Genomic DNA, 112,465 nt, shown 5'->3' on the forward strand with positions numbered 1-112,465 from the left:
ACGCGGTAAAAGGAAATGGTGCGGGAGGCGAGACTTGAACTCGCACACCTTGCGGCGCCAGAACCTAAATCTGGTGCGTCTACCAATTTCGCCACTCCCGCAAAAAGATGGTGGCTACGACGGGATTCGAACCTGTGACCCCATCATTATGAGTGATGTGCTCTAACCAGCTGAGCTACGTAGCCATCTTTTTTGCGTAACCTTATCGGCGTTGCGGGGCGCATTATGCTGAGTTGACTCTACAGCGTCAACTAGTTTTTTCCCGAAAACCCGCTCAGAATGCTCGTTTGAATGACTTGCGAACAGCTTGCTTGAAATATCGACAATAACGGCGGGTTTTGATTTTAATTGCGGTTAAAAACAGGGATAAAGCCTCAGCGATAATACAGAAACAACAACGGGCCAAAAGGCCCGTTGTTTTACGCTAAATCGCTTATTAATAAGCGGCCTGATGCACGCCAACCGCGCGTCCTGACGGATCGTTCATGTTTTTAAACGACTCATCCCACTCGATGGCTTTAGCAGAAGAACAGGCAACGGAAGGGCCGCCCGGTACACACTCAGCCGCGCTTTGCAGCGGGAACAGTTCTTCGAAGATTTCGCGGTACAGGTACGCCTCTTTAGAACCCGGCGTGTTGTACGGGAAACGGTAGCTGGCGGTAGCCAACTGCTGGTCGCTAATCTGTTCGGCCGCCACTTCTTTCAGGGTATCGATCCAGCTATAGCCTACGCCGTCAGAGAACTGCTCTTTTTGGCGCCAGGCGACGCTTGCCGGCAGGTAAGACTCGAAGCATTCGCGCAGCACGTGCTTCTCCATTTTACCGTTGCCGCACATTTTATCCTGCGGGTTGATGCGCATCGCCACGTCGAGGAATTTCTTGTCGAGGAACGGTACGCGCGCTTCCACGCCCCAGGCGGACATCGCCTTGTTGGCTCGGGCGCAGTCAAACATATGCAGCGCCTGCAGTTTGCGTACGGTTTCTTCGTGCAGCTCTTTAGCGTTTGGCGCCTTATGGAAATACAGGTAGCCGCCAAATACTTCGTCAGAACCTTCGCCGGAGAGCACCATTTTAATGCCCATCGCCTTGATCTTACGCGACATCAGATACATCGGGGTAGAGGCCCTGATGGTGGTCACATCGTAGGTTTCGATGTGGTAGATAACGTCGCGGATAGCGTCCAGACCTTCCTGAACGGTAAAGTGAATCTCATGGTGAACCGTGCCGAGATGGTTTGCCACTTCCTGAGCGGCCTTAAGATCCGGCGCACCTTCCAGGCCCACGGCGAAGGAGTGCAGCTGCGGCCACCAGGCTTCGCTGCGCTCTTCGTCTTCAACGCGGCGGGCGGCAAATTTCTTGGTAATCGCGGAGATAACCGAAGAGTCCAGCCCGCCGGACAGCAGCACGCCGTAAGGCACATCGGACATCAGGTGGCTCTTCACGGAATCTTCCAGCGCCTGGCGCAGGGCATTTTTATCCGTCACGTTGTCTTTAACTTCTTCGTAGCTGAACCAGTCACGCTGGTAGTAGCTGCGAATTTCGCCGTCTTTGCTCCACAGATAACTTCCGGCCGGGAACTCTTTAATGGTGCGGCAAACCGGCACCAGGGCTTTCATTTCGGAAGCAACGTACATGTTGCCGTGCTCGTCGTGGCCCATATACAGCGGAATAATGCCGATGTGGTCGCGGCCAATCAGGTAGGCGTCCTGCTCGCTGTCGTAGAGGGCGAAAGCAAACATCCCCTGCAGGTCGTCGAGGAATTCAGGGCCTTTCTCCTGGTAAAGCGCCAGGATAACTTCGCAGTCTGAGCCGGTCTGGAACTGATAGCGGTCACCGTATTCGGCGCGCAGGGCCTGGTGGTTATAGATTTCACCGTTAACCGCCAGGGCGTGAGTTTTCTCGACGTTGTACAGAGGCTGAGCACCGGCGTTGACGTCGACAATCGACAGGCGCTCGTGAACCAGAATCGCTTTGTCGCTGGCGTAGACGCCGGACCAGTCGGGGCCGCGGTGGCGCATCAGACGTGATAATTCCAGCGCTTTTTTGCGCAATTCAACTGCATCGGTTTTGATATCGAGAACGCCGAAAATAGAACACATAGAACTTCTCCGTACACTTGCCTGAGCGATTTGAGTTGTGATGCTGCGTTGCCGTTTTTGCTTTTTACTGCGGCTTTGCTGCGTTGCTTAATAATGAAAATGCTCAATCGCTGAAGGGAATGCAAGGGATTTAGTATTCTGCTGATAAATAGTTAAGTGAGGATTGCCGATCTCTGAAAAATGCGGATGTTTTGGCCGTGAAAATTAGCGGATCGGCAATTTTTAACATTTGGAGGCAGATTTTATTCATCCAAATGCGGGGGTTTTTGCGGATAAATAAAAACGCCGGCGGATTGGCCGGCGTTACGCTTAGAAGATGTCGATTTCCGCGACCGAAGGATAAATCCAGCTCGGCCGGAACGGCATGTCGTCTACGTTATTCAGGCTGGAAACGCCGGACAGCACCAGAATGGTTTCAAGGCCGGCCTGAAAGCCTGCAAGAATATCGGTGCGCAGGTTGTCGCCGACAATCACGGTTTGCTCGGAGTGGGCCTGCATTTTATTTAACGCAGCGCGGATGATCCACGGGCTCGGTTTGCCGACATAAAACGGCTCGCGGCCGGAGATTTTTTCTATACCGGCGCAGAGCGCACCGCAGGCCGGGCTAAAACCGTGGCCATGGCTGTCCGGGTTGGTGGCAATAAAGCGCGCCCCGTTTGCCACAAAGTAAGCGGCCTTGTGCATCATTTCCCAGTTGAAGGAGCGGGTTTCGCCGACGATGACAAAATCCGGGTTGATGTCGGTAATGGTGAAGCCTGCTTTATATAGCTCATGGATCAGCGCGCCTTCGCCAACTACATAGGCCTTTTTACCTTCCTGGCGGCGCAGAAAATCTGCCGTTGCCATTGCGGAGGTGTAAAACACGCTCTCCGGCACGTCAATGCCTGCGGAAGCAAAGCGGTTGGCAAGATCCTGGCTGGTCTGGGAAGGGTAGTTGGTCAGCAGTACCAGCGGGAATCCCTTCTCAAGGATGCGTGCCAGAAACTCATTAGCGCCCGGCACGGCAACATTGTCGTGCATCAGCACGCCGTCGATATCACAAATTACGTTCTGAATGGTGGTCATTAACAACTCTGGCTCACGGAAAAGAAGGCGGTAACTATAGCGTAAAATGCTGCCCTGGCCGTATTAACTTTCCAGCAAATGCTGGAGCAGCACGCCGTTTAGCATTGAACGCTTTACCAGCGCGAATGCGCCAATTGCCGAGCGGTCGTCGAGTTTTGAACAGACGACCGGCAGGTTTTTACGGAACGCGTTCAGTACCTGGGTGTTGATGCAGCCTTCGATAGCGGGAAGCAGCACTTTCTCGGCTTCTATAATCTCGCCGGCCAGCACCACTTTTTGCGGGTTAAACAGGTTAATGGCGATAGAGATCGCTTTGCCCAGGTGGCGGCCAACGTGCTCCAGCACTTCGCAGGCCAGCGCATCGCCCTTATTGGCAGCTTTACAGATGGCCTGAATACCGCAGTCATCCAGCGTCAGGCGGCTGTTATAGCCCTGTTCGAGCAGGTGGCGAACCCGCTGTTCAATGGCGGCGTTAGCGGCGATGGTTTCGAGGCAGCCGAAATTGCCGCAGTGGCAGCGCTCGCCCAGAGGATCAACCTGAATGTGGCCAATCTCACCCACGTTGCCGTTACGTCCGATAAAAATCCTGCCGTTTGACAGAATACCGGCCCCGGTGCCGCGGTGAACGCGCACCAAAATGGAGTCTTCGCAGTCGTGTGTTGCACCGAAATAGTGCTCGGCCAGCGCCAGGCTACGGATATCGTGCCCGACAAAGCAGGTCACATTGAAGCGTTTTTCCAGGCTCTGAACCAGCGCCCAGTTATTCACCGCGATGTGCGGCATATAGCGGATCACGCCGCTTTCCGGGTCGACCAGGCCGGGTAAAATCACCGAAATAGCAATCAGCTCGCGGATTTTACGCTGGTAGCTCTCCAGAAAATGCCCGATGGCGTTGAGCAGGGCATGCTCGAGGGTTTCCTGCGTGCGTTCAGGCAGCGGGTAATGCTCTTCCGCCAGCGGCTTTGCGCTCAGGTCAAACAGCGTGATGGTGGCATCGTGGCGGCCAAGACGCACGCCAATAGCGTGGAAATTGCGGGTTTCGGTAATGATGGAGATAGCGCGGCGGCCGCCGGTGGAGGCCTGCTGATCGACTTCTTTAATCAGGCCGCGCTCAATAAGCTGGCGAGTAATTTTCGTTACGCTGGCGGGCGCAAGTTGGCTTTGTTCGGCAATTTGAATGCGCGAGATAGGACCATGCTGGTCAATCAGGCGGTACACCGCCGCGCTATTCAGCTGTTTTACCAGGTCAACGTTACCAATTTGGGCTTGTCCGCCAGTCGTCATGCTATTTACTCAGTTACGACCTCGTTACCATTAACGATGGTCTTGATAATTTTATAGTCGCGGTTAAACACGGTCAGGTTCGCCACTTTACCGGCTTCGACTGAACCCAGCTGTTTATCCACGCCCATTGCGCGAGCGGGGTAGAGCGTTGCCATTCGCAGGACTTCATCCAGCGCGATAGCCGCGTGCTCTACCAGATTACGAACGCCCTGAATCATAGTCAGAGCAGAGCCGCTGAGGGTTCCGTTCTCATCTACGCACAGGCCGTCACGGTAGTATATTGTTTTACCGGCAAAAATGAACTGGTCGATATTCGCGCCTGCCGGAGCGGTGGCGTCGGTGACCAGGCACAGTTTATCGCCCTTCACGCGTTTTGCGGTGCGAATATTCGCATAATCCACATGCAGGCCATCGGCAATGATGCCGCAGTAAACGTCTGCTTCATCAAAGATTGCGCCCGCAAGACCCGGTTCACGCCCGGTAATATAAGGCATGGCGTTGAAAAGGTGGGTCGCAAAGGTAATACCCGCGCGGAAGCCGATTTTTGCTTCTTTAGCCGTTGCGTTGGAGTGCCCGGCGGAAACGATAATGCCCGCGGCAACCAGTTTTTCAATCACTTCTGGCTCAACCATTTCCGGAGCCAGAGTCACTTTGGTGATGACGTCTGCGTTTTGGCACAGGAAATCAACCAGCTTAGCGTCCGGCTTACGCACAAACCCTGGGTTGTGGGTGCCTTTCTTCACCATGTTGAGCCACGGCCCTTCAAGGTGCAGGCCCAGCGCCTGGTTGCTGTATTTCGCCAGATATTCACGCATTACTTTCACGCCCTGCATCATCAGCTCGTCGCTGGTGGTGATAAGCGTTGGCAGGTAGCTGGTGCAGCCCGAACGTTCGTTCGCTTTCTGCATGATTTCCAGCGTTTCAACCGAAACGGCTTCTGCGGTGTCGTTGAACTGCACGCCGCCGCAGCCGTTCAGCTGTACATCAATAAAACCGGGGGCAATGACGGCACCGCCCACATCGCGAGTTTCCATTCCTGCCGGCAGAGAGTCGGCAGGGCAGATACGCTCAATCAGGCCATCGGCGATAACAACCGCGTGGTCATCCAGAATTTCATGGCCGGTGTAAATCCGACCGTGGGTTAATGCATACATATCCTACCCCCGGTAATAACTAAAACTTAAAGACCTTTGATGTTTTCTGCTTCCAGCTCGTTGAAATATTTCAACGTTTTCACTTTCAGCTCCATGGTGGACGGCTCATCACACACGATAACCGCCTTCGGATGCAGCTGCAGGCAGGTAATGGTCCACATGTGGTTAACGTTGCCTTCAACCGCGGCCTGCAGCGCCAGCGCTTTCACGCCGCCGAGCACCAGAATCATCACTTCTTCTGCATCAAGCAGCGTGCCCACGCCCACGGTCAGCGCATATTTTGGAACCTGAGTCACGTCGCCGCCGAAGAAGCGGGAGTTTGCCACACGGGTGTCATGGGTCAGGGTTTTAATGCGGGTGCGGGAAGAGAGCGAAGAAGCCGGTTCGTTGAACGCGATGTGGCCGTCGTTGCCCACGCCGCCCATGAACAGGTTGATTTTGCCGTAAGAGCGGATCTTTTCTTCGTAACGGCGGCATTCCGCGTCAACATCTTCAGCATTGCCGTTCAGCAGGTTGATGTTTTCCGCTGGGATATCAACGTGATCAAAGAAGTTGCGGTGCATGAAAGTATAATAACTTTCCGGGTGCTCCTTCGGCAGACCTACGTATTCGTCCATATTGAACGTGACGACGTTCTTAAAGCTAACCTGGCCTGCTTTATGCATCTCTACCAGAGCTTTGTAAGCTTCCAGCGGGGTGCCGCCGGTTGGCAGACCTAATACGAACGGACGGTCCGCGGTCGGTTTGAATGCATTAATGCGGTTTACAATATGGCGAGCTGCCCATTTGCCGACCTGAGCCGGGGTAGCCAGGGGAATCAGTCTCATCATTCACCTCGTAAGTTAAGAGTAAAAATTGGGTTGGCTGAATCGATCTTGATAAAGCTTAAGGGTAAACCACTTTTATCCTGAACAAACAGGGATCAATCCGCCTTGATTTTTTGAATCATAAAATAAGTTTTCGGAGATAGCCAGTAACAGGGGAGGGGATTAGCGATATTTGGTGATAAATGTCACAAAAAAGGTGCGTTTAATTTGCGGTACGAATTAATTTTTTTCACACTTCAGCGTGTGATGTAAAAGTCGCCGTACATTCAAGGTTGTTAAGACAATAATAAACACTGCTTGAGCGAGCCTTAACGGGGTCTCATAGGGGGGAATAAAGTGAGTATTCTAGGTTATCTACAACGCGTGGGCCGCGCACTTATGGTGCCCGTGGCTACACTGCCAGCAGCAGCAATATTAATGGGGGTTGGTTACTGGATTGACCCAGTTAGTTGGGGTGGAGACAACGCGTTAGCGGCACTCTTCATTAAATCCGGTTCCGCAATCATTGATCACATGTCCGTACTGTTCGCCATCGGTGTGGCTTACGGTATGTCTAAAGATAAAGACGGCGCAGCAGCGCTGACCGGCTTTGTTGGCTTCCTGGTTCTGACCACCCTCTGCTCACCGGCAGCGGTTGCCATGATTCAGAAAATCCCGGCGGATCAGGTTCCGGCGGCATTCGGTAAAATTGAAAACCAGTTTGTGGGTATTCTGGTCGGTATTATCTCTGCGGAACTGTACAACCGCTTCAGCGGCGTTGAGCTGCCGAAAGCGCTGTCGTTCTTCAGCGGTCGCCGTCTGGTGCCGATCCTCACCTCTTTCCTGATGATCCTCGTTGCGTTCATCATGATGTACGTCTGGCCGATGATCTTCGATGGCCTGGTGAACTTTGGTGAGCACATTCAGAAACTCGGTTCTGCGGGCGCAGGCATCTATGCGTTCTTCAACCGTCTGCTGATCCCGGTTGGTCTGCACCACGCCCTGAACTCCGTGTTCTGGTTCGACGTTGCGGGCATTAACGACATTCCTAACTTCCTGGGGGGCGCTCAGTCCATCGAAGCAGGTAAAGCGGTTGTCGGTATCACCGGTCGTTACCAGGCTGGCTTCTTCCCGATTATGATGTTCGGCCTGCCGGGCGCAGCGCTTGCCATCTACCACTGTGCACGTCCTGAAAACAAAGCGAAAGTTGCCGGTATTATGATGGCTGCTGCTTTTGCCGCGTTCTTCACCGGTATCACCGAACCGCTGGAATTCTCCTTCATGTTCGTTGCGCCGGTTCTGTACGTTATCCACGCTTTCCTGACCGGTATCTCCGTATTTATCGCGGCAAGCATGCACTGGATTGCAGGTTTCGGCTTCTCCGCAGGTCTGGTGGATATGGTGCTTTCTTCCCGTAACCCGCTGGCAACCCACTGGTGGATGCTTATCCCGCAGGGCCTGGTGTTCTTCGTTATTTACTACGTGGTGTTCCGCTTCACTATCACCAAATTCAACCTGCTGACTCCGGGTCGCGAGCTGGCGGTTGCCGGTGACGAAGCCGATGGCCAGGATGTGAACGTGAGCGGCGATGCTAACCAGGACGTTTCTGGTCTGGCCCGTCAGTACATCTCTGCCGTGGGTGGCTCTGCTAACCTGACCGGCATTGATGCCTGTATCACTCGTCTGCGTCTGAACGTTAAAGACTCTTCCGTAGTCAATGAAGCGCTGGCTAAGCGCCTGGGTGCGACGGGCGTTATCCGCCTGAACAAAACCAGCGTGCAGATAATCGTCGGCTTTGCCGCAGAAAAAATTGCTAACGCAATGAAAACTGCGGGCACCGTAGAAGCTGCTGCCCCGGTTGCCGGCGCTGCGCCACAGGCTGCTGCTAAACCGCAGGCCGTGCCTAATGCTACCAGCGTGACTATTGCCACTCTGGTTTCTCCGGTCACCGGCGAAGTGGTTGAACTTGAACAGGTTCCTGACGAAGCGTTTGCCAGCAAAGCCGTTGGCGATGGCGTAGCCGTTAAGCCAACTGATAAAACCGTCGTCTCTCCGGCGGCCGGTACTATCGTGAAAATCTTCAACACCAACCACGCTTTCTGCCTCGAAACCGAAAAAGGCGCTGAGATTGTGGTTCACATGGGCATCGATACCGTTGCTCTGGGTGGAAAGGGCTTTACTCGCCTGGTGGAAGAGGGCGCTGAAGTGGTTGCAGGCCAGCCGATTCTGGAAATGGATCTTGATTTCCTGAACGCTAACGCCCGCTCCATGATTAGCCCGGTAGTTTGCAGCAACATCGACGACTTCAGCGGTCTGGTTATCCAGGCTAAAGGTCAGGTTGTTGCCGGTCAAACGCCGCTGTATGAGATTAAAGGCAAATAATCGCTCCTGAGTAAGCTATTGTGCCTGAGCGGCTGACGGACATCGTCAGCCGCTTTTTTATTGCCTGCGATTTGCCGCTGATTGATAACCCTAATTAATGCAACTAAAGGTTGTTTCCCGAGGCCGCTTATTAGATCATGCACCGTTAACTAAGGTACACGCTTTGAGGAACCCGCGATGAGTGAGGCTGAAGCCCGCCCAACTAACTTTATCCGTCAGATTATTGATGAAGACCTGGCGAACGGTAAGCACACCAGTATTTGCACCCGTTTTCCGCCTGAGCCAAACGGCTATCTGCATATTGGCCATGCCAAGTCTATTTGCCTGAACTTTGGCATTGCCCAGGACTACCAGGGGCAGTGCAACCTGCGTTTCGATGACACTAACCCGGTAAAAGAAGACATCGAATACGTTGAGTCTATTAAGCACGACGTTGAATGGCTGGGCTTCCACTGGTCCGGTAACGTCCGTTACTCCTCAGACTATTTCGACCAGCTGTTTAATTATGCCGTTGAGCTAATTAATAAAGGACTGGCCTATGTCGATGAGCTAAGCCCTGAGCAAATTCGCGAATACCGCGGCAGCCTGACCGCGCCGGGTAAAAACAGCCCGTTCCGCGACCGCAGCGTTGAGGAAAACCTCGCGCTGTTTGAGAAAATGCGTAACGGCGAGTTCGCCGAGGGTACTGCGTGCCTGCGTGCAAAAATCGATATGGCTTCGCCGTTTATCGTGATGCGCGATCCGGTTCTGTACCGCATTAAATTTGCCGATCACCACCAGACCGGCAGCAAGTGGTGCATCTACCCGATGTACGACTTCACCCACTGCATTTCCGATGCGCTGGAAGGCATTACTCATTCGCTGTGTACGCTGGAATTCCAGGATAACCGTCGCCTGTATGACTGGGTGCTGGATAACATCACCATTCCTGCGCACCCGCGCCAGTATGAGTTCTCTCGCCTGAACCTCGAATACGCCATCATGTCGAAGCGTAAGCTGAACCTGCTGGTGACCGAGAAGATTGTTGAAGGCTGGGATGACCCACGTATGCCGACGATTTCCGGCCTGCGTCGCCGCGGCTATACCGCCGCTTCTATCTGTGAGTTCTGCAAACGCATTGGCGTGACCAAGCAGGATAACACCGTAGAAATGGCCGCCCTGGAGTCCTGCATTCGTGATGACCTGAACGAGAACGCACCGCGTGCGATGGCGGTTCTCGATCCGGTTAAAGTTATCATCACTAACTACCCTCAGGGCCAGGAAGAGACGGTGACCATGCCGAATCATCCGAATAAACCTGAAATGGGCAGCCGTCAGGTGCCGTTCAGCGGCGAGGTTTACATTGACCGCGCTGACTTCCGCGAAGAAGCGAACAAGCAGTACAAGCGCCTGGTGCTGGGTAAAGAAGTTCGCCTGCGCAATGCGTACGTGATTAAAGCCGAACGCGTAGAAAAAGATGCGGAAGGCAATATCACCGAACTGTACTGCACCTACGATCAGGAAACCCTGAGCAAGGATCCTTCTGACGGGCGTAAAGTTAAGGGTGTTATTCACTGGGTTAGCGCCGCGCACGCGCTGCCGGTGGAAATCCGTCTGTACGATCGCCTGTTCAGCGTGGCTAACCCGGGCGCTGCGGAAGATTTCCTGGCGACCATCAACGCTGAGTCGCTGGTTATCAAGCAGGGCTTCGTTGAGCCAAGCCTGCAAACTGCGGAAAAAGGCAAGGCCTACCAGTTTGAACGCGAAGGCTACTTCTGCCTCGATAGCCGCTACACCACGGCGGAAAAACTGGTGTTTAACCGCACCGTTGGTCTGCGCGATACCTGGGCGAAAGTCGGCGAATAACCGCCGTTTATCGCTTCACCGAAACGCCGCTTTATGCGGCGTTTTTTCTTTCTGAAAACACTCCTTTAACCATTAATACACATTCGCGTTGCGAATTAATTCTCATTTACAGAGCCTGGAAATACCCTCTTTTTTAATCCTGTTTATCCCGTAATCTTCTGACTCATATAATGAAAGCGCTCTCAAAAGTTTTTTATATGGCTAATCAATGAAATGAAGGATGAAGAATCCGCTGTGTGAAATTGTTACAAATGCACATAGATTATGTGCTCTCTGTCATACTCCAGGAAATCTCTCATACAAAGTCATTGATAATTCGCGTCGCGAAAAATAGTCTATGAGCAGCAGTAATGCGGGTGAGTAATGTAAAAACCGCTTTTTAGCCGTCAGGCAATTTTACTTTTTTCGTCCATGGCGCTTTTCACGTCAGGCGATGATTTTTACGTCAAAGAGGAATTTAACTATGCGTACGTTTAGTGGCAAACGTAGTGCGCTTGCTCTTGCTGTTGCAAGCGTTACCGCTCTTTCAGGCTTTGTTGTTGCTCCGCAGGTTAGCGCGGCTGGCTTTGTTGATGACTCAACGCTGACCGGGGGCGTCTATTACTGGCAACGTGAGCGCGACCGTAAAGATGTAGCTGACGGCAAATACAAAACCAACCTGTCACACTCCACCTGGAACGCCAACCTCGACTTCCAGTCCGGCTATGCGGCCGATATGTTTGGTCTCGATATTGCGGCATTCACCGCGATTGAAATGGCTGAAGACAGCGCCAGCGGCCACCCGAACGAAATCGCTTTCTCTTCCTCCAATAAAGCCTATGACGAAAAATGGACTGGCGATAAGGGCGGAATTAGCCTGTATAAAGCAGCGGCTAAATTTAAATATGGCCCGGTTTGGGCGCGTGCGGGTTACATTCAGCCAACCGGCCAGACCCTGCTGGCCCCACACTGGAGCTTTATGCCGGGCACCTATCAGGGTGCTGAAGCCGGTGCTGCCTTTGACTATGGCGATGCTGGCGCGCTGAGCTTCTCCTACATGTGGACCAACGAGTACAAGGCTCCATGGCACCTGGAGATGGACAAATATTACCAGAACGACAGAAAGACCAAAGTCGACTATCTGCACTCCATCGGTGCTAAATATGACTTCAAAAACGATCTGATTCTGGAAGGCGCATTCGGCCAGGCTCAGGGCTTCGTTGACCAGTACTTTGCTAAAGCCAGCTACAAATTTGATGTTGCAGGCAGCCCGCTGAGCACCAGCTACCAGTTCTACGGCACCCGCGATAAAGCCAGCAATAACACCATCAACGATATTTACGACGGCACCGCATGGCTGCAGGCGCTGACCTTCGGCTATAAAGTAGGCCAGGTTGACCTGCGTCTCGAAGGAACCATGGTTAAGGCAGAAGGCCAGCAGGGGTACTTCCTGCAGCGTATGACCCCAACCTACGCTTCCTCCAACGGCCGTCTCGACGTGTGGTGGGATAACCGCTCTGACTTCAACGCCAACGGCGAAAAAGCGGTATTCTTCGGCGCAATGTACGACCTGAGCAACTGGAACCTGCCGGGTTGGGCTGTGGGTGGCTCGTACGTTTATGCCTGGGATGCGAAACCGGCTACCTGGCAGTATGACGCGATTGAAGGCCGTCAGGATATTGCTTCCAACAAAATCAAAGAGTCCTCTTACAGCCTGGACGCAATGTACACCGTGCAGGAAGGCCGTGCTAAAGGTACGCTGTTCAAACTGCACTTTACCCAGTACGACAACCATTCCGATATTCCATCTGGTAAAGGCGGCTACGCCAACATCTTCCAGGATGAGCGTGACGTGAAATTCATCGTTATCGCACCATTCACCATCTTCTGATGTGAAACCGGGCGCGAAAGCGCCCGATTTTGATAAGGATAGAATATGAAAAAGATTCTGCTGGTTACCGCCGTAGCCTTTACCCTGTCCGCCTGCGTTCAGCCTGCGGCTCCGAAGGAAGACTCACGCCTGAAGCAGGCCTATAGCGCCTGTATCAATACTGCGGAAGGTAACCCGGATAAAATTGAAGCCTGCCAGAGCGTGCTGAACGTGCTGCGCCAGGAAAAACAGCACCAGGTCTTTGCCGAGAAGGAAACGGTTAACGTGCTGGATTACCAGAAATGCATCCAGGCCAGAAAAAGCGGCAATGACGAAGCGGCAAAAGTACGCTGCGACAAAATTTGGCAGGAAATTCGCGCCAACAACGGCTAAGGCTTTACTTTCTTTAGTCGATAAAAAAACCGGTGAAGCGATTCACCGGTTTTTGTTTTTTTGAGCGCCGCCGTCAGAGTAGGGCGGCGTTCGCTAAAGAGCTTTACTTCTCTTTAGGCGCGTGAGCGTTTTCGTCTTCGCGGCAGTCGCCTTCAGCGCAGTGCCCGTACAGATACAGGCTATGGTTGGTCAGGCGAATACCGTGACGAGCGGCAATTTCACGCTGGCGCAACTCGATGGAGTCATCGCTGAATTCAATCACTTTACCGCAGTCGAGACAGATAAGGTGATCGTGGTGATGCTGCTGGGTCAGTTCAAAAACGGACTTGCCGCCTTCGAAATTATGACGGGTCACGATCCCGGCATCGTCAAACTGGTTCAGCACGCGGTAGACCGTCGCCAGGCCAATCTCTTCGCCCATATCGATCAGTCGTTTATATAAGTCTTCCGCGCTGACGTGATGATTTACCGGCTCTTGCAGCACTTCAAGGATTTTTAATCGCGGAAGCGTGACTTTCAAGCCGGCCTTCTTTAATGCGGTATTGTTGTCAGTCATGCGGAAATTGTCCTGTTGCTTAACGATTCGCTCAAACTGCAGTGAGCGTTAAGAGTAATGCGTCTCATTATAGAACTGCTGCTTCTAAATGGGAACCGCAAGTATGGTGCAAAATAAGGCTGAAAAATCGTGGCGGCGTCGCCATTTACAGTAATTATCAGCCAAGCTATCAGGAAGACATTGTACAGGGATGTACGAGAAAGTTACAAACTTGTAGCAATTATTTTCATTGCTGCAATCTATCAAGATGGCGCAAATTCATCATTTGCGCCATTGAAATCAGGCGTTAATGATATCGGCCAGATTCAGCTCTTCAGAAACCTGCTTAACCCACTTCTCAACGCGTTCTGCGGTCAGTTCTGGCTGGCGGTCTTCGTCAATCGCCAGGCCAACAAAGTGGTCGTCATCCGCGAGGCCTTTGGAGGCTTCGAAGTGGTAGCCTGCGGTTGGCCAGTGGCCAACAATCGCCGCGCCGCGCGGTTCAATGATGTCGCGGATGGTGCCGAGCGCGTCGCAGAAGTATTCTGCATAATCTTCCTGGTCGCCGCAGCCGAACAGCGCAACCAGCTTGCCGTTGAAATCGACTTCTTCGAGGGTTGGGAAGAAATCATCCCAGTCGCACTGGGCTTCGCCGTAGTACCAGGTTGGAATGCCGAGCAACAGAATGTCGAAACCTTCGAGATCTTCTTTGCTGCTTTTAGCAATGTCACGCACCTCAGCAACTTCTTTACCGAGCTGTTTTTGAATCATTTTCGCGATATTTTCGGTGTTACCGGTGTCGCTGCCGAAAAAAATGCCTACGATTGCCATGAGTAAAATAACCTCTTGAAACTAAATAGTATGCTGGCCGTTAAATGCCCACGTATAGGGCAATCATAGCAGAACAGAATCGCCAGCGGAAACAGCTATCACGCCCTGGTGCACAGTCTGCAACATGGTTTCGCTCACCGTTTTATGATTTCAGATTTCTCGAAGCGCGTACAACGCGCTTAAGCCAGCTTTTTGAGCTGCTCGAGCAACATCTCTTCGATAAGCTCACTACGGCTAATATTACGCGCGTCGGCAAGCTGGTTGAGGGCGTCGACCGCATCGTTGTTCAGTTTTAGCTCTACCCGCTTCAAACCACGCACTTTATCGCGCTTTAGCTGGTTGCGTTTATTGATACGCAGCTGCTCATCGCGCGAGAGCGGATTGGTTTTAGGCCGCCCGGGGCGACGCTCGTCCGCGAACAGATCTAATGTAGTACGGTCCGTTTGTTCTTTTGCCATGATTAGGATACTGACAGGGAATTCTGGCTGCAGGGGCAGGGTGCCGGTGCAATTAAGCGCGCCATCATACATCAGCGCGCCATTCGCGCCAACGCGTTAGCGACTTCTGCGTCCCGGTCGTTCTGTTTTTAATCAGTTTTTCGCATCAGCGTCGATAAATCGGTGAATTGCGCGCAAAACCGCGTCCGGTTTCTCGGCGTGGACCCAGTGTCCGGCTCCGGCAATCACATGGGCGCGGGCCAGAGGGAACTGCCTTAACAGCTCTTCCCGATGACTTTCGTCAACATAAGGCGAGTCGCCGCCGCGAATAAACAGCGCCGGTTTCTGCCAGGCAGGTATCGGCTGCCAGCCGACAATATGATCATATTGTTGCCAGAGCACCGGAACGTTGAACTTCCACTCGCCGTCGGCAAAGGATTTCAGCAGGAACTGAATAACGCCCTCTTCGGCAATGTGCTCACGCATTATTTGAGCGGCCTGCTGGCGCGTTTTCATGCCTGCTTCGGTTACCGCGCGGATCCCGGCGAAAATCTCGTCGTGACGGCGAACGTGGTAATTGACAGGTGCAATGTCGATAATCACCAGCTTATCAATGCGCTGGGGGGCAATCGCGCTTAAGGCCATCACCACTTTGCCGCCCATCGAGTGGCCGATGAACGTTGCTTTTTCTATGTTATACACGTCGAGCGTGTCGATGACGTCCTGCGCCATTGCGGCATAGCTCATGTCATCGCTGCGCGGTGAAAGTCCGTGGTTGCGCAGATCTATCTGTAAAAGGGTGTGATCCTTGCCCAAATCCCGCGCCAGTATGCCAAGGTTGTCGAGGCTGCCGAACAGGCCGTGGATCAGCACGATAGGGGAATTGCTATTCGATTGTTGCGCAGTTTGCAGGCGAGCATTTAATTTCATGGCAAAGTTCTTTATTTTGGGGCGTTTGGTTAGGGTATTATGTTGGCATTCCTGCGGGCGTGCGGCAAATATTCAGTTTACTCTGACTTTAAGCCGCCCCTCCTGTTCGCTGTTGGGATTTGCCCCTATAATCCCAACGACTTGTATTCAGAAAAGATATCGTACTGGATTAAGATGAAAACAATCGAAGTTGATGACGAGCTTTATCGCTACATTGCCAGCCAAACCAAGCATATTGGCGAAAGCGCGTCCGACATTTTACGGCGTATGCTCAAATTTAGCGCCGGACAAACTCCAGCAGCTACCCCTACACCTGCCACCGCGGAGCGCCCGGCGCCCGTTGTCGAAGAGAAACCGGCTAATAACGCCCGCAATCGCGTTCGCGCGGTGCGTGAGCTGCTGCTCTCCGACGAATACGCCGCCCAGAATAAGGCCGTTAACCGCTTTATGATGGTGCTCTCCACGCTTTATCAACTGGATGCAAAAACCTTCGGCGAAGCTACTGAATCGCTGCATGGCCGCACCCGGGTTTACTTTGCCGGTAACGAGCAAACGCTGCTGGCAAGCGGCAATCAAACCAAGCCGAAACATGTTCCGGGCACCCCGTACTGGGTGATAACCAACACGAATACGGATCGTAAACGCAGCATGGTTGAACACATCATGCAGTCAATGCAGTTCCCCGCGGAGCTGATTGAAAAGGTTTGCGGCACTATTTAAAAACCTGGCGTCAGTAAGGAAAAGCCAATGGCTAACCACGACCGTGCGGGTCAACCTGCACAACAGAGCGATTTGATTAACGTAGCCCAGCTTACGGCGCAGTATTACGTGCTGAAACCTGAGGTGGGTAATAGTGAACACGCGGTGAAGTTCGGCACCTCCGGCCACCGCGGCAGTGCGGCTCGTCACAGCTTTAACGAGCCTCATATTCTGGCGATTGCTCAGGCCATCGCTGAGGAACGCGCTAAAAACGGGATAACCGGCCCGTGCTATGTGGGTAAAGATACCCACGCGCTTTCCGAACCTGCGTTTATCTCCGTGCTGGAAGTGCTGGCCGCCAACGGCGTGGACGTGATTGTCCAGCAGGACAACGGCTATACCCCGACGCCTGCTATCTCCAACGCGATTCTGGTGCATAACAAGAAAGCCGGCCCTCAGGCGGACGGGATTGTGATTACGCCATCCCATAACCCGCCGGATGACGGCGGCATTAAATACAACCCGCCAAACGGTGGCCCGGCCGATACCAACGTCACTAAAGTCGTTGAGGACAGAGCCAATGCGCTGCTGGCCGACGGCCTGAAAGGCGTGAAGCGTATTTCCCTGGATAAAGCATGGGCCAGCGGCCACGTTAAAGAGCTGGACCTGGTTCAGCCGTTTATCGAAGGGCTGGTGGACATCATTGATATGGCCGCCATCCAGAAAGCGGGCCTCAAGCTGGGCGTTGACCCACTCGGTGGCTCCGGGATTGAGTACTGGCACCGCATCGCAAAACACTACAATCTTGACCTGACCATCGTTAACGATCAGGTCGACCAGACCTTCCGCTTTATGCATCTCGATAAAGACGGCGCAATCCGCATGGACTGCTCCTCCGAATGCGCGATGGCGGGCCTGCTTGCGCTGCGCGATAAGTTCGACCTGGCGTTTGCCAACGATCCTGACTATGACCGTCACGGGATCGTAACGCCTGCTGGCCTGATGAACCCTAACCATTATTTGGCCGTGGCTATTAACTACCTGTTCCAGCATCGCCCGCAATGGGGCAAAGAGGTGGCGGTAGGCAAAACCCTGGTTTCTTCCGCGATGATCGACCGCGTGGTAGAAGATTTGGGCCGCAAGCTGGTGGAAGTCCCGGTGGGCTTCAAATGGTTTGTGGACGGCCTGTTCGACGGCAGCTTTGGCTTCGGCGGCGAAGAAAGCGCCGGGGCATCGTTCCTGCGCTTTAACGGCACGCCGTGGTCTACCGATAAAGACGGCATCATCATGTGCCTGCTGGCGGCCGAAATTACCGCCGTAACCGGCAAAAATCCGCAGCAGCATTATGACGAACTGGCCGCACGCTTTGGCGCGCCGAGCTACAACCGCATTCAGGCTCCTGCGACCTCCGCGCAGAAGGCCGCGCTGTCTAAGCTGTCTCCTGAAATGGTCAGCGCGGATACGCTGGCAGGTGACCCAATCACCGCTCGTCTGACTGCCGCTCCGGGCAATGGGGCTTCTATCGGCGGCCTGAAGGTGATGACCGAAAACGGCTGGTTCGCCGCCCGTCCTTCCGGCACCGAAGACGCCTACAAGATTTACTGCGAAAGCTTCCTCGGCGCGGAACACCGCGAGCAGATAGAGAAAGAAGCGGTAGAGATTGTCAGCGAAGTGCTGAAGAACGCGAAGTAAAAGCAACATGAAGGAAGGGAGCGAATTATCGCTCCCTTTTTTATCAGATGTGCCTGTCGGTTAATTCAAAACGCGGCGACACCAGGCCGTATAACGTCCAGCCCAGGAACGTCACCATCGCACCATACAGCATCGCCTCCTGCCCGGAAGAGTAAAGCGCATAGAAGCTGTAAATCGCGCCAATCAGGGCAATTATATTCGCCATCCTCGCTTTACCTGCCTCTACCTTCGCGAGTTTCTGAATAATCACCAGCGCCGCCATCGACAGAATATAAGGGATGATGTTGGTCACCACCGCCAGATTAACCAGCACGTTGAACTGTTTGTTCAGCGAAGGGCTGATGGTCATCAGCGACAGCAGGCTCTGGAAGACTACAATCGTCAGCATGCCTTTTACCGGGGCATCAGCCTTTGACAAGCGGGAGAAGATTTTCGGGAAGTAGCCCTCATCGGCGGATGATTTAAACACCTGCGCGATGGTGAACTGCCAGCCGAGCAGCGAGCCGCAGCACGACATGACCATCAGCCCCATAATCACCTTCCCGACCGTCGGGTTAAACATCTGGGCAAAGGCCACGCCAAACGGTGCCGTGGAGTTGGCGATATCCACGTTTGGCACAATCCCGGCTATCACGTTGGTTGAGACAATATAAATCACCGCTGCGCCCAGCGTGCCGCCCATTACGGCAATCGGGACGTTGCGTTCCGGGTTCTCCACTACATCGGTATTGGCGCAGGCGGACTCCAGCCCCAGGAAGGCCCACAGCGTCATGGCGATAGACGAGCCGACGGCCTCGAAGAACGGAACCTGGTGCGGGTTCCACGACTCGGCATACAGGGAAGGGCTGAACCAGAACCAGCCGATTATCGACAGCCCAAGCACCGGGATTATCACGCCCCAGACGGTAATGCTGCTCAACTGCCCGGTTATGCGTGCTCCGCCGAAGTTGGCGACGGTACAAATCCACAGTACGCAGATAGTGGCGATAGCAATTTGCACCGGAGACAGTATCGCGCCGAACAGTTCGCTGCCGTAGCCCACCGCCGAAATAGCAATCGCGACGTTCGCAATCAGGAGCGATACCCCGTAGGTGTAGTTGGCCATAAAGTTGCCGGATTTGCCGAAAGCGTATTCGGCATACCCTCCCATACCGCCGGATTTGCGGCTAAACATCCCGCATTTGGCAAAGGCGTAGGCCAGCGCCATCGAGCCGACGGCGGTAACCAGCCAGGAGATAATCGAGATAGTCCCGACTTCTGCCAGCTTGGTGGGCAGCATAATAATGCCCGAACCCATCATGTTTACCGTGGTGAGGATAGTCAGCTGCACCACGCCCATCTTGTTGCTTTTTTGCGTTGCCATAATCAAAGTCTCAACGTGAAAGTGGTGGAAAATTAGCGTTTCAGCACATAGCTCCAGACGCGTTTACGTCCGTCGCACTCTTCGATGTACACGCCCTGCAATTCCGGTGCGAAGCCGGGAAGCTGGTTAATACCGTCCTCCAGCGCCTGGAAATAGTGCTGTACAGAACCGCCCCAGATTTCCCCCGGCACTACGCACAGCACCCCCGGCGGATATGGCAGGGCGCCTTCCGCGGCAATACGGCCTTCCACCTCGCTTAGCGGCACCAGCTCCACCTCACCGCGCACAAACGCAAGGTTTGCCTGCTGAGGATTCATCGCAACGCGTGGGAAGTGGTCGTGGCGGAACATCTCTTTTTGCAGTTGTTTCACGTTGAGGCTGGCGTACAGGTCGTGCATTTCCTGGCACAGCTGGCGCAGGGTGTAGCCTTCGTAACGTTCCTGGTACTGGCGATATAAAGACGGGAGAACATCGGCGAGCGGGGCATCGGTTTCCAGCAAATGCTCAAAGCGCACCAGGTGGGCCACCAGATGTTGCATTTTTGCCATGTCTTCCGCCGGGGTGAGCAGGAACAGGATAGAGTTCAGGTCGCACTTCTCGGGCACGATGCTGTTTTCGCGCAGGTAGTTAGCGAGGATGGTGGCGGGAACGCCAAAGGCCTCATATTCGCCGGTTGTGGCATTAATGCCCGGCGTAGTGAGAAGCAGCTTGCAGGGGTCTACAAAATATTGATGTTCGGCATAGCCTTCGAAGGCGTGCCAGCGTTCTCCGGGCACGAAGTGGAAGAAGCGCAGATCGTTGGCAATTTCCTCGGTTTCGAATGATTCCCACGGTTTACCGTCTACCAGCACCGGTACAAACGGGCGCAGGTATTTGCAGCTTTTCAGCAACAGTTTGCGTGTATCAATCCCGGTTTCCACGCAGTTCATCCACATGCGTTTGCCACTTTCGCCTTCGTGCATTCTGGCGTTGACGTCCAGCGCGGCAAACAGAGGATAAAACGGGCTGGTTGAAGCGTGCATCATAAAGGCGTTATTCATGCGTTTATGGTTAACGTAGCGCGCCTGGCCTTTGATATGGCTATCTTTTTTGTGGATCTGGGAGGTTTGTGAGAAGCCAGCCTGCTGCTTATGCACCGACTGCGTAACCAAAATCCCCGGATCGTTTTCATCCAGCTCGAGCAGCAGCGGCGAGCAGGCTTCCATCATCGGAATAAACTGCTCATAGCCCACCCAGGCCGAGTCAAACAGGATGTAGTCGCAAAGATGCCCGATTTTATCAACCACCTGGCGCGCGTTATACACCGTGCCGTCATAGGTGCCGAGCTGGATAACCGCCAGGCGGAAGGGGCGTTGTTCGCGGGCGCGGTTTGGCGCTACCGCTTCGATTTGCTCACGCAGGTAACGCTCTTCAAAGCAGTGCGCGTCAATGCCGCCGATAAAGCCATACGGGTTGCGGGCGGTTTCCAGATAAACCGGCGTCGCACCGGCCTGAATTAATGCGCCATGGTGATTCGATTTATGGTTATTACGATCGAATAAAACTAAATCTCCCGGCGTCAACAGCGCGTTTAATACGACTTTATTTGATGAAGAGGTTCCGTTAAGTACGAAATAAGTTTTGTCGGCATTAAAAACTTTAGCCGCGTGCTGTTGCGCAGTACTTGGCGCACCTTCATGAATAAGCAGATCGCCCATTGAAACGTCGGCATTACATAAGTCAGAACGGAACAGCGTTTCGCCAAAGAAATTAACGAACTGATTGCCGGTAGGATGACGGCGGAAAAATTGGCCGCCCTGGTGTCCCGGGCAATCAAAAGCACTGTTCCCCTGTTCGACATAATTAACCATGGCGTCGAAAAATGGCGGGCGTAAACCTTTTTCATATTTTTCTGCCGCGGCTTCCAGCTGGCGGCCATAATATTCAGCCTTGGTTTCACTGGGTTCGAAAATGCCGGTGATGCGGGAGTAATATTCCTCCGGGATCATTTCATTCTCGTTAATCGCAACAAACACGGGCAGGCCAAAGCCGGTCTGCTCTATCTGCTCCACGATGCCGCTGTACAGGTCGGGCACGGACAGCACGGCTGCGGCCACGTCGATGAAATCAGTGGACGATAAATTGACGATTTCTCTCCCGGTAGTAAAGCAGTCGGGGCAATTACGATTAAGCGCGATTTTTAAAGATTGCATAATATAACCTTTATTTCAGATAAAGTTGTCCTTCAATTGCTAATAGCTCAGCAATTGTGGGGGCTGGAAAATGACAATGGCGTGCCGCTGACACAATAATAATGGTCAGTGGGTCAGGTCATTTTTTTGAATAATAAAATCCCGACGGCCCAGCAGCCGCGAATAAAAAGATTTTATTTTGTTGCTGACGAAATTAGACGCAGGTTACTGGCCACCCAAAATTAATCAGGTAACGGAGATAACAAGGCTAATGCAGTATCAGCTATCTGAAAGGTTATAGAGCGTTAAAGAAGTGGAAGTCGAAACAGCTGCGGTGGGAAACCATCATAATATGCGTCGTGCGCCTGATATGAGGCATAACCCGATTGTTGTTTTCCATTTGATTTTCCTTTTATGTAAAGGTAGCGCCATTTTATCTGGCGAAAAGCCTTTTACTGTGAGCTTTATCAACAAATCAAAGGTGAAACAGAAATAAAAATTCATGGGTTATGCATAACGTAGTGAATAGGTTTGCATAAAGATCTAATGGTAGTGGAATTGTTTATTATATGTTGTTGATTGTGGTGAAATGATCTGATTTCAATAAGTTAGGAGGGAGAGCGCCCTGAGGCGCCCGAGAGAAGAGTTTAGCCCAGAGCAACCATCAAACCGCCGCAGGCGATCAGCGCCACGCCGATACCGGCAATCAGCGAAACTTTCTCGCCGAAAAAAATCACCGCCAGGATCACGGCAAACACCACGCTTAGCTTGTCTATCGGCGCAACCTTAGAGACTTCGCCGTTTTTAATCGCCATAAAGTAAAACAGCCACGAAAGGGCTCCGGCCACGCCGCTCAGCAGAATAAACAGCAGCGCTTTTTTGTCGGCAAACACCGTGCTGACCAGACTCATTTTGCCCTGAACCACCACCACACCGACCAGAAATAGCGCCATTACTACGGCGCGAACGGCCGTAGCGGTATTGGCATCCAGATGCTGCAAACCAACTTTACCAAAAATAGCTACCAGCGCCGCCGTGGCGGCAGATAGCAGGGCATACATTAACCATGCGCTCATAAAAGGCTCCTCTTGAACGGACAAGAGGTTACTCTTTCACAGCATAAAACGGTAGCCGATGCCGGTTTCGGTGAGCAGGTGGCGGGGGCGTGCGGGATCGTTTTCCAGCTTCTGACGCAGGTGGCCCATATAGATACGCAGATAGTGGCTGTGCTCCACCGCGTTGGGGCCCCAGACCTGGTTAAGCAACTGGCGCTGGGTCAGCACTTTTCCGTGGTTGTTAAGCAGCGTCGCCAGCAGGCGGAATTCTATTGGGGTAAGGTGAATTTCCTCTTCGCCGCGGGTGATGCGGCGCGAGGAGAGATCGACCGTGATGGCAGAAAATTGATAAACAGGATCGGGCTGAACGATGCTGGCGTGGCGGCGCAGAGCCACCCGCAGCCGGGCCTGAAGCTCGCCGATGCCAAAGGGCTTGCTGAGAAAATCATCGGCACCCGCGTCCAGCGCGGCGATTTTTGCCTGCTCGTCGCTGCGTGCCGATAAAACGATAATCGGGGTCTGGCTCCACTGGCGGAAATCGCGAATAAAATCGATGCCGTCGCCGTCCGGCAGGCCAAGATCCAGAATCACCAGATCCGGCTTGCGGGTTGCCGCTTCGATCAGGCCGCGCTGTAAGGTTTCGGCATCAAACACGCGTAACGATTCGTCTTCCAGCGCGGTACGCAGAAAGCGGCGGATCTCTTTTTCATCCTCAATTATCAGAACCGTTGTCACAGCGCCTCAATCATTTCAGGGAGTTCGGGGGGAGGCGATAAAGGTAGCACAACGTGGAAGCTGGCACCGCCCTCGGGGCGGTTAAGCGCATAAATTGTGCCGCCGTGAACTTCAACAATCGCCCGGCAGATGGCCAGCCCCAGGCCCACGCCCGGAATAGCCGACTCTTTGTTACCGCGGGCAAATTTATCAAAAATCAGCAGCTCTTTACCAGCCGGAATACCCGGCCCGCTGTCCCAGACTTCCAGGTCGAGCTTCTGCGCCGCCGCCGTTGCCTTGATGCCTATCTCCGCTTTGTAGCCCGCATATTTGGCTGCATTCTCCAGGAGATTAATCAGCACCCGCTCGAACAGCGGGCCATCGACCTCTATCAGCATTAAAGGATCGGGCATATTTAGCGCAATGTGGCGGCCCCCAAGGCCCGGTTCGAGCATCTTCAACGCGCTGCCGATCACCTCTTCAAGCGTCAGCCACTCTTTACGCAGGTTAAAGCCGCCCGACTGAATGCGCGCCATATCCAGCAGATTATTCACAAGCCTCGTGGTATTGAGCACATGCTGACGTATCTCATTGGCCTGAGGCGCATGCTTTGACCCTTCGCTGGCTAAATCCAGGGTTAAAATTTCGGCCTGGCCGAACAGCACGGTCAGCGGAGTGCGCAGATCGTGAGAGAGCGCCGCCAGCAGCGAATTGCGTATTTGCTCGCGTTCGCTTGAAAGGCGGGCCTGCTCTTCGCTTGCGGTCAGCAGCAGCCTGTCCAGGGCGGTGGCAACCAGCAGGGTAAATGTTTCCAGCAGGCGCTGCTGCTCGGGGATCATCAGCTGGCGCAGGTTCTCCGGCTCCACAACCAGCAGCCCAAGCGTGCGCTCGGTAGTGCTCAGCGGCAGGATGCGGTAGGGCACGCCCGGTAATGTGTCGGTTCCCGCGCCGGCAGGCTGCCCCTTATCAAAGCTCCAGCGCGCAATCGCTTCATCCCACTGGGCTGGCTCGCCTTCGGCGGCAATGCGGCTCAGCTTGCCATGCTCGTCCGGCAGCAACAGCAGGCTGCGGGCCTGGAAAGTGTTGTTGATGAACTGCACGCTGGTGGCGGCTACTTCCTGCGGCGTGCGGTCGTCCGCCAGCGCTTTAGACATTTCGTAAAGATGGCGGGTACGTTGTTCCCGGTAGCGGGCTATTCGCGCCTGGTAGCGCACCCCTGCGGTGAGATTACCAATCACCAGCCCGACGGTAAGCATGACGCCAAAGGTCAGCAGGTACTGAACGTCGGAAACCGCCAGCGTGCCGCGCGGGGCAATAAAGAACAAATCAAAGCTGATGACGTTAACTATCGTTGCCAGCACCGAAGGCCAGCGGCCATAGAACAGGGCGACGATAACCACGCCCAGCAGGTAGATCATTACCAGGTTTGCGGCGTCGAACGCCACCAGCCACTGATTGGCAATAAAAGTGATAAACGCGCACAGCACCACCGCAACAATGCAGCCTCGCAGCTGGATCCGCCATTTTTCGCTTATCGAGCGCATGTCCGGCGCTCTCACAGGAGAAGGGGCGGGTTTTTCATCCAGCGCGACGATGACTAAATCGAGATCGGGCGCGCGTTTAGCAAGCCGGTCGGCAAAAGAGGTGCGGTGCCACCAGCGGCGCGTCGTGTGGCGGCCAATAATGATTTTGCCGAGGTTGTGCTCGCGGGCGTAGCGCAGCACCGCTTTCTCTTCGTTGGGGTCGGCGAGAGTGGCTGTTTCAGCGCCTAACTCCTGGGCCAGCCGCAGTGCGCCGAGGATTGACCTGCGCTGGTTTTCCGGCAGCCGGTGCAGTTGCGGGGTTTCAACATAAACGGCGTGCCAGACGCTGCCGAGCTTGGCCGCGAGGCGGGCGGCGGTGCGTACCAGCTTTTCATTTCCGGCGCTGTGGCCGATGCAAAGCAGGATGGCGTCCCGGGTATGCCAGACTTTTTCCTGCCCCTGGTTATCACGCCAGGCGCGCATCTGGTCATCAACCCTGTCTGCGGTGCGGCGCAGTGCCAGCTCGCGCAGGGCAATCAGGTTGCCTTTACGGAAGAAATGTTCGATTGCACGCTCGGCCTGGCCGGAAATATAAACTTTGCCTTCGTGCAGGCGCTGGCGAAGGTCGTCCGGGGGTAAGTCCACCAGCACGACTTCATCGGCGGCGTCGAATATCGGGTCCGGCACGGTTTCACGAACCTGAATGCCGGTTACGCCGCCAACCACGTCGTTGAGGCTTTCCAGATGCTGGACGTTGACCGAAGTCAGCACGTCAATACCCGCTTCCAGTAGCTCTTCAACATCCTGCCAGCGTTTGGGATGGCGGGAGCCAGGCGCATTACTGTGCGCCAGTTCGTCCATCAGGATCAGGGCAGGGCTGCGGGCGAGGGCGGCGTCGAGGTCAAACTCCTGAACCAGACGCCCCCGGTGATGAATACGACGAGGGGGCTGAATACTCAGCCCCTTAAGAAGTTCTGCGGTTTCCTGGCGGCCGTGGGTTTCAACCACGCCCACCAGGACATCGAGGCCCTGCGCCCGCAGGCGCTGCGCCTCCTGAAGCATGGCGTAGGTTTTCCCGACGCCCGCGCAGGCGCCGAAGAAAATTTTCAGTTTCCCACGCGGCTGGCGATTCACTTTCTCCAGCAGCTTGTCGGGGTTGGGGCGCAGCGGCTCCTCGGTCATAACGCTTCCTTTTTACTTCGCCTGTAGATTGTCCAGGGCCAGGTTCAGCTTAACGATATTCACTACCGGCATGCCGATAAAGTTAACCAGCGGCGTGGTGGTGTTGGCTTCCACCAGGCGAGCAACTTGCTCAACCGGCAGATTCCTTGCCTGAGCAACGCGTGGGATCTGCCAGGCGGTTGCTTCCGGGGAAAGCTGCCCGTCGAGGCCGCTGGCGGAAGTGGTTACCAGCTCAACCGGTACTGCCGCACTTGCCTGCGGGTTAGCCGCACGTAGTGCGCTAATACGTGCTTTAACCTCTTTGTCCAGCTCCGGGTTGCTGGCCGCAAGGTTACTGCCGCCGGATGCCATTGGATTATAGGGGCTATCCGAAGTGGCAGAAGGGCGGCCCTGGAAATATTTTGCGTTGGTAAAGTCCTGGCCGATGAGTTCTGAGCCGCGAACTTTGCCGTCTTCGACGATTAACGAGCCGTTTGCCTGGGCCGGGAACCACCACTGGCCCAGCAGCGTGGCGATGAGGGGGTAAACCCCTCCGGTAATCAACGTTAAGACAATCAGCAATAATAAAGCGGGGCGTAGCGTAGCCATGTTCTCTTCCTCTTAGACCAGACCGCAAACGGTCAGGATCACATCTATTACTTTGATGCCGATGAACGGCACAACTATTCCGCCTAAACCATAAATCCACAGGTTGCGGCGCAGCATTGCGGCGGCGCTCAGCGGTTTGTAGCTAATGCCTTTCAGGGCCAGCGGGATCAGGCAGATAATGATCAGCGCGTTGAAAATAACCGCACTCAGAATTGCCGAAGCAGGGGAGTGCAGGTGCATCACGTTCAGGGCGTTAAGCTGCGGGTAAGTTGCCGCAAACGCCGCCGGGATAATGGCGAAATACTTCGCCACGTCGTTGGCGATACTGAAGGTGGTCAGCGAACCGCGCGTCATCAGCATCTGTTTGCCGATATGCACGACCTCAATCAGCTTGGTCGGGTTGGAGTCCAGGTCGACCATGTTGCCAGCCTCTTTGGCCGCCTGCGTCCCCGAGTTCATCGCTACCGCAACGTCAGCCTGGGCCAGAGCCGGAGCGTCGTTGGTGCCGTCGCCGGTCATCGCTACCAGGCGGCCTTCGGCCTGGTACTGGCGGATAAGCGCCAGTTTGGCTTCCGGCGTGGCTTCAGACAGGAAATCATCCACCCCGGCTTCGGCGGCAATTGCGGCGGCGGTCAGGCGGTTATCGCCGGTAATCATTACCGTCTTGATACCCATCTGGCGCAGCTGTGCGAAACGCTCTTTGATCCCACCTTTAACGATGTCTTTAAGCGCGATTACGCCCAGCACGTTAGCGCCTTCGGCTACCACCAGCGGCGTACCGCCCTGGCGTGCAACGCCTTCTACCAGCGTGTCTACCTGAGCCGGGAAGTGCCCGTTGTTCACCTCAACGTGGCGGCGAATGGCATCCACGGAGCCTTTGCGGATCATGCGGTCCTGAATGTTGATACCGCTCATGCGGGTTTGGGCGGTAAACGGCACAAACGTCGCCTGCAGGCTTTGCACATCGCGTTCACGCAGGTTGAAGCGCTGTTTTGCCAGCACCACAATGCTGCGGCCTTCCGGCGTTTCATCCGCCAGTGAGGCCAGCTGTGCCGCGTCGGCCAGCTCTTTTTCATCCACGCCCGGAGCCGGGAGGAAGGCGGAAGCCTGGCGGTTGCCGAGCGTGATGGTGCCGGTTTTATCCAGCAGCAGCACGTCGATGTCGCCCGCAGCTTCTACCGCACGACCGCTGGTGGCGATAACGTTCGCACCCAGCATGCGGCTCATCCCGGCTACGCCGATGGCGGAAAGCAGCCCGCCGATAGTGGTTGGGATCAGGCAGACCAGCAGAGCAACCAGCACGGTTACGCTGGCAGCGGCGCCGCCGTAGGCCGAGAACGGCCACAGCGTGGCGGTTGCCAGCAGCAGCACGATAGTTAAGGCAACCAGCAGAATGGTCAGGGCGATTTCGTTCGGCGTTTTGCGGCGCTGAGCGCTTTCAACCATGGCAATCATGCGGTCGAGGAAGGTTTCCCCCGGGTTCACGCTGCACTGAATGACCAGCCAGTCGGACAGGATGCGTGTGCCGCCGGTGACCGACGCGAAGTCGCCGCCGGACTCACGGATAACCGGCGCGGACTCGCCGGTGATGGCGCTTTCATCCACTGATGCCCCACCTTCCAGCACTTCGCCGTCGCAGGGGATAATATCCCCGGCTTCGACCAGCACCACGTCGCCTTTACGCAGGTCGGCCGCCGGAATATGGTCAACCTGAGCATCGTGCTGTGGGCTACGCAGTTTGCGTGCCCAGCTGGTTTTTTTCACGCCTTTCAGGCTATTGGCCTGGGCCTTACTGCGGCCTTCGGCCAGCGCTTCAGCAAAGTTAGCGAACAGCACGGTAAACCACAGCCACACGCTGATAGCGAGGGTGAATATGGCGTCACCCTGCTGCATGCCGGTGAGCATCGCTATCCCCAGCAGGGTAGTGATAACGCTCCCTACCCAGACGATAAACATCACCGGGTTGCGCCACTGCACCTGCGGCGTGAGCTTTTTAAAGGAATCAATTAGCGCCTGACGAATCAGACCCGGTTCAAACAGCGCCAGTTGCTTGCGACTCATGGAAGCCTCGTATTCAGAAATTAACCAGAGAAAGGTGTTCCGCAACCGGGCCTAAAGCGAGGGCGGGGATAAAGGTCAGGGCGCCAACCAGCAGCACTGTCCCAATCAGTAAACCGATAAACAGCGGGCCGTGGGTTGGCAGCGTACCGATGCTGACAGCCTGGGATTTTTTTGCTGCCAGAGAACCGGCAATCGCCATCACCGGGATGATGACCGCGAAGCGGCCAAACCACATACACACCGCCAGCAGAACGTTCCAGAACGGGGTGTTGGTGCTCAGGCCTGCAAAGGCGCTGCCGTTGTTGTTGGCGGCAGACGAAACCGCGTAAAGCACTTCGCTGAAGCCGTGAATGCCGGGGTTAGCTATGCCGCTGCGGCCGGCGTCGGTCATTAGCGCCAGGGCGGAGCCAAGCAGAACCAGCGCCGGGGTTATCAGGATCGCAAGCGAGGTCATCTTCATTTCCGGCACGTCGATTTTTTTACCGAGGTATTCCGGAGTACGGCCAATCATCAGCCCGGCGATAAACACCGCCAGCAGCACGAACAGCAGCATGCCGTAAAGGCCCGCGCCGACGCCGCCAAATACCACCTCGCCAATTTGCATCAGCCACATCGGCACCATGCCGCCGAGCGCGGTAAAGGAGTCATGCATGGCGTTGACCGCACCGCAGGATGCTGCGGTTGTGATGACCGCAAACAGGCTGCTGGCGAGAATGCCGAAGCGGCTCTCTTTCCCTTCCATATTGATGTTGCTGTTGGCGCCGAACTGGCCGAAGTGCGGGTTACCCTGCAATTCTGCCCACATAACCACCGCCGCGCAGACCACGAAGATTATCGTCATCGCCCACAGCAGAGCGCGGCCCTGACGGCGGTCGCCTACCGCTTCACCAAAGGCGAAACAGAGCGCGGTCGGGATCAGGAAGATCGCAAGTATCTGGACGAAGTTGGTCAGCGCCGTTGGGTTTTCAAACGGGTGAGATGAGTTAGCGTTAAAGAAGCCGCCGCCGTTGGTGCCGAGCATCTTGATAGCTTCCTGAGAGGCAACTGGCCCCATCGGCAGTAGATGCTGAACGCCTTCAATCGTGGTGTAAGGCTGGTAAGCAGAGAAGTTCTGCAGCGAGCCCTGGCTGATAAAGAACAGCGCCATCACCAGAGAAATAGGCAGCAGGATGTAGAGCGTGACGCGAGTTAAATCGACCCAGGCGTTACCCAGCGTGCTGGCTGAATGACGCGAGAAGCCGCGGATCAGGGCAAACACCACCGCAATACCGGTCGCCGCCGAAACGAAGTTTTGCACCGTCAGGCCAACCATCTGGCTGAAGTAGCTCAGCGTGGTTTCCCCGCCGTAGGACTGCCAGTCGGTATTGGAGACGAAGCTTACCGCCGTATTCAGCGCCAGGTGCCAGGAGAGCCCGGGAAGCTGCTGCGGGTTAAGCGGCAGGCTGCCCTGGAACGTCAGCACCATAAACAGCACCAGAAGCCCAAAAACGTTGAATGCCAGAATCGCCATTAAATAGCGTTTCCAGCCCATCTCTTCACCCTTGCTGCCGATTAGCCACCACAGCAGCGGCTCGATGCGGCCAACAACCGGCAGCGGTTCACCTTCAATCAGGCGAGCAAGCACGCTGCCTAAAGGCCTGGCAAGAATGAAGAGCACCAGCAGAAAGCTGGCGATCAGTAAAAATCCGGACGCAGCCATTAAAAAGCCTCCGCTTTAATCAGGGCATAAACCAGGTAACCCAACAGCACGAAGACCAGCACGATGCCGGTTATGACGCCTGCACTCACAATCCACCTCCAACGGTGCGTTTAGCATTTGGCGGCAGAATAGGATTTCGGGTGAAAAGATGTCGTAAAAGTCCGGGGGCGGGGTGTAAAAAAAGTATAAAAATGGAAAAGCCATTAGTTAACTAATGATTAGTATTTATTTAACCATTTTGTAACTTAATTACGAAGTAAAGGCTACGCAGGGCACAAAAAAGCACAAATATCTGGTCGGAGGAGTAGTAAACTTTCAGGCAATGAGATACTATTTTGACCAGATAACAAGTTTCAATTTTCCGGCCTGTGTTGCCGGTCACAAACTAAGAAGGAGAAGCCTATGTCTTTATATAAAGAATACCCTGCGCATCAGGTCATCCTGCGTCGCGTGTTTGCTGTTACCGCTGGCGTACTGGCCCTGCCGGTGATGCTGTTCTGGAAAGATCGCGCCCGTTTTTACAGCTACCTGCATCGAGTCTGGTCTAAAACCAGCGATAAACCGGTGTGGATGGCGCAGTCAGAAGCAGCCGCCTGTGATTTTTACTAAAAGCTGAATCGTTTTGACAAAAGCTACCTTCGGGTAGCTTTTTTGTTGCCCGCGTCTTGCTACACTTAGTTAACAACTAAGGAGCCGACAATGAACGACAACATCCCGATTGGTATCAGCGCCTGTTTACTTGGGGAAAATGTTCGCTTTGACGGCGGCCATAAGCGAATGGCGTTTGCCGTTAACGATCTTGCTCCCTGGGTGCGCTTCGAAGCCATCTGCCCTGAAATGGCTATTGGCCTTCCCACACCTCGCCCGGCGCTGCGCCTGGTAAAAATCAATGAGGGTGAAATTGCCCTGCGTTTCAGCAACCAGACCGAAGGAGACCTTACCGCAGCGATGCAGGATTTCTCCTCGCGCCGGGTGAGCGGGCTGGAACATCTCTGCGGCTACATCGTCTGCGCCAAATCCCCGAGCTGCGGGCTGGAGCGCGTACGGGTTTACGACGCCGATAGCAAAAATAATCGTAAAAGCGGCACCGGTATTTTTACCACCGAACTTCAGCGTCAGTTTCCCTGGCTGCCGGTAGAAGAGGATGGGCGGCTTTGCGACCCGGCTATCCGCGAGAATTTTGTCGAACGAGTCTATACGCTGCACGACCTCAATCTGGTGCGCAAAGGCGGTTTAACTCGCGGGAAGCTGATTGCCTTCCACAGCCGCTATAAATTGCTGCTGCTGGCCCATTCCCAGCCGGAATACCGGGAACTGGGACGTTTTGTGGCCTCTATCGAAAACTGGGCATCGCTGGATGAATTTTTTGTCGAGTATCGCCTGCGTTTAATGTCCATGCTGGCACACCACGCCACGCGCCGCAACCACACTAACGTGCTGATGCATGTTCAGGGTTTTTTCCGCCGCCAGCTTAATGCGCGCCAGCGTCAGGAGCTGTCTGACCTTATTGCCCGCTATCGCCAGGGGACTCAGCCTTTGCTGGCGCCGGTCACCCTGCTGAAGCACTATATGGCAGAATACCCGGACCGTTATCTCGAGCAGCAGCGCTATTTTGAACCGTACCCCGAGGCACTTCGCCTGCGTTACGGCAACTAATTCAGGGAGAGTTATGGCCACTCATCTGGTCTGGTTTCGCAACGATCTTCGCCTTCACGATAATTACGCTTTGCACGCCGCCTGCCGCAATCCCGATGCGGCAGTTATCGGATTATTTATCGTTACGCCCGAGCAGTGGCGGCAGCATGTTATGGCGCCAAAGCAGGCGGGATTTATTTTTGAGCATCTTAAAGCGTTGGGTGCTGCGCTTGCAGAGCGCGGAATAACGCTGCACATCAGGCAAGTAGCGGATTTTGCTGAATCGCTCGACTGCGTGAAACAGTTTTGCGAGCAGCAGCAAGTTGATGCGCTCTTTTATAACTACCAATACGAAGTTAACGAACGCGGGCGTGATGCCGCGCTGGAAAAAACGCTCGGCCGGGATGTGGTCTGCCAGGGCTTTGATGACAGCCTGTTGCTGCCTCCCGGAAGCGTCACAACCGGCAACCGCGAAATGTATAAGGTGTTTACTCCCTTCAGTAAAGCCTTTATCAAACGCCTGCACGAAGGCCTGCCGGAGTGCGTTCCCGCCCCCAAAAAACGGGGCGATGCCGTATTCCATGAGGATTTTTCTTTCGATTTCCCTCGTGAAAAGTTCGACGCAAGCCTTTTCCCCGTGGGCGAGCTGGCGGCTATTGCTCAACTGCGCACGTTTTGCCTTGAGCCGGTAGCCCGCTACCCGGAGCAGCGCGATTTTCCCGCTATCGAAGGCACCAGCCGCCTTTCGCCTTATCTGGCTATCGGCGTTTTATCCCCCCGCCAGTGTCTGCATCGCCTGTTAAAAGAGCACCCCAAAGCGCTGGACGGAGAAGCGGGAGCAACCTGGCTTAATGAGCTTATCTGGCGTGAGTTTTACCGCCACTTGATGGTCGCTCACCCTAAGCTTTGTCGCCACAGGCCGTTTATCGCCTGGACCGATAAAGTACGCTGGAACGACGATATTAAAATGCTGGAAGCCTGGCAGCAGGGGAAAACCGGCTACCCGATTGTGGACGCGGCCATGCGCCAGCTGAATGAAACCGGCTGGATGCATAACCGCCTGCGCATGGTGGCGGCGAGCTTCCTGGTCAAAGACCTGCTTATCGACTGGCGGCAGGGCGAGCATTATTTTATGTCGCAGCTGATTGACGGTGATTTAGCGGCGAATAACGGCGGCTGGCAGTGGGCGGCTTCCACGGGCACCGACGCCGCGCCTTACTTCCGTATTTTTAATCCAACGACCCAGGGCGAGCGGTTTGACGCCGAAGGCGACTTTATCCGTCACTGGCTGCCGGAACTCGCCGGAGTGCCGGGCAAACAGGTGCATACGCCGTGGGTCTGGGCCGAAAAACAGCAGCAAACGCTGGACTACCCGCGCCCGATTGTTGACCATAAACAAGCCCGAATAGCGACGCTTGCGGCCTATGAGGCGGCAAGGAAATAACTGAAGAGAATAATGATGAAAAACAGTGAACTGGAACGCCTGATTAATGAAAAGCTGAACAGCGCGGCCATCAGCGATTTTGCGCCAAACGGCCTGCAGGTTGAAGGCCGGGAAGAGGTCAAAAAAATTATTACCGGCGTCACCGCAAGCCAGGCATTGCTTGATGAAGCGGTTCGTCAGCAGGCCGATGCTGTGATTGTGCACCACGGTTATTTCTGGAAAAACGAATCACCCGTTATTCGCGGCATGAAGCGTAACCGCCTGAAAACGCTGCTGGCTAACGACATCAATCTGTTCGGCTGGCATTTACCGCTGGACGCGCACCCTCAGCTCGGCAATAACGCCCAGCTTGGCGCGTTGCTGGGGATTGAAACCAAAGGTGAAATTGAGCCTCTGGTGCCGTGGGGCGAATTCCCAACGGCGCTTTCCGGCGTTGAGCTGGCGTCGTGGATTGAGATGCGCTTAGGCCGCACGCCGCTGTGGTGCGGCGACACAGGCCCCGACCAGATTCGCCGCGTGGCGTGGTGTACCGGCGGCGGGCAGAGCTTTATCGACAGTGCGGCACGCTTTGGCGTGGATGCGTTTATCACCGGTGAGGTTTCCGAGCAGACCATTCATTCCGCTCGCGAGCAGGGGCTGCATTTCTATGCCGCTGGTCATCATGCTACAGAGCGCGGGGGTATTCAGGCGCTCAGCGACTGGCTGAATAGCGAAACCGACCTCGATGTAACCTTTATCGATATTCCGAACCCCGCTTAATGCCGGAGGGCGTGTGCAACGAGCTCGCTGTTATTTGTTAGGTGAAAGGGCGGTCGTTCTCGAGCTGGAACCGCCGGTTTTATTAACCAGCCAGCAACGCATCTGGGGTCTGCTGCGCCGCCTTACCGCCTCTGATGAGGTGAGCGAGGCCATTCCCGGCATGAATAACATTACCGTGGTGCTCAAACATCCTGAACGCCTGGCGCTGGACGGCATTGAGTGGCTGCAAAGCTGGTGGGAAGAGAGTGAGGCCTTTGCCCCTGAATCCCGCCGGGTTGAGATCCCGGTGATTTATGGCGGCGAGCAGGGCCCGGATCTTGACGTAGTGGCGCGCCACAGCCAGCTTACGTCGGAGCAGGTGGTAGCGCTTCATTCAGGCACGGAATACATCGTCTATTTCCTTGGCTTCCAGCCGGGGTTCGCTTACCTGGGCGGTCTGCCGGAGACGCTTGCGACGCCGCGCCGCGGGGAGCCTCGTCTTCAGGTTGCCGCAGGCTCGGTAGGCATCGGCGGCGGCCAGACGGGCATTTACCCGCTTGCAACCCCGGGAGGCTGGCAAATTATTGGCCGGACTTCCCTCAGCTTGTTTACCCCCGGCGGCGAGCCGCCAACCTTATTATTACCCGGAGACAGCGTGCGCTTTGTGCCGCAGAAGGAGGGCGTATGCTGAATATTCTTCGCGCCGGAATGCAGACCAGCGTGCAGGACACCGGGCGGGAAGGTTTCCGTCAGTTTGGCGTCAGCCGCTGCGGTGCGCTCGATGCTCCGGCTGCCAGTGTCGCCAATTTGCTGGTGGGCAACGAGCAGGATGCGCCGCTGCTTGAAATCACTCTCGGGCAGTGCGTTGTAGAGTTTGAAAAATCAGGCTGGTTTGCGCTAACCGGCGCGGGCTGCCATGCGGAGCTGGACGGCAAGGCCGTCTGGACAGGATGGCGCTTGCCGGTTAAAGCAGGGCAGCGCCTTACGCTGAAAACGCCTTCCCACGGGATGCGGAGTTATCTTGCCGTTGCGGGCGGGCTGGATGTGCCGCAGGTTATGGGGTCAGCCAGTACCGACTTAAAAGCGGGTATTGGCGGCTATCATGGCCGCTTGTTACGCGACGGCGATCGAATTCCTTTGAAAGCGGCGCAGCGCAAATTCCGGCATTCTCGCGGGGTAAAACAGCTGCTTTGGGGCAACCGCATTCGCGCCCTGCCGGGGCCGGAATATCAGGAATTTAGCAAGACCGCACAGGAAAGTTTCTGGCGGCTTCCGTGGCAGATAAGTCCGCAGAGTAACCGCATGGGCTACCGATTGCAGGGGGCCGAGCTGGAACGGGGGATCGAGCGGGAGATGTTGTCTCACGGGCTGCTGCCTGGTGTTATTCAGGTGCCGCATAACGGCCAGCCGATTGTGCTGATGAATGACGCCCAGACCACCGGCGGCTACCCGCGTATGGCCTGCGTTATCGAGGCTGACCTTTACCATCTTGCGCAGGTGAGGCTGGGCGAGCCGATTCATTTTGTTCAGTGCTCGCTTGAGGAGGCGCTAAAAGCGCGCCGTGAACAGGCAGTCTATCTTGAACAGCTGGCGTGGCAATTGGCGCAGGAAGACTAAGCATTTGGGGAGTGTAGTATGCCGGAAGGACCGGAAATTCGCCGCGCGGCGGACAAGCTTGAAGCCGCCGTTGCCGGTAAGCCGTTAACCGAAGCCTGGTTTGCTTATGAGGAGCTAAAACCGTTTGAGGCCATGCTGACGGGCAAAACTATCGAGCGGATTGAAACCCGCGGCAAAGCGATGTTGACGCATTTCTCTAACGGGCTGACATTATACAGCCATAACCAGCTGTATGGCGTCTGGCGCGTGGTTGAGGCTGATAAAGAGCCAGAAACTAAGCGAGTGCTGCGGGTTAAGCTGCAAACGGCTGAAAAAGCTATTTTGCTGTATAGCGCTTCGGATATTGAAATACTCGAGCAGGCGCAGATTGAAAAGCATCCCTTCCTGCTGCGCGTAGGGCCGGATGTGCTGGATGAAACCTTAACGGTGGAGCAGGTCAAAGCGCGCCTGCTGTCGCCGCGTTTTCGCCGCAGGCAGTTCAGCGGCTTGCTGCTGGATCAGGCATTTTTGGCCGGGCTGGGTAACTATCTCCGGGTGGAAATTCTCTGGGAGGCCGGGCTTGCGCCTCATCATCGTGCCGAAGATCTCACCGTTGAGCAGGCTGAGCGTTTTGCCTCAGCTCTGCTTGCCATTCCGCGTTTGTCCTATCAGACACGAGGGCAGGTTAATGAGAATAAACATCACGGAGCTATCTTCAGCTTCAGGGTGTTTCATCGTGCCGGGGAGCCGTGCGAACGCTGCGGTGGGATAATTGAAAAAACGATGCTTTCATCAAGGCCTTTTTATTGGTGCCCGTCCTGCCAGAAATAAAAAAAACGCGCCATCGGGCGCGTTTTTTACTCAGAAAGCTGAAATATTACTTTTTGAGGTCGGATTTGAAATCACGTTTGTCGTAGCCGGTGTACAGCTGACGAGGACGGGCAATTTTGATACCGTCGTCGTGCATTTCGTTCCAGTGCGCAATCCAGCCCACGGTACGCGCCATCGCGAAGATAACGGTAAACATGGAAGATGGGATGCCCATCGCTTTCAGGATGATGCCGGAGTAGAAGTCCACGTTCGGGTAGAGTTTCTTCTCGATGAAGTACGGGTCGTTCAGCGCGATGTGTTCCAGCTCCATCGCCACTTCCAGCAGGTTGTTATCCTTCAGGTTCAGCTCTTTCAGCACTTCATGACAGGTTTCACGCATCACGGTGGCGCGCGGGTCGTAGTTTTTGTACACGCGGTGGCCAAAGCCCATCAGGCGGAAAGAGTCATTCTTGTCTTTGGCGCGACGGATGAATTCCGGGATGTGCTCAACGGTGCTGATCTCTTCCAGCATTTTCAGCGCGGCTTCGTTTGCGCCGCCGTGTGCCGGCCCCCACAGGGAAGCAATACCCGCGGCGATACAGGCAAACGGGTTAGCGCCTGAAGAGCCTGCGGTACGCACGGTGGAGGTTGAAGCGTTCTGCTCATGGTCCGCGTGCAGGATAAGGATCCTGTCCATGGCGCGTTCCAGAATTGGGTTAACTTCATAGTCCTCGCACGGCGTGGAGAACATCATGTTCAGGAAGTTACCGGCATAGGAGAGGTCATTGCGCGGGTAAACGAACGGCTGACCAATTGAATATTTGTAACACATCGCTGCTACGGTCGGCATCTTGGAGAGCAGACGGAAGGCGGCGATTTCGCGGTGACGCGGGTTATTCACGTCCAGCGAGTCGTGGTAGAACGCCGCCAGCGCGCCGGTTACGCCGCACAGAACCGCCATCGGATGCGAGTCGCGACGGAAGCCGTGGAACAGACGGGTGATCTGCTCGTGGATCATGGTGTGGCGGGTAACGGTGGTTTTGAATTCTTCGAACTGAGCCTGAGTGGGCTTTTCGCCGTTCAGCAGGATGTAACAAACTTCGAGGTAACTTGATTCGGTTGCCAGTTGGTCAATCGGGAAGCCGCGGTGCAAAAGAATGCCTTCATCACCGTCGATGTAGGTGATTTTGGACTCACAGGATGCGGTAGACGTGAAGCCCGGGTCAAAAGTAAATACACCTTTAGAACCAAGACTACGGATATCAATTACATCCTGACCTAGCGTGCCCTTTAGCACATCAAGTTCGAGAGCATCTTCACCCTTAAGAGTGAGGTTTGCTTTAGTATCAGCCATTTACGGTCTCCTTAGCGCCTTATTTCATAAGACTGCCGGGCGCCGGATTTGCATTCGAACCCACAATGGTTGGTTACCAGTTTTTTATTTGGCTCGCGGCTCTGTTTAGAGGAGTACAACCAGGGTACAGAGCGATGGGCGCTTGCAGGTAACACTCGCTTTGAGGGCGAAACAACAGCAAATCAGCGTTTTAGCAATCAGTATCATTCAAACCTGTATATCACTAATAACTGTCCTGATCTCTCGGGTCAATACCCATCCACTGTTACATAACTATTACTCAGGTGAAAGGCTGACCCTATAACTTTTGCGAATTATACGGCTTTTCTGGCCCTGTTTGTAACAAGAATGTTTAACTTTTGTCAAATCAGATGATTAAAATTTAAAATAATGTTGTTATCGTGATCGTGCTCACTGTTCCGAGCAAAACCCTTCAAACATTATGTGGGTTAATTGTAATGATTTTGTGAAGAGCCTATACTGCCGCCAGGTCTCCGGAACACCCTGCTACCGGGAGCCACCCAGCGTTGTAGCCAGTTCTCTGGCCTCTGGATGTAGCTGTTTTTTGCATGACGCACAGTTATAGAAAGTTAGCGCTGTCTGACCCCGAATGCAGATCCGGAGGAAGGAAACAATAAGAAGAGCATGTGGGCGCTATTCATGATAAGAAACGTGAAAAAACAACGACCTGTCAATCTGGATCTTAAAACGATCCGGTTCCCCGTCACTGCAATCGCTTCCATCCTCCACCGCGTTTCCGGCGTGATCACATTTGTGGCGGTCGGGATTCTGCTTTGGTTGCTGGGACTATCACTCTCCTCCCCGGAAGGTTTTCTGACTGCCTCGGCCGTGATGGGCAGCTTTATCGTTAAATTTATAATGTGGGGCATTCTGACTGCTCTGGCCTATCACGTCGTGGTGGGCGTTCGCCACCTGCTGATGGACTTTGGCTATCTGGAAGAGACCCTGGTAGCGGGCAAACGATCCGCACAAATTTCCTTTGTGATTACTGTCGTGCTTTCAATTCTTGCAGGAGTCCTCGTATGGTAAGCAATGCCTCCGCATTGGGTCGCAATGGCGTGCACGACTATGTGCTGGTTCGCGCTACCGCCATCGTATTAACCCTGTACATCATCTATATGATTGGCTTCTTCGCTTTTAACAGCGAGCTGACCTACGACGTCTGGCACGGCTTCTTTGCCTCTGCCTTCACCAAAGTTTTCACCCTGCTGGCGCTGTTCTCTATTTTGATTCATGCCTGGATTGGCATGTGGCAGGTGTTGACCGACTACGTTAAACCGCTGGGCATTCGCCTTCCTTTACAGCTGCTGATTGTTGTCGCGCTGTTGGTTTACGTCATTTATGGATTCGTTGTGGTGTGGGGTGTGTAATGAATTTGCCAGTCAGAGAGTTTGATGCCGTAGTTATCGGCGCCGGTGGCGCAGGTATGCGCGCAGCGCTACAGATATCCCAGTCGGGCCAGACCTGCGCCCTGCTGTCAAAAGTTTTCCCAACCCGTTCCCACACCGTGTCTGCGCAGGGCGGTATTACCGTTGCGCTGGGTAACACCCACGAAGACAACTGGGAATGGCACATGTACGACACGGTAAAAGGTTCCGATTACATCGGTGACCAGGACGCCATTGAATATATGTGTAAAACCGGTCCAGAAGCGATTCTGGAACTCGACCATATGGGGCTGCCTTTCTCCCGTCTGGAAAATGGCACCATCTATCAACGTCCGTTTGGCGGCCAGTCTAAAGACTTTGGCGGCGAGCAGGCGGCACGTACTGCTGCCGCAGCTGACCGTACCGGTCATGCGCTGCTGCACACCCTGTACCAGCAGAACCTGAAAAACCACACCACCATCTTCTCCGAGTGGTATGCGCTTGATTTGGTGAAAAACGCCGATGGCGCAGTCGTCGGCTGTACCGCGCTGTGCATCGAAACCGGTGAAGTGGTTTACTTCAAGGCACGCGCAACCGTGCTGGCAACCGGTGGTGCTGGCCGTATTTATCAGTCCACTACCAACGCCCACATCAACACCGGCGACGGTGTCGGCATGGCGCTGCGTGCGGGCGTGCCGGTGCAGGATATGGAAATGTGGCAGTTCCACCCAACCGGCATCGCCGGGGCCGGGGTTCTGGTTACCGAAGGCTGCCGCGGTGAAGGCGGTTACCTGCTGAACAAACACGGCGAGCGCTTTATGGAGCGTTATGCCCCGAACGCGAAGGATCTGGCGGGTCGTGACGTGGTAGCGCGTTCTATCATGATCGAAATCCGTGAAGGCCGCGGCTGTGATGGCCCGTGGGGTCCGCACGCTAAACTTAAACTCGACCACCTGGGTAAAGAAGTTCTGGAATCCCGCCTGCCGGGCATCCTGGAACTGTCCCGCACTTTCGCCCACGTAGATCCGGTGAAAGAGCCGATTCCTGTTATCCCAACCTGCCACTATATGATGGGCGGTATTCCGACCAAAGTAACCGGCCAGGCGCTGACCGTGAACGAGCAGGGCGAAGACGTCGTCATCCCTGGCCTGTTCGCAGTGGGCGAGATAGCCTGCGTATCCGTACACGGTGCAAACCGTCTGGGCGGCAACTCCCTGCTTGACCTGGTGGTGTTTGGTCGTGCGGTGGGCCTGCATCTGCAAGAATCCATTGCCGAGCAGGGCGACCTGCTTGACGCAACCCAGGCCGAAATCGATGCCTCCCTTGAGCGCCTCAACCGCTGGAACGGTAACCGTGACGGTGAAGATCCGGTGGAAATCCGTAAAGCGCTTCAGGAATGTATGCAGCATAACTTCTCGGTATTCCGCGAAGGTGATGCGATGGCCAAGGGTCTTGAGCAGCTGAAAGCCATCCGCGAGCGCCTGAAAAACGCCCGTCTGGACGATACTTCCAGCGAATTCAACACCCAGCGCGTTGAGTGCCTGGAGCTGGATAACCTGATGGAAACCGCTTATGCAACGGCCGTTTCCGCTAACTTCCGCACTGAGAGCCGCGGCGCTCACAGCCGCTTCGACTTCCCGGAAAGGGATGATGCGAACTGGCTTTGCCACAGCTTGTATCTGCCAGAGTCGGAAAGCATGACCCGCCGCGAGGTGAACATGCAGCCGAAACTGCGCGCGGCCTTCCCGCCGAAAGTGCGTACTTATTAATAGCGGAGACTTGCGATGAAACTCGAATTTTCCATTTATCGTTACAACCCGGACGTTGATGATGCTCCGCATATGCAGGAGTACACGCTTGAAGGGGAAGAAGGGCGCGACATGATGCTGCTCGACGCCCTGATGCAGCTGAAAGAAAAAGATCCAAGCCTGTCGTTCCGCCGCTCCTGCCGCGAAGGCGTTTGCGGCTCCGACGGCCTGAACATGAACGGTAAAAATGGCCTGGCCTGTATCACGCCAATCTCGGCTCTTGGCAACGGTAAGCAGAAGATAGTCATCCGTCCTCTGCCGGGCCTGCCGGTAATCCGCGATCTGGTTGTGGACATGGGGCAATTCTATGCTCAATATGAGAAGATTAAGCCTTACCTATTGAATAATGGGCAAAATCCACCCGCTCGCGAGCATTTACAATCGCCCGAGCAGCGTGAAAAACTGGATGGTCTGTACGAGTGCATTCTTTGCGCCTGCTGCTCGACTTCCTGCCCGTCATTCTGGTGGAACCCGGACAAGTTCATCGGCCCGGCTGGCCTGTTGGCAGCATACCGCTTCCTGATAGACAGCCGCGATACGGAAACCGAGTCGCGCCTGGACGGCATCAGCGATGCTTTCAGCGTATTCCGCTGTCACAGCATTATGAACTGCGTCAGCGTATGCCCTAAAGGGCTGAACCCGACTAAAGCTATCGGCCATATTAAGTCGATGCTGTTGCAACGTAGTGCATAAGCAGTAAGAGAGGGAGCGCTATTTCCCTCGACCAGACCCTCTCCCGACAGGGAGAGGGAACGGATTGCAGGAGATCTTTAAAAACTGCCGACGGCCTTCCCCTTCACTCCAGTGGGGAGAGAAGGAAGGCGAGGGGAAACCCTTAAGACAGTTTTTAAAGGTTCCTTCGCGGGCCATATTCATGATGCTCGCAGAGAGTGAACCCTGGAACGTATACCCGTATGCCCTACGGTGTGCGTTATAGTTATCCACGGCGAAATAAGCATATAAATGCTTAAGGGATCACGATGCAGAACGGCGCGATGAAGCCCTGGCTGGACTCTTCCTGGCTGGCGGGCGCAAACCAGTCCTACATAGAGCAGCTCTATGAAGACTTCTTAACCGATCCTGACTCTGTTGATGCGCACTGGCGCACCATGTTCCAGCAGTTACCTGGAACCGGAGCCAGACCGGATCAATTCCATTCAAAAACGCGTGATTATTTCCGTCGTCTGGCGAAGGATGCCTCACGTTACTCCACCGCAATCACTGACCCTGACACTGACGTTAAGCAAGTGAAAGTGCTGCAGCTGATTAACGCCTGGCGTTTCCGCGGTCATCAGGCTGCGAATCTCGATCCGCTCGGCCTGTGGAAGCAGGAGTCCGTGGCAGATCTCGATCCGGCTTTCCATAATCTGACCGATGAAGATCTTCAGCAAAGCTTCAACGTGGGATCTTTTGCCGGCGGCAAAGAAACCATGAAGCTTGCCGACCTGATTGACGCCCTGCAGCAGACTTACGGCGGCTCTATCGGCGCGGAATATATGCACATCACCAACACCGAAGAAAAACGCTGGATCCAGCAGCGCATTGAATCGGTGGTGGGCCAGTCTACCTTTACGCCGGACGAGAAAAAGCGCTTCCTGAGCGAACTGACCGCGGCGGAAGGCCTGGAGCGTTATTTAGGCGCTAAATTCCCGGGAGCTAAACGCTTCTCGCTGGAAGGCGGCGACGCGCTGGTGCCGATGCTTAAAGAGATGATTCGCCACGCGGGCAAGAGCGGCACGCGTGAAGTGGTGCTGGGTATGGCGCACCGCGGTCGTCTTAACGTCCTGATCAACGTTCTGGGCAAAAAGCCGCAGGATCTGTTCGACGAATTTGCCGGTAAACATAAAGAGCACCTCGGCACCGGCGACGTGAAGTACCATATGGGCTTCTCATCCGACGTGGAAACCGAAGGCGGCCTGGTTCACCTGGCGCTGGCGTTTAACCCGTCGCACCTTGAGATCGTCAGCCCGGTGGTTATCGGCTCCGTGCGCGCGCGCCTGGATCGTCTGGACAAACCAGGCAGCAACCAGGTTCTGCCGATCACCATCCACGGTGACGCCGCAGTAGCCGGGCAGGGCGTGGTTCAGGAAACGCTGAACATGTCTAAAGCTCGCGGCTATGAAGTGGGCGGTACGGTTCGCATCGTTATCAACAACCAGATTGGTTTCACCACCTCCAACCCGCTGGATGCTCGCTCCACGCCGTATTGTACCGATATCGGTAAGATGGTGATGGCGCCTATCTTCCACGTAAACGCGGATGACCCGGAAGCGGTGGCCTTTGTGACTCGCCTGGCGCTTGATTTCCGTAATACCTTCAAGCGCGACGTGTTTATTGACCTGGTTTGCTACCGCCGCCATGGTCATAACGAAGCTGATGAGCCAAGCGCAACTCAGCCGGTGATGTACCAGAAAATCAAAAAACATCCGACCCCGCGTAAAATTTACGCCGATAAGCTGGAGCAGGCCAAACTGGCAACGCTGGAAGATGCTACCGAAATGGTGAATCTGTACCGCGATGCGCTGGATGCAGGCGAGTGCGTAGTGAGCGAGTGGCGTCCGATGAATATGCACTCCTTTACCTGGTCGCCGTACCTCAACCACGAATGGGACGAAAGCTACCCGAACAAAGTTGAGATGAAACGCGTTCAGGAACTGGCTAAGCGCATCAGCACCGCGCCAGAATCCGTGGAGATGCAGTCTCGCGTAGCGAAAATCTACAGCGACCGTCAGGAAATGGCGAACGGCAACAAGCTGTTCGACTGGGGCGCTGCGGAAAACCTGGCCTATGCAACCCTGGTTGATGAAGGCGTGTCCGTCCGCCTGTCCGGTGAAGATGCCGGCCGTGGTACTTTCTTCCACCGCCATGCGGTTATCCATAACCAGACCAACGGCTCAACCTACATTCCGCTGGCCCACGTGCATAACAGCCAGGGCATCTTCAACGTATGGGACTCCGTGCTGTCTGAAGAAGCGGTGCTGGCATTCGAGTACGGCTACGCCACCGCAGAGCCGCGCACGCTGACCATCTGGGAAGCGCAGTTTGGTGACTTTGCCAACGGTGCTCAGGTTGTTATTGACCAGTTCATCAGCTCCGGCGAGCAGAAATGGGGGCGTATGTGCGGCCTGGTCATGCTGCTGCCGCACGGCTATGAAGGCCAGGGGCCGGAGCACTCCTCCGCTCGCCTGGAACGTTATCTCCAGCTTTGCGCCGAGCAGAACATGCAGGTTTGCGTGCCGTCTACTCCGGCTCAGGTGTATCACATGCTGCGTCGCCAGGCGCTGCGCGGGATGCGTCGTCCGCTGGTGGTGATGTCACCTAAGTCCCTGCTGCGCCATCCGCTGGCGGTTTCCACCCTCGATGAACTGGCCAACGGCGCCTTCCAGCCGGCAATTGGTGAGATTGATGAGCTGGATCCTAAAGCCGTAAAACGCGTGGTACTGTGTTCCGGTAAGGTTTACTACGACTTGCTCGAGCAGCGTCGTAAGAACGATCAGAAGGATGTGGCGATTGTGCGCATCGAGCAGCTCTATCCGTTCCCGCACCAGGCGGTGCAGGAAGCGCTGAAGCCGTTTGCTCATGTACATGATTTTGTCTGGTGCCAGGAAGAGCCTCTGAACCAGGGCGCCTGGTATTGCAGCCAGCACCACTTCCGCGAAGTGATTCCGTTTGGGTCCGGTCTGCGTTACGCAGGTCGCCCGGCCTCCGCCTCTCCGGCGGTAGGGTATATGTCCGTTCACCAGAAGCAACAGCAAGATCTGGTTAATGACGCGCTGAACGTCGAATAAATTAAAGGATAAATAATGAGTAGCGTAGATATTCTAGTTCCTGACCTGCCTGAGTCCGTAGCCGACGCGACAGTGGCAACCTGGCATAAAAAACCGGGCGACAGCGTCAAACGTGACGAAGTTCTGGTTGAAATCGAAACTGACAAAGTGGTGCTGGAAGTTCCTGCATCCGCAGACGGCGTGCTGGACTCAGTGCTGGAAGACGAAGGCACTACCGTTACCTCGCGTCAGATTCTGGGGCGTTTGCGTGAAGGCAACAGCGGCGGGAAAGAAACCTCTGCCAAAGCCGACAGCAAAGAGTCTACTCCGGCGCAGCGCCAGCAGGCTTCTCTGGAAGAGCAGAATAACGATGCCCTCAGCCCGGCAATTCGCCGCCTGATTGCAGAAAATGACCTCGACGCCAGCGCGATTAAAGGCAGCGGAGTGGGCGGGCGTATCACTCGCGAAGATGTAGAAAAACACCTGAGCGAAGCAAAAGCTAAACAGCCTGCGCCGGCTAAAGCGGCAGAAGCTGCTCCGGTTGCGCCGCTGGCCGGCCGCAGCGAAAAACGCGTTCCTATGACCCGCCTGCGCAAGCGCGTGGCCGAGCGTCTGCTGGAAGCGAAAAACTCCACCGCCATGCTCACGACCTTTAACGAAGTGAACATGAAGCCAATCATGGAACTGCGTAAGCAGTACGGTGAAGCTTTCGAAAAACGCCACGGCGTGCGTCTGGGCTTCATGTCCTTCTATATTAAAGCGGTTGTTGAAGCGCTGAAACGCTATCCGGAAGTGAATGCTTCCATCGATGGCGAAGACGTGGTTTACCACAACTACTTCGACGTGAGCATCGCGGTTTCTACTCCACGCGGCCTGGTTACGCCGGTGCTGAAAGATGTCGATACCCTCGGTATGGCCGACATTGAAAAACGCATCAAAGAACTGGCGGTGAAAGGCCGTGACGGCAAGCTGACCGTAGAAGAGCTGACCGGCGGTAACTTCACCATCACCAACGGCGGCGTGTTTGGCTCCCTGATGTCTACGCCAATCATCAACCCACCGCAGAGTGCGATTCTGGGCATGCACGCCATCAAAGACCGCCCAATGGCGGTTGACGGTAAAGTAGAGATCCTGCCAATGATGTATCTGGCGCTCTCTTACGACCACCGTCTGATTGATGGTCGCGAGTCCGTAGGTTATCTGGTAGCGATTAAAGATCTGCTGGAAGACCCAACTCGTCTGCTGCTGGACGTGTAGTCGATATAAGACTCTGGCGGGTGCTTTGGCGCCCGCCCCTACAACCAAATCTAACCTTACCCCGAGCGTTAATGCTCTTTATCTGGATGGATAGAACTCATGAACTTACACGAATATCAGGCGAAACAGCTGTTTGCTCGGTATGGTTTACCGGCACCCGTCGGTTACGCCTGTTCCACACCGCGCGAAGCGGAAGAAGCCGCTTCTAAAATTGGCTCGGGCCCGTGGGTGGTGAAATGTCAGGTTCATGCCGGTGGCCGCGGTAAAGCGGGCGGCGTGAAAGTGGTTAACAGCAAAGAAGATATCCGTGCTTTCGCCGAGCACTGGCTGGGCAAACGCCTGGTGACCTACCAAACTGACGCGACCGGCCAGCCGGTACACCAGATTCTGGTTGAAGCCGCGACCGACATCGACAAAGAGCTGTATCTTGGCGCAGTCGTTGACCGTAGCTCCCGTCGCGTAGTCTTTATGGCTTCTACCGAAGGCGGCGTGGAAATCGAGAAAGTTGCCGAAGAAACTCCGCACCTGATCCACAAAGTAGCTTTGGATCCGCTGGCTGGGCCAATGCCTTACCAGGGACGTGAGCTGGCGTTCAAACTGGGTCTGGAAGGCAAACAGGTTCAGCAGTTCACCAAAATTTTCATGGGCCTGGCGGCTATTTTCCTTGAGCGCGACCTGGCGCTTATCGAAATCAACCCGCTGGTTATCACTAAGCAGGGCGACCTTATTTGCCTCGACGGCAAACTGGGTGCTGACGGCAACGCGCTGTTCCGCCAGCCTGACCTGCGTGAAATGCGCGACCAGTCTCAGGAAGACCCGCGTGAAGCTCAGGCTGCCCAGTGGGAGCTGAACTATGTTGCTCTCGACGGCAACATCGGCTGCATGGTTAACGGCGCTGGCCTGGCAATGGGCACCATGGACATCGTTAAGCTGCACGGCGGCGAACCGGCTAACTTCCTTGACGTTGGCGGCGGTGCGACCAAAGAGCGCGTAACCGAAGCGTTCAAAATCATTCTGTCAGACGACAAAGTGAAAGCCGTTCTGGTTAACATCTTCGGCGGCATCGTACGTTGCGACCTGATTGCTGACGGCATCATCGGCGCGGTAGCCGAAGTGGGTGTTAGCGTCCCGGTAGTGGTACGTCTGGAAGGTAACAACGCCGAGCTGGGCGCTAAAAAGCTGGCGGATAGCGGCCTGAATATTATTGCAGCAAAAAGTCTGACCGACGCAGCACAGCAGGTTGTTGCTGCCGTGGAGGGGAAATAATGTCCATTTTGATCGATAAAAACACCAAGGTAATTTGCCAGGGCTTCACCGGCAGCCAGGGGACTTTCCACTCTGAACAGGCGATTGCCTACGGCACGCAGATGGTTGGCGGCGTAACGCCGGGCAAAGGCGGCACCACTCATCTGGGCCTGCCGGTGTTCAATACCGTGCGTGAAGCAGTAGAAGCTACCGGCGCAACTGCCACCGTTATTTACGTTCCGGCTCCGTTCTGTAAAGACTCGATTCTGGAAGCTATCGACGCGGGTATTAAGCTGATTATTACCATCACCGAAGGCATCCCGACCCTGGATATGCTGACCGTGAAGGTAAAACTGGACGAAGCTGGCGTGCGCATGATCGGGCCTAACTGCCCGGGCGTTATCACCCCAGGGGAATGCAAAATCGGTATCATGCCGGGCCACATTCACCTGCCGGGCAAAGTGGGTATCGTTTCCCGTTCCGGCACGCTGACCTATGAAGCGGTTAAGCAAACTACCGATATCGGTCTGGGCCAGTCTACCTGCGTAGGTATCGGCGGCGACCCAATCCCTGGCTCTAACTTCATCGACATTCTGAAGATGTTCCAGGAAGACCCGAAAACCGAAGCCATCGTGATGATCGGTGAGATTGGCGGGAGCGCTGAAGAAGAAGCCGCCGCTTACATCAAAGAGCACGTAACCAAACCGGTTGTTGGCTACATCGCTGGCGTAACCGCGCCAAAAGGCAAGCGTATGGGCCATGCTGGCGCCATCATCGCGGGTGGTAAGGGGACGGCGGATGAGAAATTCGCAGCTCTGGAAGCCGCTGGCGTGAAAACAGTACGCAGCCTTGCCGATATCGGCGAAGCGCTGAAAACGATTCTGCCGCAGTAAGCAGATGCCCCCGCGCAAGCGGGGGAAACAGTAATAATAAGTGTTCGACATGGTTGGCCGCCCTGGGGTGGCCTTTTTTTATGTTTTCTCTTTGGCCAGTTCGGGCCCGTTATCGATATTCCGCGTTTTTATCCTGTTCTATTCAGAAACAATAATTGTTTCCATCCGCGATATTTACTCTCTGTAACCTTATAAAAAATAATGCTTTGTTAATTTAATTTATATCAAAAGTGAAATATTTGTGAATATTAAACGGTAAGGCCAATAAGCGGCGAAATAATGTGAGCTAAATAACGTTTGGTATCTTAAGACGTAGCGGGAGGGAAATTTAAGTTTTACGCGTTAATATCCGCTGTATGTTGATAATAAGCGCCTTTATTTTAACGCCAAGCGAAGCGATGGAACATATCGTTAACAACAAATTTACGATTAATTCTCTCTTGAAAAATAATTAACATTGTCAGCGTAAATTGTGTTGGATCAATGTTTAAAGCTGGCATTGAAGGGTATAAAAGAGCAAAATTGCTGTAGATCAAACTGGCCGAATAACTGTGTTTTAGCTATAAATTGATCGCCATCGTAAAACGTAAAAAACATTAAGCAAGGACCTATTTATTGTAAGGGAATTGCAGGGTAATATAATTACGGGTTATTTTTGATTTTATTAACGTGTTTGTAACCTTTCACCTTTTGATTTCACATTTGAATAAAGTGGGCGAAAAAAAGGGACTGGAAGCGAATGTATTTGTATTAGGGCATGCTTGTGGATTTGCCTCCCGGCGAACCACAGTCGAAGTCTTCATGCGAAGAGCAAGGAGTCAAGATGTTTGATATTGTCGAACTGTCGCGCTTACAGTTTGCCTTGACCGCGATGTACCACTTCCTGTTTGTGCCATTAACGCTCGGTATGGCGTTTTTGCTGGCCATTATGGAAACGGTCTACGTTCTGTCAGGTAAGCAGATTTATAAAGATATGACCAAATTCTGGGGCAAGTTGTTTGCAATCAACTTTGCTCTGGGGGTAGCCACCGGTCTGACCATGGAGTTCCAGTTCGGGACTAACTGGTCTTACTATTCTCACTATGTGGGTGACATCTTCGGTGCGCCTCTGGCCATTGAAGGCCTGATGGCATTCTTCCTCGAGTCCACCTTCGTTGGTCTGTTCTTCTTTGGCTGGGATCGCCTCGGCAAAGTTCAACATATGGCGGTCACCTGGCTGGTGGCGCTTGGCTCCAACCTCTCTGCATTGTGGATTCTGGTCGCTAACGGCTGGATGCAAAACCCAATCGCTTCCGACTTCAACTTCGAAACCATGCGTATGGAGATGGTCAGCTTCGCCGAGCTGGTTCTGAACCCGGTTGCGCAGGTTAAATTCGTTCACACCGTTGCTTCCGGCTACGTGTGCGGCGCGATGTTTGTTCTCGGTATCAGCTCTTACTACATGCTCAAAGGCCGCGACTTCGCTTTTGCGAAGCGTTCATTCGCCATTGCAGCAAGTTTCGGTATGGCTGCCATCCTTTCCGTTATCGTGCTGGGTGATGAGTCCGGCTATGAAATGGGCGACGTGCAGAAAACCAAACTGGCGGCTATTGAAGCCGAGTGGGAAACTCAGCCTGCACCGGCTGCTTTCACGCTGTTTGGTATCCCTGACCAGGATAAACAAGAAAACCGCTTCGCTATCCAGATCCCTTACGCGCTGGGCCTTATCGCCACCCGCTCTGTTGATAAGCAGGTCACAGGCCTGAAAGAGCTGATGGTGCAGCATGAAGAGCGTATCCGTAACGGGATGAAGGCCTACAGCTTGCTTGAGCAACTGCGTAAAGGCTCAACCGATCAGAGCGTGCGCGATAACTTCAACGATGTGAAGAAAGACCTCGGCTACGGCCTGCTGCTGAAGCGCTATACGGAAAACGTCACCGACGCGACCGAAGAGCAGATTCAGAAAGCGACCAAAGACTCTATTCCTCGCGTTGCACCGCTGTATTTCGCGTTCCGTATCATGGTGGGCTGCGGCTTCCTGATGCTGTTCATTATTGCGGTGTCCTTCTGGACCGTCACCCGCAACGCTATCGGCTCTAAAAAATGGCTGCTGCGCGCCGCGCTGTACGGTATTCCGCTGCCGTGGATTGCTATCGAGTCCGGCTGGTTTGTTGCAGAGTACGGCCGTCAGCCGTGGGCGGTAGGTGAAGTGCTGCCAACCGCGGTGGCAAACTCCTCGCTGAGCGTTGGCGACCTGCTGTTCTCCATGATACTGATTTGCGGTCTTTACACGCTGTTTATGGTGGCGGAGCTGTTCCTGATGTTCAAATTCGCTCGCCTTGGGCCGAGCAGCCTGAAAACAGGACGCTATCACTTTGAGCAGTCCAACGTGGCTTCTCAGCCGGCACGCTAAGACAGGAGTCGTCAAATGATTGATTATGAAGTATTGCGTTTTATCTGGTGGCTGCTGGTCGGCGTACTGCTGATTGGCTTCGCCGTCACCGACGGCTTCGACATGGGCGTGGGCATGCTGTCACGCGTTATTGGTCGTACCGATGTTGAGCGCCGCATTATGGTTAACTCCATTGCTCCGCACTGGGACGGTAACCAGGTATGGCTGATAACCGCAGGCGGCGCGCTGTTTGCCGCCTGGCCAATGGTCTACGCTGCGGCCTTCTCCGGCTTCTATGTGGCGATGATTCTGGTGCTGGCCTCCTTGTTCTTCCGTCCGGTCGGTTTTGACTACCGCTCCAAGATTGAAGATACCCGCTGGCGCAACATGTGGGACTGGGGCATTTTCATCGGTAGCTTCGTGCCGCCGCTGGTGATTGGCGTGGCGTTCGGTAACCTGCTTCAGGGCGTACCGTTCCACATCGACGAATATCTGCGTCTTTACTACACCGGCAACTTCTTCCAACTGCTGAACCCGTTTGGCCTGCTGGCAGGCGTGGTGAGCGTGTCGATGATTGTTGCTCAGGGTGCGACCTACTTGCAGATGCGTACCGTGGGTGAACTGCACCTGCGTGCCAAAGGTGCTGCTCAAATTGCCGCTCTGGTAATGATGGTTTGCTTCGCTCTGGCGGGCGTATGGGTTATTTACGGTATTGACGGTTACGTGGTGACTTCTGCCCTTAACCATCATGCGGCTTCTAACCCGCTGACCAAAGAAGTGGCTCGTGAGGCTGGCGCATGGCTGGTTAACTTCAACAATATGCCAGCGCTGTGGGCTATCCCTGTACTGGGCGTGGTGTTGCCGCTGCTGACTATTTTGATGTCGCGCATCGAGAAGGGCGCTCTGGCGTTCATCTTCTCCTCGCTGACGCTTGCCTGTGTGATCCTGACCGCCGGTATTGCTATGTTCCCATTCGTGATGCCTTCGAGCACCATGATGAACGCTAGCCTGACCATGTGGGATGCGACCTCCAGCCAGCTGACGCTGAATGTGATGACCTATGTTGCTATCGTGTTCGTGCCTATCATTCTTCTCTACACCACATGGTGTTACTGGAAAATGTTTGGCCGTATCACCAAAGAGCACATTGAAAGCAACTCCACCTCTCTGTATTAATTAAGGAGCTGATTATGTGGTACTTTGCATGGATTCTGGGCACGCTTCTGGCTTGTGCATTCGGGATTATTACCGCGCTGGCTCTCGAGCACGTTGAGGCGAGCAAAGCCGGTAAAGAAGAACACTGATGGAACAAGTTATCGCGAAGCTCTACGCGGTAATGGATAAGAGCCCCTTGCGGGCTCTTTCCTTAGTGATGGCGCTGGTGCTGGCGGGCTGCATTTTCTGGGACCCGTCTCGTTTTGCCGCAAAAACGAGCGAGCTGGCTATCTGGCACGGCTTTCTGCTGATGTGGGGCGTCTGTGCAGGCGTCATTCACGGCGTTGGCTTCCGCCCGAATAAGGTTTTCTGGCAGGGAATTTTCTGCCCGTTAATTGCTGATTTAGTGCTCATCGCCGGCCTGCTATTTTTCTTCTTCTGAAGGCTGGCGCACCTCCTCCGGACGCCGTAAAAATTATGGGCTTTAACAAGCCCATAAAAATTTACGCAACGTTTAAAACAACCCATTCCAAACCCTCATCCTCTTGCGTATAGTAGCAACGTTTAATTGCATTACCGGGATGTAAAGTGAGTACAACGCTGTTTCGATGGCCGGTTCGTGTCTACTACGAAGACACCGATGCCGGTGGTGTGGTTTACCACGCCAGTTATGTTGCTTTTTATGAAAGAGCACGCACTGAGATGCTGCGCCAGCACCACTTTAACCAGCATTCCCTGTTGGCGGAGCGTGTCGCCTTTGTCGTACGCAGGATGACGATTGATTATCTTGCGCCTGCCCGACTCGACGATTTACTCGAAATCCAAAGTGAAGTTACATCGATGCGCGGCACTTCAATGGTGTTTACGCAGCGAATAGTCAACGCTGAAAATCAGTTACTTAATCAAGCTGAAGTGCTGATTGTTTGTGTTGATCCACACCTAATGAAGCCTCGTGCGCTTCCCAAGTCTATTGTCGCGGAGTTCAAGCAGTGACTGACATGAATATCCTTGATTTGTTCCTGAAGGCAAGCCTTCTGGTCAAATTTATCATGTTGATTTTGATTGGTTTTTCCATAGCATCATGGGCAATCATCATTCAGCGAACGCGTATTCTCAATGCCGCTGGACGTGAAGCAGAGGCGTTTGAAGATAAATTCTGGTCCGGTATCGAGCTGTCTCGCCTGTATCAGGAGAGCCAGGGCCGCCGCGACAGCCTGAGCGGCTCCGAGCAGATCTTCTATTCCGGCTTTAAAGAGTTCGCCAGGCTGCATCGCGCAAATACTCATGCGCCTGAGGCAGTCGTAGAAGGCGCGTCTCGTGCGATGCGTATTTCTATGAGCCGCGAACTGGAAACCCTGGAAACCCACATTCCTTTCCTTGGCACCGTCGGTTCCATCAGCCCGTATATCGGCCTGTTTGGTACGGTGTGGGGGATTATGCATGCGTTTATCGCCCTTGGTGCGGTGAAGCAGGCAACGTTGCAGATGGTTGCGCCGGGTATTGCTGAAGCGCTGATTGCAACCGCGATTGGTCTGTTTGCCGCTATCCCGGCAGTTATGGCGTACAACCGCCTCAACCAACGTGTGAACAAACTGGAATTGAATTACGACAACTTCATGGAAGAGTTCACGGCTATCCTGCACCGTCAGGCTTTCACCAGCAGCGAAAAGCAGTAAGGGGTAAGTCATGGCCAGACGTGGACGTGGTCGTCGTGAGCTAAAGTCAGAAATTAACATCGTTCCTCTGCTGGACGTGCTGCTGGTGCTGTTGCTTATCTTTATGGCAACGGCGCCAATCATCACCCAGAGCGTGGAGGTGGATCTGCCGGATGCGACAGATTCCCAGACCGTGAGCAGTAACGATGAGCCGCCGGTCATTATTGAAGTGTCCGGGGTAGGGCAGTACAGCGTGGTGGTTGAGAAAGATCGTATGGATCAGTTGCCGTCAGAGCAGGTTGTTGCGGAAGCGCAGCGCCGTTTGCAGGCGAATCCAAAAACGGTCTTCCTGATAGGCGGTGCTAAAGATGTTCCATATGATGAGATAATCAAAGCGCTGAATCTGTTGCATCAGGCGGGTGTGAAATCCGTCGGTTTGATGACGCAGCCAATCTGATCCATCTCGCTTAAAACGTTTGGGAACCGATAGTGTCAAAGGCAACCGAAGAAAACGCTAAGTTAAAACGAGCGATCGTCGTTTCAGTGGTGCTGCATATCATTTTGATAGGCATCCTGATCTGGAGCTCGTTTGATGAGCACATTGATGCATCCGCGGGTGGTGGCGGTGGTTCCTCTATTGACGCGGTGATGGTTGACCCGGGTGCGGTAGTGGAAAACTACAATCGCCAACAGCAGCAGCAGGCGAGCAGCAAACGTGCGGCCGAGCAGCGCGAGAAACAGGCGCAGCAGCAGGCCGAAGAACTCCAGGAAAAACAGGCTGCAGAACAGCAGCGTCTGAAAGAGCTGGAGAAAGAGCGTTTAACTGCTCAGGAGCAGGCGAAACAGCAGGCTGAACAGCAGAAACAGGCTGAAGCAGCGGCGAAGCAGGCTCAGGAGCAGCAGAAGCAGGCGGAAGCCGCCGCGGCGAAGGCTAAAGCAGATGCAAAAGCTCAGGCTGATGCACAGGCGAAAGCACAAGCTGATGCGCAGGCAAAAGCTGCGGAAGAAGCGGCGAAGAAAGCGGCCGCCGACGCCCAGAAGAAAGCCACTGAAGAAGCCGCTAAGAAAGCCGCTGACGCAGAGAAAAAAGCCGCCGCAGAAGCCGCAGCCGCAGCGAAAAAAGCTCAGCAGGACGCTGAGAAAAAAGCCGCAGAGGCTGCCGCGAAGAAAGCCGCACAGGACGCCGAGAAAAAAGCTGCCGCTGAGGCCGCAAAACAGGCCGCAGCCGAGAAAGCGGAAGCGGCTAAACAGGCTGCTGCAGAAAAAGCAGCGGCTGAAAAGGCTGCCGAGAAAGCCGCCGCCGACAAAGCTGCCGCAGCGAAAGCCGCAGCAGATAAGAAAGCGGCAGCGGACGCGAAGAAAAAGGCTGCTGCTGAGAAAGCGGCTTCTGACAAAGCCGCCGCGCAGGGTGTTGACGACTTGTTCGGTGATTTGAGCTCAGGTAAGAATGCACCGAAAACCGGCGGCGGGGCGAAAGGTAATACCGCAGCCGCTGCCGGAAAAGGGAATAATAAAAACAACGGCGCAACGGGGGCTGAAATTAGCGGCTATGCGGGTCAAATAAAGGCGGCGATCGAGAGTAAGTTCTACAACGATCCTTCGTTTGCCGGTAAGACCTGTTCACTGCGCGTCAAGCTGGCGCCAGATGGACTGCTGCTGGATATCAAATCCGAAGGTGGCGATCCGGCCCTTTGCCAGGCTGCCATTGCGGCAGCGCGTCTGGCTAAGATTCCGAAGCCGCCGAGTGAAGCCGTTTATGAAGTCTTTAAGAACGCACCGATCGACTTTAAGCCTTAACGCGGTTTTCCCCGCCACGGCGGGGAAAGCACACTAAGCTGAGTTACAGGGTTTTGGTAGTTTTGTGTATTTGGGTTTGTTAACATTCTGCTAAATTATCGTGGGCTTTCCGCCTGGATAAGGGAGATATGATGAAGCAGGCATTTCGTGTAGCGTTAAGTTTCTTAATGCTGTGGGCAGCGGTGCTGCACGCAGAAGTTCGTATTGAAATCACCCAGGGCGTGGACTCAGCGCGCCCAATTGGCGTGGTACCGTTTACCTGGGCTGGCCCGGGTGCGGCGCCTGAAGATATCGGCGGGATTGTTTCCGCTGACCTGCGCAACAGCGGTAAATTCAATCCGCTGGATCGTTCTCGTCTGCCACAGCAGCCGGGTTCTGCTCAGGAAGTTCAGCCTGCGGCGTGGACCGCGCTGGGCATCGATGCGGTGGTTGTTGGCCAGGTTACCCCGAACGGTGACGGAAGCTACACCGTGGCTTACCAGCTGGTTGATACCTCTGGCGCACCGGGCACCGTTCTGGCTCAGAACTCCTATAAAGTGAACAAGCAGTGGCTGCGCTATGCAGGCCATACCGCCAGCGATGAAGTGTTTGAAAAGCTGACCGGTATTAAAGGCGCATTCCGCACCCGTATCGCTTACGTTGTTCAGACCAACGGCGGCCAGTTCCCGTATGAACTGCGCGTCTCTGATTACGATGGCTACAACCAGTTTGTGGTTCACCGTTCTCCGCAGCCACTGATGTCTCCGGCATGGTCTCCGGACGGCAGCAAACTGGCTTATGTGACCTTCGAAAGCGGTCGCTCTGCGCTGGTTGTTCAGACGCTGGCGAACGGCGCGGTGCGTCAGATTGCCTCCTTCCCTCAGCACAACGGCGCTCCGGCATTCTCTCCGGACGGTTCTAAGCTTGCGTTCGCGCTCTCTAAAACCGGTAGCCTGCAGCTGTACGTGATGGACCTGGCCTCGGGTCAGATTCGTCAGGTAACCGAAGGTCGCAGCAACAATACGGAGCCAACCTGGTTCCCGGACAACCAAACTCTGGCCTACACCTCAGACCAGGCCGGTCGTCCACAGATTTATAAAGTCGGTATTAATGGCGGTGCTCCACAACGTCTCTCCTGGGAAGGTTCTCAGAACCAGGATGGGGATGTCAGCACCGACGGTAAGTTTATGGTGATGGTCAGCTCCGCTAGCGGTCAGCAGCACATCGCCAAACAGGATCTGGTAGCGGGTGGCGTAACAACTTTATCGTCAACGTTCCTGGATGAAACGCCAAGTCTGGCACCTAACGGCACTATGGTAATCTACAGCTCTTCTCAGGGGATGGGATCCGTGCTGAATTTGGTTTCAACAGATGGGCGTTTCAAAGCGCGTCTTCCGGCAACTGATGGACAGGTCAAATTCCCTGCCTGGTCGCCGTATCTGTGATAACAATATTGATTATTAAAGGATCAAAGAAATGCAACTGAACAAAGTGCTGAAAGGGCTGATGATTGCTCTGCCGGTTATGGCTATCGCGGCGTGTTCTTCTAACAAGAGCGCCAACAATGGTCAGAGCGGTGAAGGTATGCTGGGTGCCGGCACTGGTATGGACGCTAACGGCCACGGCAACATGTCTTCTGAAGAGCAGGCTCGTCTGCAGATGCAACAGCTGCAGCAGAACAACATCGTTTACTTCGGTCTGGACAAATACGATGTTAGCTCTGAATTCGCTGCAATGCTGGATGCTCACGCTAACTTCCTGCGTAGCAACCCGTCTTACAAAGTGACCGTAGAAGGTCATGCGGATGAGCGCGGTACCCCAGAGTACAACATCGCACTGGGCGAACGTCGTGCTAACGCTGTTAAAATGTACCTGCAAGGTAAAGGCGTTTCTGCAGACCAGATCTCCATCGTTTCTTACGGTAAAGAAAAACCTGCAGTACTGGGTCATGACGAAGCGGCTTACGCTAAAAACCGTCGTGCCGTACTGGTTTACTAAGAGAATCGCATGAGCAGTAACTTCAGACATCACTTGTTGAGTCTGTCGTTACTGGTTGGCATAGCGGCCCCCTGGGCCGCTAATGCTCAGGCGCCAATCAGTAGTGTCGGCTCAGGCTCGGTCGAAGACCGCGTCACCCAACTCGAGCGTATTTCTAACGCTCACAGTCAACTTTTAACCCAACTCCAGCAGCAACTCTCCGATAACCAGAATGATATTGACTCCCTGCGCGGTCAGATTCAGGAAAGCCAGTATCAGCTTAATCAGGTTGTGGAGCGTCAAAAGCAAATTCTGCTGCAGATGAATGAAGCCAGCAGCGCTGGCGCGGGTAACACGCAACAGCCTGCGGCAGATGGCTCTCAGGGCGCAGCAGCGGCCACGCCGGATGCAGGAGCTTCTACGGCTGCTCCTGCGGCTCCGGTGCAGGGCGGCGACGCCAACAGCGATTACAATGCGGCTATCGCTCTGGTGCAGGATAAATCGCGCCAGGACGACGCTATCAGCGCCTTTCAGAACTTTGTGAAGAAGTATCCTGATTCAACCTATCAGCCGAACGCTAATTACTGGCTCGGTCAGTTGAATTACAACAAAGGGAAAAAGGATGATGCGGCGTTTTATTTTGCCTCCGTGGTGAAAAATTACCCGAAATCACCGAAGGCGCCGGATGCGATGTTTAAAGTCGGCGTGATCATGCAGGACAAAGGCGACGTTGCAAAAGCGAAAGCTGTGTACCAGCAGGTCGTTAAACAGTACCCGGGTAGTGAAGGCGCAAAGCAGGCTCAAAAACGCCTGAATGCCCAATAATGCGTGCGGCCTGACCAGATATCGTCGTTTTTCTGGTCTTGCCGTGCGAAACATAAGCAGTTGATCGATCTGCATCAAAATTATTGTTGCGTCAAAATCTTAAATCAGTAATATATGCCGCCGTTGCCAAGGGATACGAAACAAACCGAAAGTGACGCAAAAGTGGGTCGTTAGCTCAGTTGGTAGAGCAGTTGACTTTTAATCAATTGGTCGCAGGTTCGAATCCTGCACGACCCACCACTTTAAAGTAATAAGCTGTAGTCAGGCGTGAAGGGTTCGAACCTGCAGCAGGTTTGAGTTGAGCGAAAGCGAAACAACGTTGCTTAGCAACGGCCCGAAGGGTGAAGTCATCCTGCACGACCCACAACTTTAAAGTAAAGCAGTAAAAGAAGTTTGCAGTAACCGCACAGCGGGTCGTTAGCTCAGTTGGTAGAGCAGTTGACTTTTAATCAATTGGTCGCAGGTTCGAATCCTGCACGACCCACCATCTTTTAAGATGAATGTTGTGAGTGAATCGTGAAGGGTTTGAACCTGCAGCAGGTTCGAGTTGAGCGAAAGCGAAACAACGTTGCTTTAGCAACGGCCCGAAGGGTGAAATCATCCTGCACGACCCACCATCTTTTAAGATGAATGTTGTGAAAGCAGATTGCAGTAACCGCACACCGCGGGTCGTTAGCTCAGTTGGTAGAGCAGTTGACTTTTAATCAATTGGTCGCAGGTTCGAATCCTGCACGACCCACCAATGTAGAAAGGCGCCCTAAAGGCGCCTTTTTGCTATTTGTAATTCGTGTTGGGTTCGAACCTGCCGCAGGTTCGACAAAATTGTCGGGAACAATTTTGCATCATCGCTTGCGGTGACCCGCAGGGTGAGTCTCAGGATGAGACGAGTGCATCCTGCACAATCTTCCCACCAATGTAGAAAGGCGCCCTAAAGGCGCCTTTTTCTATTTGCAATTCGTGTGGGTTCGAACCTGCCGCAGGTTCGACAAAATTGTCGGGAACAATTTTGCATCATCGCTTGCGGTGACCCGCAGGGTGAGTCTCAGGATGAGACGAGTGCATCCTGCACAATCTTCCCACCAATGTAGAAAGGCGCCCTAAAGGCGCCTTTTTGCTATTTGAGATTCGGGCAGCATGAGAACCTGCCGCAGGCTGTAATCCAAAAAAAACGAACATCCCCGCAGGCCCGAAAAATCATTTTGCATCTCTCCCCGACCATCGAGCAATAATCCACGACATCTTTTTCAAAATTCGCTATCTTGTTTAGCATACAAAACAATGCTGGCCAATTATCGCGTGAATTACTCCTTTAAGGCCGGTTTGGTTAAGTCAGTAAAACGAGAAAGCATGATGAGCGTAATGTTTGACCCGGAAACCGCGATTTATCCGTTCCCTCCAAAACCGGTTCCGCTAAGCGTGGACGAAAAGCAATTTTATCGTGAAAAAATCAAGCGCCTGCTTAAAGAGCGTGATGCGGTAATGGTGGCGCACTACTACACCGACCCGGAAATTCAGGCGCTGGCGGAAGAGACCGGGGGCTGCATCTCTGACTCGCTGGAAATGGCTCGCTTCGGCGCTAACCATCCGGCATCGACTTTGCTGGTCGCCGGGGTTCGTTTTATGGGCGAAACGGCAAAAATCCTGAGCCCGGAAAAAACCATATTGATGCCCACGCTTCATGCTGAATGCTCGCTGGATCTTGGCTGCCCCATCGATGCGTTTAACGAGTTTTGCGACAAGCATCCTGACAGAACAGTCGTAGTCTATACTAATACCTCCGCGGCGGTAAAAGCGCGGGCTGATTGGGTGGTTACCTCCAGCATTGCCGTTGAATTAATTGAGCATCTCGACAGCCTGGGCGAGAAAATTATCTGGGCACCGGACCGCCATCTGGGGAACTACGTTCAGAAACAGACCGGAGCAGACGTGTTGTGCTGGCAAGGTGCCTGCATCGTCCATGATGAATTTAAAACCCAGGCGCTGGCGCGCATGAAGGCGCTATACCCTGATGCCGCGGTGCTGGTACACCCTGAATCTCCGCAGGCGGTGGTCGATATGGCCGATGCGGTAGGTTCGACAAGCCAGCTTATCAATGCGGCTAAAACGCTGCCGCATCAGCAGCTTATTGTGGCGACGGATCGCGGAATTTTTTATAAAATGCAGCAGGCGTGCCCGGATAAAGAATTACTGGAAGCGCCGACGGCGGGGGAAGGCGCAACCTGCCGCAGCTGTGCTCATTGCCCGTGGATGGCCATGAACGGGCTTAAAGCGATTGCAGAGGGGTTGGAGCAGGGCGGAGCCGCTCACACGATAGAAGTTGATGCCGCGCTTCGTGAAGGCGCTCTGGTGCCGCTGAATCGCATGCTCGACTTTGCGGCAGAACTGCGTCGTACGGTAAAAGGCAACGCGTAAATAGATTACGCTCTGGGGAATACATGGATTTTTTAAGCACGCAGAACATTCTGGTACACATCCCCATCGGGGCGGGTGGGTATGACTTATCATGGATTGAAGCCGTGGGTACGCTGGCCGGTTTGCTGTGTATCTGGCTTGCCAGCCTTGAAAAGATTGCTAACTACGCCTTCGGGTTAATTAACGTCACGCTGTTTGCCATCATTTTTTTCCAGATCCAGCTTTACGCCAGCCTGCTGTTGCAGCTGTTCTTTTTCGTCGCCAATCTCTACGGCTGGTACGCCTGGTCGCGGCAAAGCAGCAACAACCAGGCGCTGTTGCAGATTCGCTGGCTGCCGCTGCCTAAGGCGATTGCGTGGCTGGTGATAATCATCGCGGCCATCGGGCTGATGACGATATTTATCGATCCTGTGTTTGCTTTCCTGACCAAAATAGCCGTCACGGCGATGCAAAGTATCGGGCTTAACGTCAGCCAGCCTGAATTGCAGCCGGATGCTTACCCGTTCTGGGATTCCAGCATGATGGTGTTGTCGATTGTGGCGATGATCCTGATGACGCGCAAATACGTTGAAAACTGGCTGCTGTGGACGGTCATCAACATTATCAGCGTGGTTATCTTTGCGCTCCAGGGCGTGTACGCGATGTCGCTGGAATATTTACTTCTGACATTTATCGCGTTAAACGGCAGCCGCATGTGGATCAAAAGCGCGCGGCAGTATGGCTCGCGCGCGCTTTCTTAATCAGTGGTGATGATGAGCATGACCGGTTGAATGGTCGTGCTCATTTAAATCGCAATTCGGCCCGTGGCAGGGCTGATACTCCATTTGCACCGTAGCGTGCTCAATTTGATATTCGTGCGCCAGAAAATGGTGAATGCTCTCCAGCAAAGCGTCGTGATCGTGAGGCGGGATAACCTGTACGTGCAGGGTCATTAGCGGCTTTTCGCCCACCAGCCAAATATGAACGTGATGCACATTTCTCACCTCCGGTATTGAGCGGGAAAGATTTCGCTTCAGGGCGGCAATGTCGATGCTGACCGGCGCACCTTCCAGCAGTTCGTTCACGCTCTCCTTCAGCAGGCTCCAGGCGCTACGTAACACAAGGCATGAAACCAGCACCGAGAGAATCGGGTCGATAGGTGTCCAGCCCGTCCAGAGGATGACGACTGCGGCAACGATAGCGCCGACCGACCCGAGAAGATCGCCCAGAACATGCAACGCTGCTGCCCGCACGTTGAGGTTCTTTTCGTCACTTCCCCGGTGCAATATCCAAAAAGAGAACAGGTTTGCCAGCAACCCCGCTACGGCAATAATCAGCATTGCCCAGCCGGCGATTGGCTGAGGGTCAGAGAAGCGCTGAATCGCTTCCCAGACAATTAAAATGGTAATCAACACCAGAGCGATAGCATTCACAAATGCGGCAAGCGTGGTGAGCCTCAGCCAGCCAAAGGTATGGCGCGCGTTCGGCGGGCGGCGGGCAAAATGAACGGCCAGCAGCGCAAACAGCAGCGCCGCCGCATCGGTGAGCATATGTCCCGCATCGGCCAGCAGGGCCAGGGAACCGGAAAGCAGGCCGCCAATGACTTCGGCGACCATAAACACCGCCGTGACTAAAAAAGCCAGCAGCAGGCGTTTAGCATTATTATCGGAAGGAGCGTGCTGATGTGAATGCGCCATGATTTCTCACAATATTGAGCAACAGTGAGTTAATTATAAGCACATCCTGGCATCAACCGATTGATAAAAAGAGAGTCATTACGACCCTCTTTTATCGGGAGGAAGGATTACTGAGACGTGCCATCAACTTTGGTATTGACGTCGTTCCCGCTGCCGGTTTCAACTTTTTTGTTGGTATCCGGGCAGCGTCCATCTTTGCACATAGAGTTTTTATGCACTTCGCTTTTGCTCATCTCGTGATGAGAGCTGTTGATGTGGCTGTTTTTCACGCCGTTTGGTGCCACATTTTGCTGCGCATCCGGAGCAACCTGGCCTGCTTCTGCGGAGGCGTTTGCCTGGCCATTATTGGCCCCGGAAGTGGAGTCAGCTGCAAATGCCGCCCCGCTACCCAGCGCAAGGGTTGCTGTCAGTAGAAGTGTGGTTAATTTTTTCATTACGATGCTCCTGTTCTGGTCGTTATTGCTGGATAACTTCTTCCAACAGTGCAATGGCAAATGCTGAAAGATCTCGCTTCAGCAGTGGATTGTCCAGCCGCCAATCTTCACGTTAGTGTTCAATATTGAAAATTTAACATTTTTCAGCGTTAACAGTTGGAAAGTGTAGTGCTTCAGCGGGTTTTCACCATGTTTAAGCTGTTTTTTACCCGTTTTCAGGATTAATCTGTGAGAAGTGTAAAAGCCCGTTTACACTTGTGGTTATGCGAGTTAGATTGAAAGGATTGCAACGAAGAAAAATATCAGGATGACCCCGGAACTATCATGAATTATCAGAACGATGACTTAAGAATCAAAGAGATAAACGAGCTTCTTCCCCCTGTAGCGCTGCTGGAAAAATTCCCCGCCACCGAAAAAGCCGCCCATACTGTCTCTCAGGCACGTAAGGCAATCCATAAAATCCTCAAAGGCAGCGACGATCGCCTGCTGGTGGTGATTGGGCCTTGTTCAATTCACGATGTTAAAGCGGCGAAAGAGTATGGCACGCGCCTGCTTGCGCTGCGTGAAGAACTCCAGGGTGAACTGGAAGTGGTGATGCGGGTTTATTTTGAAAAACCGCGCACCACCGTAGGCTGGAAGGGGCTGATTAACGATCCCCACATGGATAGCAGCTACCAGATTAACGATGGCCTGCGTATTGCGCGCAAGCTGCTGCTCGATATCAACGACTCCGGCCTGCCTGCGGCGGGTGAGTTTCTTGATATGATAACCCCGCAGTATCTGGCCGACCTGATGAGCTGGGGCGCAATCGGCGCTCGTACCACTGAGTCTCAGGTACACCGCGAGCTGGCCTCCGGTCTTTCCTGCCCGGTTGGCTTCAAAAACGGCACCGACGGCACGATTAAAGTCGCTATTGACGCCATCAATGCTGCGGGTGCGCCGCACTGCTTCCTCTCCGTGACCAAATGGGGTCACTCTGCGATTGTGAACACCAGCGGTAACGGCGACTGCCACATTATTCTGCGCGGCGGCAAAGAGCCTAACTACAGCGCAAAACACGTGGAAGAAGTGAAAGCCGGTCTGGCTAAAGCTGGCCTTGAAGCGCAGGTAATGATCGATTTCAGCCACGCCAATAGCAGCAAGCAGTTCAAGAAGCAGATGGAAGTTTCTGAAGATGTCTGCGCTCAGGTTGCGGGCGGCGAGAAGGCGATTATCGGCGTAATGATTGAAAGCCATCTGGTGGAAGGTAACCAGAATCTTGAGAGCGGTGAGCCGCTGGTCTACGGCAAGAGCGTGACCGACGCCTGCATCGGCTGGGAAGATACCGAAGTTGCTCTGCGTCAGCTGGCTGCGGCGGTGAAAGCACGTCGCGGTTGAACCCTGACTTATAGCCAATAAAAAAGGCGTGGTTTCTACCACGCCTTTTTTGATCGGTTGCGAATTACTTCGCTTTACCCTGGTTTGCTACCGCGGCGGCTTTGGCTGCGATTTCGTCAGCGTTGCCCAGGTAGTAACGTTTCAGCGGCTTGAAGTTTTCGTCGAACTCGTACACCAGCGGCACGCCGGTTGGGATGTTCAGCTCGAGGATCTCGTCTTCGCTCAGGTTATCCAGATATTTCACCAGCGCACGCAGGGAGTTACCGTGAGCAGCAACGATTACGCGCTCGCCGGATATCATGCGTGGCAGAATAGATTCGTTCCAGAACGGGGTTACGCGATCGATGGTCAGCGCCAGGCTTTCGGTAGTTGGCAGCTCTTTGTCGCTCAGGCTTGCGTAACGTGGATCGTGGCCCGGGAAACGCTCGTCGTCTTTAGACAGTTCTGGCGGAGTAATCGCGAAGCCGCGACGCCACTGTTTAACCTGCTCGTCACCGTATTTTTCAGCGGTTTCAGCTTTGTTCAGACCCTGCAGGGCACCGTAGTGACGCTCGTTCAGTTTCCAGGATTTCTCAACCGGGAGCCAGGCCTGGTCCAGTTCATCGAGGATGTTCCAGAGAGTGTGGATGGCACGTTTCAGCACTGAAGTGTAAGCGAAGTCAAAAGCGAAGCCTTCTTCCTTCAGCAGCTGACCCGCAGCCTTGGCTTCAGTACGACCTTTATCAGACAAGTCAACATCATACCAACCGGTGAAGCGGTTTTCGTTGTTCCACTGACTTTCGCCGTGGCGCACCAGAACCAGCTTAGTAACTGCCATAATTTACTCCTTAATGAGCCTGGGATTAATGATAACAATTATCATTATATTGCCGTGTCATCAGGCACGGCAATGATAAACGTTTAACATAGCGAAAAAGCGCGTGGAGTGTAAGGTGGTTGTAAAAGGTTGTTATATTTTTGGCGCGATTTGGCGCTAAAGCCAGCGATTTGGTGAGAAATTGCCCTTTATGAAAAGGGCAATAGAGATTACCGGGCGAGGAACAGGTACTCCGTGACGCTGAGATAAGCCTCACCCGGCCGGAGCCAGCAGTCAGGCTGCGGCCATTCCGGGTGGTTTGGGCTATCGGCAAGGAACCCGCTTTCCAGCGCCAGGCCGTTCCAGTCGCTATAGCTCCCTTGCTCGCGTGCGGGCGTGCCTGCGAGATAGTTACCGCTGTAGAATTGCAGAGCAGGCGCGGTGGTATAAACCTTCATTTCCAGCTTATTGTCCCTTGACCAGACCCTGGCTACCGGCTGGTTGATGTCGCCTTTTGCCTGCAATAAGAATGCATGATCGTAGCCTTTAACCGCCTGCTGATCGGCATCGCTCAGGAAATCCTGCCCGATAAGCTTTGGCTCGCGGAAGTCGAAGCTGGTGCCGGCAACGTCTTTCAGGCCAACCTGAGGAAGACCGTTAGCGTCAACCGGCAGGTAGCTGTCCGCCAGCAGCTGTAGCCGATGCTGACGGATATCACCCTGGCTGCCGTCGAGGTTGAAATAGGCATGGTTAGTCAGGTTCACCGGGCAGGGTTTATCGACGCTTGCCCGCAGCTCAATGCTGATGCGGTTATCTTCCGTCAGCGCATAACGTGCCGTCGTTTTAAGCTCGCCCGGGAAGCCTTGATCCCCGTCGTTTGAGTCGAGCGCATAGATAACTTCGTGTTCATTTTGAGCCACGATGCGCCAGCGTCTTTTATCGAACCCCTCGGGGCCGCCGTGCAGCTGATTATCGCCCTGGTTGGTTTGCAACTGGAGAGTCGTCTCTTTAAATTTTAACTTGCCTCCGGCGATGCGGTTCGCGTAACGGCCTATGGTCGCTCCCAGATAGGCATTTTGCTGCAAATATTGCTCGGGTGAAGCGCAGCCAAGCAGCGTTTCACGCACGCTGCCATCTTTCATCGGCACGCGGCAGGAGAGCAGCGTTGCGCCCCAGTCCATCAGCGTGACCACCATCCCCGCGCCGTTGCGCAGGGTGGTGAGGCGAAAAGGTTGGCCGTCCGGGGCAGGAGTCGGCGTCTGTTTTAGCATTGGCCTGCTCCTTCGGAGGCTTTGCAAACGTAAAACGTCTCTTTAATGCCGGTCTTGCTCTCATATTGCTCCGCCACGGCCTGTTTTACCGCCGGGACGAGATCTTCAGGCACCAGCGCCACGATGCAGCCGCCGAAGCCGCCGCCGGTCATGCGTACGCCGCCTTTGTCACCGATGGTCGCTTTCACGATATCTACCAGAGTATCAATCTGCGGAACGGTGATTTCGAAGTCATCGCGCATTGAAGCGTGTGACTCTTCCATCAGCTGTCCCATACGGAGTAAATCGCCTTTTGCCAGCGCATCTGCCGCTTCAACGGTACGAATGTTTTCGGTCAGAACGTGACGTACACGCCGGGCAACTACCGGGTCAAGCTGGTGGGCAACTTCGTTGAATTTTGCTAACTCAACGTCACGCAGCGCCTTCTGGCTAAAGAAACGAGCGCCTGTCTCACACTGCTCGCGGCGGGTGTTGTACTCGCTGCCGACCAGGGTGCGTTTAAAGTTACTGTTGATGATAACGACCGCCACGCCCTTCGGCATGGAAACGGCTTTCGTACCCAACGTGCGGCAGTCGATAAGCAGGGCGTGGTCTTTTTTGCCGAGCGCGGAAATCAATTGATCCATGATGCCGCAGTTGCAGCCAACGAACTGGTTTTCCGCTTCCTGGCCGTTGAGCGCCAGCTGAGCGCCGTCGAGCGGCAGGTGATAAAGCTGTTGCAAGACCTTGCCAACCGCAACTTCAAGCGAGGCGGAAGAGCTGAGGCCAGCACCCTGTGGCACGTCGCCGCTGATGACCATATCGACGCCGGAAAAATTCTTGTCGCGTTTTTGCAGGTGCTTGACCACGCCGCGCACGTAATTTGCCCATTGCTGAGACTCATGCGCGAGGATAGGGGCATCAAGCGAGAAGCTATCCTGCTGGTTGTCGTAGTCGGCGGCAATCACGCGCACGGTGCGGTCGTCGCGTTTAGCGCAGCTAATTACCGTCTGGTAATCAATGGCGCACGGCAGAACAAAGCCGTCGTTGTAGTCGGTGTGTTCGCCAATCAGATTTACGCGGCCCGGAGCCTGAATGGTGTGGGTAGCCGGATAGCCAAATTGTTCAGCAAACAGATGTTGGGTTTTTTCTTTCAGACTCATAATTAAACTCCCGATTGGCGGAAATGTACGTCACTGACTGCGCGCAAGCGTTCTGCGGCTTGCTCTGCGGTTAAATCTCTTTGTGTTTCTGCCAGCATTTCATAGCCGACCATAAATTTGCGTACCGTGGCGCTACGCAGCAGCGGCGGATAGAAATGGGCATGCAGCTGCCAGTGTTGATTATCAGCTCCGTTAAACGGCGCGCCGTGCCAGCCCATGGAGTAGGGGAATGAGCACTGGAACAGATTGTCGTAGCGGCTGGTGAGCTTTTTCAGCGCCAGCGCCAGGTCGGCGCTTTGCTCCGGGCTTAAATCCGTGATGCGTATTACATGGGCTTTTGGCAGCAGCAGCGTTTCGAACGGCCACGCTGCCCAGTAAGGAACCACGGCTAACCAGTGTTCTGTTTCTACAACGGTGCGGCTTCCGTCAGCCAGCTCGCGCTGGACGTAATCCAGCAGCATGGGCTTGCCCTGGTGGGCAAAATATTCACGCTGTAAATTGTCTTCACGGGCCACTTCGTTAGGTAAAAAGCTGTTTGCCCAAACCTGGCCGTGAGGGTGAGGGTTAGAGCAGCCCATAGCCGCGCCTTTATTTTCAAATACCTGCACCCACGGGTAGCTTTTGCCCAGTTCGGCTGTTTGCTGTTGCCAGGTTTTTACTACCTCTGCAAGCGCGGTAAGCGTTAGCTCCGGCAGCGTTTTACTGTGATCGGGGGAGAAGCAGATAACCCGGCTGGTTCCGCGCGCGCTTTCGCAACGCATCAGAGGATCCTGGCTTGCGGGGGCGTCTGGCGTGTCCGTCATTAACGCGGCAAAATCGTTAGTGAAAACGAAAGTACCGGTGTAATTCGGGTTCTTATCTCCGGTGACGCGGGTATTGCCCGGGCAGAGAAAGCAGTCCGGATCGTGAACCGGCAGCTTATCCTGCGAGGGCGTTTCCTGTGCACCCTGCCAGGGTCGCTTCGCGCGATGCGGAGAAACCAGAATCCATTGACCCGTTAGCGGGTTATAGCGGCGATGCGGATGATCGACCGGATTAAACTGCTCCATCACATGTCCTTAGTCTTCATAACCTTGGGGGTGGCGTGACTGCCAGCGCCAGGTATCGTCTGCCATTTCCTGCAGCGAACGGCTGACACGCCAGTTGAGTTCTTTATCGGCTTTGGTGGCATCGGCCCAGTAGGCGGGCAGGTCGCCGTCGCGGCGTGGGGCGAAGTGGTAGTTCACCGGCTTACCGCAGGCCTTGCTGAAAGCGTTAACCACGTCGAGCACGCTGCTGCCAACGCCCGCGCCGAGATTGTAAATATGCACCCCGGGCTTGCCTTCCAGCGCCTGCATAGCGGCAACGTGGCCGTCGGCAAGATCCATAACGTGGATGTAGTCGCGCACGCCGGTGCCGTCTTCGGTTGGGTAATCGTTACCAAAGATAGCCAGAGAATCGCGGCGGCCAACGGCAACCTGGGCAATGTAAGGCATCAGGTTGTTTGGAATGCCCTGCGGATCTTCACCCATATCGCCCGATGGATGAGCGCCTACCGGGTTAAAGTAGCGCAGCAGAGCAACGCTCCAGTCCGGCTGAGCCTTTTGCAGGTCGGTCAGGATCTGTTCGACCATCAGTTTGCTTTGGCCGTAAGGGCTGGCAGGTTTGCCGGTAGGGAAGCTTTCTACATATGGGATTTTGGGCTGGTCGCCGTAAACGGTGGCGGAGGAGCTAAAGATGAAGTTAGTAACGTTGGCGGCGCGCATCGCGGAGATGAGCTTCAATGTGCCGGTCACGTTGTTGTCGTAGTACTCCAGCGGCTTGTTGACGGACTCGCCTACGGCTTTTAGCCCGGCAAAGTGGATGACCGCATCGATTTTATGATCGTGGAAGATTTCGGCCAGCAGCGCTTCGTCGCGGATGTCACCGTCGATAAACAGCGGGTGTTTACCGCCCAGACGTTCGATCTCCGGCAGCACGCTGCGCTTGCTGTTACACAAGTTGTCGAGGATCACCACATCGTGCCCGTTTTGCAGCAGCTGCACGCAGGTATGACTTCCAATGTAACCGCTACCACCTGTAACCAGAACTCTCATTTTTCGCTCCATATAGCCTATGGGTTGGGATAACCATAGCATAACAGAGCGGCCAAAAATGTGATATGCGCTAAATTAGTGGTATCGTTTACACAATGGGTTTCGATTCAATTAGCATTGCCATAACGCATTGTAAAACAAATGCCATTAAAGGAAAGGATGCGGCAATTCCGAAAGTCTGCGCGCCGCAGTTAAAGAATAAAAGGCGCCGTAGCGCCTTCAGGGATTATGCAGGATTCACGTCTTCGATTTGATAACCGTATCCGTCACCGTCGGGGACAAAAGTTAAGCGCCGGGTAATACACTCTGGGGCATCTTCGGCGTGGTGGGAGACAAACAGCAGCTGCGTCTCGCCCTCGCCAATCAAAATATCGACAAAACGGCGTACCAGCTGGCGGTTAAGCGGGTCCAGCCCCTGAAGCGGTTCATCCAGAATCAACAGAGTCGGGTGTTTTACCAGCGCTCTGGCAATCAGCGCCAGGCGCTGCTGTCCCCACGATAGGCTGTGGAAAGGGGCATCGGCGGTGGCGTTGTCCATACCCAGCATGTTCAGCCATTCGCGAGTGAGCTTCTGCTGTCTGTCCGACACCGCCTGATAGATACCGATTGAGTCAAAGTAGCCGGAAAGGATAACGTTACGCACCGTGGTGCTGACGCGATAATCCAGATGCAGGCTGCTGCTGACGTAACCAATATGTTTTTTGATATCCCAGATGGTTTCTCCGCTGCCGCGACGACGGCCAAACAGCGTCAGGTTATTGCTGTAACCCTGCGGATGATCGCCGGTTACCAGGCTCAGCAATGTTGATTTCCCTGCGCCGTTAGGCCCGACGATCTGCCAGTGTTCCCCGGGGTTAACTGTCCAACTGAGATGATGCAGGATAGGGCGGTCGTTATACTCAACCACGCCGTCTTTCAGTACGATGCGCGGTTCGTTTTCAGGTAAAGCGTAGCGGGCGCTCGGGTCGTCCGCTTCGGGTAGCGCAACGCCCGCCAGCTTCTCGCTGTGGGCCAGTTGAGCAATAAGCGCCTGCTCCAGCAGAGCCTGTTTTTCCCCGCTTTCCGTCAAGGTGCAGTCGGCCAGTACGCCAGCATACTGCACAAATTCCGGGATCTCATCAAAGCGGTTGAGCACCAGCACCAGGGTATAACCCTGCACACTTAGTTCGGCTAATAACTCAGCCAACTGCTGGCGAGACTTTACGTCCAGACCATCGAATGGCTCATCGAGGATCAGCAGGTCAGGCTGCGCCATCAGCGCCTGGCAGAGCAATGTCTTGCGCGTTTCACCGGTGGATAAATATTTGAAGCGGCGGGAGAGTAAATGCTCAATGCCAAATAAGGCTGCAAGCTCCCGGCAGCGGCTTTCATCCGCAACTTCGTCCTGGATGATTTCCGCCGTGGTGCGGCCGGTATCGTCCTCATCGGCGCTGATTAAATCGGTATTGTTGCGCTGCCATTCGTCGCTGACCAGCTTTTGCAATTGCTCAAAAGAGAGGTGGGCGATGCGTGTAAAATCGCAATGTCGCTCGCCTTTTTGTAGCGTAAGCGAACCGGCCAACGCGCGGGCCAGAGCGGACTTGCCGCTGCCGTTGGCGCCCACAAACGCCCAGCTTTCTCCGGCGCGCAGGGTAAGATCGTTGAGGGTGAGAGTTTTTATGTCGCTAAGGTGAAACGTACCTTGCGAAATATGCAACGAAGACATGTTTTATCCCATATTTTGCAGCGATGAAGCTACAGAAATACGGTTTGTCGGCTTCGATGTCAATCGACCGGTCGCTTTTAGCAGAGTGTGGCGACGATAACCCTATCCGCATTGAAAAATGCTGTTACCTCAGCACCTTCTACCAGCGCCTGCTGCTCAACGCGCAGGTTGGGAAGCGTGGCGCACAGCGTCTGGCCGTCGGCTAATTCCACCAGCACTTCGCTGTGATCTTTACCCTGCTCAACGCTGCTGATTTTGCCCGCAAGCTGATTATCCGCGCTGCCTGCTTCACTGCGGCTGGTGGCGATATCAATCCACGGCGCTTTAATCAGCACCAGCACTTCTTTGCCTTCATCAAGGCCCAGACGTTCGGCGCTCTGGCGAGTAATTGCCGCTTTTAAACGGGTTTCACCGTCTGCCAGCAAGATGTCGATATGCTGCTGCACCTGCTCATCATCGCGTTTTAAAACGGTGCCAAATAGCTGGTTACGGGCGCTGGTTTGCAGCGAAAAGCGAGAAATAGCGGCAAGCAGGCTGTCCAGCGGCAGAGCGTCGTCCTGCAATACATCAAAGGCTTTTTGCTGAATTTGCGCCAGCAGCTCGTAAAGTTGGATCAGGCGTTCGCCGTAGCGGGTCAGCACCGCGCCGCCGCCCCCTTTACCACCCGTGGCCCGGTCTACAAGGCTTTGCTCGGCCAGCTGGTTCATCTCATTAATGGCATCCCAGGCGCTCTTGTAGCTGATGCCGGCAAGTTTCGCCCCCTGGCTGATAGAGCCGGTGTGGCGAATTTGCTTGAGCAGCGCGATGCGCCGTGGGTCGGCGAACAGCCGCTGCTGCAACTTCAGCGTTAATAAGATTTCAGCTTGCATAACCTCTCCGGGTCAGGAAAACCTTCATTTTCCTCTATTGTGGCTATCCGGGCAAATGGCACAAAAGGAGAGTGCGTTTTTCTCAACTACCGCTAGAATATTCATTCTCGCTTTTGCCGGAGGCAGTTATGTTCGAGTTATTGAAAAGCCTGGTGTTTGCCGTGGTCATGGTGCCGGTTGTCATGGCGGTGATCCTCGGTCTCATCTATGGATTGGGTGAAGTGTTTAACGTCTTCTCAAAAGTCGGTCATCGCGACCAACCTTCGAAACAGCATCACTGATTCCCCGAACGCCCGGCAAATGCCGGGCTTTCTTTTGATCCCCATCAAGAACTTTAAAGCCCCCGCCACTTCTGCCGATAAATTCTGTATCTTCCGCTTAGCAATCGTTATATTTCAGCCTACATAACGAAACAAACGGAGTTAAGTCATGAATAAACCCTGGATTCGCCTCACACTTGGCGCGGCTTTATCGGTTAGCCTGGCAGGCCAGGCCCTGGCAGACAGCGGCAAAATTACCGTCTTTGCAGCGGCTTCATTAACCAATGCCATGCAGGATATTGCGGCTCAGTATCAAAAAGAGAAGAAAGTCGAAATTGCCTCCTCTTTTGCCTCTTCTTCTACTCTTGCACGCCAGATTGAAGCGGGCGCGCCTGCGGATCTGTTTATTTCTGCCGATCAGAAATGGATGGATTATGCGGTAAGCAAAGACACCATTAAAGCCGATACTCGTGAAACGCTGCTCGGCAATAGCCTGGTGGTTATCGCGCCAAAAGCCAGCAAGCAGGGCGATATTACTATTGATGCAAAAACCGACTGGGCTACGTTGCTGAAAGGCGGCCGTCTGGCGGTGGGTGACCCTGAGCACGTACCGGCCGGTATTTATGCGAAGGAAGCGCTGCAAAAATTGGGTGCCTGGGACACGTTGTCCGCTAAACTTGCTCCGGCAGAAGACGTTCGCGGTGCGCTGGCGCTGGTTGAACGAGACGAAGCGCCGCTGGGTATTGTTTACGGCTCCGACGCCGTCGCCGGTAAAGGCGTGAAAGTGGTGGGTACCTTCCCGGAAGGCTCTCATCAGAAAGTGGAATACCCGATTGCGATTGTTAAAGGCCACGATAACCCAACCGTTACCGCGTTCTACAGTTATCTGAAAGGAGCGGAAGCGGCTAAAGTCTTCCAAAAATACGGATTCACGACCCTACAATGATATTGAGCGATCCCGAATGGCAGGCGGTACTGCTAAGCCTGAAAGTTTCATCTATCGCGGTGCTGTTTAGTCTACCTGTCGGGATCTTCTTTGCCTGGGTGCTGGTGCGTTGCCGCTTCCCGGGCAAAGCCTTGCTCGATAGCCTGATTCATCTCCCCCTGGTTCTGCCGCCGGTGGTGGTGGGCTATCTCCTGCTGGTGGCCTTCGGCCGCCGCGGTTTTATCGGCTCCTGGCTGTATGACTGGTTCGGCATTACCTTCGCCTTTAGCTGGCGCGGCGCTGTGCTTGCCGCTGCGGTGATGTCTTTCCCGCTAATGGTGCGCGCCATCCGTCTGGCGCTTGAAGGCGTAGATATGCGTCTTGAGCAGGCGGCCAGAACCCTCGGAGCAGGGCGCTGGCGGGTGTTCTGTACTATAACGCTCCCCCTGACGCTGCCCGGCATTATCGCCGGTACGGTGCTGGCGTTTGCCCGCTCGTTGGGTGAGTTCGGGGCAACCATTACCTTTGTGTCCAATATTCCTGGCGAAACCCGCACTCTGCCTTCTGCAATGTATACCCTTATTCAGACGCCGGGCGGCGAAACCGCAGCCGCGCGCTTATGCCTGATAGCGATTGCGCTGGCGATGGTTTCCCTGCTGGTGGCCGAATGGCTGGCGAGGGTAAGCCGCAAACGTATGGGGGTGAACTGATGCTGGAGCTTAACTTCTCCCAGACGCTGGGGACTCACCGGCTCGAAATAAATGAAACCCTGCCCGGCCAGGGCATTACCGCCGTGTTTGGCGTGTCCGGCGCGGGGAAAACGTCGCTTATCAATGCGATTAGCGGCCTTACCCGGCCTGAGGAGGGTCGCATTGTCCTCAACGAGCGTGTGCTTACGGATGCCGGAAAACAGTTTTACCTGCCGCCGGAGAAACGCCGCGTGGGCTATGTGTTTCAGGACGCACGGCTGTTTCCGCATTATCGGGTGCGCGGTAACCTGAAGTACGGTATGGCAAAAAGCATGGCCGGCCAGTTCGATAAGCTGGTGGCGCTGCTCGGCATTGAATCTTTACTGGATCGCTTTCCCTGGAGCCTGTCCGGCGGTGAGAAACAGCGCGTTGCTATTGGCCGGGCGCTGTTAACTGCGCCGGAACTGCTGTTGCTGGACGAGCCTCTGGCGTCGCTCGATATCCCGCGTAAGCGTGAGCTGTTGCCGTATCTGCAAAGGCTGGCGAGCGAAATCAATATTCCCATGCTGTACGTCAGCCACTCGCTGGAAGAGATTTTACATCTGGCCGATAAGGTGCTGGTGCTGGATGGCGGGAAGGTCAAAGCCTTTGGCAATCTCGAAGAGGTCTGGGGCAGCAGCGTGATGAATCCGTGGCTCCCCAAAGAGCAGCAAAGCAGCGTGCTGAAAGTGACGGTTCTGGAACACCATCCGCATTACGCCATGACGGCGCTGGCGCTGGGCGACCAGCATCTGTGGGTCAACAAGCTCAATAAGCCATTGCAGGCGCCGCTGCGCATCCGCATTCAGGCTTCAGACGTGTCGCTGGCGCTACAACCGCCGGTTAATAGCAGCATTCGTAACGTGCTGCGGGCGAAAGTGGCCCAGTGCTTTGACGATGACGGCCAGGTTGAAGTTCAGCTGGAAGTCGGTTCCCGCACCCTGTGGGCGCGCATCAGCCCCTGGGCGAGGGATGAGCTGGCGGTTAAGCCCGGCCAGTGGCTATATGCGCAGGTGAAAAGCGTGTCAATTACCGCCTGATTAAAGCACGTATTTATAGAGCGTTTCGGCAATGCCTGTTTCCAGATTCGTGCCGATGGTCATGTCGGCGCGAGCCTTAATCGCTTCGTCGGCATTGCCCATCGCCACGCCCATGCCCACGCTTTCCAGCATGCTCAGGTCATTGTAGTTATCGCCAAAGGCAATGACCTCGTTCATCGGGATACCCTGAGATTTTACCCACTGTGCCAGGCGCGCACCTTTGCTGTTGCCGCGCTGGGCGACATCCACCTGATCGTGCCACGACCACTCGCAGGCCAGGTTCAGCTCGCTTTCAACCGCCCGGGTAAACTGCCTGAGCTTTGGAATGTCCGCATCGGTCAGGGCAAATTTCCAGATGGAATCAACTTCCTGAGCGGCCTGCTTCAGAGAGGCCACGCTGCGGAACACCGGGCGCTGGGCTTCCGGTAAAGACTGCGCCCAGTTTTGGGTTCGCGTAACGTGGGCTTTAACGTGATCGGAACTGTCGAGATAAAGCATCGCATCGTCGACGTACATCAGGCCATGCACCCGGTGGGCGTCAAGCAAGTCAATCAGCTGCGTGGCCTGTTCGGCGCGTAATGAATCCGACGCCAGAACCTTTTTTGCATGATAATCATACAAATAAGTGCCATTGCAGCAAATTGCAGGTGTATCTAACGCCAGTGCCTGATAAAAAGGATGGATGGCGACATGATGGCGACCCGTCACGATAACCACTTTCACTCCCGCCTCACGGGCGCGGTGAAGGGCCGTAAGAGACTCCGGAAGAATGGTTTTTTGCGGGGTCAGCAGGGTGCCGTCGAGATCGAGAGCGATTACGCGATAACTCATTTAGGGTTCCAGTCATTATTCATAAGGTTTGTACCGATGGTACACCGCCAGCGTCGCAGCGCAAAATTGCTCTCCGGCCGGGTGGGGCCAACCTTGTGACTATTACTTACGAGTAGGGAGGAGAGTGAACTCATGAAACAGACAGTCTATACCGCCAGCCCGGAAAGCCAGCAGATCCACGTCTGGACGCTGCATGCCAGCGGTGAAATGACCCTGGTACAGGTTGTGGATGCCCCGGGCCAGGTTCAGCCGATGGTTATCAGCCCGGACAAGCGTTTTCTTTATGTAGGCGTGCGCCCTGAGTTCCGCGTCATCGCCTACCGCATTACGCCGGACGATGGTTCCCTGACCGAGGCGGGCGTTGCTCCGCTGCCGGGTAGCCCGACCCATATTTCCACCGATCGTAAAGGCCGCTTCCTGTTCAGCGCCTCTTACAATGCCGCAAATGTCGCGGTTATCAGCCTTGAAAACGACGGCCTGCCGGGTGAAACGGTTGACGTGGTTGAAGGGCTTGAAGGTTGCCACTCGGCTAATATTTCCCCGGACAACCGCACGCTCTGGACTCCGGCTCTGAAACAGGATCGCATTTGCCTGTTCACATTGTCTGACGACGGTAAGCTGGTCGCTCAAAACCCGGCCGAAGTGAATACCGTTGAAGGCGCTGGCCCTCGCCATATCGTGTTCCATCCAAATCAGCAATACGCATACTGCGTAAACGAGCTGAATAGCAGCGTGGACGTTTGGGAACTGCGCGACCCGCACGGCAAAATTGAATGCGTCCAGACGCTGGACATTATGCCGCCAGGTTTCTCTGATACCCGCTGGGCTGCGGATATTCATATCACCCCGGATGGCCGCCACCTGTATGCCTGCGACCGTACCGCCAGCATTATCACCGTATTTAGCGTTTCCGAAGACGGCAGCGTGCTGAGCATCGAAGGCTACCAGCCAACCGAAACCCAGCCACGCGGTTTCAACGTTGACCACAGCGGTAAATACCTGATTGCCGTGGGGCAAAAATCGCACCACGCTGCCGTGTATAAAATTAACGGCGAACAGGGCCTGCTGGAAGAGAAAGGGCGCTATGCCGTCGGCCAGGGCCCAATGTGGGTTGTGGTTAACGCGCACTGATTTTCATGCATAAAAAAACCTCGCCGCGGCGAGGTTTTTTGTTTTAACAGAGCGGGTTACTTCTCGGCGACTACCGGGCTACCCAGGCCACGGTTGTTGAACTCCCACATGCGGTTAAAGCTTGGGTCATTCAGGTCACGCTTAATGCTGTCTTTATCGCCTTTTGTGCCGATGTTACCGGCGAAAGGACGCTTAGAGGCCAGCGCATCACCCCATGGTTTTGCCGTATTGAAGCCTTCATTGATAACGCTGTCGCGAATAACAACCTGGCCGTTAGCGGACTGGCCTGCGGTATAACCGTTTTCAGTGCTGCCCAGATCCCATGAACGGCCTAACTGCGCGTCACCGGCCGCGGTGAAGCGGCTGTTTACGGCCAGGAAGCCGTAATAGAGGTTAGGCAGCGTTGCCGGAGCAAACACGTAACCTTCTTTAGTGCGGCTGTTTACCAGGCGGAAGTCGGTGTTGTCGAACACCACCGCGCCGCGACCGGCAACCACATCCACATCCCCTTCGATATAGCTGTTAGTCACCAGAGTGCGAGTCTGGCGATTAGGCAGCATACGGTTCTGCACGTCGCTGTTGGTGACGAAGAAGGTATTCTGGCGGCCCAGCAGGTGAACATTGTTCAACTGGACTTTATCGCCGTCGCTGCGCAGCGCAACTGCCTGGTGATTACCGGCATCAGCGCTGTCGCCGAGGGTATTCTGGATAGTCAGGTTCTGCAATTGCAGGCCGTTGTTCTGCGACCAGACGGCGGCAGAGCACATCACACCAACCGTTGCGCTACGGCGAGTCTGGCAACTGTCAAACATATACCAGGCTGGCTTGCCCGGCATGTATTTACCCGCCGGGTTAACGGTACGACGCCAGGTTGTTGGGTCAATTTCGGAGTCCAGCGTCAGGCCGATTTTAACATCGTCCGCGTTGCCGGTAGTGCCGTACAGCGTCACGCTGCCGGAAGCAGCTGGGATGTACACGGTTCCTTCATATTCACCCGGCATAATCGCGATATAAACGCGGGAGCTGCTGTGCTTAATGATGGCGGCATCCACCGCGGCCTGAATAGACGTATGGGTAACGCCAGCCGTACCGGCAGGGCCAACCACGAAATCAGGCTGCTGCGGGGTGCGAATGGAAGAGGGAGTCCACGGCGCTTCATTTGGATTCATAGAAGTAAAATAGCGCGCCGCAACAAAGTTCTGTGCTTCGTCAGCCGCCAGGATCGGGCGGGACTGGGTTCCCGGCGCCACCTGAGTAGACGGTTTGTCCTGCGGTGGGGTTGAGCTACATGCGCTCAGGGCCACGGCAAAAGCCAGCGCCGCGACGCGACGAGAAACCGATAATGTGTTCAAGGTTGCTCCTTGCTGTACGATGGAATAGAGGGTTATCTCAAAGCCTGCTTTTTTATACTAAGTTGAGCGAAACGGGAAGCCGATTGTTCAAATCGGCTTCAGAAAAGGAGGGATTACGGGTAAGGAGGCGGGAAAAAGTTTTTTGTTATTCTTTTTCTACGCTGAACTGGCCGTTTTTCTTACGAATAATGTATTTATGGTCACTGTCGCAGGAGACCGTGAGCGACCCGCCGAAAGCCGCAGGATAGACGCTGTTGACGGTATCGCACTGAAAACCCGCCTGGCGAATAACCGACTGCGACTCCGCCTTAAGCTGCGGTGAACCGGTATCTGCAAAAGCGCTGCCCGCCAGCAGGCAGAAGCCGAGTACAACTGTTCTCTTCATTTCTGTCTCTCTGTGATGTGAAACTGGTGCAAAGTTAATCGGCAGCGAAGCGGCATTTAATTAATGACTTAACTGGATTTATTTGTACAAATTAATTTCAGAAACAGATTAGCGAAACAGCAAGAGAGGGCTGGCAAGCTCTGCCAGCCGGGTAAGGCAGGATTCAGATAAAGAAGTCAGGATTTTCTACGGCCAGCGAAACCGCATCAATAAGCTTATCAAGCTGTTCCGGCTCAATAACATAAGGCGGCATCAGGTAAATCAGGCGGCCAAATGGACGTATCCACACGCCGTGTTCAACGAAGAAGCGCTGCAACGCCGCCATGTTGACCGGGCGGTGGGTTTCTACAACGCCTATTGCGCCGAGTACCCGCACATCCGCAACTTGCTCACCTGATGCCAGCGGCAGCAAACCTTCGCGTAGCCTGGTTTCGATGGACTCAACCTGGTGTTGCCAGTCGCCGCTTTCCAGCAGCGCGAGGCTTTCGCTTGCCACCGCACAGGCGAGCGGGTTGCCCATAAATGTGGGGCCATGCATAAAGCATCCGGCTTCGCCGTTGCTGATGGTCTCCGCAACGTTGCGTGTGGCCAGAGTGGCCGAAAGAGTCATGGTCCCGCCGGTCAGGGCTTTGCCCAGGCAAAGAATATCCGGCGCAATTCCCGCGTGTTCACAGGCGAACAGCTTCCCGGTACGCCCGAAGCCGGTCGCTATCTCATCGGCTATCAGCAATATGCCCTCGCGGTCGCACATGCGTCGGATGCGGCGTAGCCATTCCGGATGGTAGAAACGCATTCCTCCCGCACCCTGAACTACGGGCTCCAGGATAACGGCGGCAATTTCGTGCCGATGAGCGGCCATCAGTCGTGCAAAAGGCACAATATCCATTTCATCCCAGTCATCCTCAAAACCGCACTGCGGAGCGGGAGCAAAAATATTCTCCGGCAGATAACCCTGCCACAGGCTATGCATCGAGTTTTCAGGATCGCACACCGACATTGCGCCAAAGGTGTCGCCGTGGTAGCCGTTGCGGAAGGTGAGGAAGCGCTGACGCGGCTCGCCTTTAGCGTGCCAGTATTGCAGCGCCATTTTCATCGCCACTTCAACCGCTACGGAACCTGAGTCCGCCAGAAATACACATTCCAGCGGGGCGGGCGTCATGGCAACGAGTTTGCGGCACAGCTCTACAGCCGGGGGATGAGTAATCCCGCCAAACATCACATGCGACATGCTGTCGATTTGCTGTTTCATCGCCTGGTTCAGGCGCGGGTGGTTATAGCCGTGAATCGTGGCCCACCAGGAGGACATACCGTCCACAAGCCTGCGGCCATCGGCAAGTTTTAGCTCGCATCCGGCGGCGGCAACTACCGGATAAACCGGCAGCGGCTGGCTCATTGAAGTGTAAGGATGCCAGATATGATGTTGGTCGAACGCTAAATCAGCAGGGGTCATAGGGTGACTTGTAAACCATTTAAAAAAGATTTAGGTTTACAAGTATAACGTCAATCGATGGTCTATAACACCCTTTTTGGAGATGCCCAATGGCTCACCACGCACGCTGGTCAATGTCGCAGGTTACTGCTTTATTTCAAAAACCTCTGCTGGACTTACTGTTTGAAGCTCAGCAGATTCACCGTCAACACTTCGACTCGCGGCAGGTTCAGGTCAGCACGCTGTTGTCGATAAAGACCGGTGCCTGCCCGGAAGACTGCAAATATTGCCCGCAAAGCTCGCGCTACAAAACCGGCCTTGAGGCTGAGAGATTAATGGAAGTTGAGCAGGTTCTCGAGTCTGCCCGCAAAGCGCGAAACGCGGGTTCTACCCGATTCTGCATGGGGGCGGCGTGGAAAAACCCGCATGAGCGCGATATGCCTTATCTCGAGCAAATGGTGCAGGGAGTTCGTGCTATGGGGCTGGAAACCTGCATGACGCTCGGCACGTTAACCGAGGGCCAGGCCCAGCGCCTTGCGTCGGCGGGGCTGGATTACTACAACCACAATCTGGACACCTCGCCTGAGTTCTACGGCAACATCATTACCACAAGAACCTACCAGGAACGCCTGGACACGCTGGGTAAAGTTCGTGACGCCGGGATTAAAGTTTGCTCGGGCGGGATAGTAGGCCTCGGTGAAACCGTGACCGACCGTGCCGGGCTGCTGCTGCAATTAGCGAATTTACCGACTCCGCCGGAAAGCGTGCCGATTAATATGCTGGTGAAGGTTAAAGGCACGCCGCTGGCGGATAATGAAGATGTGGATGCGTTTGATTTTATTCGTACTATTGCCGTTGCCCGGATTATGATGCCGCAGTCTTATGTTCGTCTTTCCGCCGGGCGCGAGCAGATGAGCGAGCAGACCCAGGCTATGTGTTTCATGGCCGGGGCAAACTCGATTTTCTATGGCTGCAAACTGCTCACCACGCCAAACCCGGAAGAAGACAAAGATCTCCAGCTGTTCCGCAAGCTGGGCCTGAATCCGCAGCAAACCACCACCGAAATGGGTGATAACGAGCAGCAGGAGCAACTGGCTGGCCAGCTTCTGAACGCCGATACCGACAGTTATTACAACGCGGCGGCGGTATGAGCTGGCAGCAGCGCATCGAAGCAGCATTAAGTGAGCGCCGCGCCAGCGCCAGCTTTCGCACCAGGCAGGCCAGTACGGCCGGAAACGGGCGTTTTTTCTCCTGTAACGGTCGCCAGTATCTTAATTTTTCCAGCAATGACTACCTGGGGCTAAGCCAGCACCCAGAAATTGTAAACGCCTGGCAAAAAGGTGCCGCGCAGTACGGCGTTGGCAGCGGAGGTTCCGGGCACGTTACCGGGTACAGCATCGAGCACCAGCGTTTTGAGCAGCGGCTGGCAGAGTGGTTGGGTTTTGAACGGGCGCTGTTGTTTATCTCCGGCTATAGCGCCAACCAGGCGGCGATCTCCGCCCTTGGGAAAAAGCCGGACAGCATCATCGCGGATAAGCTCTGCCACGCCTCCATGATGGAGGCGGCGATGCAAAGCCCGGCGCAATTACGCAGATTCAGGCATAACGATGTTGAGGCGCTTACCGCTCTGCTTGATAAATCTCATGGCGGCGAGCAGTTGGTGCTTAGCGAAGGGATTTTCAGCATGGATGGTGACGCTGCGCCACTCCAGGAAATGAGCAACATCGTGCGGCAGGCCGGCGGCTGGCTGATGGTGGATGACGCTCACGGTATCGGCGTAATGGGCGATGAGGGGCGTGGCAGCTGTTATGCTCAGTCTATTCGGCCGGAAATACTGGTTGTTACTTTCGGCAAAGCTTTTGGTGCCAGCGGCGCTGCCGTGCTGTGTCGTCAGGACGTGGCGGATTATTTGCTGCAATTTGCCCGCCATCTGATTTACAGCACCTCAATGCCACCGGCCCAGGCTGCGGCTCTAAATGCGGCGTTAACGGTTGTTCAGAAGGGTGATGCCTTGCGCGAGCAACTTAAGGCTAACATCCAGCGTTTTCGGCGCGGTGCGGAGCAGCTCTCCCTGGCTCTGGCCGACTCAAACAGCGCCATTCAGCCGCTGATAGTTGGTGAAAATCAGCGAACTTTGGATCTGGCAGCCTGCCTGCGCGAGCGTGGTTTTTGGCTCACGGCTATCCGCCCGCCAACCGTCCCGCCCGGCAGCGCCCGCCTGCGCATTACTCTCACCGCGTCGCATACGGAAAATGATATCGACGAACTGCTGGAGGCGCTCCATGACGAAGCGGGTCGATAAAGCCGCGGTGGCGGCCGCATTCGGGCGGGCGGCGGGAAGCTATGAACGCTTCGCCGACCTACAGCGAATGAGCGGTGATTATTTGTTAGAGAGTCTGGAGAACAGACCCGCAGGGCGCGTGCTGGACGCTGGGTGCGGCACCGGCTGGTATAGCCGGGTCTGGCGGGCCAGAGGAAGCGAAGTACTGGCGCTCGATCTCGCGCGTGAAATGCTGCTCCAGTGCCAGCAAACGCAGTCCGCACATCGGTTTATCGAAGGGGATATTGAGTCAATCCCGCTGCCGTCAGAGACGGTGGATCTGGCCTGGAGCAACCTCGCCATGCAGTGGTGTAGCAGCCTCCATCAGGGCCTGGCCGAGCTTTATCGGGTGACTAAACCCGGCGGCAGCGTAGCTTTTACTACTCTGGCGAGCGGCTCATTGCCTGAATTGCAACAGGCCTGGCTGGGAGTGGACGAGCGGCCGCATGCCAATAAGTTTTTATCCGTTGCCGAAGTCGAGCATGCCTGTAGCCCGTGGCGAACAGCGTTAACGAGCCGAACGATAAGCCAAACGTTTCCAGACGTAATGAGCGCCATGCGCTCGCTCAAGGGCGTTGGCGCGACGCACCTGCATGACGGCAGAAAAAATACGCTAATGACCCGCGGGCAGCTTCAACGCCTGAGTGAGGCATGGCCGCAGCACGAAGGGCAGTATGCCCTTAGCTGGCAGATAATTTTTGGAGTAATAGAACGTGATTAAAAAATGGTTTGTTACCGGAACCGATACTGAAGTAGGTAAAACCGTTGCCAGCTGCGCACTTCTTCAGGCGGCAACCGCCGCAGGATACCGCTCGGTGGGCTATAAGCCGGTTGCATCAGGCAGCGAAATGACGCCTGAAGGGATCCGCAACAGTGATGCACTCGCGCTCCAGCGCAACAGTTCGGTGCTCGTTCCCTATCCGCAGATTAATCCTCTGGCGTTTATCGAACCGACTTCACCGCACATTGTTAGCGCCGAAGAGCAGCGGCCTATCACTTTTTCCGCCATGTCCGAAGGGCTGGAGAACCTGGCGACTAAGGCCGACTGGGTTCTGGTAGAGGGAGCGGGAGGCTGGCTCACGCCGCTGTCTGAAACCACAACCTTTGCGCAATGGGTGGCTACAGAGCAATTGCCGGTGATTCTCGTCGTCGGCGTGAAGCTCGGCTGCATTAATCACGCGCTGTTGACCGCACACGCCGTGCAGTCTGCTGGTTTAACGCTGGCTGGGTGGGTTGCCAACGGCGTACAACCCGCGGGTAAACGGCATGCGGAATATATGGCGACGCTAAAACAGCGGCTGGCGGCTCCGCTATTGGGAGAAATTCCGTGGCAACCACAAATTAGCGAAGAAACGCCGCTGGGTCACTATATCGATCTCTCCGTGATTGCGGTCTGACTCGCATCATTTCCGCAAAAAAAGTAAGGCCCGCTGCCCGGCTTCGGGCCTTCTTCCACTTTTGAACTTCCCCGAAAAACAAACCTTCTTCCAAAACGATAGGGAGCGTAGAGTATTTCATCGTTAGAGTTGTCACCGGACAACCATTGTGAGATGCTTATTTAGCCGGAGGGAATATGGCAAGAAGAAAGCACCCGGTAAAAGAGATAGAAGCGGCATTATGCTATGCCGAATTTCAGGGATGGCGGGTTAAACAAGGCGGATCGCACTGCTGGGGCAAGCTTCTATGCCCGTGGAACGATAAGACGTGCCGCTGCGGCGAGTTTTGCATCAGCTGCGTGTGGAGTACTCCACGAAGCGAGGGAAATCACGCCAGGCAAATCCGTAGGGTAGTGGACGGGTGTGCAAATACTACATCCCAAAATGTGCTGCACTAAAAGGAGAGCTAAACATGGCGGAATATACCTTCACGTTGATTTTCAGCCTGCCGAATAACCAGAAGGATCCGGAACAGTGGGTTGCCGCGCTGGGCGCCGGTGGCTGCGATGACGCGCTTATCGGCATTGGCGTTACCGGGCGTGTAGCGTTGAACTTCATTCGCGAGGCGGCAAATGCCGAAGAAGCGCTGGTTAGCGCAATACAGGACGTATTAAGAGCCGTTCCTGGGGCAACCTTAGTTGAAGCCGCTCCGGACCTGGTTGGCCTGACGGATGTGGCCGAGCTGCTGGGATTCACTCGGCAGTACATCCGCAAAGTTATGGTCACGCGAGAAGCTTTTCCGCTGCCGGTACACGACGGTAAAACAGCGCTCTGGAATCTGGAAACCGTACTGCGCTGGATGCGAGCCAATCGGGTAATGGCGGTGCCTGCGCCGCTGCTGGAAATTGCAGTCGTCACCCGCCAGTGCAATCTGCGCCGTGCGCTGGGCGCACTGAATCCGGCATTTCAACACCAACTGGATAATCTTTAGCGCTTCACGGCTCCAGCCAGTCGGAGACGAGCCTGTCATCAAGCTGTGCGACATCGCCCTGAGCAACATTCCTGCCCTTATGCAGCAGGCAGAACTTGTCCGCAACCCGGCGAATAAACGGCAATCGCTGTTCGACCAGCAAAATAGTCAGCCCAAAATCGTGATTTAAGCGGCGGATAAGGTTGACCATTTCATTGATAAACCTCTGGCCACTGCCGAGCGTGGGCTCGTCCAGAATCAGCAATTTAGGCTGCAGGACAAGGGCCCGTGCCAGCGCCAGCTGCTGGCGCGTATCAACCTGTAGTTCACCGCTCCTGACCTGCCGCAGGCCGTATAGCTCGGGGAACAGATCATAGATAAGCGGGGGAATAACGCCAGGAGCCTGCTGGCCTGCCATCATGGCGATTTGTAGGTTCTCTTCGACGGTGAGCTGGGAAAAAATACGCCGATCCTGCGGTACATACCCGATACCCAGGGCAGTACGTCCTTCGACAGGTTTGTCCAGCATGTTTTCGGGCGGGTGGCCGGCCTCCTGCCACAGCATGCTTCCGCTCTGCACGGGTAAATAACCCGCAATGCAGTTTACCAGCGTGGTTTTTCCCTGCCCGGGGGCGCCAAGCACGCAGGTGCATTCACCCGGAGCCAGCTCAAGGTCGAGGTTCCATAATATATGATTGTCGCCGTAGAACTGATTCACTGCGCGAAGGCTCAGCATTGTTTATCTCCTTGCTCGGGTGGAGGACTCCCCCATCAGAATTCTGCAATTAGCTTGCCAGCAAGGCGATAAAGCCTGAAAAAATCCCCAATTCCAGGATAAAACGCAGAATTTAGATCCTCACAATGCCGTGCCTGGGTGTTTTTTGCCGGTTCGCTGCACCCGGTGAGTGCTTAAAAAGTGCAAGTTTGGTGCAACAAAAAGCGTTTTAACCTCAGGATATATCTTGATTTCGGGATCTGGTTCAAAGCTGCGGGGTATAGCGAAATAGAATGAATAAAAGCAAAAAAATTAGCGAAAATTTTTTTTCACCCCTGGCACAGAAAAGATATGGGTTTTTCCGAGCGGCTAGCTAAAAGGGCTTGCCGCAGTTATCCACCATTCCTGTGGATAACCTTGTGCATTAGAGTTAGAAAACTTGACGAAAGCTAGAGCGGGCGCGGCCTGCGACCAAATTGGCGTTAAACCGGTCTTTGTGAAATATTTATTTAGATTCAATACGTTGAATAAAATCAACTGCTGCAATAAAAGTGTCAAACATCGAGGCCGTCATCTCCTTACCTCCCTTGACAAATGTTAAAAGGCGAAAAAATTTGGGGATAACCCTCAGTCGCTGGAGATTTGTCTGGCGAAGGGGGAAATTGTGGGAGGACTAAGCGGTTAAAATCATTGGCTGGCAGGCTTAGTAAAAATGAGAACTGGTGTTTTATACAGTTTTTCACTGGAAAAAATCGCGTTGCCGGGTAAAATTACACTCCGGCCCGCTCGTTTCTTCATCAGGTAGCCCGTTCATGAGTAAAGCGTTCAAACTTAATTCTGCATTTAAACCTTCGGGCGACCAGCCTGAGGCCATTAGTCGCCTGAAAGAAGGGCTGGAAGATGGCCTGGCGCACCAGACGCTGCTTGGCGTTACGGGTTCCGGTAAAACCTTCACCGTCGCAAACGTTATTGCTGACTTGCAGCGTCCAACAATGGTGCTGGCGCCTAATAAAACGCTGGCTGCTCAGCTGTACGGCGAGATGAAAGAGTTTTTCCCGGACAATGCGGTTGAGTTTTTTGTCTCTTACTACGACTACTACCAGCCGGAAGCGTACGTCCCCAGCTCCGATACTTTTATCGAGAAAGATGCTTCGGTGAACGAACATATCGAGCAGATGCGCCTGTCTGCCACTAAAGCGCTGCTCGAACGCCGGGACGTGATTGTGGTGGCTTCGGTTTCGGCAATTTACGGTCTGGGCGATCCGGATCTCTATTTGAAGATGATGCTGCACCTGACGAAGGGCATGATAATCGATCAGAGAGCGATCCTTCGCCGCCTCACCGAACTGCAATACACGCGCAACGATCAGGCTTTCCAGCGCGGTACTTTCCGCGTGCGGGGAGAGGTGGTCGATATCTTCCCGGCAGAGTCAGATGACCTGGCGCTGCGCGTTGAATTATTTGATGAGGAAGTTGAAAGGCTGTCTTTGTTCGATCCGCTGACGGGCCAAATTTCCCAAACCATCCAGCGTTTTACCATCTATCCAAAGTCGCATTACGTTACCCCGCGAGAGCGTATCGTGCAGGCGATGGAAGACATTAAAGTTGAGCTGGCCGATCGCCGTAAGGTGCTGCTGGCCGACAATAAACTGCTGGAAGAACAGCGTATTGCCCAGCGTACCCAGTTCGATCTCGAGATGATGAACGAGCTGGGTTACTGCTCTGGGATTGAAAACTACTCCCGCTATCTTTCCGGGCGCGGGCCTGGCGAGCCGCCGCCGACGCTGTTTGACTATCTCCCGGCGGACGGGCTGCTGGTGGTGGATGAGTCCCACGTGACCATTCCGCAAATCGGCGGTATGTATCGCGGTGACCGCGCGCGTAAAGAGACGCTGGTGGAATATGGCTTCCGCCTGCCGTCGGCGCTGGATAACCGTCCGCTGAAGTTTGAAGAGTTCGAGGCACTCGCGCCGCAAACCATTTATGTTTCGGCAACGCCCGGCAACTACGAGCTGGATAAATCCGGCAGTGAAATTGTCGATCAGGTGGTGCGTCCTACAGGGCTGCTGGATCCGATTATTGAAGTGCGTCCGGTGGCGACTCAGGTTGACGATCTGCTGTCGGAAATCCGCAAGCGCGTTGCCATCAACGAGCGTGTGCTGGTTACCACGCTCACCAAACGCATGGCGGAAGATCTTACCGAATATCTGGAAGAGCACGGCGAGCGCGTGCGCTATCTGCACTCGGATATCGACACCGTCGAACGCATGGAAATAATCCGCGATCTGCGTCTCGGCGAGTTTGACGTGCTGGTAGGGATCAACCTGCTGCGAGAAGGCCTGGATATGCCGGAAGTCTCGCTGGTGGCGATTCTCGATGCCGATAAAGAGGGTTTCCTGCGTTCCGAGCGTTCGCTGATCCAGACGATTGGCCGCGCCGCGCGTAACGTTAACGGTAAAGCCATTCTCTACGGCGATAAAATTACCGCCTCGATGGAGAAGGCCATTGGCGAGACCGAGCGCCGCCGCGAGAAACAGCAGCGCTACAACGAAGAGCACGGCATTACGCCGCAGGGCCTGAATAAACGCGTGGTGGACGTGCTGAAGCTTGGCGAAGGCATGGCTAAAACTAAAGGCAGGATGAAGACCAAAGCGCGCAGCGTGATTGAAGATGATGAAATCGTCCTGACGCCGAAAGCGCTCCAGCAGAAAATTCATCAGCTGGAAGCGAAAATGCTGGAGCATGCGCAAAATCTGGAGTTTGAGGAGGCGGCGCAGATTCGCGACCAGCTTCATCAACTGCGAGAGTTGTTTATCGCCGCTTCCTGATACTCCGTTTAGCCGAGCTGCTGTAAGGCCTGTTCCAGCGCGGCCCGCAGCAGCTTCCGGTCATGGCGATATTTAATATCGCTGGCTTCCAGCGGCTGCTGGATAACCACTCTTCCTGTCACTTCGCTGGTGTCAACCTGCGGCCCAACGACCACGGCGTCCACTACGCGCTTGCCGATGTGTTGTTCCATCAGCTCAAGCTTCTGGCGTAGAGACAGGCTTGCAGCGGCCGGGCTTAGCTCTTTACCCAGATTGCCGATATACACCATTGGCGCAGGCGTGCGGCGCAGCGCCTGGTCCATCTCTTCAAGCAGCAGGATAGGCATCAGGCTGGTGTAAAAACTGCCGGGGCCGATGAGAATTAAGTCAGCTTCCGCAATAGCCTCCAGCGCCTCTCGCGTGGCGGGTGCTTTGGGGTAGACGGCCAGATCCTGAGGTGGGTTGATAAGCTGGTCGATGCTCACTTCGCCGTAAACCGCGTTGCCCTGATCGTCAGTCGCCATCAAATCGACCGGAAGCTCGGACATTGGGATCAGCTGAGCATCTACTTTAAGCAGATTTCGAATTAAATTTATGGCCTCAAGAGGGCGCACGCTTAGGTGATCCAGGGCCTTTAACATCAGGTTTCCGAGGTTATGCCCTGAAAGCTCACCATTCCCGCCAAAACGGTACTCAAACATGGTTGAGGCGACGCTGGGTTCGGTAATTAACTGATTCAGGCAGTTACGCATGTCGCCCCAGGCAATGCCGCCTTCCGAGCGCCGAATGCGTCCAGTTGAGCCGCCATTATCGGTGGTGGTGACGATGCCGGTTAAACGTGAACCCAGAGAGGAAAGCGAGGACATTACGCGGCCCAGCCCGTGGCCGCCGCCTAGCGCGACAACCCGATCAAGATCCGCAAGCGTGCGATTACGCATAGATAAGATAATCCTTAAGAGGCATATACCGGCTTAAGGTAGCGTAAAAGTGCCTAAAAGACGATTCTCGCTCCGGGGATGATGATGTATATCAAAGTAAAAGTTACCTTTTTAAGTATTCTGTTGCGAAATTGAACAAACAACTCGTTATGCATGGATTTATATAGCGAAAACTGATATGGCGTGAACCGCTATGTCGCGCTACTATCCGAGTAACACACACTCAAGCCATGGTACCTAAGTCGCAAGATAGGGTGCCCTGGCCGCGGCTCATGAGGTCGCCAGGGTGCAGGAAGAAATGACTGCATCTCCCGTATTTGGAAAGGTGTATTCAGTGTCCCAGCTTACCGATGCTTTTGCGCGTAAGTTCTATTACTTACGTTTATCCATTACCGACGTCTGCAACTTTCGCTGCAGTTATTGCCTGCCTGACGGCTACAAGCCGCACGGCGTAGCCAATAAAAGCTTCCTCAACGTCGATGAAATCCGCCGCGTGACCCGGGCATTTTCCGCTCTGGGCACCGAAAAAGTGCGTCTCACCGGCGGGGAACCCTCCCTTCGCCGCGACTTCACCGAAATTATCGCCGCAGTGCGTGAAAACGCCTCTATCCGCCAACTGGCGGTGACCACCAACGGCTACCGTCTGGCCCGGGATATCAACGCCTGGCGTGACGCTGGCCTGACTGCGGTTAACGTCAGCGTCGATAGTCTGGACGCCCGTCAGTTCCACGCCATAACCGGCCAGGATAAATTCCGCCAGGTGATGGAGGGCATTGATGCCGCTTTTAGCGCCGGGTTTGAGCGGGTGAAGGTGAATACCGTGCTGATGCGCGATGTAAATCATCACCAACTGGAAACGTTTCTGGCATGGATCAAGCCGCGTCCTATTCAGCTGCGCTTTATTGAGCTGATGGAAACCGGCGACGGCGGCGAGTTGTTCCGCAAGCACCATATCTCAGGCAAAACCATCCGCGATCAGCTTCTGGCCCGCGGCTGGGTGCATCAACTGCGCCAGCGCAGCGACGGCCCCGCTCAGGTGTTCTGCCATCCCGATTATGCCGGGGAGATTGGCCTCATCATGCCTTACGAGAGCGATTTCTGTGCCAGCTGTAATCGGCTACGCGTCTCGTCTATCGGCAACCTGCATCTTTGCCTGTTCGGCGAGCAGGGCATTGCGCTACGCGACTTGCTCTCAGGGGATGAACAGCAGGCCGAGCTGGAAGGGCGAATTTCTTCCGCGCTGGCGATGAAAAAGCAGACCCATTTCCTGCATGACGGTAATACCGGCATCACTCAGAATCTGTCGTATATCGGCGGCTAACACGCCAGCCCACAAGGAGAATACCGATGAGTCAGGTAAGCCAGGAGTTTATCGCGGCACGTATTGCTATTTTGACGGTATCCAGCCGTCGTGGTGAAGAGGACGACACCTCGGGGCACTATCTGCGCGAAGCGGCAACCGAAGCCGGACATCAGGTCGTGGATAAAGCTATCGTTAAAGAAAATCGCTACGCCATTCGCGCCGAAGTATCCCGGTGGATTGCCGATGAGCATGTTCAGGTGGTGCTGGTTAACGGCGGCACCGGTTTTACCGACGGCGACCAGGTGCCCGAGGCGTTGCTCCCGCTGTTTGACCGTGAAGTTGAAGGGTTTGGGGAGCTGTTCCGCATGCTGTCGTTCGAAGAGATAGGCACCTCTACGCTGCAATCTCGCGCCGTAGCGGGTATGGCGAACAAAACGCTGATTTTTGCCATGCCCGGCTCGACCAAAGCTTGCCGCACCGCGTGGGAAAATATTATTCAGGCGCAGCTGGATGCCCGCCAGCGTCCTTGCAATTTCCATCCACATCTTAAGAAATAAGTTATGTCGCAATTAACCCATATTAACGCCGCCGGAGAGGCGCACATGGTGGATGTTTCCGCCAAGGCCGAAACGGTGCGGGAAGCCCGCGCGGAAGCTTTTGTCACCATGCTCCCTCAAACGCTGGCGATGATTATCGAAGGCAGCCATCACAAAGGCGATGTCTTTGCGACGGCGCGTATCGCAGGTATTCAGGCCGCCAAACGGACCTGGGAGCTTATCCCGCTATGCCACCCGCTAATGCTCAGTAAAGTTGAGCTGAAGCTGGAGGCTCAGCTGGAGCATAACCGCGTGCGCATTGAGTCCCTGTGCCGGTTGACCGGTAAAACCGGCGTTGAGATGGAAGCCCTGACGGCGGCTTCGGTGGCGGCGCTAACCATTTATGACATGTGCAAAGCGGTGCAAAAAGATATGGTGATTGGCCCGGTTCGCCTGCTGGCAAAAAGCGGCGGGAAATCCGGAGATTTCAGGGTGGACGACGATGCTTAACGTACTGTTTTTTGCCCAGGTTCGCGAGCTGGTTGGCCGCGATAGCGTGGCGGTTGATGCAGTCTATAGCGATGTAGAACAGCTGCGCGCGGCGCTGGCCGCGAAAGGGAGCCGCTGGGAGCTGGCGCTGGAGTCCGGCAAATTGCTGGCGGCGGTGAACCAGACGCTGGTGAGTTTTGACCATCCGCTGGCCGAAGGCGATGAAGTCGCTTTCTTCCCGCCGGTAACCGGAGGATAAAATGGACAGCACGCGCATAGTCGTTGGCCGCGAGAATTTTAACGTCGGGGAAGAGTACCAGTGGCTTTCCCAATGTGACGAAGACGGCGCGGTAGTCACATTCACCGGCAAGGTCCGCAATCATAACCTCGGGGACAGCGTCAGCGCCCTTACGCTGGAGCATTACCCGGGGATGACGGAGAAAGCGCTGGAAGAAATCGTCGTCGAAGCCAGAAGCCGCTGGCCGCTACAGCGGGTTACGGTTATTCACCGCATCGGCGAACTGTGGCCCGGCGATGAGATAGTTTTTGTCGGCGTGACCGGGGCGCACCGCAGCTCGGCCTTTGATGCGGCGCAGTTTATTATGGATTACCTGAAAACCCGTGCGCCATTCTGGAAACGGGAAGCCACGCAGCAGGGCGACCGCTGGGTAGAAGCAAGAGACAGCGATAAGCAGGCGGCTAAACGCTGGTAGGGTGCGCGGCTGGCGGGATGTGTTAATCTTAAAGCGGGTGAGCTAAACAGCTCGCGTCAGAAGCTTAATTTACCATACAGAGGAAGCATCATGGACCGATTCCCGCGTCCCAATGAGACTATCGTGCAGCGTGCCAATACCGGCCTCCAGACCTTTATGGCGCAAGTCTACGGCTGGATGACCTGCGGCCTGCTGCTTACCGCATTTATCGCCTGGTATGCGGCGAACACTCCGGCAGTGATGGAGTTCGTTTTCTCCAGTAAAATTACTTTCTTTGGCCTGATTATCGCTCAGCTGGCGCTGGTGTTTGTCATTTCCGGCATGGTAAACAGACTTAGCGCAGGCGTTGCTACCACGCTGTTTATGCTCTATTCGGCGCTTACCGGCCTGACAATGGCGAGCATTTTCCTGGTCTATACCTATTCGTCCATTGCCAGCACCTTCGTGGTTGCCGGCGGGATGTTCGGCGCGATGAGCCTGTATGGTTACACCACGAAACGCGACCTGAGCGGCTTCGGTAATATGCTGTTTATGGCGCTTATCGGTATCGTGCTGGCGTCGCTGGTTAACTTCTGGCTTAAGAGCGATGCGCTAATGTGGGCGATTACCTACATCGGGGTTATCGTGTTTGTTGGCCTCACCGCCTATGACACGCAGAAGCTGAAAAATATTGGCGAGCAGATAGATACCCGCGACGCACAAATGCTGCGTAAATACTCAATTGTTGGCGCGCTGACGCTGTATCTGGACTTTATTAACCTATTCCTGATGCTGCTGCGTATTTTTGGTAACCGCCGCTAATATTATGCCCTCTCTCTTTGGGGAGAGGGCTATCTCAGTACGCTTTTGGCCCCGCAGTCCATCCTTTTGTTGGTTTTTCCTCCAGCACTTTTGCCAGCCTGAACGGAAATATATTGCAATACCTGTCACAAAAAGGGGGCGTATTGAGGAAATTTCCGTACACTTGCGTACTCTGATTAACAGGAAGAAATACTCCAGGAGATAAACCATGAAGTGGCAACAACGTGTAAGAGTGAGAACCGGACTGGGTTGCTGGCAGATTATGCTGCATCTTGCGGTGGTTGCTGCCCTGCTCGTTGGCTGGAAAACCGCAACCCTGATCCCGGTGGGGGTAGGGCTGTGCCTGCTTTATGTTCTCACGGTAGTGCTGATGTTTACCTTCCAGCGCTTCCATTCGGGCCGCCTGCGCGACATCGGCGATTTTCTTGAAGAGCTGACCACTACCTGGTACTTCGGCACCGCGATGATTGCCCTCTGGCTGCTTTCAAGAGTGGTGCAAAGTCACCTCGTTTTAGTGCTGGCAGGCCTGGCTATGCTGGCCGGGCCCGCGATTTACTCCCTGCTCGCTAAAGACAAATCAGGCAATCTTGCGCCTAAACATCCAGTACGCCGCTGAGCCGGTCGTGGCCGCTATCACCAGCAGCGGCCACAAACTCTGCCACACAATGTCAAAGCTCGCATCCTTCAGGTAAATCTGCTTGGTTATATCCGTGAAGTGGCGAATCGGGTTAATCCACGTCAGGTTTTGCAGCCATACCGGCATGTTTTCCACCGGCGAAACATAGCCTGAAAGCAGGATTGCGGGCATCATAAAGACAAATACCCCGATAAACGCCTGCTGCTGCGTTGAGCACAGGGCCGAAATCAGCAGCCCAAATCCGACCAGCGACAGCCCGTAAATAATCATCGTGAAGTAAAACAGCAGCAGCGAGCCGGAGAAGGGAATGTGGTAACCCCAAATGCCCACAGCCAGCACGATAGTTGCCTGCACCAGCGCTACTATTTGCGCAGGAACAGCCTTGCCGATGAATATTTGCCACGTTGCCAAGGGAGATACCAGCAGCTGGTCGAGCGTGCCCTGTTCGCGTTCGCGTGCCACGGAAAGTGACGTTACGATCATTACGCCAATGGTGGTTATCATGGCAATCAGCGACGGCACCACGAACCATTTGTAATCAAGATTTGGGTTATACCAGTTGCGGACAACCAGCTCGCTGTTGTTCGGCTTTGGCATGCCCGTCATCAGCTCCTGCTGGTAGTTGTTGACTATCTGCTGGAGATAATTGGCGGCGATTTGCGCGCTGTTGGAGTTGCGTCCGTCCAGCAGTATTTGCAGTTTGGCAGGCTGCTGGCTTGCCAGATCGCGTGAAAAGTTAGCCGGAAAACGAATCAGCAGCAGTGCTTTCTGGTTGTCGATAGTCGGCTGGATCTCCTGCGGGCTTTTCAGCAGCAGCACGTTGCTGAAGGCGCTGGCGCGGGCAAAGCGCTGGGTCAACTCCACCGACTGGCTGCCGTTATCTTCGTTGTAGATGGCAATGGTGGCATTTGTCACCTCAAGCGTGGCGGCAAAAGGAAACAGGATTACCTGAATCAGCACCGGCAGAATAAGGATGGCGCGGGTCTGAGGTTCACGCAGCAGCGACTGAAGTTCTTTGCGTATCAACGTCCATAAACGATAAAACATGCCTTCTCCCTTAATCGAGCCGACGTTTGGTTTTTAGCGCCGTCAGGCCAATAAACATCACCGCCGAGGCAATTAAAAACAGCATATTCACGATCAGCACCGAGGTAATATTCCCCGCCAGGAACAGGCTTTGCAGGGTGCTGACAAAATAACGAGCCGGGATAACATAAGTCACCGCCCGAATAATCGCCGGCATGCTGTCTATCTGGAAGATAAAGCCGGAAAGCATTATCGAGGGCAGAAATGCCGCATTCAGCGCCACCTGGGCGGCGTTAAACTGGTTACGGGTGATGGTGGAAATCAGCAGCCCCATGCCAAGCGTGCTGAGTAAAAACAGGCTGGTTATCAGGAACAGCAAAATCAGTGAGCCACGCCACGGCACTCCGAGAATAAACACGGTCACCAGCATACACAGCAGCATCGCCAGCATACCCAGCACGTAATAAGGCACTAATTTGCACAGCAGCAGCTCGGTACGCGTGACCTGAGTAGAGAGCAGGGCTTCCATAGTGCCGCGCTCCCATTCACGGGCAACTACCAGAGAGGTGAGGATAGCGCCTATCACGGTCATGATAATAGTGACCGCGCCGGGGATGATAAAATGCTGGCTGATGGCCGCCGGGTTAAACCAGTAGCGGAGCTGCACGTCAATCAGCGGTTCAAAACTCTCTCCGCGATCCTCAGCTCGCTGCTGCTGCCAAAGCTGCCAGATCCCCTGCATATAGCCCTGAACAAAGTTGGCGGTATTAGGTTCGCTGCCGTCGGTTATTACCTGAATCGGCGCGCTGGCACCGGGGCGAGCCATATTCTGGGCAAAATCCGTCGGGATAGTCACCAGGCCACGAATCTTCCCGGCCTGCATCAGTTGAACCAAATACTCGCGGTTATCGCTGATCGTGGGTTGAATAAAAGGCGAGGCGCTAATGGCGTGCGTGAAGTCCAGCGCCTCGTCGCTTTGCTGCTCTACCAGCACACCGACGTGCAGGCGGCTGGAATCAAGGTTAATCCCGTAGCCAAAAATAAACAGCAGCAGCAGCGGGATAACTACGGCAATCAGCCAACTGCTGGGGTCACGCACGATTTGACGCGTCTCTTTAATGCATAAAGCGCGGACGCGACGCCACGACACCAGCTGGTTATGTTCGCTCATCGTGATGCTCCTTATCCCATTCGTGGATTAGCCCGATAAACGCCTGCTCCATCGTTGGGTCAGGCGTTTCATCGTCCGCTACCTGCCGCTTCAGGTCGTCCGGCGTGCCGCTGGCGATAAGCTTGCCGCGATAAACCAGGCCGATGCGGTCGCAGTATTCGGCTTCGTCCATGAAGTGAGTGGTTACCATCACGGTAACGCCTTTCTCCACCATGCTGTTGATATGCAGCCAGAATTCCCGGCGGGTGATGGGGTCGACGCCGGAAGTCGGTTCGTCGAGAAACAGAATGTCCGGCTCGTGCATCAGCGAACAGGCGAGCGCCAGGCGCTGTTTGAAGCCGAGCGGCAGCGAGTCCGTGGTGCTGTTAGCTATCGGCTGGAGCGCAAAGGCTTCGCTCATCCGGCTAATTTTTTCCTGCTGGGCACGCCCGCGCAGGCCGTAAACGCCGGAGAAAAACCGCAGGTTCTGCGCTACCGTCAGGTTGCCGTAGAGGGAAAATTTTTGCGCCATATAGCCCAGGTGCTGCCGCGCTTTGCCGGAGCTGGTTTTCAGATCCATATCCAGCACCAGCGCTTTACCCGAAGTGGGGACTAACAAACCGCACATCATCTTGAAAGTCGTGGATTTCCCAGCCCCATTAGGTCCCAGCAGGCCGAAGATTTCCCCGCGCTTAACGGCGAAGTTAACGTGGTCGGTAGCCGCGAAATCGCCAAATTTTTTGGTCAGCTCTTTGGCCTGAATCACCGTCTCGCTGGCTTCGCCTTCCACGGTGTGAAGAATGTCGCCCAAAGGCGATTCATTAGCCCCCGCGCCGCCGAGCAGGTCGATAAACGCATCTTCAAAGCGCGGGTCGGTCTCTTTGAAGCCGGACTCGGGGATATTGAGCGCCGCGGCCAGGTCGCTAACATCAGCCTGTTTGGCAAGGATCAGGCGCACCGAGCGCCCCTGAATGACGCCATCGCTTACCTGCGGCATTTTCAGGGCCCGCTGTAGCAACTGGCGATTATTCTCGCCCTCATGGCTGACCAGCAAAGAGCGCCCTGCCATTTTTTGCGTGAGCTCTTTGGGCGCGCCGTGGTACAGCAGCTCGCCTTCGTTCATCAGCAAAATTTCCCGGCACTGTTCGGCTTCATCGAGGTAAGAGGTGCTCCACAGAATCAGCATGCCTTCTCCGGCAAGCTCGTGAACCATTTGCCACAGCTCACGCCGGGATATCGGGTCGACCCCCACGCCAGGCTCGTCGAGCAGCAGCACTTTGGGCTGGCCGACGAGGGTGCAGGCGAGGCCAAGTTTTTGCTTCATGCCGCCGGAAAGTTTGCCCGCGAGCCGAGCGGTAAATGGCCCAAGGGAGGTAAATTCCAGCAGTCTTTCAAAGGTGCTTTTGCGTTCTTCACCGGTCACGCCGCGCAGGTCGGCATACAAGGTGAGGTTTTCCATCACCGTTAAATCTTCGTACAGGCCGAATTTTTGCGGCATATAGCCGAGCTCGGCGTGGAGGGCGCGATCGTCTTTAATCGGGTCGAGGCCAATCACCGAAGCCGTACCTTCGCTGGGTTTCAATAATCCGGCCAGCATCCTCATCAGGGTCGTTTTGCCCGCCCCATCCGGGCCGACTAAACCGGTCACCGCACCGGCATGAATTTCGCAATCCAGGCTGGCGACAGCGGGTTTCTCCAGATCCGGAAAGCGCTTCATCAACCCCTGGAGGCGAATTGTCGCTTTATTGTTGCTCATGCTGAGTTCCGCCGTTGAATTTCACCGTAACCGGCATCCCCTGGCGCAGGGCGTCATCCGCATCGGTGACGATAATTCGCAGGCGATAAACCAGGTCTGTGCGTAAATCAGGCGTTTCTACGGTTTTAGGCGTGAATTCTGCCGTAGGGGAGACAAAGCCAATTTTGCCGTGGTACGGCTTATCCGGACGGCCGTCGGTATAAATCAGCAGCTCGCTTCCCGGTTTAGCCTCGCCGAGGCTGGCCTCATTGATATAGGCGCGGATCCACACCGGGCGGGTAAGAGACAGCGTGAGCACCGTGCTGCCAGCGTTGAGCATGCTGCCTGGCTCAACGGCGCGGGTCAGCAGCGTGCCGTCAGACGGCGCAATTAGGGTAGTGTCCTGCAAATCGAGCTGAGACTGTGCGAGCTGGGCTTTTGCCTGCTGCAAACTGGCCTGAGCCTGGGCAATTTCCTGCGGACGGTTGCCGCTGCGATACTGGCTAAGCTTATCTTTTGCCGCTTTCAGCGTGGCTTTTGCCTGTTCGCTGGAGGAACGGGCGTTTTCTAATTCGTTAGCAGATATGGTGCGTGTGGCCCACAGCCCTTGCTGGCGCTGATAAAAGTTCTGGGCGTAATCATAGGCGGCCTGAGCCTGGTTCACCTGGGCCGCAGCCTGGGCAATCTCTTCATCGCGGTAGCCCGCAATAATTAAGTCATATTTTGCCTGGGCTGCGGCCACGTTGGCCTCGGCCTGGCGTAATGCATTTTCATAGGGGGCTTTATCGAGCAGTCCCAGCGGCTCGCCGGATTTGATTGCATCGCCTTCGTCCACCTCCAGCGCGGCAAGGCGGCCCCCCACCCGGAAGCTGAGGTTAACGGTGCGAATATCGACGTTGCCGTACAGCGTCAGCCCGTCGTCCTGCCTGCCCTGATACCATTTCCAGCCGCCAAATGCCGCGGCTACCAGCGCTAAAATCACAACGGCGACAATAACCGGCTTCTTATTGTTCATCGCTCGTTCTTCCTCCGTTTATGGATAATCCCTGCAGGATGAAATCGACGTGGCTAAGCACCACGCGGCTTATTTGCTGCACTTTGGCCTGGTCAAACTGCGGCCAGCCGGTACGCAACAGAATCGTTTCGCGCCCGAGCCTGAAGGCCAGCACCTGGCCGAGCAGCGTGTGGGTATGCAAAATAGTTTCAGTATCGAAAGCATCCCGTCCAGTGTAGTGGGCAACCAGAGTGGTGAGCAGGGAATGCATTGGGTCGATAACCTGAGCGTGGATCAACTGGTAGGCAGCGGTCGGGGAAAGCTGCTCGCGGGAGATAAATTTGCTCAGGTTCAGCGTATTGTCGGAGGTCAACAGGGCCAGCATTTGCCCAAGCGCGGTATGGATAAGCTCGCGGATTTTCGCTTTATCAGGAGCGGGCTGGGCAAGAAGCGTTTCGGCCTGCGTAACGTGCTGCTGGAAGTTAACGCTGATAAAGTCGGCAATCCACTGGGCCGATGCCATATACAGCTCTTCTTTGGAACCGAAGTAGTAAGTAATGGCGGCGATATTTTGCCCGGCCTGCGCGGCAATATCTCGCGTGGTCGCATGCATTCCGTATTCGGCAAACTGAGCAATAGCCGCGGATATCAGCGTGTTTTTTGCCTGCTCACCGCGGCTGGTGACCGGCGTCGGTCCTGCGTTCATACCGACCTCTTAAAAAGTTAATCAATCGATTGATTAAGCGTAAGCAAAGTTATCACCCCTGTCCAGCGCAAGGCTTTATTCTGTCAACGGTGGGTAAAGTGAGAATTTATGCGGAAGATCACAAAAACTGCTACACTGCATCCCGAACGGCGCCGTGGTTTGCGCCTCCTCTCTTCGCCAGCCTTGCGCTGGCGCGTGATGTTCCCCCTGGAAACTACACCGCGAAACGCGGTCAGGGCGGTTCTGGAGTTCCTATGTCTTTTGATTCTCTCGGCCTGAATGCCGATATTTTGCGTGCGGTGGAAGAGCAGGGCTATCGTGAGCCTACCCCAATCCAACGTCAGGCAATTCCGGTAGTGTTATCAGGCCGTGATCTGATGGCCAGTGCCCAAACCGGCACCGGTAAGACCGCAGGCTTTACCCTGCCACTGTTACAGCGTTTGACCGACAATGCGCCGCACCTTAAGGGCCGTCGCCCGGTTCGTGCGCTGATCCTCACTCCGACCCGTGAACTTGCGGCTCAGATTGGCGAGAACGTCCGCGACTACAGTAAATATTTGAATATCCGTTCGCTGGTGGTCTTCGGCGGCGTGAGCATTAATCCGCAGATGATGAAACTGCGTAGCGGCGTTGATGTGCTGGTAGCGACCCCGGGTCGCCTGCTGGATCTTGAGCATCAGAACGCCGTTAAACTCGACCAGGTTGAGATTCTGGTTCTGGATGAAGCCGACCGCATGCTGGATATGGGCTTTATCCACGACATTCGCCGCGTGCTGGCAAAACTGCCAACCCGCCGCCAGAACCTGCTGTTCTCCGCAACTTTCTCCGACGACATTAAAGGGCTGGCTGAAAAGCTGCTGCATAACCCGGAAGAAGTTGAGGTCGCTCGCCGCAATACCGCTTCCGAGCAGGTGACTCAGCACGTTCACTTCGTTGATAAGAAACGTAAACGGGAACTGCTGTCGCAGATGATTGGCGAAGGTAACTGGCAGCAGGTTCTGGTCTTTACCCGTACCAAACACGGCGCCAACCACCTCGCTGAACAGCTGCAAAAAGACGGTATTACCGCTGCGGCTATTCACGGTAACAAAAGCCAGGGCGCGCGTACTCGCGCATTGGCCGACTTTAAAAGCGGAGCTATCCGCGTGCTGGTGGCAACCGACATCGCGGCCCGTGGCCTGGATATCGAAGAGCTGCCCCACGTTGTGAACTACGAGCTGCCAAATGTGCCGGAAGATTACGTCCACCGTATTGGTCGTACCGGCCGTGCTGCGGCAACCGGCGAAGCGCTGTCTCTGGTTTGCGTGGATGAGCACAAACTGCTGCGTGATATCGAGCGCCTGTTGAAACGTGAGATCCCGCGTATGGCACTTGCGGGCTATGATGTTGACCCGTCTATCCCGGCTGAACCTATCGTGAACGGTCGCCAGCAGCGCGGCGGCGGCGGTCGTGGCGGCCAGGGTCAGGGCGGTCGCGGTGGTCAGAGCCAGGGGCAAGGCCAGCGTCGCGGCGGCAACGGCGGCAATGCTAATGCTTCCGGCGAACGCAGCAGCGCACCTCGCCGCAGCGGTAAACCTCAGGGTGAAGGCGCGGCTAAACCGGCTGGAGACAACGCTCGTCGTCGTCGCCCGCCGCGTAAACCGGCTGCTGCCCAGTAAAGAACATTTGAGTTCAATCGAAGAGGCGCTAACATAGCGCCTCTTTTTATATCTGGTAACGTCATGCGTGTTCTTCTTGCCCCGATGGAGGGCGTGCTCGACTCCCTTGTTCGCGAACTTCTCACTGAAGTTAACGACTACGATCTCTGTATCACCGAGTTTCTTCGCGTGGTCGATCAGTTATTGCCGGTAAAATCCTTCCTTAAGCTTTGCCCCGAACTTAACCACGCAAGTCGTACGCCGTCCGGCACTCTGGTGCGTGTTCAATTGCTTGGTCAGTACCCGCAATGGTTGGCGGAAAACGCCGCTCGCGCGGTAGAGCTTGGCTCCTGGGGCGTTGATTTAAACTGCGGCTGTCCGTCAAAGTTGGTCAACGGTAGCGGCGGTGGAGCTACCCTGCTGAAAGATCCCGAACTCATTTATCGCGGGGCGAAAGCCATGCGTGAGGCGGTGCCTTCACATTTACCTGTCACGGTAAAAATTCGCCTCGGCTGGGACAGCGGCGCGCGGCAGTTTGAAATTGCCGATGCGGTACAGCAGGCGGGAGCGACGGAGCTGGTGGTTCACGGCAGAACCAAAGAAGACGGCTATAAAGCCGAGCTGATCAACTGGGGCGCTATCGGCGAAATTCGTCAGCGCCTGTCGATTCCGGTTATCGCTAACGGTGAAATCTGGGACTGGCAAAGCGCTCAGGACTGCCTGGCGGCAACCGGCTGTGACTCCGTGATGATTGGCCGCGGCGCATTGAACGTGCCTAACCTGAGCCGGGTCATTAAATATAACGAAGCGCGCATGTCCTGGCCGGAAGTGGTTAAGTTACTGCAAAAATACAGCCGCCTGGAAAAACAGGGCGATACCGGTATGTATCACGTAGCGCGCATTAAGCAGTGGCTGGGCTACTTGCGTAAAGAATACGTGGAGGCCACGGAGTTATTCTCAACGATCCGTACGCTGAAAAAATCTGGCGAAATAGCTAATGTAATTTGCAATCAAAAATAGCTTATATTTACTTGTGCCCGTTAACTATTCTATTATTAACGGGCATGAGCTGGCTGGCTTATCATTTATTAATGACTTTGCTTTATTGCTGAATGTATCTCACAGTTTTGTATTTTTTATAATATTTTTTCTGGATGTTATTTTATTGCGGTGAGAGTATGAGCGCGTAAACTATTTCCAGGATTGTTACTGTCTAACAGGCAAAACCTAAGTGTCTGCTCCCGAAAGGGGTGCCAGGCACTTAGGTTTTTTTTTGCTTCTTATTTACTAAATAAACAACAACGGATGTTTATTATGAAAACACAGCTAAAAATAATCAGCGGTTTTATTCTTCTGCTCGGCGCAGGTTTTTTACCCCGGTTGCAGGCCAGCCTCCCCGGCAGCAATTTTATATCCGGCAGCCATCTTGGTCTGAAACTGAGCAATGTCTGGATGCTCAACACCACCGATACCTTCTCGGAGCTTGGGGTCAGCAATCAAAACGCCTGGGCGCAGGGCATACATCTTGACTGGCAGAGCGGCTGGGCGTGGGACAGCGTTGGTTTCGATGCTTCGTGGTACGGTGCCAGCAAGCTGTACGCTAATAAAGACTTTGCCGGTCGTGATCTGCTGAGGGACAACAACGGCCGGGCCGAAGGGTTTAACAAATTCGGGCAAGTTTACGCCAAAGCACGTTGGGGCGATCAACGACTGCACTTATCTCTTTGGGCCGGCTGGAAACAGCTCTACAAATTGGGCGCTTTGAGCGTCACACGCAGCCGCGCGGTGCCGAGCAGCTGGCAGGGGATCAGCTCGGAGCTGGTCTGGGATAAGCTCACCGCCAAAGCCGCGCTGGTGGATCGTTTTTCCGAGCGGGACGAGCCGGAAAAACGCCGCTTTATGACCCTGAAAAGCAATAAGCGCATCGACTATATCGCCACCGGGGAGCTGAGCTGGGTTCCAGAAAAAGGCAGTAAAGTCAGTTTTATTACCGCTGAAAGCAAAAACTATTTGTTACGCCACGGGCTGGAAGCGAACACCGTCGTCGCGCTAAGCCCCAAAGCCAATTTGCTGGCTCGCGGCGTTTATTACTACGCCCGGGGCCTTGGAGAGTGGGAAGGGGTACGAGCCTTTACCCATAGCGCCCAGCATTGGTTTGGCCTGGTGGGCTATCAATTCGGTGCCTCTGAATCAGGCGTTGGCTGGTCGTATACCCGAGCCAGGCTTAATAATGGTCTTGGGCAGTTCTACTGGCAGTTTGGTAAAAACACCCGCGGCGCTTTTAATAGCAAAGCTGACGGTGAGGGTAATGATTATGTAAAAGACGGCGAAAGCATGGTTTATTTATATAGCCAGTACCGAATTAGCCCTGCGCTTCAGGTCGGTATATATGGCAATTATGGTTATGGCATGAAATATGAAGGCGTGTCGTTAAAAGAGTGGGAGTACGGCGGTTTTATATCCTGGGATGTTCCCCAAATTAAAGGTTTGAATATCTTCTCCGGATTTGGTCCAGCCTATGGTTGGAAAATAAATGCAAAACAGGACCCTTTACTCACTCACGACGGGAAAACTTATCGCCGGGCTAAAGGGGTGGGTGGCACCGTGCGTGTGGAATATCTTTTTAATTTATTCTGAAGAGAAACTACAAGGAGATGTAAATAATGAAAAGTAAACTTTTCGTTTTATTGGCTGTAGCCCTCATAGCGGGACCTGCCGGTGCGGCTGAGCGCCCTATGCGAATTCTGCTGGTTAATGACGACGGCTGCCAGTCCGTAGGCACAACTTCTTTGCAGGACAAATTGCAGGAGAAAGGTTATGACGTCTGGATGGTGGCTCCTGCGACCAACCAAAGCGGCATTGGCTCGGCCATAAGCTTTAAGCCGAATAAGATTTTTGACGTCAAAAAAGTGGCTGAAAAGCGCTATTGCTTCCCCGGCACGCCGGCAGATTCCGTTGATTTTGCTTTACTGGGCGTGATGAAAGATGCTCTGCCGGACCTAGTCATATCGGGCGTTAACGACGGGCCGAATACCGGCGTGGCGCAGCTTAACTCAGGCACCATTGGCGCGGCTGCACGCGCTGTACGCTACGGCTACCCGGCGATAGCCGCCAGCATTGGCTACCTTCTTAATGAAAAAGAGATGAAAGGTGGCTGGCCAAGCACTCAGAAATACTGGCCGGATTCGGTTGACTATATTGTTGGCGTCGTGGATGAACTGGGCAAAAACTGGCGTCCTGGCCTGCCGGTATTACCTATAGGTTCCGGGCTGAGCATTAATTATCCCCCGCTTGAGAAACGTGCCATTCGCGGTATGAAGTTTGTGGAGAACGAACAATTCCCGATAGCACAGCATTTCTACAAAATTTTGCCGGATGGAAAAGCGCAGCAGATTATGAGCCAGGATGTGCTGACCCCGGTTGATAACGACACGGACACCGGCTGGCTGAACCGCGGCTATATAACCTGGACTATTTTTGACGGCGAGTGGAATGCCTCGCACTTCCAGCCGCAGTATCGCCAGCGGCTGGCCGGATTAATCGACACCCAATAAACCGCTACCAGATACGATCGGCCTCACGCTTTATCGCCCGTAAGGTTGAGTGGCGTGCTTCTTCTGGTAGATTGGGCTGGTTGGATTGTTACTGCATCGTGCAGGCAAAACCTGATTATCTGGCTTAGCCGGAGGTCAGGTTTTTTTGTTTCCGGGGTAGCCATGAAAATAGCCAAAATACTCAACAATAACGTCGTGGTTATCCTTGATGAAAATCAGCGAGAACAGGTAGTCATGGGCCGTGGGTTGGGTTTTCAAAAGCAGCCGGGAGATGCCCTCGAACGTGAAAAAATTGAAAAGGTCTTTTCTCTTCAAAGTGATGAGCTGGTAGCCAGGCTGAGCGAATTACTCAACCAGATCCCGCTGGAGGTCATGACCACCTGCGATCGTATTATTCAGCGCGCTCGCGAGCGGCTGGGCAAACTTCAGGAAAGCCTCTACGTCTCTCTGACCGATCACTGCCATTTTGCTATAGAACGGCAGAGCAAGGGGGTGTCGATCCGCAATGCACAGCTTTGGGAAATCAAGCGTCTTTACCCCAGGGAGTTTCAGCTGGGGCTGGAAGCGCTGGAGATTATCGAGGCACGGCTGGAAGTAAAGCTTGCCGAAGACGAGGCGGGCTTTATTGCCCTCCATCTGGTCACCGCGCAGCTGAACGGCGAAATGCCGGAGGTGATGGAGGTCACGCGCGTCATGCAGGAGACTCTGCATATCGTCAAATACCAACTGCAAATCGAGTATCACGAGGAGAGCCTGAGCTATCAGCGTTTTGTGACGCATCTGAAATTTTTTGCCCAGCGAATGCTGGCCCGTAATACGGTAACGGATGACGACATTACGCTGCATGCGGCAGTGAAAGAGAACTATTCTTGTGCCTGGCGCTGCGCCGAGAAGCTCCGGAACCATCTTGCAAAAAACTATCAACGTGAATTGAGCAACGAAGAAATTATGTTCCTCGCGATTCATATCGAGCGGGTACGCAAAGAAAGCCAAAAGGCTTAAACACTGAAAGGATTGTTACTGCTTCGGCAGGCAAAACCTGAGCATTGGTTTCCCCCGCGAGAGGGCAGCCTGCTCAGGTTTTTTTTTACCTTACTCAGCACATTTCGCCCTCGGGGCGTGACGCAAAAGGAAAGCGGTTATGGGCCATCAAGAGCTGACCAACGAAATTCTTAAACATGTGGGCGGACGGGAAAATATTGTAAGCCTGGTGCATTGCGCCACCCGGCTGCGTTTCAAACTCAAAGATAATAAACGGGCAGATCCTGAGGGACTAAAGCGTAACCCCGGCGTCATTATGGTGGTGGAAAGCGGCGGGCAGTTTCAGGTTGTTATCGGCAACCACGTTCACGATGTTTATGTTTCGGTGTGCGCTGCGGCGGGAATTAACGACGAGGCGGGACCACCCGAAAGCAGCGGTAAGAAAGAGAATCTGCTTAATCGGTTAATAGATATTGTTTCTGCAATATTCACCCCTTTCCTTGGCGTGATGGCGGCCTCGGGCATCATGAAGGGATTACTGGCTTTGAGCGTGGTCTGCGGGTGGCTAAGTACAGCATCAGGTACCTATAAAATTTGGTTTGCTGCCAGTGATTCACTGTTCTATTTCTTCCCGCTGGTGCTGGGCTATACGGCGGGTAAAAAATTCGGCGGCAGCCCGTTTATTACCATGGCGATAGGTGGAGCACTGACTCATCCTATGATCATGCAGGCCTTCGAAGCGACGTCCGTTCCGGGAACGGCGAGCGAGCATTTCCTCGGAGTTCCCATCTCGTTTATCAATTACAGCTCGTCGGTCATCCCGATAATTCTGGCTTCCTGGGTGAGCTGCTGGCTTGAGAAACAGAGTAATCGGCTGCTGCCTTCCGCAATACGCAATTTATTCACGCCGCTCATTTGCCTGACCATTGTTGTGCCAATGACATTTTTGATTATTGGCCCGGCCGCGACATGGCTTAGTCAGGTGCTTGCCGCAGGCTACCAAATAATTTATGCCTTTGCTCCGTGGCTGGCCGGTGCGGTATTAGGCGCAATCTGGCAAGTCTGCGTTATCTTTGGGCTTCACTGGGGCCTGATACCCATCGCGATTAATAATCTGACGGTATTCGGGCAGGACACGCTGTCTGCTTTATTACTTCCGGCGGTTATGGGCCAGGTAGGCGCAACCCTTGGCGTTCTGTTTGCTACTCGCGATCCGCGAATGAAAATGCTGGCTGGCTCTGCGGCAACAGCGGGCATTTTCGGCATTACCGAGCCGGCTGTATATGGTGTCACATTGCCCGGCCGCCGCCCGTTCATCTTTGGCTGCATATCCGGTGCGATTGGCGCCGCGATTGCGGGTTACTTCCAGAGCCATGTCTATTCTTTTGGCCTCGCCAATATTTTCACTCTCGCACAAATGATCCCGCCGGGCGGCGTTGATGCCAGCGTTTGGGGTGCGATTAGCGGCACAGTGCTGGCGCTGGTTTTAGCATGCGTGCTTACCTGGGCGTTTGGCGTGCCGCGCACCCCGCAGCCTGACGAGCCAGCCGTTGAGCCGGGTGAAACCGGGGAGAATGACATTTTTGCCCCGATGAGCGGCACCGTGCTGGCGATGGAGCAGGTGCCGGATGCCACTTTTGCCGGCGGTTTACTTGGCCAGGGCGCGGCCATCATTCCTGTGACCAACCAGCTTCGTGCGCCATTCAGCGGTGAAGTTGTGTCGCTGTTTAAGACCCACCACGCGATAGGCCTGCAAAGCGAGAGCGGTATTGAAGTGTTAATTCATATCGGGATCGACACCGTCAAGCTCGACGGCCGGCACTTCACGGCTCACGTTCGGGTGGGCGAAAAAATAAAACCTGGCGATCTGCTGATCGAGTTCGATCGCCTGGCAATTATTGCCGCCGGGTTCGATCTCGCAACCCCGATAATCGTCAGCAATAGTGATAAGTACAGCGAAGTTAAGCGCGTAACGCAGCATTCAACCCTCGATTCAGGCATGCCGTTTTTGGCGGTACGTCGTTAAGCAAAGGAGAGTGATATGACAGCATTTCCAAAATCATTTCTATGGGGCGGCGCTATTGCCGCCAATCAGGTCGAAGGCGCATGGCTTGAAGAAGGAAAAGGCGTTTCCACTTCAGACATACAGCCCCACGGCGTACTTGGGGCCGCGAAAGAGCGAGCGGAGGGCGAGAGCTGTATTAAAGACGTTGCCATCGATTTTTATCACCGCTACCCGCAGGATATTGAGCTATTTGCCGAGATGGGGTTCCGCTGCCTGCGGGTTTCCATTGCCTGGACGCGTATTTTCCCCCAGGGCGACGAGCAGGCGCCAAATGAGGCGGGTCTGGCGTATTACGACCGGTTGTTCGACGAGCTGGCAAAACACAATATCCGCCCCATGGTGACGCTCTCGCACTTCGAAATGCCGCTGGGGCTGGTGAAGAACTACGGTGGCTGGAGTGACCGCAGGGTTATTGGCTATTTCGAGCGTTACGCCCGCTGCGTTTTTGAGCGCTATCAGCACAAGGTCAAACTGTGGCTGACGTTTAATGAAATCAATATGGCGCTGCATTCGCCGCTAACGGGCATCGGGCTGGAAGGCTCGCCGGATGAAGGTGAGATTTATCAGGCCGTCCATCATCAGCTGGTTGCCAGCAGCCTGGCGGTGAAAGCCTGTCACGAAATTGTGCCCGATGCGCGTATTGGCAATATGCTGCTAGGCGGACTGATGTATCCGCTGACCTGCAAGCCGGAAGATATGCTGAAAACCTGGGAGAAAAACAACGGCTGGCTGTTCTTCGGAGACGTGCAGTGCCGCGGCAGCTATCCGGGCTATATGCTGCGCTACTTCCGGGAAAATGACATCCAGCTCAACATAACTGAGTCCGATGCTGAGATTCTGAAAAATACCGTCGATTTTATCTCCTTCAGCTACTACACCACCGGCTGCGCGACCACGGATGAAGAGTTAAACGAAAAAATCCGCGGTAACGTTCTCAGCATGGTGTCGAACCCTTATCTGCCGAGTTCCGAATGGGGCTGGCAAATCGACCCAACCGGGCTGCGTATTATCCTCAATATGCTTTGGGATCGTTATCAGAAGCCGTTATTTATCGTTGAGAACGGACTGGGCGCGAAGGACTGCCCGGAGGCGGACGGCACGGTAAATGACGATTATCGTATTCGCTACCTGAACGATCATCTGGTACAGGTGGGCGAGGCGCTGAAAGACGGGGTTGATGTCATGGGCTATACCAGCTGGGGGCCGATAGATCTGGTGAGTGCGTCAAAAGCCGAGATGTCTAAACGCTACGGCTTTATCTATGTCGATCTTGATGACCAGGGCAACGGCACGCTGGCTCGCTCACGTAAAAACAGCTTCTACTGGTACAGGGAAGTGATTGCCACCGACGGCGCAAGCCTGAAGCCTTAAGCACGAATTAGCGGGAGCTTCTCCCGCTAATCTTTAGTTGACCAGCCTGTGAATAAATCCTCGTAGCCACATTAGCGCCGCGTCGCTGTTATGGCGCTGGTGCCACAGCAGCGCCACCTCAAACGGGGGAACATCCAGCGGCACCGGGCTGGCGGCCAGACCCCAGTTTTTTTGCCAGCTTTCCGATAGCCCCGACGGCACGGTTGCCAGGGCGGGCATTTGCTGTAACAGGCCGGGCAGGGCGGCAAAATGCGGCGTGGTATAACTTACGCTTCTTGTTTGCCCAATCTTTGCCAGCAGGGTGTCTATCTGGCTGCTGGTCGCTTCGCGGTAGCTGACCAGCACATGCTGGTGGGCAACGTAATCTTCTATTTTCAGCGCGGGGCTGGCGGCAACCTGCTGCGGATGCCAGAGCGTAACAAAATCCATTTCCTTCAGCACTTCCCGCTCCAGCCAGCGTGCGCTGTGGTTTGCCACGCTGATTGCCATATCCAGCTCGCCGCCTTCCAGCCGCTGTGCGTCGGTGAATGGATCGCTTGCCACCACGTTGATATGCATACCCGGTGCTTCCTGCTTCAGGGCAGGGATCAGCTTCGGCATCAGCCACATTTCTACCCAGTCGGTCATGCCGATGGTCACCGTGGCTCTGGCGCTTGCAGGCGAAAATTCGGCCTGCTGGAATAAGGCACTCTGTAGCTGTTCCAGCAGCGGCATCAGTTCCGTGTGCAATTCACTGGCGCGAGCGGTGGGCTGCATGCGGTGGCCGCTGCGAATAAACAGCGGATCGTCGAACATATCGCGCAGGCGAGCCAGCGCGCCGCTAACCGCAGGCTGCCCCAGGTGTAGTTTATCCGCGGCCAGCGAGACGCTCTGCTCCCGGAACAGCACCGCAAAAGCGATCAATAAGTTGAGATCGATTTTGCGGAAATCATTTTCTTTGATAGTCATTATTTCTCCAATCAATTGGAGTGATGATACGCCGGGGCGGATACTGACGGCAAGTTGAACACCTGCCCGAGGATAAAAAATGAAAACGGCATTAACTCTGTTAGCCCTGCTTTGCGGTGGCGCTCTGGCGGCTCACGGCGCGGCCGCACCGCAGCCAATCTCTCAGCAGCAGGCTCCCGGCTACTACCGCATGATGCTTGGAGACTGGCAAATTACCGCCGTATCTGACGGAACGGTGGTCGTGCCCCTGGATAAGCTGCTCACCCACATTACGCCGCAGAAGCTGAGTGAGCGCATGGCGGCGGAGGCCATGACGCCTGCGGCAGAAACTTCAATCAACGCTTTTGTGATTAACACCGGTAAACGGCTGATTCTGGTTGATACCGGTGCCGGCCCGCTGTTTGGTCGCGCGGGTGGGCACTTGCTGGAAAATTTACGCTCAGCCGGAATAAGGCCGCAAGATATTAGCCTGGTGCTGCTGACCCACATCCATGCCGACCACTCCGGCGGCGTGGAATATCGGGGCAAACCGGCTTTCCCTGATGCGACAGTGCGCGTCGAACAGAAAGACGTCGATTTCTGGCTTAACCCGGCGAATATCGGTGAGGTAGAAAAAAGCCAGCAGCATACTTTTGCCGAGTCAGAACGCTCGCTGCGCCCGGTGATTGACGCAGGCAGGCTGAAACCTTTTACGGCACCGGCAGAAATTATTCCCGGTATCGAGGCCATACCGGCTGCGGGCCATACGCCCGGCAGCGTGGTTTATCGCATCAGCCGGGGCGGGCAAACGATGATGATGTGGGGCGATATTATTCATGCCAAAGCCGTACAAATGCCGGACCCGGACGTTGCCATCCATTTTGATGTCAACCAGCAGCAGGCTATTGCCACGCGTGAACGGGTATTAAGCCTTGTATCGCAGGAAGGGGATTGGGTGGCTGCGGCGCATATTGCTTTCCCGGGATTTGGCCATGTGAAAGCGGAAGGTAACGGTTATCGCTGGGTGCCGGTTAACTACAGTAGCCAGGCCGGTAAATAACAGGGTAAAGGTGCCACGCAGGGGTGGCACCCGCCGTCGTCAGAAGATCATTTTGAATACGCCGGTGACTACCAGCAAACCAATGAGAAAAATTATCAGAATCGCCCATAAAATAATTTTCATTAGCACTCCTTACCTTTTGGTTTGGTCTTTTGAGTATAGGCAAGGATGAGCAGACGGGGGGAGTTGCCTCCCCGTAAACGGAATAATGGATAAAAAAGATTTCTAACAGACGGGATTAAGGCCGAGGTTTACTGGCCGACAGCAGGAAAATCATCGGGCGTTCGGCCTCTTCGGCAAGGCCTGGGTTATGGGCAATTTGTGCTTCATCTGGCCCCCATTCATCCAGTTTCTCAATGATAAAGCCGCTTTCAATCAGAGCATTAATCCAGGTGGCCAGTTTGCGATGCTGCTTTTTCACGCCCTCGGCAAACCAGTTGCTGATGCGCTCGCCTTCCTGCTGATAATGGTTCACCGGCCAGCTGCGCTGCCCCGCCTGATCTTTAAGCCAGCCCTGCTGCAACGGCGCGGTGTAGACCGGGTGTTCGGCGGTAAATACCAGCTTGCCTCCGGGCACGAGCGCCTGGTTCAGAGTGGCGAATAGCGGCTGAATATCTTCCAGATAATGCAGTGCCAGCGAGCTATAGGCCAGGTCTATACTCTCTGCCGGTAAACTTAGCGTGGAAAGATCTTCCCGCCGATATTCAATGCCTGTCCCGTCGGTCATTTCACGCGCTTTGGCGAGCATCAGGCTTGAAACGTCCAGCCCTACAACCTTTTCTGCCCCGGCGTCACGCGCATAGCGACAGAACCAGCCGTAACCGCAGCCAAGATCAAGCACCTGCTTGCCAGCCAGCGGCGACAGCATACTTTTAACTTTTGCCCATTCAGGCGCGCCATCCAGACCTTTTATCGAGCGAGCGAGGGTGGCATATCCGGCAAAAAATGCCGGATCGTCGTAGATATTTTGCGTCATAAATCCTCCGCAGATGTAAGGCCATTATTGGCCAGCAGGAATTTTAGACGCTTTGCCACCGGAAAGAAAAGTGCGCCAGATAGTTAAAAGCCGTAGTGGCTGAGCTCTGGGTGCTCGTCCGGGCGGCGGCCCAGCGGCCAGAAGAAGGCTCGCTCGCTCTCTTTAATCGGGCTGTCGTTAATGCAGGCGTGACGGTTGATCATCAGGCCCTGCTCATTAAACTCCCAGTTTTCGTTGCCGTAGCTGCGGAACCAGTTGCCTGAATCGTCGTGCCACTCGTAGGCAAAGCGGACCGCGATGCGGTTTCCGTCGTGCGCCCAAATCTCCTTGATCAGGCGGTAGTCCAGCTCGCGTTGCCACTTACGTTGCAGAAAACCAACCACCGCTTCGCGGCCATCAACAAACTCTGCCCGATTTCGCCAGTGGGTATTCAGGGCATAGACCTTTGATACAAGCTCGGGGTCACGGCTGTTCCACGCATCTTCCGCCATGCGGACTTTCTGCTTTGCCGTTTCAAGTGTAAACGGCGGTAACGGGGGTTTTACGGTCATATTCGAAACTCCTGTGAGTGTGTAGACAGATTTGTCTACCTGGTTAACGCTACCCTGAGTAGACAGATTTGTCTACATACGGCATGATAGATTTTTCAAAGGAGCCAGCATGAGCACAGTGACCCTAAGCGCGCGCGACCGAATCCTGCATACTGCGCACAACCTGTTCTATCGGGACGGCATTCGCGCCACCGGCATCGACCGGATAATCAAAGAAGCTGGCGTGACCAAGGTGACCT

General features: G+C 54.6%; 106 protein-coding genes, 5 tRNA genes, 2 other RNA genes and 1 riboswitch (1 of these 114 cut by a window edge). Of the genes, 67 read left to right on the top strand and 46 right to left on the bottom strand.

Annotated features, from left to right (window positions below; all coding sequences use genetic code 11):
- Positions 1-16: 16 nt before the first annotated feature.
- The 7 genes from HMPREF0201_RS04820 to nagB all read right to left on the bottom strand — a co-directional run bounded on the left by HMPREF0201_RS04820 (position 17) and on the right by nagB (position 6,428).
- Positions 17-101: transfer RNA gene (locus HMPREF0201_RS04820), tRNA-Leu, on the bottom strand.
- 7 nt (positions 102-108) lie between these two features.
- Positions 109-185: transfer RNA gene (locus HMPREF0201_RS04825), tRNA-Met, on the bottom strand.
- A gap of 251 nt (positions 186-436) precedes the next feature.
- Entirely contained in the window at positions 437-2,098 is a 1,662-nt protein-coding gene (gene asnB, locus HMPREF0201_RS04830; protein WP_016535371.1) for an asparagine synthase B, read from the bottom strand.
- Positions 2,099-2,407: 309 nt separating this feature from the next.
- A complete protein-coding gene (locus HMPREF0201_RS04835; RefSeq protein ID WP_016535373.1) occupies positions 2,408-3,163 on the bottom strand; it encodes an HAD-IIA family hydrolase in 756 nt (251 codons plus the stop codon).
- 63 nt (positions 3,164-3,226) lie between these two features.
- A complete protein-coding gene (gene nagC / locus HMPREF0201_RS04840; RefSeq protein WP_016535374.1) occupies positions 3,227-4,447 on the bottom strand; it encodes a DNA-binding transcriptional regulator NagC in 1,221 nt (406 codons plus the stop codon).
- 5 nt (positions 4,448-4,452) lie between these two features.
- Positions 4,453-5,601: an N-acetylglucosamine-6-phosphate deacetylase gene (gene nagA / locus HMPREF0201_RS04845; protein WP_016535375.1), complete on the bottom strand. Its 1,149-nt coding sequence runs from the start codon at positions 5,599-5,601 to the stop codon at positions 4,453-4,455.
- A gap of 26 nt (positions 5,602-5,627) precedes the next feature.
- Positions 5,628-6,428 (bottom strand): glucosamine-6-phosphate deaminase, encoded by an 801-nt coding sequence (gene nagB / locus HMPREF0201_RS04850; RefSeq protein WP_039897998.1) that lies wholly within the window; start codon positions 6,426-6,428, stop codon positions 5,628-5,630.
- Positions 6,429-6,764: 336 nt separating this feature from the next.
- On the opposite strand from nagB, the gene nagE reads away from it, so the two are divergent.
- From nagE to HMPREF0201_RS04870, 4 genes are all read left to right on the top strand, one after another.
- Entirely contained in the window at positions 6,765-8,789 is a 2,025-nt protein-coding gene (nagE, locus tag HMPREF0201_RS04855; protein WP_039897999.1) for an N-acetylglucosamine-specific PTS transporter subunit IIBC, read from the top strand.
- A gap of 177 nt (positions 8,790-8,966) precedes the next feature.
- Entirely contained in the window at positions 8,967-10,634 is a 1,668-nt protein-coding gene (glnS, locus tag HMPREF0201_RS04860) for a glutamine--tRNA ligase (protein WP_016535378.1), read from the top strand.
- 463 nt (positions 10,635-11,097) lie between these two features.
- Entirely contained in the window at positions 11,098-12,504 is a 1,407-nt protein-coding gene (gene chiP, locus HMPREF0201_RS04865) for a chitoporin ChiP (protein ID WP_039898000.1), read from the top strand.
- 45 nt (positions 12,505-12,549) lie between these two features.
- On the top strand, positions 12,550-12,876 hold the full coding sequence (locus tag HMPREF0201_RS04870) for a ChiQ/YbfN family lipoprotein (RefSeq protein WP_016535380.1): 327 nt from the start codon (positions 12,550-12,552) through the stop codon (positions 12,874-12,876).
- Positions 12,877-12,979: 103 nt separating this feature from the next.
- On the opposite strand, the gene fur is transcribed toward HMPREF0201_RS04870, so the two are convergent.
- The 4 genes from fur to ybfF form a co-directional block, all read right to left on the bottom strand.
- Positions 12,980-13,432: a ferric iron uptake transcriptional regulator gene (gene fur / locus HMPREF0201_RS04875; protein ID WP_016535381.1), complete on the bottom strand. Its 453-nt coding sequence runs from the start codon at positions 13,430-13,432 to the stop codon at positions 12,980-12,982.
- 279 nt (positions 13,433-13,711) lie between these two features.
- Positions 13,712-14,242, bottom strand: coding sequence for a flavodoxin FldA (gene fldA, locus HMPREF0201_RS04880; protein WP_016535382.1), 531 nt, complete (start codon positions 14,240-14,242; stop codon positions 13,712-13,714).
- A 179-nt stretch (positions 14,243-14,421) separates the two neighbouring features.
- Complete coding sequence (gene ybfE / locus HMPREF0201_RS04885; RefSeq protein WP_039899144.1) at positions 14,422-14,700, bottom strand: LexA regulated protein; 279 nt, start codon at positions 14,698-14,700, stop codon at positions 14,422-14,424.
- A 132-nt stretch (positions 14,701-14,832) separates the two neighbouring features.
- Complete coding sequence (ybfF, locus tag HMPREF0201_RS04890; protein WP_016535384.1) at positions 14,833-15,609, bottom strand: esterase; 777 nt, start codon at positions 15,607-15,609, stop codon at positions 14,833-14,835.
- Between the two features lie 174 nt (positions 15,610-15,783).
- Here ybfF and seqA point away from each other — a divergent pair, with 174 nt between their 5' ends.
- A complete protein-coding gene (gene seqA / locus HMPREF0201_RS04895) occupies positions 15,784-16,329 on the top strand; it encodes a replication initiation negative regulator SeqA (RefSeq protein ID WP_039898001.1) in 546 nt (181 codons plus the stop codon).
- A gap of 27 nt (positions 16,330-16,356) precedes the next feature.
- On the top strand, positions 16,357-18,000 hold the full coding sequence (pgm, locus tag HMPREF0201_RS04900; RefSeq protein WP_016535386.1) for a phosphoglucomutase (alpha-D-glucose-1,6-bisphosphate-dependent): 1,644 nt from the start codon (positions 16,357-16,359) through the stop codon (positions 17,998-18,000).
- Between the two features lie 43 nt (positions 18,001-18,043).
- Here pgm and potE read toward each other — a convergent pair whose 3' ends face one another.
- The 10 genes from potE to kdpF form a co-directional block, all read right to left on the bottom strand.
- Positions 18,044-19,363 (bottom strand): putrescine-ornithine antiporter, encoded by a 1,320-nt coding sequence (gene potE / locus HMPREF0201_RS04905; RefSeq protein WP_016535387.1) that lies wholly within the window; start codon positions 19,361-19,363, stop codon positions 18,044-18,046.
- Between the two features lie 32 nt (positions 19,364-19,395).
- Entirely contained in the window at positions 19,396-21,555 is a 2,160-nt protein-coding gene (speF, locus tag HMPREF0201_RS04910; protein ID WP_016535388.1) for an ornithine decarboxylase SpeF, read from the bottom strand.
- Between the two features lie 274 nt (positions 21,556-21,829).
- Positions 21,830-21,934: a leader peptide SpeFL gene (gene speFL / locus HMPREF0201_RS22990; protein WP_115586272.1), complete on the bottom strand. Its 105-nt coding sequence runs from the start codon at positions 21,932-21,934 to the stop codon at positions 21,830-21,832.
- Positions 21,935-22,181: 247 nt separating this feature from the next.
- Positions 22,182-22,610, bottom strand: a complete 429-nt coding sequence (locus HMPREF0201_RS04915; RefSeq protein ID WP_016535390.1) for an EamA family transporter — start codon at positions 22,608-22,610, stop codon at positions 22,182-22,184.
- Positions 22,611-22,646: 36 nt separating this feature from the next.
- The gene (gene kdpE / locus HMPREF0201_RS04920; protein WP_016535391.1) at positions 22,647-23,324 is read right to left on the bottom strand and encodes a two-component system response regulator KdpE; all 678 of its coding nucleotides are present in this window, start codon (positions 23,322-23,324) and stop codon (positions 22,647-22,649) included.
- Complete coding sequence (kdpD, locus tag HMPREF0201_RS04925; RefSeq protein WP_016535392.1) at positions 23,321-26,008, bottom strand: two-component system sensor histidine kinase KdpD; 2,688 nt, start codon at positions 26,006-26,008, stop codon at positions 23,321-23,323. The genes kdpE and kdpD overlap by 4 nt, the downstream gene beginning before the upstream one ends.
- A 12-nt stretch (positions 26,009-26,020) precedes the next feature.
- A complete protein-coding gene (gene kdpC, locus HMPREF0201_RS04930; protein WP_016535393.1) occupies positions 26,021-26,596 on the bottom strand; it encodes a potassium-transporting ATPase subunit KdpC in 576 nt (191 codons plus the stop codon).
- Between the two features lie 12 nt (positions 26,597-26,608).
- Positions 26,609-28,657, bottom strand: coding sequence for a potassium-transporting ATPase subunit KdpB (kdpB, locus tag HMPREF0201_RS04935; protein ID WP_016535394.1), 2,049 nt, complete (start codon positions 28,655-28,657; stop codon positions 26,609-26,611).
- A gap of 13 nt (positions 28,658-28,670) precedes the next feature.
- Complete coding sequence (gene kdpA / locus HMPREF0201_RS04940) at positions 28,671-30,356, bottom strand: potassium-transporting ATPase subunit KdpA (protein ID WP_016535395.1); 1,686 nt, start codon at positions 30,354-30,356, stop codon at positions 28,671-28,673.
- Positions 30,356-30,445: a K(+)-transporting ATPase subunit F gene (gene kdpF, locus HMPREF0201_RS22875; protein ID WP_083478380.1), complete on the bottom strand. Its 90-nt coding sequence runs from the start codon at positions 30,443-30,445 to the stop codon at positions 30,356-30,358. The genes kdpA and kdpF overlap by 1 nt, the downstream gene beginning before the upstream one ends.
- Positions 30,446-30,758: 313 nt before the next feature.
- On the opposite strand from kdpF, the gene HMPREF0201_RS04950 reads away from it, so the two are divergent.
- From HMPREF0201_RS04950 to nei, 7 genes are all read left to right on the top strand, one after another.
- Positions 30,759-30,965: a YbfA family protein gene (locus HMPREF0201_RS04950; RefSeq protein ID WP_016535397.1), complete on the top strand. Its 207-nt coding sequence runs from the start codon at positions 30,759-30,761 to the stop codon at positions 30,963-30,965.
- Between the two features lie 90 nt (positions 30,966-31,055).
- Positions 31,056-32,012 carry a YbgA family protein gene (locus HMPREF0201_RS04955; RefSeq protein WP_016535398.1) on the top strand — a complete coding sequence of 319 codons (957 nt, stop codon included), beginning with the start codon at positions 31,056-31,058 and terminating at the stop codon, positions 32,010-32,012.
- 13 nt (positions 32,013-32,025) lie between these two features.
- Positions 32,026-33,435: a deoxyribodipyrimidine photo-lyase gene (phrB, locus tag HMPREF0201_RS04960; protein WP_016535399.1), complete on the top strand. Its 1,410-nt coding sequence runs from the start codon at positions 32,026-32,028 to the stop codon at positions 33,433-33,435.
- A gap of 15 nt (positions 33,436-33,450) precedes the next feature.
- On the top strand, positions 33,451-34,194 hold the full coding sequence (locus tag HMPREF0201_RS04965; protein ID WP_039899149.1) for a type 2 GTP cyclohydrolase I: 744 nt from the start codon (positions 33,451-33,453) through the stop codon (positions 34,192-34,194).
- 13 nt (positions 34,195-34,207) lie between these two features.
- Positions 34,208-34,864 carry a 5-oxoprolinase subunit PxpB gene (gene pxpB, locus HMPREF0201_RS04970; protein ID WP_039898002.1) on the top strand — a complete coding sequence of 219 codons (657 nt, stop codon included), beginning with the start codon at positions 34,208-34,210 and terminating at the stop codon, positions 34,862-34,864.
- Entirely contained in the window at positions 34,858-35,790 is a 933-nt protein-coding gene (gene pxpC, locus HMPREF0201_RS04975; RefSeq protein ID WP_016535402.1) for a 5-oxoprolinase subunit PxpC, read from the top strand. The genes pxpB and pxpC overlap by 7 nt, the downstream gene beginning before the upstream one ends.
- 18 nt (positions 35,791-35,808) lie before the next feature.
- On the top strand, positions 35,809-36,600 hold the full coding sequence (gene nei, locus HMPREF0201_RS04980; RefSeq protein ID WP_016535403.1) for an endonuclease VIII: 792 nt from the start codon (positions 35,809-35,811) through the stop codon (positions 36,598-36,600).
- 46 nt (positions 36,601-36,646) lie between these two features.
- Here nei and HMPREF0201_RS04985 read toward each other — a convergent pair whose 3' ends face one another.
- Positions 36,647-37,933: a citrate synthase gene (locus HMPREF0201_RS04985; RefSeq protein WP_016535404.1), complete on the bottom strand. Its 1,287-nt coding sequence runs from the start codon at positions 37,931-37,933 to the stop codon at positions 36,647-36,649.
- 645 nt (positions 37,934-38,578) lie between these two features.
- Here HMPREF0201_RS04985 and sdhC point away from each other — a divergent pair.
- From sdhC to pnuC, 26 genes are all read left to right on the top strand, one after another.
- Positions 38,579-38,983: a succinate dehydrogenase cytochrome b556 subunit gene (gene sdhC, locus HMPREF0201_RS04990; protein ID WP_016535405.1), complete on the top strand. Its 405-nt coding sequence runs from the start codon at positions 38,579-38,581 to the stop codon at positions 38,981-38,983.
- A complete protein-coding gene (gene sdhD / locus HMPREF0201_RS04995; protein ID WP_016535406.1) occupies positions 38,977-39,324 on the top strand; it encodes a succinate dehydrogenase membrane anchor subunit in 348 nt (115 codons plus the stop codon). The genes sdhC and sdhD overlap by 7 nt, the downstream gene beginning before the upstream one ends.
- Positions 39,324-41,090, top strand: coding sequence for a succinate dehydrogenase flavoprotein subunit (gene sdhA / locus HMPREF0201_RS05000; RefSeq protein WP_016535407.1), 1,767 nt, complete (start codon positions 39,324-39,326; stop codon positions 41,088-41,090). Before sdhD ends, sdhA begins: the two co-directional genes overlap by 1 nt.
- A gap of 15 nt (positions 41,091-41,105) precedes the next feature.
- Positions 41,106-41,822: a succinate dehydrogenase iron-sulfur subunit gene (locus HMPREF0201_RS05005; RefSeq protein WP_016535408.1), complete on the top strand. Its 717-nt coding sequence runs from the start codon at positions 41,106-41,108 to the stop codon at positions 41,820-41,822.
- Positions 41,823-42,109: 287 nt separating this feature from the next.
- Complete coding sequence (sucA, locus tag HMPREF0201_RS05010; RefSeq protein WP_016535409.1) at positions 42,110-44,917, top strand: 2-oxoglutarate dehydrogenase E1 component; 2,808 nt, start codon at positions 42,110-42,112, stop codon at positions 44,915-44,917.
- A 15-nt stretch (positions 44,918-44,932) separates the two neighbouring features.
- Positions 44,933-46,153 carry a 2-oxoglutarate dehydrogenase complex dihydrolipoyllysine-residue succinyltransferase gene (gene odhB, locus HMPREF0201_RS05015; RefSeq protein ID WP_016535410.1) on the top strand — a complete coding sequence of 407 codons (1,221 nt, stop codon included), beginning with the start codon at positions 44,933-44,935 and terminating at the stop codon, positions 46,151-46,153.
- 99 nt (positions 46,154-46,252) lie between these two features.
- Positions 46,253-47,419: an ADP-forming succinate--CoA ligase subunit beta gene (gene sucC, locus HMPREF0201_RS05020; RefSeq protein WP_016535411.1), complete on the top strand. Its 1,167-nt coding sequence runs from the start codon at positions 46,253-46,255 to the stop codon at positions 47,417-47,419.
- Entirely contained in the window at positions 47,419-48,291 is an 873-nt protein-coding gene (gene sucD, locus HMPREF0201_RS05025) for a succinate--CoA ligase subunit alpha (RefSeq protein WP_016535412.1), read from the top strand. Before sucC ends, sucD begins: the two co-directional genes overlap by 1 nt.
- Positions 48,292-49,114: 823 nt before the next feature.
- Positions 49,115-50,683: a cytochrome ubiquinol oxidase subunit I gene (gene cydA / locus HMPREF0201_RS05030; RefSeq protein WP_039898004.1), complete on the top strand. Its 1,569-nt coding sequence runs from the start codon at positions 49,115-49,117 to the stop codon at positions 50,681-50,683.
- A gap of 15 nt (positions 50,684-50,698) precedes the next feature.
- Complete coding sequence (cydB, locus tag HMPREF0201_RS05035) at positions 50,699-51,838, top strand: cytochrome d ubiquinol oxidase subunit II (protein ID WP_016535415.1); 1,140 nt, start codon at positions 50,699-50,701, stop codon at positions 51,836-51,838.
- 14 nt (positions 51,839-51,852) lie between these two features.
- Positions 51,853-51,966: a cytochrome bd-I oxidase subunit CydX gene (cydX, locus tag HMPREF0201_RS05040; protein WP_008456153.1), complete on the top strand. Its 114-nt coding sequence runs from the start codon at positions 51,853-51,855 to the stop codon at positions 51,964-51,966.
- Positions 51,966-52,259, top strand: coding sequence for a cyd operon protein YbgE (gene ybgE / locus HMPREF0201_RS05045; protein ID WP_016535416.1), 294 nt, complete (start codon positions 51,966-51,968; stop codon positions 52,257-52,259). Before cydX ends, ybgE begins: the two co-directional genes overlap by 1 nt.
- 146 nt (positions 52,260-52,405) lie before the next feature.
- Positions 52,406-52,810, top strand: coding sequence for a tol-pal system-associated acyl-CoA thioesterase (gene ybgC / locus HMPREF0201_RS05050; RefSeq protein WP_039898005.1), 405 nt, complete (start codon positions 52,406-52,408; stop codon positions 52,808-52,810).
- A complete protein-coding gene (tolQ, locus tag HMPREF0201_RS05055) occupies positions 52,807-53,493 on the top strand; it encodes a Tol-Pal system protein TolQ (protein WP_071704076.1) in 687 nt (228 codons plus the stop codon). Before ybgC ends, tolQ begins: the two co-directional genes overlap by 4 nt.
- Before the next feature lie 10 nt (positions 53,494-53,503).
- Complete coding sequence (tolR, locus tag HMPREF0201_RS05060; protein WP_008456166.1) at positions 53,504-53,929, top strand: colicin uptake protein TolR; 426 nt, start codon at positions 53,504-53,506, stop codon at positions 53,927-53,929.
- Positions 53,930-53,961: 32 nt separating this feature from the next.
- A complete protein-coding gene (tolA, locus tag HMPREF0201_RS05065; RefSeq protein ID WP_016535419.1) occupies positions 53,962-55,269 on the top strand; it encodes a cell envelope integrity protein TolA in 1,308 nt (435 codons plus the stop codon).
- A gap of 131 nt (positions 55,270-55,400) precedes the next feature.
- Positions 55,401-56,693: a Tol-Pal system beta propeller repeat protein TolB gene (tolB, locus tag HMPREF0201_RS05070; RefSeq protein ID WP_039898006.1), complete on the top strand. Its 1,293-nt coding sequence runs from the start codon at positions 55,401-55,403 to the stop codon at positions 56,691-56,693.
- Positions 56,694-56,724: 31 nt separating this feature from the next.
- Positions 56,725-57,246 (top strand): peptidoglycan-associated lipoprotein Pal, encoded by a 522-nt coding sequence (pal, locus tag HMPREF0201_RS05075; protein WP_008456172.1) that lies wholly within the window; start codon positions 56,725-56,727, stop codon positions 57,244-57,246.
- Positions 57,247-57,255: 9 nt separating this feature from the next.
- The gene (cpoB, locus tag HMPREF0201_RS05080) at positions 57,256-58,050 is read left to right on the top strand and encodes a cell division protein CpoB (RefSeq protein ID WP_016535421.1); all 795 of its coding nucleotides are present in this window, start codon (positions 57,256-57,258) and stop codon (positions 58,048-58,050) included.
- Between the two features lie 164 nt (positions 58,051-58,214).
- Positions 58,215-58,290: transfer RNA gene (locus HMPREF0201_RS05085), tRNA-Lys, on the top strand.
- Positions 58,291-58,303: 13 nt separating this feature from the next.
- Positions 58,304-58,417: non-coding RNA, RtT sRNA (locus tag HMPREF0201_RS22380), on the top strand.
- Between the two features lie 44 nt (positions 58,418-58,461).
- A tRNA-Lys gene (locus HMPREF0201_RS05090) sits at positions 58,462-58,537 on the top strand.
- A 15-nt stretch (positions 58,538-58,552) separates the two neighbouring features.
- Positions 58,553-58,667, top strand: a non-coding RNA gene (locus HMPREF0201_RS22385) — RtT sRNA.
- A gap of 49 nt (positions 58,668-58,716) precedes the next feature.
- Positions 58,717-58,792, top strand: a tRNA-Lys gene (locus tag HMPREF0201_RS05095).
- 608 nt (positions 58,793-59,400) lie between these two features.
- The gene (gene nadA, locus HMPREF0201_RS05100; RefSeq protein WP_039898007.1) at positions 59,401-60,462 is read left to right on the top strand and encodes a quinolinate synthase NadA; all 1,062 of its coding nucleotides are present in this window, start codon (positions 59,401-59,403) and stop codon (positions 60,460-60,462) included.
- A gap of 23 nt (positions 60,463-60,485) precedes the next feature.
- A complete protein-coding gene (gene pnuC / locus HMPREF0201_RS05105; RefSeq protein WP_016535423.1) occupies positions 60,486-61,202 on the top strand; it encodes a nicotinamide riboside transporter PnuC in 717 nt (238 codons plus the stop codon).
- Here the strand turns inward: pnuC and zitB are convergent, their stop codons facing one another.
- Together zitB and HMPREF0201_RS05115 are read right to left on the bottom strand one after the other, a co-directional pair.
- Positions 61,203-62,138, bottom strand: coding sequence for a CDF family zinc transporter ZitB (zitB, locus tag HMPREF0201_RS05110; RefSeq protein ID WP_016535424.1), 936 nt, complete (start codon positions 62,136-62,138; stop codon positions 61,203-61,205).
- 107 nt (positions 62,139-62,245) lie between these two features.
- Positions 62,246-62,578 (bottom strand): YbgS-like family protein, encoded by a 333-nt coding sequence (locus tag HMPREF0201_RS05115; RefSeq protein WP_039899151.1) that lies wholly within the window; start codon positions 62,576-62,578, stop codon positions 62,246-62,248.
- A gap of 318 nt (positions 62,579-62,896) precedes the next feature.
- Here HMPREF0201_RS05115 and aroG point away from each other — a divergent pair, with 318 nt between their 5' ends.
- Positions 62,897-63,949, top strand: coding sequence for a 3-deoxy-7-phosphoheptulonate synthase AroG (gene aroG / locus HMPREF0201_RS05120; RefSeq protein ID WP_016535426.1), 1,053 nt, complete (start codon positions 62,897-62,899; stop codon positions 63,947-63,949).
- 64 nt (positions 63,950-64,013) lie between these two features.
- Here aroG and gpmA read toward each other — a convergent pair whose 3' ends face one another.
- The 7 genes from gpmA to modE all read right to left on the bottom strand — a co-directional run bounded on the left by gpmA (position 64,014) and on the right by modE (position 71,807).
- Positions 64,014-64,766 carry a 2,3-diphosphoglycerate-dependent phosphoglycerate mutase gene (gene gpmA / locus HMPREF0201_RS05125; RefSeq protein WP_016535427.1) on the bottom strand — a complete coding sequence of 251 codons (753 nt, stop codon included), beginning with the start codon at positions 64,764-64,766 and terminating at the stop codon, positions 64,014-64,016.
- Between the two features lie 209 nt (positions 64,767-64,975).
- A complete protein-coding gene (gene galM / locus HMPREF0201_RS05130) occupies positions 64,976-66,016 on the bottom strand; it encodes a galactose-1-epimerase (protein WP_016535428.1) in 1,041 nt (346 codons plus the stop codon).
- A complete protein-coding gene (galK, locus tag HMPREF0201_RS05135) occupies positions 66,010-67,158 on the bottom strand; it encodes a galactokinase (RefSeq protein ID WP_016535429.1) in 1,149 nt (382 codons plus the stop codon). The genes galM and galK overlap by 7 nt, the downstream gene beginning before the upstream one ends.
- A 2-nt stretch (positions 67,159-67,160) precedes the next feature.
- Positions 67,161-68,207, bottom strand: a complete 1,047-nt coding sequence (gene galT / locus HMPREF0201_RS05140) for a galactose-1-phosphate uridylyltransferase (protein WP_016535430.1) — start codon at positions 68,205-68,207, stop codon at positions 67,161-67,163.
- Positions 68,208-68,216: 9 nt separating this feature from the next.
- Entirely contained in the window at positions 68,217-69,233 is a 1,017-nt protein-coding gene (gene galE, locus HMPREF0201_RS05145; protein WP_039898008.1) for a UDP-glucose 4-epimerase GalE, read from the bottom strand.
- Between the two features lie 226 nt (positions 69,234-69,459).
- Complete coding sequence (modF, locus tag HMPREF0201_RS05150; RefSeq protein WP_016535433.1) at positions 69,460-70,938, bottom strand: molybdate ABC transporter ATP-binding protein ModF; 1,479 nt, start codon at positions 70,936-70,938, stop codon at positions 69,460-69,462.
- 77 nt (positions 70,939-71,015) lie between these two features.
- Positions 71,016-71,807, bottom strand: coding sequence for a molybdenum-dependent transcriptional regulator (gene modE, locus HMPREF0201_RS05155; protein ID WP_016535434.1), 792 nt, complete (start codon positions 71,805-71,807; stop codon positions 71,016-71,018).
- Between the two features lie 128 nt (positions 71,808-71,935).
- Between modE and HMPREF0201_RS22390 the strand changes: the two genes are divergently transcribed.
- The 4 genes from HMPREF0201_RS22390 (at position 71,936) to modC (ending at position 74,760) form a co-directional block, all read left to right on the top strand.
- Positions 71,936-72,088 (top strand): AcrZ family multidrug efflux pump-associated protein, encoded by a 153-nt coding sequence (locus HMPREF0201_RS22390; RefSeq protein ID WP_016535435.1) that lies wholly within the window; start codon positions 71,936-71,938, stop codon positions 72,086-72,088.
- 148 nt (positions 72,089-72,236) lie between these two features.
- The gene (gene modA, locus HMPREF0201_RS05160; protein ID WP_016535436.1) at positions 72,237-73,013 is read left to right on the top strand and encodes a molybdate ABC transporter substrate-binding protein; all 777 of its coding nucleotides are present in this window, start codon (positions 72,237-72,239) and stop codon (positions 73,011-73,013) included.
- Entirely contained in the window at positions 73,010-73,702 is a 693-nt protein-coding gene (gene modB / locus HMPREF0201_RS05165) for a molybdate ABC transporter permease subunit (RefSeq protein ID WP_016535437.1), read from the top strand. Before modA ends, modB begins: the two co-directional genes overlap by 4 nt.
- Entirely contained in the window at positions 73,702-74,760 is a 1,059-nt protein-coding gene (gene modC, locus HMPREF0201_RS05170) for a molybdenum ABC transporter ATP-binding protein ModC (RefSeq protein WP_016535438.1), read from the top strand. Before modB ends, modC begins: the two co-directional genes overlap by 1 nt.
- On the opposite strand, the gene HMPREF0201_RS05175 is transcribed toward modC, so the two are convergent.
- Positions 74,761-75,591 (bottom strand): pyridoxal phosphatase, encoded by an 831-nt coding sequence (locus HMPREF0201_RS05175; protein WP_016535439.1) that lies wholly within the window; start codon positions 75,589-75,591, stop codon positions 74,761-74,763.
- Positions 75,592-75,723: 132 nt separating this feature from the next.
- Between HMPREF0201_RS05175 and pgl the strand changes: the two genes are divergently transcribed.
- On the top strand, positions 75,724-76,722 hold the full coding sequence (gene pgl / locus HMPREF0201_RS05180) for a 6-phosphogluconolactonase (protein ID WP_016535440.1): 999 nt from the start codon (positions 75,724-75,726) through the stop codon (positions 76,720-76,722).
- Positions 76,723-76,778: 56 nt separating this feature from the next.
- Here pgl and HMPREF0201_RS05185 read toward each other — a convergent pair whose 3' ends face one another.
- From HMPREF0201_RS05185 to bioA, 3 genes are all read right to left on the bottom strand, one after another.
- The gene (locus HMPREF0201_RS05185; RefSeq protein WP_039898009.1) at positions 76,779-78,074 is read right to left on the bottom strand and encodes a putative acyl-CoA thioester hydrolase; all 1,296 of its coding nucleotides are present in this window, start codon (positions 78,072-78,074) and stop codon (positions 76,779-76,781) included.
- A gap of 145 nt (positions 78,075-78,219) precedes the next feature.
- The gene (locus HMPREF0201_RS05190) at positions 78,220-78,459 is read right to left on the bottom strand and encodes a hypothetical protein (RefSeq protein WP_016535442.1); all 240 of its coding nucleotides are present in this window, start codon (positions 78,457-78,459) and stop codon (positions 78,220-78,222) included.
- Positions 78,460-78,622: 163 nt separating this feature from the next.
- Positions 78,623-79,909, bottom strand: coding sequence for an adenosylmethionine--8-amino-7-oxononanoate transaminase (gene bioA / locus HMPREF0201_RS05195; RefSeq protein WP_039898010.1), 1,287 nt, complete (start codon positions 79,907-79,909; stop codon positions 78,623-78,625).
- An 89-nt stretch (positions 79,910-79,998) separates the two neighbouring features.
- On the opposite strand from bioA, the gene bioB reads away from it, so the two are divergent.
- From bioB to HMPREF0201_RS05220, 5 genes are all read left to right on the top strand, one after another.
- Positions 79,999-81,039, top strand: coding sequence for a biotin synthase BioB (gene bioB, locus HMPREF0201_RS05200; RefSeq protein WP_039898011.1), 1,041 nt, complete (start codon positions 79,999-80,001; stop codon positions 81,037-81,039).
- On the top strand, positions 81,036-82,190 hold the full coding sequence (gene bioF / locus HMPREF0201_RS05205) for an 8-amino-7-oxononanoate synthase (RefSeq protein WP_016535445.1): 1,155 nt from the start codon (positions 81,036-81,038) through the stop codon (positions 82,188-82,190). Before bioB ends, bioF begins: the two co-directional genes overlap by 4 nt.
- Positions 82,171-82,929: a malonyl-ACP O-methyltransferase BioC gene (bioC, locus tag HMPREF0201_RS05210; RefSeq protein WP_016535446.1), complete on the top strand. Its 759-nt coding sequence runs from the start codon at positions 82,171-82,173 to the stop codon at positions 82,927-82,929. The genes bioF and bioC overlap by 20 nt, the downstream gene beginning before the upstream one ends.
- The gene (bioD, locus tag HMPREF0201_RS05215; RefSeq protein WP_016535447.1) at positions 82,922-83,605 is read left to right on the top strand and encodes a dethiobiotin synthase; all 684 of its coding nucleotides are present in this window, start codon (positions 82,922-82,924) and stop codon (positions 83,603-83,605) included. Before bioC ends, bioD begins: the two co-directional genes overlap by 8 nt.
- 451 nt (positions 83,606-84,056) lie before the next feature.
- Positions 84,057-84,575: a helix-turn-helix transcriptional regulator gene (locus HMPREF0201_RS05220; protein WP_016535448.1), complete on the top strand. Its 519-nt coding sequence runs from the start codon at positions 84,057-84,059 to the stop codon at positions 84,573-84,575.
- A gap of 4 nt (positions 84,576-84,579) precedes the next feature.
- On the opposite strand, the gene HMPREF0201_RS05225 is transcribed toward HMPREF0201_RS05220, so the two are convergent.
- Positions 84,580-85,290: an ABC transporter ATP-binding protein gene (locus HMPREF0201_RS05225; protein WP_016535449.1), complete on the bottom strand. Its 711-nt coding sequence runs from the start codon at positions 85,288-85,290 to the stop codon at positions 84,580-84,582.
- Between the two features lie 791 nt (positions 85,291-86,081).
- Between HMPREF0201_RS05225 and uvrB the strand changes: the two genes are divergently transcribed.
- Entirely contained in the window at positions 86,082-88,097 is a 2,016-nt protein-coding gene (gene uvrB, locus HMPREF0201_RS05230; RefSeq protein ID WP_016535451.1) for an excinuclease ABC subunit UvrB, read from the top strand.
- An 8-nt stretch (positions 88,098-88,105) separates the two neighbouring features.
- On the opposite strand, the gene yvcK is transcribed toward uvrB, so the two are convergent.
- Entirely contained in the window at positions 88,106-89,014 is a 909-nt protein-coding gene (gene yvcK / locus HMPREF0201_RS05235; protein WP_016535452.1) for a uridine diphosphate-N-acetylglucosamine-binding protein YvcK, read from the bottom strand.
- Between the two features lie 208 nt (positions 89,015-89,222).
- A riboswitch (molybdenum cofactor riboswitch) is annotated at positions 89,223-89,358 on the top strand.
- On the opposite strand from yvcK, the gene moaA reads away from it, so the two are divergent.
- The 7 genes from moaA to HMPREF0201_RS05270 all read left to right on the top strand — a co-directional run bounded on the left by moaA (position 89,349) and on the right by HMPREF0201_RS05270 (position 93,472).
- Positions 89,349-90,335: a GTP 3',8-cyclase MoaA gene (gene moaA, locus HMPREF0201_RS05240; RefSeq protein ID WP_071704078.1), complete on the top strand. Its 987-nt coding sequence runs from the start codon at positions 89,349-89,351 to the stop codon at positions 90,333-90,335. Its footprint overlaps the riboswitch before it by 10 nt.
- 26 nt (positions 90,336-90,361) lie before the next feature.
- Positions 90,362-90,874 (top strand): molybdenum cofactor biosynthesis protein B, encoded by a 513-nt coding sequence (gene moaB, locus HMPREF0201_RS05245; protein ID WP_016535454.1) that lies wholly within the window; start codon positions 90,362-90,364, stop codon positions 90,872-90,874.
- A 3-nt stretch (positions 90,875-90,877) separates the two neighbouring features.
- Positions 90,878-91,363 (top strand): cyclic pyranopterin monophosphate synthase MoaC, encoded by a 486-nt coding sequence (gene moaC, locus HMPREF0201_RS05250; RefSeq protein WP_016535455.1) that lies wholly within the window; start codon positions 90,878-90,880, stop codon positions 91,361-91,363.
- Positions 91,356-91,601, top strand: coding sequence for a molybdopterin synthase sulfur carrier subunit (gene moaD / locus HMPREF0201_RS05255; RefSeq protein ID WP_016535456.1), 246 nt, complete (start codon positions 91,356-91,358; stop codon positions 91,599-91,601). Before moaC ends, moaD begins: the two co-directional genes overlap by 8 nt.
- Position 91,602: 1 nt before the next feature.
- A complete protein-coding gene (moaE, locus tag HMPREF0201_RS05260; protein WP_016535457.1) occupies positions 91,603-92,055 on the top strand; it encodes a molybdopterin synthase catalytic subunit MoaE in 453 nt (150 codons plus the stop codon).
- A 90-nt stretch (positions 92,056-92,145) separates the two neighbouring features.
- Entirely contained in the window at positions 92,146-92,856 is a 711-nt protein-coding gene (locus HMPREF0201_RS05265) for a Bax inhibitor-1/YccA family protein (protein ID WP_016535458.1), read from the top strand.
- A 208-nt stretch (positions 92,857-93,064) separates the two neighbouring features.
- Positions 93,065-93,472, top strand: coding sequence for a YbhQ family protein (locus HMPREF0201_RS05270; RefSeq protein ID WP_039898012.1), 408 nt, complete (start codon positions 93,065-93,067; stop codon positions 93,470-93,472).
- Here HMPREF0201_RS05270 and HMPREF0201_RS05275 read toward each other — a convergent pair.
- From HMPREF0201_RS05275 to cecR, 5 genes are read right to left on the bottom strand one after another with little or no spacing between them, the layout of a single operon-like run.
- Positions 93,434-94,540, bottom strand: a complete 1,107-nt coding sequence (locus HMPREF0201_RS05275) for an ABC transporter permease (protein ID WP_016535460.1) — start codon at positions 94,538-94,540, stop codon at positions 93,434-93,436. The two genes, HMPREF0201_RS05270 and HMPREF0201_RS05275, sit on opposite strands and share 39 nt — an antisense overlap.
- A 10-nt stretch (positions 94,541-94,550) precedes the next feature.
- The gene (locus HMPREF0201_RS05280) at positions 94,551-95,690 is read right to left on the bottom strand and encodes an ABC transporter permease (protein ID WP_016535461.1); all 1,140 of its coding nucleotides are present in this window, start codon (positions 95,688-95,690) and stop codon (positions 94,551-94,553) included.
- On the bottom strand, positions 95,677-97,425 hold the full coding sequence (locus HMPREF0201_RS05285; RefSeq protein ID WP_016535462.1) for an ATP-binding cassette domain-containing protein: 1,749 nt from the start codon (positions 97,423-97,425) through the stop codon (positions 95,677-95,679). The genes HMPREF0201_RS05280 and HMPREF0201_RS05285 overlap by 14 nt, the downstream gene beginning before the upstream one ends.
- Positions 97,412-98,419, bottom strand: a complete 1,008-nt coding sequence (hlyD, locus tag HMPREF0201_RS05290; protein WP_016535463.1) for a secretion protein HlyD — start codon at positions 98,417-98,419, stop codon at positions 97,412-97,414. The genes HMPREF0201_RS05285 and hlyD overlap by 14 nt, the downstream gene beginning before the upstream one ends.
- Entirely contained in the window at positions 98,409-99,104 is a 696-nt protein-coding gene (gene cecR / locus HMPREF0201_RS05295) for a transcriptional regulator CecR (RefSeq protein ID WP_016535464.1), read from the bottom strand. The genes hlyD and cecR overlap by 11 nt, the downstream gene beginning before the upstream one ends.
- 254 nt (positions 99,105-99,358) lie before the next feature.
- On the opposite strand from cecR, the gene rhlE reads away from it, so the two are divergent.
- The 7 genes from rhlE to HMPREF0201_RS05330 all read left to right on the top strand — a co-directional run bounded on the left by rhlE (position 99,359) and on the right by HMPREF0201_RS05330 (position 108,712).
- Positions 99,359-100,762, top strand: a complete 1,404-nt coding sequence (rhlE, locus tag HMPREF0201_RS05300) for an ATP-dependent RNA helicase RhlE (RefSeq protein WP_016535465.1) — start codon at positions 99,359-99,361, stop codon at positions 100,760-100,762.
- A gap of 63 nt (positions 100,763-100,825) precedes the next feature.
- The gene (dusC, locus tag HMPREF0201_RS05305; protein ID WP_016535466.1) at positions 100,826-101,761 is read left to right on the top strand and encodes a tRNA dihydrouridine(16) synthase DusC; all 936 of its coding nucleotides are present in this window, start codon (positions 100,826-100,828) and stop codon (positions 101,759-101,761) included.
- 294 nt (positions 101,762-102,055) lie between these two features.
- On the top strand, positions 102,056-103,378 hold the full coding sequence (locus HMPREF0201_RS05310) for an OprD family outer membrane porin (RefSeq protein ID WP_115586270.1): 1,323 nt from the start codon (positions 102,056-102,058) through the stop codon (positions 103,376-103,378).
- Between the two features lie 26 nt (positions 103,379-103,404).
- Positions 103,405-104,295 (top strand): 5'/3'-nucleotidase SurE, encoded by an 891-nt coding sequence (gene surE / locus HMPREF0201_RS05315; RefSeq protein WP_016535469.1) that lies wholly within the window; start codon positions 103,405-103,407, stop codon positions 104,293-104,295.
- A gap of 162 nt (positions 104,296-104,457) precedes the next feature.
- A complete protein-coding gene (licT, locus tag HMPREF0201_RS05320; protein ID WP_016535470.1) occupies positions 104,458-105,297 on the top strand; it encodes a BglG family transcription antiterminator LicT in 840 nt (279 codons plus the stop codon).
- Positions 105,298-105,436: 139 nt separating this feature from the next.
- A complete protein-coding gene (bglF, locus tag HMPREF0201_RS05325) occupies positions 105,437-107,302 on the top strand; it encodes a PTS beta-glucoside transporter subunit IIABC (RefSeq protein ID WP_016535471.1) in 1,866 nt (621 codons plus the stop codon).
- 15 nt (positions 107,303-107,317) lie between these two features.
- Positions 107,318-108,712 (top strand): glycoside hydrolase family 1 protein, encoded by a 1,395-nt coding sequence (locus HMPREF0201_RS05330; RefSeq protein ID WP_016535472.1) that lies wholly within the window; start codon positions 107,318-107,320, stop codon positions 108,710-108,712.
- A 33-nt stretch (positions 108,713-108,745) separates the two neighbouring features.
- Here the strand turns inward: HMPREF0201_RS05330 and HMPREF0201_RS05335 are convergent, their stop codons facing one another.
- The gene (locus HMPREF0201_RS05335; RefSeq protein ID WP_016535473.1) at positions 108,746-109,660 is read right to left on the bottom strand and encodes a LysR family transcriptional regulator; all 915 of its coding nucleotides are present in this window, start codon (positions 109,658-109,660) and stop codon (positions 108,746-108,748) included.
- A gap of 79 nt (positions 109,661-109,739) precedes the next feature.
- Here HMPREF0201_RS05335 and HMPREF0201_RS05340 point away from each other — a divergent pair, with 79 nt between their 5' ends.
- Positions 109,740-110,699 (top strand): MBL fold metallo-hydrolase, encoded by a 960-nt coding sequence (locus tag HMPREF0201_RS05340; RefSeq protein WP_016535474.1) that lies wholly within the window; start codon positions 109,740-109,742, stop codon positions 110,697-110,699.
- Positions 110,700-110,738: 39 nt separating this feature from the next.
- Here HMPREF0201_RS05340 and yohP read toward each other — a convergent pair whose 3' ends face one another.
- From yohP to HMPREF0201_RS05350, 3 genes are all read right to left on the bottom strand, one after another.
- On the bottom strand, positions 110,739-110,822 hold the full coding sequence (gene yohP / locus HMPREF0201_RS23505) for a small membrane protein YohP (protein ID WP_008456306.1): 84 nt from the start codon (positions 110,820-110,822) through the stop codon (positions 110,739-110,741).
- Between the two features lie 115 nt (positions 110,823-110,937).
- On the bottom strand, positions 110,938-111,675 hold the full coding sequence (locus HMPREF0201_RS05345; protein ID WP_016535475.1) for a class I SAM-dependent methyltransferase: 738 nt from the start codon (positions 111,673-111,675) through the stop codon (positions 110,938-110,940).
- Between the two features lie 83 nt (positions 111,676-111,758).
- Positions 111,759-112,226: a nuclear transport factor 2 family protein gene (locus tag HMPREF0201_RS05350; protein WP_016535476.1), complete on the bottom strand. Its 468-nt coding sequence runs from the start codon at positions 112,224-112,226 to the stop codon at positions 111,759-111,761.
- Positions 112,227-112,335: 109 nt separating this feature from the next.
- Between HMPREF0201_RS05350 and HMPREF0201_RS05355 the strand changes: the two genes are divergently transcribed.
- Positions 112,336-112,465: the 5' end (the start) of a TetR/AcrR family transcriptional regulator gene (locus HMPREF0201_RS05355; RefSeq protein WP_016535477.1), read on the top strand. The gene runs 437 nt beyond the window's last position; 130 of the gene's 567 nt are visible here — the first part of the coding sequence; its start codon is at positions 112,336-112,338; its stop codon lies beyond the right edge, outside the window.

Origin of the sequence: Cedecea davisae DSM 4568 (assembly GCF_000412335.2) — a bacterium.
GTDB classification, from domain to species: Bacteria; Pseudomonadota; Gammaproteobacteria; order Enterobacterales; family Enterobacteriaceae; genus Cedecea; species Cedecea davisae.

What these genes read in the sequence shown, in the direction of transcription:
- HMPREF0201_RS05220 (WP_016535448.1), top strand. Translation starts at nt 84,057, where the DNA reads ATGGCGGAATATACCTTCACGTTGATTTTCAGCCTGCCGAATAACCAG.
- nadA (WP_039898007.1), top strand. Translation starts at nt 59,401, where the DNA reads ATGAGCGTAATGTTTGACCCGGAAACCGCGATTTATCCGTTCCCTCCA.
- cydA (WP_039898004.1), top strand. Translation starts at nt 49,115, where the DNA reads ATGTTTGATATTGTCGAACTGTCGCGCTTACAGTTTGCCTTGACCGCG.
- kdpB (WP_016535394.1), bottom strand. Translation starts at nt 28,657, where the DNA reads ATGAGTCGCAAGCAACTGGCGCTGTTTGAACCGGGTCTGATTCGTCAG.
- HMPREF0201_RS05285 (WP_016535462.1), bottom strand. Translation starts at nt 97,425, where the DNA reads ATGAGCAACAATAAAGCGACAATTCGCCTCCAGGGGTTGATGAAGCGC.
- modC (WP_016535438.1), top strand. Translation starts at nt 73,702, where the DNA reads ATGCTGGAGCTTAACTTCTCCCAGACGCTGGGGACTCACCGGCTCGAA.
- modA (WP_016535436.1), top strand. Translation starts at nt 72,237, where the DNA reads ATGAATAAACCCTGGATTCGCCTCACACTTGGCGCGGCTTTATCGGTT.
- bglF (WP_016535471.1), top strand. Translation starts at nt 105,437, where the DNA reads ATGGGCCATCAAGAGCTGACCAACGAAATTCTTAAACATGTGGGCGGA.
- sdhC (WP_016535405.1), top strand. Translation starts at nt 38,579, where the DNA reads ATGTGGGCGCTATTCATGATAAGAAACGTGAAAAAACAACGACCTGTC.
- ybgE (WP_016535416.1), top strand. Translation starts at nt 51,966, where the DNA reads ATGGAACAAGTTATCGCGAAGCTCTACGCGGTAATGGATAAGAGCCCC.
- bioF (WP_016535445.1), top strand. Translation starts at nt 81,036, where the DNA reads ATGAGCTGGCAGCAGCGCATCGAAGCAGCATTAAGTGAGCGCCGCGCC.
- HMPREF0201_RS05005 (WP_016535408.1), top strand. Translation starts at nt 41,106, where the DNA reads ATGAAACTCGAATTTTCCATTTATCGTTACAACCCGGACGTTGATGAT.
- HMPREF0201_RS04835 (WP_016535373.1), bottom strand. Translation starts at nt 3,163, where the DNA reads ATGACCACCATTCAGAACGTAATTTGTGATATCGACGGCGTGCTGATG.
- pxpC (WP_016535402.1), top strand. Translation starts at nt 34,858, where the DNA reads ATGCTGAATATTCTTCGCGCCGGAATGCAGACCAGCGTGCAGGACACC.
- nagB (WP_039897998.1), bottom strand. Translation starts at nt 6,428, where the DNA reads ATGAGACTGATTCCCCTGGCTACCCCGGCTCAGGTCGGCAAATGGGCA.
- pal (WP_008456172.1), top strand. Translation starts at nt 56,725, where the DNA reads ATGCAACTGAACAAAGTGCTGAAAGGGCTGATGATTGCTCTGCCGGTT.
- cecR (WP_016535464.1), bottom strand. Translation starts at nt 99,104, where the DNA reads ATGAACGCAGGACCGACGCCGGTCACCAGCCGCGGTGAGCAGGCAAAA.
- kdpA (WP_016535395.1), bottom strand. Translation starts at nt 30,356, where the DNA reads ATGGCTGCGTCCGGATTTTTACTGATCGCCAGCTTTCTGCTGGTGCTC.
- tolB (WP_039898006.1), top strand. Translation starts at nt 55,401, where the DNA reads ATGAAGCAGGCATTTCGTGTAGCGTTAAGTTTCTTAATGCTGTGGGCA.
- chiP (WP_039898000.1), top strand. Translation starts at nt 11,098, where the DNA reads ATGCGTACGTTTAGTGGCAAACGTAGTGCGCTTGCTCTTGCTGTTGCA.
- ybfE (WP_039899144.1), bottom strand. Translation starts at nt 14,700, where the DNA reads ATGGCAAAAGAACAAACGGACCGTACTACATTAGATCTGTTCGCGGAC.
- cydB (WP_016535415.1), top strand. Translation starts at nt 50,699, where the DNA reads ATGATTGATTATGAAGTATTGCGTTTTATCTGGTGGCTGCTGGTCGGC.
- HMPREF0201_RS05335 (WP_016535473.1), bottom strand. Translation starts at nt 109,660, where the DNA reads ATGACTATCAAAGAAAATGATTTCCGCAAAATCGATCTCAACTTATTG.
- HMPREF0201_RS05310 (WP_115586270.1), top strand. Translation starts at nt 102,056, where the DNA reads ATGAAAACACAGCTAAAAATAATCAGCGGTTTTATTCTTCTGCTCGGC.
- nei (WP_016535403.1), top strand. Translation starts at nt 35,809, where the DNA reads ATGCCGGAAGGACCGGAAATTCGCCGCGCGGCGGACAAGCTTGAAGCC.
- potE (WP_016535387.1), bottom strand. Translation starts at nt 19,363, where the DNA reads ATGGCAACGCAAAAAAGCAACAAGATGGGCGTGGTGCAGCTGACTATC.
- licT (WP_016535470.1), top strand. Translation starts at nt 104,458, where the DNA reads ATGAAAATAGCCAAAATACTCAACAATAACGTCGTGGTTATCCTTGAT.
- sucC (WP_016535411.1), top strand. Translation starts at nt 46,253, where the DNA reads ATGAACTTACACGAATATCAGGCGAAACAGCTGTTTGCTCGGTATGGT.
- moaB (WP_016535454.1), top strand. Translation starts at nt 90,362, where the DNA reads ATGAGTCAGGTAAGCCAGGAGTTTATCGCGGCACGTATTGCTATTTTG.
- HMPREF0201_RS05340 (WP_016535474.1), top strand. Translation starts at nt 109,740, where the DNA reads ATGAAAACGGCATTAACTCTGTTAGCCCTGCTTTGCGGTGGCGCTCTG.
- yohP (WP_008456306.1), bottom strand. Translation starts at nt 110,822, where the DNA reads ATGAAAATTATTTTATGGGCGATTCTGATAATTTTTCTCATTGGTTTG.
- rhlE (WP_016535465.1), top strand. Translation starts at nt 99,359, where the DNA reads ATGTCTTTTGATTCTCTCGGCCTGAATGCCGATATTTTGCGTGCGGTG.
- galT (WP_016535430.1), bottom strand. Translation starts at nt 68,207, where the DNA reads ATGGAGCAGTTTAATCCGGTCGATCATCCGCATCGCCGCTATAACCCG.
- yvcK (WP_016535452.1), bottom strand. Translation starts at nt 89,014, where the DNA reads ATGCGTAATCGCACGCTTGCGGATCTTGATCGGGTTGTCGCGCTAGGC.
- asnB (WP_016535371.1), bottom strand. Translation starts at nt 2,098, where the DNA reads ATGTGTTCTATTTTCGGCGTTCTCGATATCAAAACCGATGCAGTTGAA.
- HMPREF0201_RS05350 (WP_016535476.1), bottom strand. Translation starts at nt 112,226, where the DNA reads ATGACCGTAAAACCCCCGTTACCGCCGTTTACACTTGAAACGGCAAAG.
- HMPREF0201_RS05330 (WP_016535472.1), top strand. Translation starts at nt 107,318, where the DNA reads ATGACAGCATTTCCAAAATCATTTCTATGGGGCGGCGCTATTGCCGCC.
- bioA (WP_039898010.1), bottom strand. Translation starts at nt 79,909, where the DNA reads ATGACCCCTGCTGATTTAGCGTTCGACCAACATCATATCTGGCATCCT.
- kdpC (WP_016535393.1), bottom strand. Translation starts at nt 26,596, where the DNA reads ATGGCTACGCTACGCCCCGCTTTATTATTGCTGATTGTCTTAACGTTG.
- gpmA (WP_016535427.1), bottom strand. Translation starts at nt 64,766, where the DNA reads ATGGCAGTTACTAAGCTGGTTCTGGTGCGCCACGGCGAAAGTCAGTGG.
- moaD (WP_016535456.1), top strand. Translation starts at nt 91,356, where the DNA reads ATGCTTAACGTACTGTTTTTTGCCCAGGTTCGCGAGCTGGTTGGCCGC.
- zitB (WP_016535424.1), bottom strand. Translation starts at nt 62,138, where the DNA reads ATGGCGCATTCACATCAGCACGCTCCTTCCGATAATAATGCTAAACGC.
- moaE (WP_016535457.1), top strand. Translation starts at nt 91,603, where the DNA reads ATGGACAGCACGCGCATAGTCGTTGGCCGCGAGAATTTTAACGTCGGG.
- nagC (WP_016535374.1), bottom strand. Translation starts at nt 4,447, where the DNA reads ATGACGACTGGCGGACAAGCCCAAATTGGTAACGTTGACCTGGTAAAA.
- speF (WP_016535388.1), bottom strand. Translation starts at nt 21,555, where the DNA reads ATGCAATCTTTAAAAATCGCGCTTAATCGTAATTGCCCCGACTGCTTT.
- bioB (WP_039898011.1), top strand. Translation starts at nt 79,999, where the DNA reads ATGGCTCACCACGCACGCTGGTCAATGTCGCAGGTTACTGCTTTATTT.
- odhB (WP_016535410.1), top strand. Translation starts at nt 44,933, where the DNA reads ATGAGTAGCGTAGATATTCTAGTTCCTGACCTGCCTGAGTCCGTAGCC.
- HMPREF0201_RS05270 (WP_039898012.1), top strand. Translation starts at nt 93,065, where the DNA reads ATGAAGTGGCAACAACGTGTAAGAGTGAGAACCGGACTGGGTTGCTGG.
- galK (WP_016535429.1), bottom strand. Translation starts at nt 67,158, where the DNA reads ATGAGTCTGAAAGAAAAAACCCAACATCTGTTTGCTGAACAATTTGGC.
- HMPREF0201_RS04950 (WP_016535397.1), top strand. Translation starts at nt 30,759, where the DNA reads ATGTCTTTATATAAAGAATACCCTGCGCATCAGGTCATCCTGCGTCGC.
- moaC (WP_016535455.1), top strand. Translation starts at nt 90,878, where the DNA reads ATGTCGCAATTAACCCATATTAACGCCGCCGGAGAGGCGCACATGGTG.
- fldA (WP_016535382.1), bottom strand. Translation starts at nt 14,242, where the DNA reads ATGGCAATCGTAGGCATTTTTTTCGGCAGCGACACCGGTAACACCGAA.
- ybfF (WP_016535384.1), bottom strand. Translation starts at nt 15,609, where the DNA reads ATGAAATTAAATGCTCGCCTGCAAACTGCGCAACAATCGAATAGCAAT.
- HMPREF0201_RS05265 (WP_016535458.1), top strand. Translation starts at nt 92,146, where the DNA reads ATGGACCGATTCCCGCGTCCCAATGAGACTATCGTGCAGCGTGCCAAT.
- glnS (WP_016535378.1), top strand. Translation starts at nt 8,967, where the DNA reads ATGAGTGAGGCTGAAGCCCGCCCAACTAACTTTATCCGTCAGATTATT.
- sdhA (WP_016535407.1), top strand. Translation starts at nt 39,324, where the DNA reads ATGAATTTGCCAGTCAGAGAGTTTGATGCCGTAGTTATCGGCGCCGGT.
- kdpD (WP_016535392.1), bottom strand. Translation starts at nt 26,008, where the DNA reads ATGACCGAGGAGCCGCTGCGCCCCAACCCCGACAAGCTGCTGGAGAAA.
- HMPREF0201_RS05190 (WP_016535442.1), bottom strand. Translation starts at nt 78,459, where the DNA reads ATGAAGAGAACAGTTGTACTCGGCTTCTGCCTGCTGGCGGGCAGCGCT.
- galM (WP_016535428.1), bottom strand. Translation starts at nt 66,016, where the DNA reads ATGCTAAAACAGACGCCGACTCCTGCCCCGGACGGCCAACCTTTTCGC.
- dusC (WP_016535466.1), top strand. Translation starts at nt 100,826, where the DNA reads ATGCGTGTTCTTCTTGCCCCGATGGAGGGCGTGCTCGACTCCCTTGTT.
- aroG (WP_016535426.1), top strand. Translation starts at nt 62,897, where the DNA reads ATGAATTATCAGAACGATGACTTAAGAATCAAAGAGATAAACGAGCTT.
- HMPREF0201_RS05280 (WP_016535461.1), bottom strand. Translation starts at nt 95,690, where the DNA reads ATGAGCGAACATAACCAGCTGGTGTCGTGGCGTCGCGTCCGCGCTTTA.
- fur (WP_016535381.1), bottom strand. Translation starts at nt 13,432, where the DNA reads ATGACTGACAACAATACCGCATTAAAGAAGGCCGGCTTGAAAGTCACG.
- seqA (WP_039898001.1), top strand. Translation starts at nt 15,784, where the DNA reads ATGAAAACAATCGAAGTTGATGACGAGCTTTATCGCTACATTGCCAGC.
- modF (WP_016535433.1), bottom strand. Translation starts at nt 70,938, where the DNA reads ATGTCTTCGTTGCATATTTCGCAAGGTACGTTTCACCTTAGCGACATA.
- HMPREF0201_RS22390 (WP_016535435.1), top strand. Translation starts at nt 71,936, where the DNA reads ATGTTCGAGTTATTGAAAAGCCTGGTGTTTGCCGTGGTCATGGTGCCG.
- speFL (WP_115586272.1), bottom strand. Translation starts at nt 21,934, where the DNA reads ATGGAAAACAACAATCGGGTTATGCCTCATATCAGGCGCACGACGCAT.
- bioC (WP_016535446.1), top strand. Translation starts at nt 82,171, where the DNA reads ATGACGAAGCGGGTCGATAAAGCCGCGGTGGCGGCCGCATTCGGGCGG.
- HMPREF0201_RS05275 (WP_016535460.1), bottom strand. Translation starts at nt 94,540, where the DNA reads ATGTTTTATCGTTTATGGACGTTGATACGCAAAGAACTTCAGTCGCTG.
- HMPREF0201_RS04915 (WP_016535390.1), bottom strand. Translation starts at nt 22,610, where the DNA reads ATGAGCGCATGGTTAATGTATGCCCTGCTATCTGCCGCCACGGCGGCG.
- sucD (WP_016535412.1), top strand. Translation starts at nt 47,419, where the DNA reads ATGTCCATTTTGATCGATAAAAACACCAAGGTAATTTGCCAGGGCTTC.
- HMPREF0201_RS05175 (WP_016535439.1), bottom strand. Translation starts at nt 75,591, where the DNA reads ATGAGTTATCGCGTAATCGCTCTCGATCTCGACGGCACCCTGCTGACC.
- uvrB (WP_016535451.1), top strand. Translation starts at nt 86,082, where the DNA reads ATGAGTAAAGCGTTCAAACTTAATTCTGCATTTAAACCTTCGGGCGAC.
- phrB (WP_016535399.1), top strand. Translation starts at nt 32,026, where the DNA reads ATGGCCACTCATCTGGTCTGGTTTCGCAACGATCTTCGCCTTCACGAT.
- sdhD (WP_016535406.1), top strand. Translation starts at nt 38,977, where the DNA reads ATGGTAAGCAATGCCTCCGCATTGGGTCGCAATGGCGTGCACGACTAT.
- cydX (WP_008456153.1), top strand. Translation starts at nt 51,853, where the DNA reads ATGTGGTACTTTGCATGGATTCTGGGCACGCTTCTGGCTTGTGCATTC.
- modB (WP_016535437.1), top strand. Translation starts at nt 73,010, where the DNA reads ATGATATTGAGCGATCCCGAATGGCAGGCGGTACTGCTAAGCCTGAAA.
- HMPREF0201_RS05345 (WP_016535475.1), bottom strand. Translation starts at nt 111,675, where the DNA reads ATGACGCAAAATATCTACGACGATCCGGCATTTTTTGCCGGATATGCC.
- sucA (WP_016535409.1), top strand. Translation starts at nt 42,110, where the DNA reads ATGCAGAACGGCGCGATGAAGCCCTGGCTGGACTCTTCCTGGCTGGCG.
- HMPREF0201_RS04870 (WP_016535380.1), top strand. Translation starts at nt 12,550, where the DNA reads ATGAAAAAGATTCTGCTGGTTACCGCCGTAGCCTTTACCCTGTCCGCC.
- HMPREF0201_RS04985 (WP_016535404.1), bottom strand. Translation starts at nt 37,933, where the DNA reads ATGGCTGATACTAAAGCAAACCTCACTCTTAAGGGTGAAGATGCTCTC.
- HMPREF0201_RS04955 (WP_016535398.1), top strand. Translation starts at nt 31,056, where the DNA reads ATGAACGACAACATCCCGATTGGTATCAGCGCCTGTTTACTTGGGGAA.
- pgm (WP_016535386.1), top strand. Translation starts at nt 16,357, where the DNA reads ATGGCTAACCACGACCGTGCGGGTCAACCTGCACAACAGAGCGATTTG.
- cpoB (WP_016535421.1), top strand. Translation starts at nt 57,256, where the DNA reads ATGAGCAGTAACTTCAGACATCACTTGTTGAGTCTGTCGTTACTGGTT.
- tolR (WP_008456166.1), top strand. Translation starts at nt 53,504, where the DNA reads ATGGCCAGACGTGGACGTGGTCGTCGTGAGCTAAAGTCAGAAATTAAC.
- pgl (WP_016535440.1), top strand. Translation starts at nt 75,724, where the DNA reads ATGAAACAGACAGTCTATACCGCCAGCCCGGAAAGCCAGCAGATCCAC.
- HMPREF0201_RS04965 (WP_039899149.1), top strand. Translation starts at nt 33,451, where the DNA reads ATGAAAAACAGTGAACTGGAACGCCTGATTAATGAAAAGCTGAACAGC.
- surE (WP_016535469.1), top strand. Translation starts at nt 103,405, where the DNA reads ATGAAAAGTAAACTTTTCGTTTTATTGGCTGTAGCCCTCATAGCGGGA.
- modE (WP_016535434.1), bottom strand. Translation starts at nt 71,807, where the DNA reads ATGCAAGCTGAAATCTTATTAACGCTGAAGTTGCAGCAGCGGCTGTTC.
- hlyD (WP_016535463.1), bottom strand. Translation starts at nt 98,419, where the DNA reads ATGAACAATAAGAAGCCGGTTATTGTCGCCGTTGTGATTTTAGCGCTG.
- galE (WP_039898008.1), bottom strand. Translation starts at nt 69,233, where the DNA reads ATGAGAGTTCTGGTTACAGGTGGTAGCGGTTACATTGGAAGTCATACC.
- nagA (WP_016535375.1), bottom strand. Translation starts at nt 5,601, where the DNA reads ATGTATGCATTAACCCACGGTCGGATTTACACCGGCCATGAAATTCTG.
- pnuC (WP_016535423.1), top strand. Translation starts at nt 60,486, where the DNA reads ATGGATTTTTTAAGCACGCAGAACATTCTGGTACACATCCCCATCGGG.
- HMPREF0201_RS05225 (WP_016535449.1), bottom strand. Translation starts at nt 85,290, where the DNA reads ATGCTGAGCCTTCGCGCAGTGAATCAGTTCTACGGCGACAATCATATA.